Raw genomic sequence first — 114,338 nt, forward strand, 5'->3', positions numbered from 1 at the left:
AGGCGGAGGCCGAGGTCGTGGGACGCATGGTGGGGATCAAGGACGTCGCGCGGCAGGCGGGAGTGTCCGTCGGCACCGTATCGAACGTGATCAACCGTCCGGAGATGGTCGCCGAGGCCACCCGTGACCGGGTGCAGGCGGCGATCGAACGGCTCGGCTACGTACGCAGCGAATCCGCGCGCCAGCTGCGCGCCGGGCGCAGCCGGATCATCTCGCTGCTGGTGCTCGACATGGCGAACCCGTTCTTCGTGGACGTGGCCAGCGGCGCCGAGCGCGCCGCCCGGGACGCGGGCCTCGGCGTCATGGTGTGCAACAGCGCGCAGAGCGCCGACGAGGAGGCCGACTACCTCTCGCTCTTCGCCGAGCACCGGGTGCGCGGCGTCCTGGTGACCCCCGCCGACGCCACCGGCGGCAACCTGGAGCACTTCCGCCGCCACGACATCCCCTTCGTCCTCGTCGACCGCGAGGTGCCCAGCGCCGAGGGCTGTTCGGTGTCGGTCGACGACATCGAGGGCGGCGCGCTCGCCATCCGCCACCTGATCGCCCAGGGCCACCGCGGACTGGTGTACGTCAGCGGCCCGATGCAGCTGCCGCAGTGCCAGGACCGGCGTGCCGGGGCGCTCGCCGCGCTCGCCGAGGAGGGCCTGCCGCCGGAGTCGCTGCTGCACATCGAGGCCGCGCGGCTGGACGTGGCGGCGGGCCGCGACGCCGGGGCCCGGCTGCTGGGCATCTCACCCCGGCCGACCGCGGTGTTCTGTGCGAACGACCTGCTGGCGCTGGGTGTGCTCCAGGCGCTCTTCGCGGCCGGGGTGTCGGTGCCGGGTGAGGTGGCGCTGGTCGGGTACGACGACATCGAGTTCGCGGCGGCCGCGGCGGTGCCGCTGACCTCCGTGCGGCAGCCCGCGTTCCGGATGGGGCGCACGGCGGCGGAGCTGCTGATCGAGGAGACGGGCGACGACGCCGACGCCCACCTCCACCGGCGGATCGTCCTCCAGCCGGAGCTGGTCGTACGGGACTCGACGCTGGCGGCGAAGCCGGGCACGTGAGCCGCGGGCTGTTCCCGGGGCGCGGTGCCCGTGCCGGGCGGCCCCTCGCCGTACGCGTCGGCGCTGCGCGGGCGGCTTGAGGTCCGGTCGGCGGGCCGGTCCGTCAGACCGCGGCCGGGGCGGGAACCCCGTCCAGCAGCGCCCGGATCTCGTGCACCGCGGCCCGGCCCGCCCGGTTGGCCCCGACCGTGCTGGCCGAGGGCCCGTAGCCGACCAGGTGCACGCGCGCGTCTCGGACGGCCCGGGTCCCCTCGACGGCGATCCCGCCGCCCGGCTCGCGCAGCCGCAGCGGGGCGAGATGGTCGATCGCGGCGCGGAAACCGGTGGCCCAGAGGATGACGTCCGCCGCCACCGTGCGGCCGTCCGCCCAGCTCACCCCGTCGGGGGTGATCCGGTCGAACATCGGCAGCCGGTCCAGCACGCCCCGCGCACGGGCCCGCTCCATCGCCTCCGTCATGGGCAGCCCGGTCACCGACACCACGCTCTGCGGCGGCAGCCCCCGCCGCACCCGCTCCGCCACCAGCGACACCGCCTCCCGGCCCTGGTCCTCGCCGAACGGCCCGGTGCGGAAGACCGGCGGGCGGCGGGTGACCCAGGTGGTCGCGGCCGCCACGTCGGCGATCTCCAGCAGATGCTGCACCCCGGACGTCCCGCCCCCGACGACGATCACCCGCTGCCCGGCGAACGCCTCCGGACCCGGGTACCGCGAGGTGTGCAGCTGCCGCCCCCGGAAGGTCCGCTGCCCCGGGTAGCGCGGCCAGAAGGGGCGGTCCCAGGTGCCGGTCGCGTTGATCAGCGCGCGGGCGGACCACGTCCCGGCGGAGGTCTCCACCCGCAGCCTGCCGTCGTCCTCCCGCACGGCGGTGACGTCGACGGGCCGTACGACCCGCAGGTCGAAGGCGCGCTCGTAGCGTGCGAAGTACGCAGGGACCACCTCGGACGACGGCCGCTCGGGAGCGGCGTCGTCGCCGGTCAGCCGCATCCCGGGCAGGTCGTACATCCCGTGCACCTTGCCGTACGTCAGCGACGGCCACCGGAACTGCCACGCCCCGCCGGGCGCGGGGGAGTGGTCGAGCACCACGAATCCGGCGCCCGGCTCGTACCCCGCCCTCCGCAGGTGATACGCCCCGGACAGCCCCGCCTGCCCGGCGCCCACGACCACGACGTCCACGTTGTTCATGCTTCTGCTAACTCGGCTCCGGCCCCGGATCTTCCCGGTCCTCCAGCCGCATGCCCCGGCTCTCGGCCACCCGCAGCGCGTCATGCAGCGCCTCGGCGAGCCGATGCCCCACGAAGCGCAGCTCACCGGCGTGCGCCTTGCGGTCCCGGAGGAGCAGGCGTGCGTGCCCGAGGAGGTCGGTCCCGGTGCGGAGCTGCACGGTCTCCATCTCGTCGGCCAGCCGTGAGATGTAGCCCGCGCCGGAGTCGTCGCTGACGAGGTAGCAGGGCTTGCCGCTCTCGGCTGGCCAGGGCAGGAGGCGGGGGCGTGGGGATTGCATGGGGCCGCTCCTTGACGTTCGGAAGCGGTGGCGGAAACAGCTTCGGGTGCGCAGAAGGTGGCCCGCAAGATGATAGGTAATTTCCGCTTGAGATGGCATATGTGACCAAGTGGGCTGTTTGCCTCACAGGTGGGGACTAGCGGTGTTTGACTCGGGACTCGCACATCGACGTAGCAGGCTCGGCTCACTGGAAGGCATACTCGTGGCAGCACCAACGGGACCGACGGTCCGTCGCATGCAACTCGGCTGGGAGCTCAAGCGGTTGAGGGATGGAGCCGGATTCACCCTGGCGGAGGCGGTGGACGGGTTGACGTTTTCGACCACGAAGCTGTTCCGCGTGGAGAACTGCCTCTCGGCCCTGCCCAAGGCCACGGACTTACGAGCCCTCCTGGACCGGTACGGCGTCGAGGACGAGGAAGACATCGACTTCCTCATGCAGATCCACCGCGATTCCCTCAACCGGGGCTGGTGGTCCATCTATCGCAGTGTGCTGCCGTCCGGGATGGGCATGCACATCGGCCTGGAGAGCGGCGCCCGAACCAGCCGGACGTGGCAGCCACATGTTGTCTTCGGGCTGTTGCAGACGGAGCGCTACGCCCGGGAGATGTTCGTGGCCGCCAAGCCGGTTGAGGAGACCACCACGGAGTTCGTCGAGCGCCACATCCAGATCCGTAGCGAGCGGAAGAAGGCCCTGAGGCGTAGGGACAACTCGCTGGAACTCTGGGTCATCCAGGACGAAGCGTCGCTGCGTCGCGTGGTGGGCGGCCCGGACGTCATGCATGAGCAGTACGAGGAGATTCGGACCCTGGCGCAGCTCGACAACGTCACGGTGCAGATCCTTCCGATGGCCATGGCCACCTACCGGACCGGTGCCAACTTCAATCTGTGGGAGTTCGGCAGTCCGTTGCCGGTGGTCGTGCAAAGCGACGCGATCGACGGGTCGGACATCAGCGACAAGCAGACGACCATCTGGTCCTTCTCCCGCAGGTTCGAAGCGCTGCGGGCGGGTGCTCTCTCCCCTGGCGAGACACCGGCATTCCTACAACAACTAGCACGGGAGATCTGACATGAGTCACCGCATAGCACCCGATGTCGCCCCGGAAGGCGCCTGGTTCAAGTCCTCGTACAGCGAAAACAACGGCACCGGGTGCGTCGAGATCGCCCACCTCACCCGCACCACCCGGATCGGCATTCGCGACTCCAAGGACAAGGCGGGCCCCGCCCTGGTCGTCCCGGCCGCCGCCTGGGCCGCGTTCGTCAGGGAGATCCGTCACTCATAACACCGACTGCTCGGTCCAGATGCACTTTCCGGTGGCGGTGTAGCGGGTGCCCCAGCGCTGGGAGAGCGCGGCCACCAGCTGGAGTCCGCGCCCGCCCTCGTCCGTCTCCGCGGCATGGCGGATGCGGGGCGTGGTCAAACTGCCGTCGGAAACCTCGCAGATCAGCTCCTCACCGCGCAGCAGACGCAGTCCGACGGGGCTTTTGGCGTGCCGGACGGCGTTCCCGACCAGCTCGCTGACCAGTAGCTCCGCGGTCATGATGAGCGGGTCGAGGTTCCAGCGGGCCAGCTGGTCGCGGACATGGTCGCGTGCCTCGCTCGCGGCGATCGGCCCGTCGGACAGCGGCCAGGCGGCGATGTCGTCGGGGGCTGTCGCATGGGTACGGGCGATCAGCAGCGCGGCGTCGTCCTGCGTGAGCTCCTTCTCGGGCAGCAGCTCCGCCAGGACGTCGTCGCACAGCCGCTCCAGGGGTTCCCTCCCGCCCCGGACCGTGACCGCGCCGGACAGCGCGCTCGCCAGGTGCTTCATGCCGCGGTCGATGTCCCGGGTGGGCGATTCGATGAGCCCGTCGGTGTACAGCACCAGCAGACTGCCCTCGGGGAGGGAGACCTCGACCGTCTCGAACGGCGGCCTGGCCGCGCCCAGCGGAGGGTCGGGGGAGTGGCCGGGGAACTGGACGGCGCCCCCGGGGAGGACGATCCCGGGCGGAGGATGCCCGGCGCGGGCGAAGGAGCAGGTGGTGGTGACGGGGTCGTACACCGCGTACAGGCAGGTGGCGTAGAAGTTGTCCCCGAGGTCGTTGACCAGCTCATTGAGGCGGGTGAGGAGCTCGGCGGGCGGGAAATCCAGATCCGCGAGGGTGCGCACGGCGGTGCGCAGCCGCCCCATGGTGGCGGCCTCGGACAGGCCGTGCCCCATCACGTCGCCGATCACCAGGGCCACCCGGGCGCCGGACAGCGGGATCACGTCGTACCAGTCGCCGCCGACGTCGATGCCCTCGCTGGCGGGCAGATAGCGCGCGGCGGTGGTGACCGTGCACAGCGACGGCAGGGTCCGCGGCAGGAGTCCCCGCTGGAGCTCCTTGGCCCGGTTGTGCTCCGTGTCGTACAGCCTGGCTCGCTCGATGGCCTGCGCCATGAGCCCGCTGAGGGCGGTGAGCAGGGCCTGCTCCTCCCCGTCGAGATGGCGCGGCTCGGTGAAGGAGATGACCGAGCAGCCGATGCAGCGGCCGGAGACGGTCAGCGGCAGGAAGGCCCAGGCGGCCTTATCGGCCGCGGACGGGCGCCAGGCCATCGCCGGATAGCGCTCGATGTACTCCTCCGCCGAGCCGATGAAGGCCGGTGTCCTGCTGTAGTACACCTCCGCGACCGGGGAGATGTCGCCGATCGCGGACCCGTCGATGGAGTCGAGGAAGGACCGCGAATATCCGGCGGCGCCGGCGACCCGTATCACCTTCCCTTCGATGAGCTGGACGACGAGGCCGGAGGCGCCGAACGGCGGCAGCACCCGCTCGGCGATGGCCTTCACCACGTCCCGCATGGTCAGGGCCTCCGCGAGGGCGTTGGTGAAATCGGTGATCCGGGCGGTGCGCTCGGCCGCCGCGCGTTCCGCCGCGGCGCGCTCCTCCTCGCGTGACCGGCGCTCGGTGACATCGGTGGCGTAGACCGTCAGCCCGTCCGGCACCGGGACCAGCCGCATGTGGTACCAGCGCTCGTTGGCGGGCCACCGCACCTCGAATTCGACGGGTGCGCCGCTGTCGGCGGCCTGTCGGCAGTGTGCCTCGAGACCCGGTTCCGCGGCATCGACGCCGAGCTGGGCGAAGGCGTCCCACAGCGTCCGGCCGTGCAGCGTCCGGGGGGTACCGAGCATTCGCTCCGCTTCGACGTTGACGAAGGTGATCCGCCACTCGCTGTCGACCGCGAAGAACGCGTCGCTCATATGGCGCAGCGCGCGGTTCACCGCGTCCCGGGCGATGCGGTTCTCGGTGGTGTCCCATACCGTGCCGACCATGCCGACAGGCTGACCGTCCTGCCCGAGCAGGACCCGCCCCCGCGCGCTGACCCAAGCCGTGGTCCCGTCGGGTCGGCAGATCCGGTACTCCACGCTGAAGACTCTGCGGTGGCGGATCGCCTGCTCGGTCTCGACCAGCACCCATGGCAGATCATCGGGGTGGACCATGCCGGTCCAGTTCTCGAACGGCTGCTTCGGGGCGTCCGGCTCCATGCCGAAGAGGGCCAGGGTCGGCTCGTCCCACACCAGTTCTCCGGTGGCCAGGTTCCACTCCCAGGACCCCACCCTGAGCGCTTTGAGCGCCTGCCGCAGACGGGTGGCGGGCGGCTCCTGCCGCACTTGGCCCTCCGGGTCCCGGTCCTCCCGGTCCCGGTCCTCCAGGTCCAAGCCCTCCAGGTCCTGGTCCTCCCGGTCCCGGGCGGCTTCGGCCGGCCAGGGGGTCGGCGAGTGCTCCCGCAGTCGCAGCGCGGCCCACGCGGCGAGTGTCTCGACCGACTCCCGCTGCCGCCGCGTGGGCTCCCGGGCGCGGTCCGTCAGCACGGACAGCACGCCCGCCACCCCGCCCGGGGTGATCAGCGGAACCGCCAGCAGCCCGCAGTCGGCGGGCAGCGCCGGGCCGCGAGCGGCGCCGGTAGGGGCGGGCGCCCATACCGGCGCTCCGCCGGCCACGGCGCGGGCCGGGGCGGTGACGCCGGACTCCTCGATCTTCTCCCAGCGCCGGGCGACCGTACGCGCGAGCCCATGCGCCGCCATCAGCAGCAGCCCCGGGCTGACCGGGCCCCGCAGATGCACCATGCCGCCCAGCCCGCCCGATTCCGTGACCGCGTGGTCCAGCGCGTAGCCCAGCAGCTCGGCGTCGCCCAGCTCATCGCCCGCCGTGATGATCGTGCGCAGGCGGCCGGTACCGGCCTGGTCCAGGGGGTCCTGCTCGGCCATGGCTCACCTCCCGCCGCGAGCGCGAGCGGAACCGGGGCAAGCCTCCGGACATACCCCGGAAAATCACTATTACGCGCATTGCACACTTTGAGGGTATGCGACTGCTCGGGCGTATCCTGTACTGCGCGGTGTGCGGCTGCCGCCCCCGGAAGGTCTCCTGCACCGGGCAGCGCGGCCAGAAGGCGCGCTCGTAGCGTGCGGAGTACTCCGGGATCACCTCGGACGAGGGCCGCGCGGGAGGGGCGTCGTCGCTGGTCAGCAGCATCCCGGCCCGGTCGTACATCCCGTACACCTTTGTTCACGCTTCTGCCGGCTCCGCTCCGGCCCCGGACCTTCCCGGCGCACGGGCGGTAAGGTCCAACCTTCTGCTGGCGGAGGAACGGGGGGATTGACGTGAGGTTCCATCGTGTGCGGTGGCGGGTCGCCGCACTGCTGGTGACGGCGGTCGTGGCGGGCTGCGGGGCAGGTGCCACGACCGGGTCGTCCGGGGATCGCAAGGGAGTGCCCGACGCCCAGGAAGCGGACGACCTGCCGCCGCTGCCCATCGACCGGTACAAGCTCGGCAAGCGGGCCACCAAGGAATTCGACACGGCGCGGGATCGTCTCGCACAGCGCTGCATGGTGGATCTGGGCTTCACCGGCTTCCCCTTGGACCCGAAACCCCCGAAGAGTCGGAGGTCGTCGGGGGCGCCGCTCCTGGCGCTCCGGGTGAGGGAGACGCCGTTGGGGCCGCTCGACCTCGACCGGGCGAAGCGGTGGGGATACGGCTGGTCACCGAAGAAGGACCCGCTGGCCGGGGCCGGGCCGAAGGGCCGGGCCATGACGGACAAGGAGTACGCGGCCCTGTACGGCCTGTCCGACGACGCCCCGAAGGGCGGCTGTGCCGGGCAAGGGGACCGGCAACTGCTCAAGGGCGTGGCGGACTCCTCCCACATGTGGGCGTATCCGGCTCGGCGTGAGCAGCGGCTGGGGGCGGCGGTGGCCAAGGACCGGCGTCTCCGGAAGACGTTCGCCACCTGGTCGGACTGCGTCGTGGACAAGGGGTTCAAGCGGTACGGGAACCCGGAAGCCGCACAGGAGGACAAGGCCTGGGGCCCGGGCCGCGACGGCAACACCACCCAGACCAAGCGGGAAGTCGGCACCGCCGTCGCGGACATCGAGTGCAAGCGGAAGCACAACACCCTCGGGGTGTGGTGGTCCGTGCTGGCGAAGCGTCAGCGGGCCGACATCGACCGGAACAAGGCCGCGTACGAAGCGGTCCGACGGGATCTGGACACGGTGCGGGCCAACCTACGCTCGGCCGCCGACGGCTACTGAGCGGTCTGACTGCGAAGCAGAGGGCTCGGCGGGAGGCCGGTGTTCAGGCTCTGCGGTCCAAGGGGCCGTCCGGGCGGCCGTCACGCATGAGAGCCCACTGGCGGGACACCGATGAGCAGGCTGAGTCCTACGGGACGTTCACCCAGGAGCCGACCCGCCCCGAGCTGGAGCGGTTCTTCTTCCTGCCGTGGCCGGTGGTGGTGTACCTCGCCGAGCGGCGTTGCCGCCGGCGCTGGTTGCGTTGCTGCCGGTCCCGGTGGGGGATTGCGGCAGCGTGAGCCAGCGCACCAGGCAAGGGGGGCTCTCACAGTACCTGCATCACCAGGGTCTCCCAGACGTCCAGGACGCCTGTCAACCTGTTTGAGGCGGCTCCCGGCTACACAGAGGAGCCACGGGAGGCGCGCACGGCGGCCGCCCGAGAACCCGTCCCAGGCGCCCTGAACGAAAGCGCCGACAACACTCCATGGACACGCACCGCAGCTTTACCCCCCCATCAGTTCAATTCAGCTGCACCGGACGCGCGCCCGTGTCAGCACATGCTTCCACGACAGAAGGAACAAAGACCAATGGCGGATAACCAGTTCACCACTCACGCAGACCTTTTCGATCTGAGTGGGAAGTACGCACTTGTCACTGGCGGCACCAGGGGCATTGGGATGATGATAGCGCGCGGCCTTCTGCAGGCGGGCGCCCGCGTCATTATCAGCTCACGCAAGGCAGACACGTGCGCGGAGGCACAGCATCTACTGTCCGAATTCGGCGACGTTCAAGCAATCCCCGCCGACCTGTCCAGGTACGACGAGTGTCAGCGCCTCGCTGATCTTGTCAAGGTCGACTCGGAACGCCTGGACATCCTCGTCAACAACGCGGGAGCGATGTGGCGCGAGCCGCTGGAGACGTTCCCGGACGAGGCCTGGGACGCAGTGATCGACCTCAACCTCAAGTCCCCGTTCTGGCTGGTGCAGGCGCTGCTCCCCGCACTTCGCAGGGCGGGCACCGCCGATGATCCCGCGCGGATCATCAACATCGGCAGTATCGCCGCCATCCACGTCGCCGAGTCGCCCAACTACTCGTACGCCAGCAGCAAAGCGGCACTCCATCAACTCACCAGAGTGCTTGCCAGGGAACTGGGCCCACAGCACGTCACGGTGAACGCGGTAGCCCCAGGACCGTTCCCGTCGCAGATGATGGCGTCCACGCTCGATGCCATCGGCGACACGATCGCGGCGAAGGCCCCTCTGCGCCGGCTCGGCCGCGACGACGACATGGCAGGTATCGCCGTGTTCCTCGCTAGCCGGGCCGGGTGTTACCTCACGGGCACCATCATCCCGATCGACGGCGGCATCGCCACGACCGCATCAGGTACCTAGGCGTCGGCGCGAGGCTTTGCCAGCGGCCGACGGGCCCTCGTGAACACCTCCAAGTCGGGTCTCAGCGCAGTGGTCGGGGTACCAGCAGTACCTCCCTTCGCCTGCGGACAGGGCCTATGGTGAAGGGGTGGCCACGATCGATCTGCGCACTGAAATCAAGGAATTCCTGAGCTCGCGTCGCGCGCGGATCGCGCCTGAGCGGGCCGGACTGCCCGCCTACGGCGGCAACCGCCGGGTCAAAGGTCTGCGTCGCGAAGAGGTAGCTCTACTAGCAGGGGTATCGGTCGACTACTACGTGCGTATGGAGCGCGGCAGCCTCACCGGCGCCTCCGACGGGGTGCTCGACGCGTTGGCCTCTGCCTTGCAACTTGACGAGGCCGAGCGCGATCACCTATTCCACCTTGCGCGGCAGTCCCGGGCGCCCAGCGGTCCACGCCGCCGGCGACCCGCCGTGACGGTGCGTCCGGCGCTTCAACAGGTGCTCGACGCCATCACCGATGCGCCGGCTTGGATTTGCAACGGCCGTTATGACGTGCTGGCCATGAATCAACTTGCCCGCGCGCTGTATTCACCGGTGCTGGCCGACACGCGACGGCCGGCGAACACCGCGCGGTTCGTGTATCTAGATCCCGAAGCGGCAAAAACGTTCTTCGTCGACTATGACCGAATCGCCTGCGATGTGGCCGCGAAGCTACGCATGGAAGCCGGCCGCAATCCGCACGACGAGGAGCTGATCGCCCTAGTCGGTGAATTAGCAACAAGCAGTGAACTATTTCGGCAGCGGTGGGCATCTCAGGACGTTCGGCTCCACCGGTCCGGACGCAAGCGTGTGCACCATCCGGTAGTGGGCCAGCTCGACCTGGACGTCGAGTCCATGGAGCTGCCTGCCGAACCCGGCCTGCTCCTGAACGTCTACACCGCGCCCGCTGGCACGGCGACCGCGGACGGTCTAGCCCTATTGGCGTCGTGGGCGGCTTAGTGCTGTGACCGGAAGCGACCAGCGGCAAGAGTGCTCGATGTCCAACGCCGGGGTCAGGGAACGATGATGAGGAGATGACTGTCGGCTCACGTGCTCGTGATCCTGGAGTTTCCCTCCATGGCCGACGCCCGCCGTTGGTATGCGTCGCCCGAGTACGCCCAGGCTCTCGAGATCCGCAAGGACGCCCTGGACCGCAGGCTGCTGTTCGTCGACGGCGGGCCCTGACCACAATGGCGGGCCCGTCCGCGGACGTTCGTACGGGCCTACCGGCCCCCGGCGACCAGCAGTGGCGCGGCGCCCGCACCCGGGGCCGGGCGGTCGTCCGCCAGCAGACCGCGTGAAGCCAGCTCCGGCGTCACGCCCTCGCCGAACCAGTACGCCTCCTCCAGATGCGGATAGCCGGAGAGGATGAAGTGCTCCACGCCCAGCGCGTGGTACTCCTCGATCCGGTCGGCGATCTCCGCATGGCTGCCGACCAGCGCCGTCCCCGCACCACCGCGCACCAGCCCGACCCCCGCCCACAGGTTGGGCGAGATCTCCAGCTGGTCGCGCGAGCCGCCGTGCAGCGCCAGCATCCGCTGCTGGCCCACGGACTCGCTGCGCCCCAGCGCCTGCTGCGCGGAGGCGACCGCCTGCGGGTCGAGATCGTCCAGCAGCCTGTCGGCGACCGCCCACGCCTCGCGCGAGGAGTCGCGGGCGATGGTGTGCAGCCGGATGCCGAAACGGACGTCCCGGCCCTCCCGCTCCGCCAGGCCCCGAATCCAGTCGATCTTCTCCTTGACCTGGGCGGGCGGTTCGCCCCAGGTCAGGTAGACGTCCGTGTGCCGGGCGGCGACCGGCCCGGCGGCCGGGGAGGAGCCGCCGAAGAAGATCTGCGGCAGCGGGTCCGGCGGCACGGCGGTCAGCCCGCCCGCGACCTGGTAGTGCTCGCCGTCGAAGTCGTAGGGCTTGCCGCCCCACACGCCCCGTACGACCTCCAGGAACTCCGCCGTGCGCGCGTACCGCTGGTCGTGGTCGAGATGGTCGCCGAAGCGCCGCTGCTCGGCGGAGTCACCGCCGGTGACGATGTTGAGCAGCAGCCGCCCGCGGGTGACCCGCTGGTACGTCGCGGCCATCTGCGCGGCCAGCACCGGTGAGATCAGCCCCGGCCGGAACGCCACCAGGAACTTCAGCCGTTCGGTGTGCTGGGCGAGCGCCGCCGTCGTCACCCACGAGTCCTCGCACCAGGTGCCGGTCGGCGTCAGCACCGCCTCGAAGCCCAGATGCTCGGCGGCCTTGGCGATCTGCGTGAGGTAGTCGATGTCGGGCGTCCGGACGCCGCTCACCGGGGTGATGCGCGAGCGGTCGCCGCCGGTGTAGGCGTGCCGGTCGACCAGGGTGCGCCCATCGCCGCCCGTCGGCAGGAACCAGTGCAGGTGGGCGGACATCAGGAGCCCTTCCCGAAGGTGCGCGGCGCGGTGCTGGACGGCGGCAGACCGCCGTTGAAGCGGGTGTCCACGTAGTCGGCGAAGTTGAAGCGGCGCGGGGTGAGCTTCAGCTTGGCGAACGTGTCCGCGATCTGCTGCTCGGAGGCGATGGCGGCCTTGTCGACGGCGGTGTACACCCGGGTGCCGTTGGTCCGCTTCACGGAGTCCAGCGCCACGTCGTACGGCAGCCCGGTCTCTTTGCCCCACACCTTGGCCCACGCCTCGGGGTGCTTGTAGACCCAGACCTGGGCCCGGCGCAGCCGCTCCAAGTAGTCCTTGATGACCTTCGTCTTCTTCTTGTCGTCGAGCGAGGTCGGGTTGGCGACCTGGAAGTTGAGACCATTGGTCACCCCCTTGCCCGTGGTGAGGATGCGGGCGTCCGCCTGGCGCTGCGCCTGGGCGGTGTACGGGTCCCAGATGGCCCAGGCGTCGACCTTGCCGCTCTTGAAGGCCGCCAGCGCGTCGGCGGGCTGGAGCAGGCTGACCTTGACGTCCTTGATCGAGAGCCCGGCCTTGCGGAGCGAGGCGACGAGCTGGAAGTGGGCCGAGCTGCCCTGCGCGACCGCGACCCGCTTGCCCTTGAGGTCGGCGGTCTTCTTCAGCGACGAGCCCTTCTTCACCACGATCGCCTCACCGTCGGTCGTACCGTGCTTGGCGCCCACGATCTTGATCTTGGACTTGGCGGCCGCGGCGACGACGGGCGGGGTGTTGCCGACGCCGCCGATGTCCACGGCCTTGGCGCTGACGGCCTCCAGGATCGGCGGACCGGAGGTGAACGTCGACCACTTGATCTTGTACGGGAGGTTCTTGAGCTCACCGGCGGCGCTCAGCACCGCCTCGTCGTTGCCCTTCTGGTCGCCGACGTTGAGCGTCACATCGCCCTTGCCGTCGACGTGGCCGCCGGAGCCGGAGGACGCGTTCTGAGAGTTCGAGCTGACGCATGCGGAGAGCGGCAGAGCGAGGGTGATGAGCAGGGCCGGGGCGATTCGCCGTCTCATGTCAGCGGGGTCCGTTCTTGGTGAGGGTTGTGCGGAGGGGGTCGCTCGCACGAGGGGAGGCGTACGAGAGGGAACCGAGGAGGTGTTACGCGACCTTCTCGACCTCGGCGGCTTCGGGTGCCTCCACACCCAGCCGGTCCAGCAGTCGGGTGCGCAGATCCGCGATGTACGGATCGCCGATGTCACGCGGCCGGTCCCGGTTCACCCGGGTCTCGTGCGCGATGACACCGCCGTCCATCACCAGCACCCGGTCGGCGAGCAGCAGCGCCTCCTCGACGTCGTGCGTCACCAGCAGCACCGCGCAGCCGCGGCTCTGCCACAGGTCGGCGACCAGCCGCTGGGCGGTGATCCGGGTGAGCGCGTCCAGCGCGCCGAACGGCTCGTCGAGCAGCAGCAGATCGGGTTCGCGCACCAGCGCCCGGGCGAGCGAGGCGCGCTGCGCCTCGCCACCGGACAGCGTCTTGGGCCAGGCGTCGGTCCGGTGGCCGAGCCCGACCTCCTCCAGCGCCTTCTCGGCGACCTCCCGTCCGGGGCGGCCGGGAAGGCCGAGCAGCACATTGCGCCACACCTTCTTCCACGGCATCAGCCGCGGCGCCTGGAAGGCGACGGCCTTGCGCCGCGGCACCAGCACCTCGCCCTCGATCTCCCGGTCGAGCCCGGCCAGTACGCGCAGCAGCGTCGACTTGCCGCAGCCGCTGCGGCCGAGCAGCGCCACGAACTCGCCTCGCGGGATGGTCAGTTCGAGGTTGTCGATGACGGCGCGGCCGTCGAAGGAGCGGGTCAGCGAGTCGACCCGTACCGCCGCGTCGTGCGTCGTGTCCTTCGTGAGCGGGTTCACTTGCCGGTGAAGGTCGGTCGCCATTGCAGCAGCAGCCTCTCCAGAGTGCGGACGATGAAATCGGCGAGCAGGCCGAGGGCGGCGTAGACGATCAGGCAGACCACGATCACGTCGGTCTGGAAGAACTCGCGCGCACGGTTGAGCAGGAAGCCGATCCCGTCGTCCGCGTTGATCGTCTCGCCGAAGACCAGCGCCAGCCAGGCGGTGGCCAGCGAGTACCGCAGTCCGGTCATGGCCCCGGGCAGCGCGCCCGGGAGCACCACATGGCGGATCAGCCCCCAGCGCCCGAGCCCGAGCGAGTTCCCGGCCTCGATGAGCTGTTCGTCCACGCCGCGGATGCCCGCGTAGACGTTCAGATAGAGGTGGAAGGCGACACCGAGCGCGATCAGCGCGATTTTGGGGGCCTCGCCGATGCCCATCCAGATGATGAACAGCGGGATCATCCCGACCCAGGGGATGCTGCGCAGCATCTGCACGGTCGCGTCGACCAGGTCCTCGCCCAGCCGCGACAGTCCGGAGATCAGGGCCAGCCCGATGCCGACGACTCCGCCGATCACCAGCCCGTTCAGCACCCGCTGCACCGACACCAGCATGGCGTGCGGCAGCGTGCCGTCCTGGATCAGGCCGGAGGCGGTACCGGCGATGGTGCCGGGCGCGGCGAGCATGTCGGAGGGCAGCACGCCGGTCGCACTGGACACTTGCCAGAGCAGTAGCAGAACGAGGGGACCGGTCGTGCGGCGCAGCCAGCGGGGGACGGTGCGGCGGCGCGCGGACAGGGGCACGACCGGTTCGAGAAGAACCGGGGACACGGGGACTCCATGGAAGGCGTACGCCTCGGTGCCCGCACGACACGGCGGTCAGTGCGGCAGGAAGGGAACGAGACGGCGGAGAAAGGGGGAAGGAAAAGTCAGCAGGTGCCGGGACACGCGGCGGACGCCACCCGCAGCAGGTCGATGTGACCGCGCGTGGTGAGCAGGGCTGACGTAGACATGTCCTTGAAGCTAGCGACGACGTCCGACATGGGTCAACGCTGTCTTGCCCCTCGGACCTTTGTTGCGGGAGTTTTAAGCGAGCACCTATCAGGATGGAGACATGGCTACTTTCCGCACCCACACCCTCGACATCACCACCGGCACCGGCGAGAGCGTCGCCGACCTCACCGCCGACTGCGAGGCGTATCTGCGCGAGGTGGCGCAGGGCGCCGATGGCTTGCTCAACGTCTTCGTCCCGCACGCCACCGCCGGTATCGCGATCCTGGAAACGGGCGCGGGCAGCGACACCGACCTCCTCGCGGCCCTCCGCGACCTCCTCCCCGCCGACGACCGCTGGAGCCACCGCCACGGCTCCCCGGGCCACGGTCGCGACCACGTCCTCCCGGCCATCGTCCCGCCCCACGCCACCCTCCCGGTCCTCGGCGGCAGGCTGGCGCTCGGCACCTGGCAGTCGGTGTGCCTGGTCGACACCAACCGCGACAACCCCCACCGCCAGGTCCGGCTGAGCTTCCTGGGCTGACCGCCCGGCTGACACGCCCGGCTGACCCGCCCGGCTGACCCGCCCGTCTGGCACGCCCGGCGGAAAATGCCTTGCCGGTCATGGTGTGGCGACAAGAGAATGCCGGGTCATGGGACATCTGGAGGCCGCGCATCTCGCCTACTTCCTGCCGGACGGGCGGTTGCTGCTCGGCGATGTCTCGTTCCGGGTCGGCGAAGGCACGGTTGCCGCCCTGGTGGGGCCGAACGGGGCGGGCAAGACCACACTGCTGAGGCTTCTCTCCAAGGAGACGGAGCCACATGAGGGGACGGTGACCGTCAGCGGCTCCCTGGGCGTGATGCCGCAGTTCGTCGGTTCCGTGCGGGACGAGCGGACGGTCCGGGACCTGCTGGTCTCGGTGGCGCGGCCCGTGGTGCGGCAGGCCGCCCGGGCGGTCGACGAGGCGGAGCTCGCGGTCATGGAGCGGGACGACGAGGCGGCCCAGATGGCGTACGCCCAGGCGCTTAGCGACTGGGCCGAGGCGCGTGGCTACGAGGCCGAGACGCTCTGGGACATGTGCACGATGGCCGCGCTCGGGGTGCCGTACGAGAAGGCGCAGTGGCGTGCGGTGCGCACGCTCAGCGGGGGCGAGCAGAAGCGGCTGGTGCTGGAGGCGCTGCTGCGGGGCCCCGACGACGTCCTGCTGCTCGACGAGCCGGACAACTACCTGGATGTGCCGGGCAAGCGGTGGCTGGAGGAGCGGCTCCGGGAAACGCCCAAGACCGTGCTGTTCATCAGCCACGACCGGGAACTGCTGTCCCGCGCGGCGACACGGATCGTCAGCGTCGAGCCCAGCCCGGCGGGCAGCGACGTATGGGTCCACGGCGGCGGTTTCGCCACGTACCACACGGCCCGGGAAGAGCGGTTCGAACGGTTCGAGGAACTGCGCCGCCGCTGGGACGAGAAACACGCGCAGCTGAAGCGGCTGGTGCTGGACATGCGGCGGTACGCGGCGCGCAGCGATGAGATGGCGTCGCGTTATCAGGCAGCGAAGACCCGGCTGCGGAAGTTCGAGGAGGCGGGCCCGCCTCCGGAGCCTCCGCGCAAGCAGGACATCACGATGCGCCTCGCGGGCGGACGCACCGGGCTGCGGGCGCTGACCTGCCGGGGGCTGGAGCTGGAAGGGCTGATGCGCCCGTTCGACCTGGAGGTCTTCTACGGCGAGCGGGTGGCCGTTCTGGGGTCCAACGGGTCGGGCAAGTCCCACTTCCTGCGGCTTCTGGCCGGGGAGGACGTCGCTCACCGGGGGCAGTGGAAACTGGGCGCGCGCGTCGTGCCCGGCCACTTCGCGCAGACCCATGCGCGGCCGGAGCTCGGCGGGCGCACCCTCGTCGAGATCCTGTGGACCGAGCACGCCCGGGACCGCGGCCGGGCGATGAGCGCGCTGCGGCGGTATGAGCTGGAACGCCAGGGCGACCAGCTCTTCGACCGGCTCTCCGGCGGTCAGCAGGCCCGTTTCCAGATCCTGCTGCTCGAATTGGCCGGAACGACCGCACTGCTGCTGGACGAGCCGACCGACAACCTGGACCTGGAGTCGGCGGAGGCGCTGCAGGAGGGGCTCGAGGCGTACCAGGGCACGGTGCTGGCCGTCACGCACGACCGCTGGTTCGCGCGCTCCTTCGACCGCTTCCTGGTCTTCGGTTCGGACGGTGTCATCCGCGAGACGGCGGAGCCGGTGTGGGACGAGCGCCGGGTGGAGCGGCTTCGCTGACGCGACCGCTACGTCGGGCTGTTCTCGTGCTTCCACTCCGTGACGTGCTGGGGCTGGTTCTCGATAGCGAGAACCATGATCTCCCGGTTGCCGGTGGTCCAATCCGCTGTCATCTTCAGACCGCTGATGCGCCAGCCCTCGGCGGTGCGGACCAGGCTGTAGAGGTAGTGCCCGCCAACCGTCCAGACGGGGTCACCCTGCTCATTCTCCAGAATGTGGGTGGCCAGGACGGACGCGGTGCACTCGGCGGTATCTCCGTTCAGCGTGACCAAGTGGTTGCCGACCAGGTGCTGGGTGGCGTCCAGCCCGCCGAGAACCGCGCTCCAACCGGCGATGACACTCTGGCGGGGCAGCTGCAGGGGCTCTCCCCCGTTGAGGGAGGTGTAGTCGAGATCGACCTCCTCGGTGAAGATCTCCTCGGAGGCAGCCCAGTCCTGACGGTCCGCCATCCTGGCCATCAGCGTGCAGGTCTTGACGATCGAGGCATGGTCGCACAGCACCGACAGGCTGTCGGTGTCCGGCGGAGCGGTATCGGGCACGAGGAACCCTCCTGTGAAGGTGATGGTGTCGATGCGGCCTTTCCGGGGCCGCATCGACAGGGCAGTGCTCACCCGCGCAATTTCACCGGCAGTTGGGACATCCGAACCATCAACGGACCGGCGAGCCACTGGGGTTCACCGGAAAGCGTGAGGTCCGGGAACCGGCTGAACAGTGTGGAGAGAGCGATCTCGGCCTCCTGCCGAGCCAGAGCCGCCCCCAGGCAGTAGTGGATGCCGTGACCGAAACCGACGTGCCCCTCGCCGCGCTCCCCCTCGCGACGGCGGATGTCGAAGCGATCGGCGTCGGAGTGCTCGCCGGGGTCGGTGTTGGCGGAGATCAGCACCGGCTGCACCGCTTCGCCCGTACTGATCGGGACACCGCCGATCTCCACGTCCTCGGTGGCGTACCGCAAGGCCGTGACGCGCACCGGGGTCCACAGCCGCATCATCTCGTGCACCGCGACGGGCCAGCGCTCCGGCTCGCGGCGCAGCAGCTCCAGCTGCTCGGGGTGTGCGAGCAGCCCGGCCACGGCGTTGCTGAGGAGATGGGCGGTGGTCTCGTGCCCGGTATTCACCAGCGTGATGACCAGCTTGACCAGATCGTCGTCGGAGAGATAGCCCCCGTCGTCCGCCTGGGTCTTGATCAAGGAGCTGATCAGGTCGTCGGCCGGTTCGGCGCGGACCCGCTCCAGCAGATCCTTGACCTGGTCGACCATCGACTGGAGCGCACCGGCGAAGCGTGCCGGATCCAGAGTGAGCAGCGCGTCACCCCACTCGCGCCACGCCGGGCGGTCGCTCTCGGGCACGCCGACGAGCTCGCAGATCACGGTGATCGGCAGTGGATACGCGAACGAGTTGATCAGGTCGACCGGACCGGGCCCGCCCGCCTCGATCTCGTCCAGCAGCGAGTCGGTGATCTCCTTCACCCGGGGACGGAGATTCGCGATCCGGCGCCCGCCGAAGGCCGGAGCCACGAGCCGGCGCAGCCGGGTGTGGTCAGCGCCGTCCCGGTCGGGGAGCAGGTCCACGACATAGGTGGCGAGTTCTTCGGAGACACCCAGGTTGGCGACGAGCTGTATCCTCGGATCGCCCCCGGCGTCCGGTGCCGAGTTGACGTTCGTCACCACGAATCGCGGGTCGTTCAGTATCGCGCGGACGTCCGCGGCCCGGGTCACGTACCAGGCCGGGTCGCCGCCCATGGTCCGGCCACGGCAGACCGGCGCTTCTTCCCGTAGCCGCTTGAACCCGCCATGGGGGTCGGCCATCAGCTCGGGATCCAACAGGTTGGGCTCGTATATGTCGGCCATCGGCCAGCACCTCCTCAGGCACGCCGCGTCGTTACGGGCGCGGGAAGACGGGGAGCTGCGCCAGCCGCACCATCAACGGGTGGGGGGCCCAGTGGGGTTCGGTGGCGAGAGTGAGGTCGGGGAAGCGGCGGAAAAGTGCCGAGAGGGCGATCTCCGTCTCCATCCGCGCCAGCGGAGCACCCAGGCAGTAGTGGATGCCGTGCCCGAACCCCAGGTTTCCGCCACCGCGTTCTCCCTCGCGGCGGCTGACGTCGAAGCGGTCGGGATCACTGTGACAGTTCGGGTCGGTGTTCGCGGAGATGAGCACGGGCTGGACCGCCTCGCCCGCGGCGATGGTGAATCCGCCCAATTCGACATCCTCGAGGGCGTACCGCAGAGGGCTGATGGGGAACGGCGTCCACAGGCGTACGAGCTCGTGCACCGCGGTGGGCCAGCGGTCCGGTTCGCGGCGCAGGAGTTCCAGCTGGTCGGGGTGGGTGAGGAGGGCGGCGATCGAGTTGCCGAGCTGGTGAGCGGTGGTCTCGTGGCCGGCGAACACGATGTTGATGACGAGCGTGACGAGTTCGTCGTCCGAGAACCGGTCCCCGTCCTCGGCCTGGGCCTGGAGCAGCCCGGTGATCAGGTCGTCGGCCGGTGTGGCACGCCTGCGCTTCACCAGGTCCTTGACCTGCTCGACCATCGACCGCAGGGCGTCCGGCGTGCGGTCAGGCGACATCGACACCAGCGCGTCACCCCACTCGCGCCACGCCGGGCGGTCGCTCTCGGGCACGCCGACGAGTTCACAGATCACGGCGATCGGCACCGGATACGCGAACGAATCGATCAGGTCGACGGGGTCGGGGCCCGCCGAGGCGGCTTCGATGCCGTCGAGCAGCTTCTCGGTGAGTTCCTCGATACGCGGACGGAGGTTCGCGACCCGGCGCCCGGTGAACGCGTAGGAGACCAGCTTGCGCAGTCGAGCGTGCTCGGCCCCGGAGAAGTTGATCAGCATCCCGGTGACGTAGACGGTCAAGTCCTCGGGGATGCCCAGGTTGGTCAGATTCTTGATCAGCGGATCTTCGGTGCCGGGCTCCGGTGCCTTGCGGGTGGCGAACCGCGGATCGCCCAGCACCGTACGGACCTCCGCCGCGCCCGTCACGTACCAGGCGGGAGTACCGTCCATGGCCCATCCGCGCCAGAGCGACGACTCGTCTCGCAGCCGCCCGAACTCCCCTCGGAGATCGGCCATAATCGCGGGGTCCAGAAGATTGGGCTCATAGGTATCGGTCATGGAACCGCCCCCTTATTTCTTGCGTATTTCTTGCGTGGTCTACCGTGAGGAGTACGGAGTGGTCGCCGCCGTCGGCCGCGGTGTCCGCTCCTACGGGTATCGCGTGTCAATACGGGTATCGCGTATCAAGCGGTCGGCGGACACGTCGGTAGCGACTGGTCCGCAGCGGGACGGAATAGCGCTGATGTGCGAATAAATTCGCCGGTGCCGGACCGCGGAGAGAAGGTTGCTTTAAACGCTACCGTCGAGGCCGTGAATGGCGGACTTCCGGTAACTGGACCATGCCGTAAGTGATGGTCGGGCCGCGAATCCATATCTGAATACTTCCCCCGCCAGATCAGTGGGATCAACTACTGGCGCCACTCAGTTAAACCGGTCATCACCTTTGGTGTCAACCAAGATCCAGGCTTTGATTTCGGCCCGTCTCGTTGGGTCCATTGTGTTCTCTATCTCGTGCCGCGGGTCCGTAATATCCCCTCAATCCCTACGGTTCCGGGCCGTGTTTAACTACGTGGCGTTAACCCTTCCCCATGGCTCATCGCCACATTTCATGTCGGCCCAAAGTGGAATATTGGCTGCCGCTTCGTCTTGACCTAAAGCGGAGTATTGGCTGCCGCTTTTCTCGGTTCGCCTCGCTATTCGTTTCCATAACCCCGCGGCGCCGGTCCGTAACAGGTTTCACTTTCCGCGGTCGCGCAGCGCGTTCATGAGGTGGGCCGGGTCGGTGGTCAGCCAGTCGTAGTCGATCCCGTTCCAGTAGGAGCACTGGTGTCGCGCCGAGTACACCGCGGAGCCGACGGCCTTGCTGCGGTCGCCGGGCAGCAGCGACATGAACCGGCCGCTGCGGTACGGCGGCCACGCGGGCTGCTCGCGCGTCGTGGGGTTCGCGTCGCGTACGAACGCGCCCCAGTAGCGCACCATCGTCCGCGAGAGCTGCTGTTGCTCGGGGGTCAGTGGCTTCTGGGCCATGCTGGGCCACAGGTAGGCGAGTTCGGTGGCGTGGGTCGCGCCCGGTGCGAAGCCGGGCGGAGTGGGGCCGGGCGAGGGCGGGGCGGGGTCGCCGAATTCGTAGAAGTACGTCCTGGGCTGCTGGGCCGCGAACCGGCCCGCGAGCCGCCGGTACTGGCAGCCGCCCATCCCGTAGAACACGCTGCTGTCGGTCCACACCGCGCCGAGGGCGTACGCCGCGCTGTACGGGCCGGGGCGGGCGCCGTAGGGGTAGCGGGCGAGCACCCCGTCGGCGTGTGCGCCGAAGTGCTGGCGGATGACCCGCTCGTACTGCTCCCTGGTCGCGTTCGCGAACGGGGGCGTCCATTTGCCGATCTCGTCACGGTTGGTGCCGATGAGGAGCGGGACGTCGGCGAACCGTCCGGAGCGCACCGCGACGCCCGGCGCGACCGGCAGTTCGGGGACCCCGGACACGGGCAGCGGGCCGTTCAGGATGCCACCGAAGTCGCGTCCGGAGGCGGCCAGCAAGTCGTCCGCCCGCTTGGCCCGCAGACAGGACACGCCGGTCGCGGCCGCACGGCAACCGGCGGCGGTGGCGAAGCTCCTGCCCCGCGCCGTGGACTGCGCGGTCGTGAGGCTCGGGCATCCCCCGCTCTGGATGATGGCGCGGTCGAACAGCCCCCGGGCCGGGGGCGAGGCCAGCAGGGAGCACACGGACTGGCCACCGGCCGACTCTCCCGAGACCGTCACCCGGCCGGGGTCCCCGCCGAACGCGCCGATGTTCCGCTGGGTCCAGCGCAGCGCCGCCTGCTGGTCCAGCAGGCCGTAGTTGCCCGCACCGCGCTCGCTCAGCCCGGGCAGGTCGAGGAAGCCGAACATCCCGAGCCGATAGTTGACCGTGACGACCACCATGTTGTTGGTCCGCGCGAGCAGCGAACCGTCGTAGAGGTCGCCCGCGCCATTCATGAAGCCCCCGCCATGTATCCAGAACAGCACCGGCAGCGGACGCTCCGTGCGCCGCTCGGGGGCGTAGACGTTGAGGTACAGGCAGTCCTCACTCGTGCCCGGGCCGGTCCCGGTGGCCGTCTGGACGCAGCGCGCACCGGGCCGTTCCGCCGACCGGACGCCCGGCCACGTGGCCGCGGGCGCGGGCGGCTGCCAGCGCAGACCGCCGACCGGTGGCGCGGCGTACGGGATGCCGAGGAACCGGCCGACCCCCTCCGCCGCGGCCCCCGCGACGGCGCCCTTGTCGGTGAACACCGTCAGGGGACGCCCGACAGCGGGCGCGACCATGGGCGCGGCCGAGGGGATGGTTATCAGCGCGGCCAGGCTCACGGCGGCGGCGAGTACGCGTCGGATCATGGATCGCCCTGGACCTCCCGTAAGGCAGGAGTCCATCGAATCATGTGGCGAACCCCGCGCCTCGATACCCCCGCACCGGCCACGGGCGGAGTTGTTTGCGGGTGGCGGCGAGGGGCAGGCGCAGCAATGTGCTTCGGAACGGAGGCACGCCCAAGGGAGCGGTTCGGCTGCTCGGGGTGTGCTCTGTTCGCCACCCCGTGCAGGCAGATCTCTCCCAGGTGCTACCGCCCACGCCCAGAGGGAGAGACCGGCGCATGACTGCCGTACGCACACGTAGCAAGCACTCGCACGACGACGCTCCCGACACCGCCGCCGAGTTCCGGCGCATCGCCGCTCTGCCCGAGGGGCCGGAGAAGGAGACGCTGCGGCAGGACGTCGTACGGGCCTGGATGCCGATGGCGGAGCGGCTGGCCCGGCAGTTCCGCAACCGCGGCGAGTCCGCGGAGGATCTGCGGCAGGTGGCGATGCTCGGTCTGGTGAAGGCCGTCAAACGGTACGAGCCGGACCGTGGCAGCGCCTTCGCGAGCTTCGCCGTGCCGACCGTCGTGGGCGAGATCAAGCGCCACTTCCGGGACCACATGTGGGGTGTGCATGTGCCGCGCCGCGTCCAGGAGCTGCGCAACCGCGTGCGCGCCGCCGCGCAGGAGCTCACCCGCACCCCCGACGACCGCTCCCCGAGCGTGCGGGACATCGCCGAACACACCGGGATGAGCGAGGAGGACGTGCTGCTGGGGATGGAGGCGATGGAGAGCTTCTCGGCGCTCTCCCTGGACGCCGAACTCCCGGGCGCCGAGGACGGATACTCCCTCGCCGACACCCTCGGCGCGCCCGAACCCTCCTACGACCGCGTCATCCAGCGCGAGGCCCTCAAGCCCAAGCTGCGCGCCCTGCCCGAACGCGAGCGGCACATCCTCTACCTCCGCTTCTTCCGCGAGGAGACGCAGGGCCGGATCGCCGAGCGACTCGGCATCTCGCAGATGCACGTCTCCCGCCTGATCAACCGGACCTGCGCCCGCCTGCACGACCAGATCGAAGCCCCGGCGGCGTGACGTCCCCTCCCCGGGCCCTGGGAGCGCATGACGCTTGACCTTGCCCCAAGGCGAAGGCCGAAGGTGTCCGGGACCCGGAGGAGAGGACCCCGCATGGATGACGACGCGCTTCTGACAGAGCAGCTGGCCTACTACCGGGCGGGCGCGGCCGCGTACGACCGGCCGTACGCGGTGCGCGAAGACCTGCGGGAGCTGCTGGCCGCCGTCGACGGCCTCCCGATCGCCGGGGATGTGCTGGAGCTGGCCTGCGGAACGGGCCAGTGGACGCCGGGGCTCGCGGCGCGGGCGCGGTCGGTGACGGCTGTCGACGCGGCGGCCGAGGTGCTGGCCCTGGCCCGGACGAGGACCGCGTCCGCGTCTCCCGCCGTCCGGTTCGTCGAGGCCGACCTGTTCACGTGGCAGCCGCCACGCCGCTACGACACGGTGTTCTTCGCCTTCTGGCTCTCCCACGTTCCACCGGCGCGGCTGCCCGCCTTCTGGGACACGGTCGCCGCCGCGCTCGCACCGGGCGGCAAAGCGATCTTCATCGACGACGGCCCCGCCGCTGCCGCCGAGGAGGACGTCCTCGCGGACCAGCCCGTCCCGGCGGTGGTGCGTCGGCTCGATGACGGCAGCCGGTACCGCGTCGTCAAGGTGTTCCACGACGCCCGGGTCCTCGCGGACGGCCTTGCGGCGCTGGGGTGGTCGGTCCGCGTCCGGACGGTCGGCGGGAACTTCATCGGCGTCGCGGAGCCGCCGACCGGCGTCGGTCGCTGAAACAGCTGGGGCACCTGAGGCGACTGGGGGCAAAGAGGTAGATATATGCCATGTTTCTTGGCCGGAAGGGGTACGTCAGGGCTTCATCCGTGCCACACTGGACGTGGCCCTCACCGCATCCCCCGTCGGTGAGGGCCATTCGCTTGTCCGTTACCGCCGCAGCGCCGCCAGGTGGGCCGTGCGGACCTCGGGGGTCTGGCCCTGGACGACGAGGAACAGGCCCTCCCTGGCGAGGCGCTGGGCCGGGTGGGAGAGGCCGAAGGACCGGCCGCCGCCCGCGGCGATCGCGGCCGTGGTGGCGGCGCGCATCAGGTCGTAGGCCCGGGTCTTGGCGGCGAGCCGGTCGTCCAGCCGTTCGGCGGGCGACACCTCGTCCACCAGGGCGTAGGCGTCGCGGCGCGCCGCGTCCAGGCGTGTCCGCAGGACGTCCGCCGTCTCCTTCGCCTCCCCGTCGCCGGACGCGTCGAGGAGGTCGAGCGCGGCGCGGGCCACGCCGAAGACGGCGGGGTTGGTGTTGGTGTTCTTCGGGCGGTCCTCCGTCGCCCAGCGCTCGTGCGGGAGGCGCACCGCCACCGCCTCGTCGGGCACCACGAGCCCGTCCAGCAGCAGTCCGACCGTGTGCGAACCGGTGAGCGCGGCGAGCTGGAGCGGGCCGGTGGGGGTCAGGCCCGGCTGCTCGTGGGCGTCGACGACGCCGAAGACCACCTCGCCGTCCTCGGTGGCGCCGCCGAGCAGGAACAGGTCGTTCAGCCCCCAGCCGGTGTACCAGGGCACGCGCCCGTCGAAGCGCCAGCCGTCCGCCACCCGGGTGGCGCGCACGGGCAGCTTCGGGTGGGCGCGCAGATGCGAGAAGGCGATTCCGGCGAGCAGCGTGCCGTCGCTCAGCGGCCGCAGCCAGCGCTCGCGTGCCGCCTCCTCGCCCGTGGCCAGGGTTCGTACCGGCGTGTGGTGCTGGGCCTGGATGAAGAACGTCGAACAGCAGGCGCCCGCCAGGATCTCGGCGATCTCCCGGCCGACGGCCGCCGGAGCCTGTGCGCCGCCGTACGCCGCCGGTGCGTTGACCCCCAGCACGCCCGAAGCCTTGACGGCTTCGATGGCCTCGGGCGTGACGCCCTCCCGGTCGTGCGCCTCGGCGGCGGGGGAGAGGACGTCGTCGGCGAGGCGGCGGGCCGCCGCGACGAGGGGGTGGTCGGGCGTGGCGGTCATACGGGAGGGCTCCTCTGTGCCGGAACGAGGGATACGGGGGCCTGGAACGGCATCGCGTGGTCCTCGCCGCGGTGCACGATGCGGGTGCCGGGCAGGAAGTCGTCCTCGCCGATGTCCTCGATCATGCCGGTCAGGGGCAGCAGATAGCCCTTGACGGCCCAGTCGAGGATGTTCGCGGCCGGGGGTGCGAAGACACCGATGTCGGTGCCGGTCTGCATGGCCGTCTGGAGGTACTGCAGCTGGTTCTCGTCCGAGTACAGCGTCAACTTCACGGTGACACCGGGATGTCCGCGCTCGAACTTCTTGATCACGGAGCGGTAGAAGGCGAGCGATTTGGGGTCCGACTCGGTCGTGTAGAACGGCACGACCGTGCCGCCGGAGTCGTCGCCGGCGCACGCCGACAGCAGTGCGGAACCGGAGGAGGCGGCGGCCAGCGACAGCAGGCCGCGCCGCGACATGCGGGCGGAGGGCATGGGCGGTCCAGGGGAGGCAGGCGCGGAGAAAGCACGGGGTGAAAGTACGGGGACGCGGGAAGGGACCGCTCAACATCCCGTAGTGGTCGACCTGCGAAGATCGAGGTACCGGCGCCTGGTGAGCAGCAGGGTCCGCACGGCCGCTCCCCCTCGGATACTTGTGCGATACAGGTGAGCTTGAAGCTATGCGGCGGACTCGTCCGCTGTCAAAGGAAAGGTAAAAGTCATGCCGAAGAAGGCTGTCCCGGCACCGTGTCGCCTGGTGGTGTGCCGGGACTGCTGCTGCGGCAGCCCCAAGATCACCCGCGTCGATCACGCGGCCCAGACCGAGCGGCTGCGCGAGGCCGCACCGGTACGGATCTCCGACTGCCTCGACGTCTGCGACCAGGCCAACGTGGTCGTCGTACAGCCCTCCGCCGAGGGCCGCGCCGCCGGGGCGCGGCCGGTCTGGCTGGGACTGGTCAACGACCCGGACGCGACCGAGGACATCGTCGGATGGGTCCGCGCGGGCGGCCCCGGCGTCGCGCCGCTGCCGGAGATCCTGGACCTGTACACCTTCGACCCGCGAAGCCGTCCCTGAACCGGTCTGTTTCTGTCGCAAGCTGCCGTTGTCACCGGCTATTTTCTGTCAGGTCATGCGCCACCGCACCGTCGCCCGTCATCCGGAAGACCGACGATCGGAGTCCGAGCATGTCCCAACCCCCCTCCCGCCGCCGCGCGCTGCGGTTCGCGGCCGGAGCCGCGGCCGCCGCCCCGCTCGTCCACGCCGTGCCGCGGGCACAGGCGGCGACACCCGCCCCCGGCGCCGTGTCCGGCACCGCATCCGGCGCCGCGTCCAGCACCGCATCCGGTGCCGCGTCCGCCCAGGCCGCCTGGCCGGTACGCCCCTTCCCGCTGGACCAAGTGGCCCTCGGCGAGGGCGTGTTCCGCCGCAAGCGCGACCTGATGCTCGACTACGCCCGGTCCTACCCGGCCGACCGTGTCCTGGCCGTCTTCCGGGCCAACGCCGGGCTGGACACCCGCGGCGCCCGGCCGCCCGGTGGCTGGGAGACCTCCGTCGGCAATCTGCGCGGCCACTACGGCGGCCACTTCCTCACCCTCATCGCCCAGGCGTGCGCGGACACGGGGGAGGCGGCGCTCAAGGTCAAGCTCGACTATCTGGTCGACGCGCTCGGCGAATGTCAGCGGGCCCTGGCGGAGCACGGCTCGCCGAGACCCAGCCACCCCGGCTATCTTGCGGCGTACCCGGAGACCCAGTTCATCCAGCTGGAGAGCTACACCACTTACCCCACCATCTGGGCCCCGTACTACACCTGCCACAAGATCATGCGCGGGCTGCTCGACGCCCACACCCTCGCCGGGAACGAGCAGGCCCTGCGGATCGCCTCGGGGATGGGCGACTGGGTGCACAGCAGGCTCGGCCACCTGCCGCGGGCCCAGCTGGAGCGGATGTGGTCCATCTACATCGCGGGGGAGTACGGCGGGATGAACGAGGTGATGGCCGACCTGTACGCCCTCACCGGCAGCCCGGAACACCTCGCCGCCGCCCGCTGCTTCGACAACACCACGCTGCTGGACGCCTGCGCCGAGGACCGGGACACCCTGGAGGGCAAGCACGCCAACCAGCACATCCCGCAGTTCACCGGCTATCTGCGGCTGTTCGACCACACGGGACGGACCGAGTACGCCACCGCGGCCCGCAACTTCTGGGGCATGGTCGCGGGCCCCCGGACGTACAGCCTGGGCGGCACCGGACAGGGGGAGATGTTCCGGGCCCGGAACGCCATCGCGGCCACCCTGGACGACAAGAACGCCGAGACCTGCGCCACGTACAACATGCTCAAGCTGAGCAGACAGCTGTTCTTCCGCCAGCCAAACCCCGCCTACCTGGACTACTACGAGCGCGGCCTGACCAACCACATCCTCGCCTCCCGCCGGGACGCCCCATCCGCGACCAGCCCGGAGGTCACCTACTTCGTCGGGATGGGCCCGGGGGTGCGGCGCGAGTACGACAACACCGGCACCTGCTGCGGCGGCACGGGTATGGAGAACCACACCAAGTGCCAGGACTCGGTGTACTTCCGCTCCGCCGACGGCAGCGCGCTGTACGTCAACCTCTCCCTCGCCTCGACGCTGCGGTGGCCGGAGCGTGGCTTCGTCATCGAGCAGACGAGCGACTACCCGGCCGAAGGTGTCCGCACCCTGACCTTCCGCGAGGGCTCGGGGCGGCTCGATGTGAAGCTCCGGGTCCCGGCATGGGCCACGGCGGGCTTCACCGTCACCGTCAACGGGGTCCGGCAGCGGGCCGGGGCGAGGCCCGGCAGCTATCTCACCCTCAGCGGGAACTGGCGGCGCGGCGACCGTATCCGGATCTCCGCTCCCTACCGCCTGCGCGTCGAGCGGGCGTTGGACGATCCCGCCGTGCAGTCGCTGTTCTACGGGCCGGTCCTGCTGGTCGCCCGGAGCGGGGACACGGGATTCCGCGCGTTCTCCTTCTACAAGGACTTCACGCTGCGGGGCGACCTCGCCGACGCGATCGAGCCCGGCGACCGGCCGATGCACTTCACCACCCACGGCCTGACCCTCGCCCCGTTCCACCTCGCCGATGACGCCCCGTACCACGCCTACTTCACGCGCTCCGAACCCGTCGTGGTCTTCGGCGCGGCCGACTCCGGCGTACCGAACCGCGCCCGCGGGGACGGGCTCACCTTCCTCGACGTGCTCTGGAAGCAGGCCCCCTTCACGACCTCCGGCCGCTTCGTCCGGGCGGTACGCACCCTCGCCGACGCCTGGCTGTCCGACGGGCGGTTCAGCCGAGCCGAGCGGGACAAGGTCGTGGCGGCAGCGGCCGGGACGGACCTCAGAGGCGGCCAATAGATCCGATGACATGAAGCGGGCGGGCGTCGAAAGTTTCGCAGTTCGGTGTTCTCTCTCGACAGGCCGATCGGAATGCGCGTCAATTCATCCGATCACCCAACTGTCGAGAGAGGGACACACCCCATCATGCAGAGACCTGGCTTACCCGCCCGCGCCCTCGGCGTCCTGACCGCGACCGCCGCCGCGCTCGGGGTCGTCCTGGCCGCCGGAACCGAGTCCCACGCCGCCGCCACGCCCGTGACGCCGCCCGCCCCGCGCTCCTCCGTCGTCACCTGGGGCTCCAGCGCCTACCCGGCGGGCACCGCCGCCCAGGACCTGACCTACCGGTTCGTCATCCACACCAGCACCGGCGGCCGGGACCTGCGCATCCGGCTCTCCAACGCCTACGGCGACCAGCCGGTGACCTTCGGGCGCGCCTACGCGGGCGTCCGCGCGTCCGGGGCGGCGCTCGTGCCCGGCAGCAACGGGCGGCTGACCTTCCGCGGCGCGTCGTCGGTGACCGTACCGGCGGGCGGCGTCGTGTACAGCGATCCGCTGCCGGGCCGGGTCCGGCCCCAGGCGGACCTCGCGATCAGCCTGTACGTACGCAGCGCGGGCACCGTCGCGACCGGCCACCCCGGGGCCCGCTCCACCCAGTACGTCGCACCGGCCGGTGACCACGCCGCGGAGGAGGGCGCCGCCGCCTACTCCCGGCAGATCACCTCCTGGTACTACCTGGACGCGGTCGTCGTACGGCCGCGTCCGGGCACCGGCGCCGTGGTCGCCTTCGGCGACTCGATCACCGACGGCTCCGCCTCCTCCGCGGACACCAACCGCCGCTGGCCGGACTTCCTCGCCCGCCGTCTGCTCGCCGACCCCCGCTCGCGGCTGGCGGGCGTCGCCAACGAAGGGATCTCCGGCAACAAGATCCTCGCCGACGGGTCTGCCGAGAGCGCGCTGAAGCGGCTCGACCGGGATGTGCTCTCCCAGGCCGGGGTGCGCACGACGATCCTGCTGGAGGGCATCAACGACATCAAGGCCACGCCGGGGCCGACGGCCGGTGAACTGATCGCCGGGTTCCGGCAGATCATCGCCAGGTCCCACGCGCGCGGCGTCTGCGTGGTCGGGGCGACCGTCATGCCGTACGAGGGCTGGCGGGAGTACGAGGTCGCCGACGAGGTGGTCCGCGAGCAGGTCAACGCCTTCATCCGCACCAGCGGCGAGTTCGACGCGGTCGTGGACTTCGACCAGGCCGTCCGGGACCCCGCCACGCCCTCCCGGATGCTCCCCGCCTACGACAGCGGCGACCACCTCCACCCCAATGACACCGGGATGCGGGTGATGGGCGACGCCATCGCCCTCCGCGACCTGCGCTGCGGCCGATGACCCCCGCGACCGGCCGCTAGGGAGCGTCGGTCAGGGCGGTCGCGGTCAGGGTGAGGTGCTCGACCAGTGTGGCGGCCGCGGCGTCGGGGTCGCGGGCGAGCGCCGCCTCCTCCAGCCTGCGGTGCTCGTCGGCGCCGTCCAGGCCGGGGGTGCGCTGTGCCCACCAGCGGCGGGCCAGTTCGCTGGCCGTCCACATCCGGTCGAAGGTCTCCAGCAGGACGCGGTTACCGCAGCCCTCCAGCAGGGTCCGGTGGAAGACCCGATGGGCCTCTGACCAGGCGTCGCAGTAGTGCTTGCGCTCTTCCGACGAGTACGCAGGGGTGCGGGCCAGACGGTGGTGGGAGGCCCTCACCCGGGCCTCCCACTCGACGTCGCCGCGCTCGACGGACATGCGCAGGACGGCCGGTTCGATGGTGCGCCGCGCCTCGGTGATCTCCTGCCAGCACTGGCCGGTGAGGGCGGCGACGGCGAAGCCTCGGTTGTGCAGCCGGTCGGCGAGGCCGTCGCCGACCACCCGCACCAGCGCCTCGCGCACGACGGCCAGGCTCACGCCCTGTTCCCTGGCCAGGTCCTGCGGCTTGAGGGCCTCGCCGGGGGCGTAGTGCCCACGCATGATCGCATCCCGCAGGCAGGTGTAGACCTGCTCGGAAAGCATCTTCTCTGGCATGTCCCCAGCATAGACGGTCCACGGTGATAATCGATTATTGCTGCTATGGTCGATGACCGACCGTCAGTATGTGATGACGACCCCTCAACTCGCCAGGGAGTTAAGCCACATGAGCGCCGTTCGCGAGGTCAGCCTCGCCATCAGCCGGACCCATGGGTTCATCTACTTCGTCCCCGAGGCCGCGGAGGAGGCCGCCAAGTTCGGCGTCACCGAGCGCGGACCGGCGTATTTCGCGTTCCGGTCGGCGCCGATGGGTGCGGTTCCGTGGCAGGTCGCGCTCGCGACCTTCTACAACTTCAGCCCGCGGTCGGTGCGCTGTATAACGGGCGCGTGGGACGCCGCGTCGCCCGAGCAGTGGCAGGCCGCGCGCTTCGCGTCCGCCGGTCGTGCGGCGGAGCGAGTCGGCGTGAAGCTCACGGCGGAGGAGATCGCGGAGGCGCGGTCGCTGATCGACCCGGTCGTCGCCGGGGCCGACTACGCCGGCAAGGTGCTGGCCGCCGCGAACGCCTCGGTCGCGCTCCCGGCCGATCCGTTCGTCGCGCTGTGGCAGCAGCTCACGGTGGTGCGCGAGTGGCGCGGCGACGCGCATCTCGTCGTGCTCGCCGCCAACGACCTCGGGCCGTGCGACTGCAACGTCCTGCACGCCGCGACGGGCACCGTCCCGGCGGGGCTCTTGCGGTCGACGCGCCAGTGGAACGACGAGGAGTGGGCCGCGGCGACGGCACGTCTCGTCGCGCGCGGCTGGATCGACGCCGACGGCACCGTGACCGAGGAGGGCACCGCGGCGCGCGAGCGGATCGAGGTCGAGACCGACGAGCTGTGCGCCCCGCTCTGGGCGCCGATCGGCGACGAGGGCGCCCGCCGCCTCGCCTCGCTCATCGCACCGGTCAACGAGGCGTTCACCGCGGCCGGGACGTTCGACCAACTGCCCTGATTCCGCGCGGCGGCGGGTGCTCCCGCCGCCGCGAACACCTCCGTCAGTCCGCGGAGCCGGGTTCGGCTCGCCCGGCGGACGGCAGATGCGTGAGCACCAGGACGAGGCCGGAGAGCAGGAAAACCCGCGTGGCGGCCTCCAGCCCGTTCCACGACTTCGACTGCCACATGGAGAACCACTCGCCGCCGATGGCGATGAACCCGGCCCCGAACAGCAGCATCAGCATCAACAGGCCGACAGTGCTCGCCCGACGGGCACGGCGGATGCCACTTCCGTTACCGCGCAGGCTCATGCCCCACATGACCGTCGCCGCGATGAGGGCGAGGGCGGCGAGGGTTTCCCAGACGATGATGGCGATGTAGGCGGCGTCCTGGAGGGCGGTCGACGAGATCGCCCGCCACATCAGGTCGTCGTCCTTGAACGTCGTGTCCATCGCCAGCACATGCCGCACGAACTGCTGGTTGGTGCCGAAGTCGGTGATGTTGCCGAACGCGACGAGCGCGATGTACAGCGCCATCGTTCCGGTGAGCACCGCCGAGGCGACGGCGAGGGTGCGGGACGAACGTGCCCCGTCCGCTCGTTCGTCCACCACTCCTTCTCTGACCATGGCCATTTCCTCCCCCTGGACTCCCCTGGAATCCGCTTGATCCGGCTGATCGAGGGGGATCATCCACCATGTACGGGAAAACAGTCCAGCGCCGGTACGTTTTCCGTGGGGTCGGTAACGCGACCTGACCGGCCCCTGGTTGACGTCGTAGCCGTGCGCCCAACGGTGGCCGGTAGCCGAGTGGTTACGGAAGCATTAACTACTCTCCACAGGCATCGACTTCTTCCCGTATGTTGATCCAGTGAGCCCACAAGACCCGGAGCCCCGACATCCCTTCACATCAGTCGGCAAAGCGGACAGCGTACTGGCGATATTGATCATCATCGGTATCGCCTTCGGAGTGTTCTGGCTGGTGTCAAGCCTCGCCTCGTCCTACATAGGCTTCTTCACCTGACGGCTCCCGTCGCGGCAGGGCGAGAAACGCCACGGCCGCGGCGGCCAGGGCTGCTGCCACCCCGATGGCCATGGTGAGGGACTGGGCGTCGGCGAAGGCCGAACGGGCCGACTCGGCCAGAGCGCTTCGGCCCGCGCCGCCCTCGGCGTACGACAGTGTGGCCCCCAGCGAGGACACGGCGTGGTCGGGCAGCCCGTCGGGAAGCGCACCCCGGTAGGCGGTGGCGAGCACACTGCCCAGCCCGGCCACCCCCAGCGCGATGCCGAGCTGCTGGTGGGTGTCGTTGAGCGCGGAGCCCATACCGGCCCGCTCCGGGGGCACCGCGCCGAGCACGGTGCTGGTGGCCGAGGGGCCCGCGACACCGGAGCCCACCCCGGCCAGCGCCAGCCCGGCGGACACCGTCGCGTAGCCGCTGCCCTCGGACAGCGAGGCCAGCACCGCGAAACCCGCCGCGGTGACGGCGAATCCCGCCACGACGCAGGCCCATGACCCGAACCTCGCCGGTGCCCGGCCGCCCACGGCCGAGCCCGCGACGACTCCCGCCGCCAGGGGGACGGCCGCGAGCCCGGTCTCGAACGCGCTGTAGCCCAGGACCAGTTGCAGATACTGGCTCAGGATGAAGAGCGTGCTGCCCGTCGCGACCGTCATCACCGCCACCGCGAAGCTCGCCCCCGAGAACCGCCGGTCCCGGTACAGCCGCAGATCGACCATCGGCACCGGGGAGCGGGCCTGCCGTACGCCGAAGCCGATGAGCGCCGCCACCGCCACCAGCGCCCCGGTCAGCACCGCGGTCGAGGTGTACCCGTACGCCGGGGCCTCGATCAGGGCCCACACCAGGCCGGTCATCCCCGCGGTGACCAGGACGGTGCCGGGCAGGTCCAGCCCCCGGCCGTCCCCGGCCCGCGTCTCGGGCACCAGCCGTACGATCCCCACCAGCGCCACCGTCACCACGGGAACGTTGATCAGGAACACCCCCGCCCAACTCCACGCGTCCACCAGCGCGCCACCGAGCAGGGGCCCGGCGGCCATGCCCACGGACGCGACCGCGCTCCACACCGCGAAGGCCCGCGGGCGCTCCCGCCCGGGGAACACCGCGACGAGCACCGCGAGCGTCGCGGGCATCACCAGCGCCGCGCCGACGCCCATCAGAGCCCGCATCGCGATCAGCCAGCCCACCGAAGGGGCCGCCGCGGCGAGCGCCGACGCCACGCCGAAGACCAGCAGCCCCGCGACGACCGTGCGCCGCCTGCCGTACCGGTCGGAGACCACCCCCGCGGTGATGAGGAGCCCGGCGAAGACCACGACGTAGGCGTCGATCACCGCCTGTAACTGCCCTGTTGAGGCCTCGAAGGCGGCACCGATGGCGGGCACCGCGACATGCAGAACCGTGTTGTCGACGACGATACCCGGCCTCAGCTGTCGCACGAACGGATCATCGCCACCGCCGTTGAGCTACTGGACCGCGACGGCGTGCGGAAGCTGAGCATGCGCCGTCTCGCGGAGCGGCTCGGCGCCCACGCGACCAGTCTCTACTGGCATGTGGACACCAAGGACGACGTCCTCGACCTGGCTCTCGACGCGGTCTTCGCCGAACTCGGCCTCCCGGGCGAGCGCGGCGCCACCTGGCAGGCGGACGTCGAGGCGTTCATGACCGGGCTGCGCTCCGTACTGCTGCGGCACCCGTGGGCCGCCGCCCTGGCGAGCACCCGACCCCTCATGGGCCCCCACGCCCTGCGCTCCTCGGAGTTCGCCTACACCGCGCTCGCCATCGGTGGCTTCGACGGCGTGCACCTCTCGTCCGCCGCGGCCACGATCACCCACTATGTGATCGGCTCCGCCTCCACCGAAGCGGTGTGGCGCGAGCGCTCCGACGAGGCGGCCACCCGCTCGGCCGTGGACGCCCACCTCCACGCCCACATCGACGAATACCCCACCCTCGCCGGGCACTTCCCGCTCCTCGACGAGGACGACTGGGACGCCCACTTCCACCGAGGGATGCGGCTGCTGCTGACCGGCCTCGCCTCGCCCGGGGTCCGCGGCTGACCGGTGACGTCAGGCCCAGGTCATCGGCCCGGTGAGACGAAGCCGGATTCGTATGCGGCGATGACCGCCTGGGTGCGGTCGCGCGCGCCGAGTTTCGCCAGGACGGCGCTCATATGCGACTTGACCGTCTCGGTGCCCACCACCAGGCGTGCGGCGATCTCCGCGTTGGACAGTCCGCGGGCCACGAGGCGCAGCACGTCGCCCTCGCGCTCGGTCAGGGCGGCGCGCTCCAGGGCTGCCCGGCCCTCGGCGCTGCCGTGGGTTTCGCCGTACGAGGCGGCCAACTCGCGTACCGCCGCCGGGAACAGCAGCGAGTCGCCCTCGGCCACCAGCCGTATGGCGTGCACGATCTCCGCCGGGCGTGCGCGCTTGAGCAGGAACCCGTCGGCGCCCGCCCGCAGCGCCCCGTATACGTATTCGTCGTTCTCGAAGGTCGTCACCACGATGATCTTCGGCGGGTCGGGCACCGTGCGCAGGACGGTCCGGGTGGCCTCGATGCCGTCCATCAGAGGCATCCGTACGTCCATGGCGACGACGTCGGGGCGCAGTTGCCGCACCAGGGGGATCACGGCGGCACCGTCGGCCGCCTCGCCCACCACCTCGATGTCCGGCTGCGCCTCCAGTACGACGCGCAGGCCCGCCCTCACCAGAGGTTCGTCGTCAACCAGCAGAACGGTGAGCATCCGGCCAGCATAGGCGGTGCCCAGGGGGTGTTCTGATCACCGCACCGGCAGATCGACATGGACCAGCCACTGGCCCTCGTCCTGTCCCGTGCGGGCCTCGCCGCCGAGCAGTGCCGCGCGTTCACGGATGCCGCGCAGCCCGCTGCCGCCTCCCGTGACGGCCACCGCGGCCGCCGCGGTCAGGGGGTTGCGCACCTCCAGCCGCAGCCGTGCCTCGTCCACCGCGATGCGGACGCGGACGGGGACGGGCCCCGCGTGCCGCAGCACATTGGTCAGCGCCTCCTGGAGAATCCGGTAGCCCTCGCGGGACACCGGGCCCGGTACCCGCTCCAGCGGACCGGTCACCTCGGCGTCGATCCGCGCGCCCGAGGACCGGGCGGAGTCCAGCAGACGGCCCGCGTCGCCGAGGGCGGGCCGGGCACCGGCCGGGGGCGTTGTCTCGCGCAAGATCATCAGAACTCGTTCCAGGTCCTCCAGCGCGGCCCGGCCCGACTCCTCGATGGTCTCCAGCGCCCGGTCGGTGAAATCCGGGTTTCCGGCCGCCCGGGCGGCACCTGCCTGCACCACGGCCAGCGTGAGGGCGTGGCCGAGGGAGTCGTGCAACTCCCGGGCGATGCGGTTGCGTTCCAGCAGCCGCTCGGTACGTTCCTCCAGCTCGGCCAGCCGCTCCTTGGCCGACGGGCCGAGCAGCCGCCGGGCGGCCGCCGCCATGAGGGCGCCCGCCCCGGTGGCCAGGACGACCAGCACCAGCAGGGGCACCGGTATCAGCAGCCCGTACGCCCAGCCCGCCCCGGGAACCCGCAGCGGCGGGTCGCCCACGCCGGTTTCTCCGGCGGCCGCCCCGGCGAGCGACAGGGCCAGGGCCATCAACTGCCCCGTCACCAGCGCGACGGCGAACCCCGCTTCCAGGCGCAGCACCAGCCACAGGCCGGTCCTGGCCCGGTCGCTCCACGAAGCGGACGGAGCGGCCGAGACCCCCGAAGCCCCGTCGCCGCGCACGCGTGCGTGCGGCCCGGGGAACAGCATCAGCTGCGCCTGAAGCCCCTCCGCCCGCCGCGTCTCGGGCACCATGGCCGCCGCCAGGACCAAGGGGACCGGCAGGACCGCGATCAGCACCCAGTCGGCCGGAGACGGACGGACCAGCCCCGGGTAGATCGCGGCGCAGACGAACGGCACGACCGACCCCACCAGCAGGTGAAGCCAGCGGGTGTAGGTGACCGCACGCGTCAGCGGCGGCAGGAGGCCTGGCATGCCGTCATCGTGGCAGAGCGGGCGCGGCGGCGGCTCCCCCGCGCGGGGGAGCCGGTCTCCTCCGGCGGGGGATGCCAGCCCCCGCCCGCCCGGCCAGGCTGAAGCCATGACCAGCATCGACGTACATGACCTGACGAAGGAGTACGGCAGCACCCGGGCCGTCGACGGGCTGACGCTGACCGTCGAACCGGGCCGGGTGACCGGGTTCCTCGGCCCCAACGGCGCGGGCAAGTCCAGCACCATGCGGCTCATCCTCGGCCTCGACCACCCCACCTCCGGCACCGCCATCATCGGCGGCCACCCGTACGCGGCGCTGCGCGAACCCCTGCGCACGGCCGGTGCCCTGCTCGACGCGCAGGCGGCCCATGGTTCCCGGACCGCCCGCGACCATCTGCGCTGGCTCGCCGTCAGCAACCGCCTTCCGGTCCGCCGCGTGGACGAGGTCCTGGAGGAGACGGGTCTTGCCACGGTGGCGGGCCGTCGCATCAGAACGTTCTCGCTGGGCATGCGCCAGCGCCTCGGCATCGCCACCGCGCTGCTCGGGGACCCGCCCGTCCTCCTGCTGGACGAGCCCGCCAACGGCCTCGACCCGGAAGGGATCGTCTGGATTCGCGAGTTGCTGCGCCGACTCGCCCGGGAGGGCCGCACGGTCCTGGTCTCCAGCCACTTGATGAACGAGACCGCCACCTACGCCGACCACCTTGTCGTCCTCGCCCGGGGACGGCTCCTCGCCGATGTGTCCATGCGCGACTTCATCGAGCGGCACAGCCAGGAGCGCGTACGGGTGCGTACCAGCGAACCCGCCCGGCTGAAGGACACGCTGCTGGCCGGTGGATACACGGTCCTGGGCGGCGAGGACGGCGGATGGGTGGTCGAAGGCGCCAGGGCCGAACAGATCGGGGCCGTCGCCGCCCGCGAGGGCATCCCGGTGACCCAACTCGCCGACGAACAGGCCTCGTTGGAGCAGGCCTATCTCGCCCTCACGGCGGACGAGGCGGAGTTCACCGCCGCCGCCCCCGCGTCCCCGGCCACCTGACCGCCTGACCTTCGAGAACACCTCAACACCTCACAGGAGGTTCGACCATGTCCGTCACAGCGGTGCTGCACTCCGAGTGGATCAAGATCCGATCCATCCGGGCGAGCCTCGGCTCACTCATCGCGGTCTTCGCCGCCACGCTGGCCATCACGCTGCTGGTCTTCGCCACCGTCGGCGGGGCTGAGCTGAACGCCGACGAGGACCCCGTCTTCGCGGCCTTCTACGCGATCAACTTCGCGCAGATCGCCGCCATCGCGTTCGGGGCCACCGCCGTCTCCTCCGAGTACGCGAACGGTGCCCTGCGGGTCTCCCTGTCGGCCGTACCGCACCGGGGCCTCTTCTACGCGGCCAAGGCGGCGGCCATGGCGGGCGCCGCTTTCGCCGTGGGGCTCGCCACCGCCTTCGCCACCTTCTTCGCGGGCCAGGCGTTCCTGGGCGAGGACTCCATCGGCCTCGGCGAACCGGGCGCGCTGCGGGCCTGCTTCGGCGCGGGGATCTATCTGGCCCTGATGGCCCTGTTCGCCGCGGGACTCACCTTCCTGCTGCGCAGCGCCACCGCGGTCCTGAGCCTGCTCATCCCGTTCATCCTGATCGTGGGCTTCGTGATCGGAGACCTCGCCGGGAACGCCGCCGACTATCTGCCGGACCGCGCCGGACAACAGGTGCTGCACCAGGCCCCGGAGGGAGGCGTCGGTCCGTGGACGGGACTCGCGGTGATGGCGCTGTGGGCGGCGGCCGCGCTGCTGGCCGGTTGGTGGGCGGTGCGCCGCCGCGACGCCTGACGTCACGGCTGAGGCGCGCTTTTCACTCGAAAGAGATTCCCTGACGGACGAATTCTCCTGGCCGCTCTCGGTAATCTTTCATGCGCTTCGGAAAATATTCGAGGCGCGGCGAACTGTCGGCACTGGAGGGTGGGGACCGCGTGGGCGCACTACTGGACCAGAAGTACGAAAAGCTGTTCGCTTTGTTGGACGCCAATGGCGATGGCGTGATCGCCGAAGACGACTTCGAACTGATGGGCAGCCGCGTTCTGGCCGCCGTCGGCGAGGAGCGCACGGCGGTCAAGGGCAAGGAATACGCCGACGCGCTGATGACGTACTGGCGGGCGCTGCGCGAGACCGCCGACGCCGACGGCGACGGCCGGATCGACAAGGGCGAGTTCAGCCAGGCCCTGAGCCAGGTGAGCGACCACTTCGACATGCTGATCGGCCCGCTCTACCGGGCCGGTTTCGACCTCGCCGACCACGATGACGACGGACTGGTCGGCAAGGACGGCTTCGTCGCGGTCATCTCCGCCATCGGTGTCCCCGAGGAGGAGGCCGGGGCGGCCTTCGACCGGCTGACCGAGACCGAGCAGGGCGGGCAGCTGACGAAGGACCAGCTGATGGCCGCCGCCACGCAGTTCTACCGCGACGAGGACCCGGCCAACACCGCGAGCCATCTGCTCTTCGGCGCGCTGTGAACTGAATCCGCGGCGGACGGGGGGAGAGAGCGGAGATGGCCACTGCCGTCATAGCGGGCCGGGCACAGGTGCCGCTGCTGACCGAGGTGCTCTTCGACGGGCGATTCGACGATCTGCACAGACCGTGGACGGAGCATTTCCGACGGGATATTTTCCGTTACCGCGATGGATTGTCGCCGTCGGACCGTTCGGAGCTCGCTTATGAGCGTTTGCGGGTCGTCAATGAAGGAATCGCATCCGTCGAGGATTTGGTCATGGCGACGGACCGGCTGGTGTCGCTGCACGAGTGGCTGGGCGCGGTCGACGGCTCGCTGACCACGCTGGCGACCATCCACTACAACCTGTTCCTCGGCAGCCTCCTCCGCCTCGACCCCCGCCGCACCGTGGACCTCTCCCCGTTCATCCGGCTCAGCCGGTACGGCACCGTCCTCATCACCGAACTCGGCTACGGGAACAACGCCGCCGAGCTGGAGACTACGGCGGTCCACCAGCCGGGAGCCGACACCTTCGTGCTGCACACCCCGTCGGCCGAGGCCCAGAAGTTCATGCCCAACACCGGCCCCGCCGGGGGCCGCAAGAGCGGTCTGGTCGCGGCCAGGCTGATCGTCCGCGACCAGGACTGCGGCGTGTTCCTGTTCCTCGTGCCGCTGCGCGACGAGCACGGGCCGCTGCCCGGCATCCGGATACGGCCGCTCTCGGAGACGCCCGGTTCGGCGGTCGACCACGCCATCACCTCGTTCGACCAGGTCGTTCTGGAGCGTTCGGCCCTGCTGGCCGGGGACCACGCGGACCTGACCGCCGAAGGGGCGTTCCGCAGTGTGATCGGCAGTCGGCGCCGCCGGTTCCTGCGGTCCATCCAGCGGGTCACCACGGGCAAGCTCTGCCTGGCCGCGGCGGCGCTGGGCGGGGCCCGGATGGGCCTCACCGCCGCCGTGCGGTACGCCCACCGGCGGCATACGTTCGCCCCGGCGAGCAGGACCGGTGTCCCGCTTTTCGCCTACCGCTGCAACCAGACCAGACTGCTCGGGGCGGCGGCCAGCGCCTACGCGGCGACGTTCCTGCTGCGCGAGGCCACCCGCCACTGCACGGGCCAGGGCGACCCGGAGTCGGCCGAGGCGGAGGTTCTCGTGGCGGCGGCCAAGGGCTGGATCACCTGGCAGGCCAGGGACATCGCGATCGAGTGCCGGGAGCGCTGCGGCGCCCAGGGGCTGTTGTCGGCCAACCGCATCGTCGACCTGATCACACCGATCGAGTCCACCGTCACGGCCGAAGGCGACAACCTGGTCATCTGGACGAAGGCCGCCGCCGACATGCTGACCGGCCGTGGCTACAGCCCGCCCGAGGCCCCCGCCGCGCGGACCGGCCCGCTGACCGACCCGCTGACCGATCGCGCCCTCCTGCTGGATCTGCTCGTGCGGCGCGAGCTGCGCTGCCTCCAGCACGCCCGCAGCCGTCTCGGCCGGGCCGGCGCCGGACCGCTGGACCGCTGGAACCAGGCGGTGAACCCGGCCCTGGACCTCGTCGACGCCTACGCCACCCGGCGCGCCGCCGAGGCGTTCCTGACCGCCGCCGACCGCGTCGCCGACGACGCCACGCGGAGCCTGCTGGAGCAGGTCTTCCAGCTGTTCGTGCTGGAACGGCTCGCCCCTCACGCGGGGTTGCTGCTGGCCGACGGGCACCTCACCGCCGACGCGGTCCGCGACCTCGGCGACGCCGTCGACCGCGTCGCCGCCGGGCTGGCGCCCCACGCGCTCGCGCTCGTGGAGGCGTTCGCCGTCCCGGACCACATCCTCCAGGCGCCCATCGCCACCGACAGTTACGCCGCCGCCTACGACGACCCCGCCGGGCCCTGGCAGCGGCCATGAGCGACGCGTTCACCCGGGAGCCGCCGTGGGACCCCCGGCTCTTCCCCCCGGCCGCCCGTGCGCCCCGGCCCGTGCAGACGGTGCGGATGCTCCGGGACCCGCAGGGCTACGCGCGCTCCCTGCGCCGCCGGTTCGGACCGGTCTTCTCGCTCCGCGTCTTCCCCTACCGCGCCGCCCTCGTCTGCGCGGCCGACGCCGCCACCAACCGCGCGGTGCTGACCGACCACGAGCGGTTCACCGGCGGTGACGCCGCCGCCCTGCTGGCGCCCGCGATCGGCGCCGGATCGCTGATCTGCACACCGCCACCGCTGCATCTGACCCACCGCAAGCTTCTGCTTCCGCCCTTCCACGGGGAGCGGATCGGCGGCTGGGCGCGGCGGGTGCGGGAGCTCGTCCACACCGGGCTGCCCGAACTGCTCGGAGGCGACGGCCTGCCCGTGCGGCCATGGGCGCAGCGGCTGACGATCGACGTCATCCTGAGAGTCGTCTTCGGCCTGACCGACCCGGCCCGGGTCGCCACCTTCCGCCACGCGCTCAACGCGTACGTCCGCATAGGCAACCTCGCCGTCCTGTTCCTGCCGGGGCCGCTGCGGCGCGATCTCGGTCCGCTCTCGCCGGGCGGCCGCTTCCACCGGCTCCGCGCCGCCCTATGGGACCTGACCCGTGAGGAGATCGCCGCGCGCCGGGCGGCGCCGGACCGCGCCCACCGCGACGATGTGCTGTCCATGCTGCTGGACGCCCGTGACGACCACGGTGCCGGGCTGGACGACGCACAGCTCCTGGACGAGCTGACCGGCCTCGTCCTGGCCGGGTACGAGACCACGGCGACCACGATCGCCTGGACACTGCACCTGCTCGCCCACCACCCCGCCGCCCGCGACGACCTGATCGCCGACCTCGACGCGGGCTCGGACCGGCTGCTCAGGGCGACCGTCAAGGAGTCCGGCCGGTTGCGCCCCGCCGTCTACAACGCCATGCGCACCGCGGCCCACGACACCGAGCTCGGCGGCCACCCGGTGCCCCGGCACGCGTTCGTCGCGGCGCTGTTCCCGCTCACCCACCTCGACCCCGAGCTGTGGCCGGAGCCGGACGCCTTCCGGCCCGAGCGCCACCTGGGCGCGGAGCCGGTGCCGTACGCGCTGACGCCGTTCGGTGGTGGTGTGCGGCGCTGCATCGGGGTGTCGCTGGCCCAGCTGGAGATCGAGACCGTGCTGCGGGAGATCCTCGCGGCCGCCGTCCCCGAACCGGCCGGGCCCCTGGAACCGGCGCGGCTCGTGGCGGTGACGATCGTCCCCGCCCGGGGCGGCCGGGTCCGCCTCCGCGCACGCCGGTCGCCCCGGGCCGCCCGGACGTAAACTGCTGGGGAAGCCGTTCCGAACCGCACACCGTTCCGAACCCCGCCGGGGTGAGCACGGATGACGACCAGCAACGGACCCGCTGTTTCCCGCGAGGAGTTCGACGCGCTCTTCGCGGCGGTCCAGGCGTGGGGGCGGTGGGGGCCGGGCGGCCGTGGCGCCTGGAACCGGGTGACCCCGGGGCATGTGCGGCGGGCCGTCGCCCGGGTACGGTCCGGGGCGGTCGTCCCGCTGGCGCGGCCCTGGGACACCCGGCCCGCACCGGACAACCCCAAGCCCGCGCTGCGCCACATGACGGACCTCGGCGACGTGGAGCCACCGGAGCCCGCCGTGTACAAGGACTTCCTCGGCGTCGACTACCACGGCAAGGGCGTCAGCCATCTCGACGCGCTGTGCCACGCCGCCTACCGGGGGCGGCTCTACGGCGGCCGGGCCGCGCAGGAGGTGATCGACGCCGCGGGCGCCCGCCACGGTGCGGTCGCCGCGCTCGGGCCGCTCGTCACGACGGGTGTCCTCCTCGACCTTCCCGCCGCCCTGGGAACCGCCTGGCTGGAGCCGGGGCGGGCGGTGCACGCGGAGGACATCGCCGCCGCCGAACGGGCGCTGGGAGTGACCATCGGCGAGGGGGACGCGGTGCTGCTGCGCACCGGGAGCCTTCGCCGCCGCGAGGAACGCGGCGCCTGGGATACCGGCGCGGCGAGCGCGGGGCTCCATGTGGATGCCGTCCCCTTGCTGGCCGAGCGCGGCATCGCCCTGCTCGGCGGGGACGGTGACAACGATGTGCGGCCCTCGCCGGTCGACGGTGTGCACTCCCCGGTCCATGTGCTCACCCTGACCGCGATGGGGGTGCCGCTGCTGGACAACCTCGATCTCGAAGAGCTCTCCGCCGCCACGGCCGAGGCGGGCCGCTGTGCGTTTCTGCTGGTCGTGGCGCCTCTGAACGTTCCGGGCGGGACGGGCTCACCCCTCACGCCGGTCGCGGTGCTGTGACGGCCGCCAGCCTGAGCCGGTCACCGTATGTGGTCCATCGAACACATGTCTCCTTTCGCTCGTCGCGGCAGCACCCGTACCCGTTATTGTCGAAGAGTGGGCTTTTGGGGCTAATCGCGGCGAATAGCTAGGAGTGGCGTGAATCGGGCCGGTGAGGCAGCGATCCTGGCGGGTCTCGTGACAGGCGGCATCGGGCCCGCGCGCTCGCGTGAGCAGTTCCTCCAGGGGGAAGCGGTCCAGGCGGACGTGCGGAGCCTGATCCTGAACTCGTGGCAGCGCTGCCGCTCCCTGGGCCTGCCGCTGGGCGGCTTCGACCTTCCCTACCGGCAGTTCGATCCCGAGGACCGGCTGGTCCGCGCCGCCGGTCCGGTGCTCGACCGGCTGCGGTCCCGGTTCCAGGACAGCCCGATGAACATCGCGCTCGCCGACGAAAACGGGACGGTGCTCCAGCGCCGCTTCGGCGACGAGTCGTGGGCCAGAACCCTCCCGCCGATCCAGCAGGTACCGGGCTTCGTCTTCGCCGAACAGTTCGCCGGTACCAACGGCATCGGCCTCGCCCTGGCGGAGCGGCGGCTCATCCAGGTCTACGGCGCCGAGCACTTCGCCGAGCGCGGCCTGTCGAACGGCTGCAGCGCGATTCCCGTCCGCGACCCGCTCAGCGGGCGCATCGAAGGCATCCTGTGCCTCGCCTTCCCCCGCGGCTCCGGGCATCCGGTGCTGGACGCCGTGCTGCGCAGGGCGACCCAGGCCATCGAACGGGGGCTGCTGGCGCAGAGTTCGGCGCGGGAGCGCGGGCTGCTGCGCGCGTACCAGGACGCGGCCGGTGCGTCGCGGGCCCGCGAGGGGGGCGGGCACACCATCGGGGTGGACGCCTTCGTACAGGGGCTGCACCGCGGCGATCAGATGATAATCAAGGAGAGGGCCGCCGAGCTGCTCTCCCACGGGCAGCGGGCCGCCATCGAAGTGTCCCTCTCCGACGGGCGGCGGGTCACCCTCATGAGCCGCCCGATGACGAGCGCGGCCGGGGTGGAGGGCATCGCCGTCGAGGCCATGTTCCCCGACCACGCGACGCGGCCGCCCCTCACCCTCCCGTCGCGCCTCTCCCCGCCTCTCTCGGGCGCCGTACCCGGCCAGGGCACGGCCGCCAAGATGACGGCCGCCAGGACCCCGGCCGCCAGAACGTCGGCCGGAAGGGCGGCGTCCGGAAGAACGCCGGACGCCAAGACGGATGCCGAGACGGCCGCCAGAACCCCGGACGCCCAGACTCCGGCCACCCGGGCCGCCACCCCGGCGACGGGCCATGTCACCGACGGCCTGGCCGGGCTGGTGCTGGTCGGCGAGCCGGAGGTGGGGAAGTACGCCCTGGCGGCGCGGCGCCGCATGGAGCTGCTGTCCGAGGCCAGCGCGCGCATCGGCACCACCCTGGATGTGCGCCGCACCGCCCAGGAACTCGCCGAGACGGCCGTCCCCCGGCTGGCCGACTTCGTCACCATCGACCTGCCCGACGCCGTACTGCGCGGCGACGAACCCCTCGACCCCCGCTACGACCTGCGCCGTACGGTGGTCCACGGCATCCATGGCGACTGCCCGTTCTACCCGGTCGGCAAGCGCATCGACTTCCACCCGACCACGCCCCAGCTGCGCTGTGTGAGCGCCGGGCAGGCGATACTGGAACCGGATCTGAAGACCGCCGCGGGCTGGCTCATCCAGGACCCCGAGCACACCGCACGGCTGCTGTCCCACGTCCGTTCCCTCATCGCCGTCCCGCTGGTCGCCCGCGGCACCGTCCTGGGCATCGTCAGCTTTTACCGTGCGCTCGACCCCGCGCCGTTCGGGGACGACGACCGTTCGCTGGCCCAGGAACTGGCCACCCGCGCCGCCCTGTCCATGGACAACGCCCGGCGCTACACCCGCGAACACACCATGGTCCTGGCCCTGCAGCACAGTCTGCTCCCGCACGGCGTGCCCGGTCAGAACGCCGTCGAGGTAGCCCACCGCTATCTGCCCGCCGAGTCGCGGGTGGGCGGGGACTGGTACGACGTCATCCCGCTGCCCGGTGCCCGGGTCGGGCTCGTCGTCGGCGACGTCGTCGGCCACGGCATGCACTCCGCCGCCACCATGGGACGGCTGCGCACCGCCGCCCGCAGCTTCGCCGAACTCGACTTCGCCCCGGACGAGGTGCTGACCCACCTCGACAACCTGGTGCTGCGCCTGGACCGGGAGGAGAGCAGCGAGGGCTCCTCCGACGGATTCGGCATCATCGGCGCCACCTGTCTGTACGTCGTCTACGACCCGACGTCGCAGCGCTGTGCCATGGCCCGCGCCGGGCACCCGCCGCCCGCGCTGGTCCGGCCCGACGGCGCCGTGTCGTTCCCCGACCTGCCCGCCGGGCCGCCGCTGGGCCTGGGCGGTCTGCCCTTCGAGACCGCCGAGATCGAGGTCCCCGAGGGCAGTCGGCTGGTGCTCTACACCGACGGGCTCATCGAGGACCGGCAGCGCGGCATCGACGTGGCCCTGGGCCGGCTGCGCCAGGTCCTGGCCTACCCGGAGCGCACCCCCGAGGACACCTGCCAGGCGGTCCTGGACGATGTGGCACCCGCCCACCCCTGCGACGACATCGCCGTCCTCGTCGCCCGCACCCACGCCCTCGCCCCCCACCGGATCGCCACCTGGGAACTGCCCGCCGACCCGGCCGTCGTCCGCGAGATCCGGGCCGCCGCCGGCCGTCAGCTGGCCGAGTGGGGGCGCGAAGAGCTCTCGTTCGTGACGGAGCTGCTGGTCAGCGAGCTGGTCACCAACGCCCTGCGGCACGCCAGCGGGCCCATCCGGGTACGGCTGCTCCACGACCGCACCCTGATCTGCGAGGTCTCCGACACCAGCAGCACCGCCCCGCATCTGCGCCGGGCGGGCATCACCGACGAGGACGGCCGGGGCCTGTTCCTCGTCGCCCAGCTGGCCCTGGCCTGGGGCACCCGCCACACCCAGGACGGCAAGGTCATCTGGGCCGAATGCGCCCTCGACGCCGCGTGAGACTGGCCCGTTGGAGTAACAGAGCCCCCGCGCACGGCCTCATTCGGTAAACACCATGACCGGTCCCGCTAAGGTCGCGGATGTGAGAGTCGCGGAAGGGAGAGGGGAAGGCGAACCACTCGTCCGCATCCGGGGTCTCAGCAAGCGATTCGGCGGAACGCTCGCGCTGGACCGCGTCGACCTCGACATCCACCGGGGCAGTGTTCTCGCGCTGCTCGGCCCCAACGGCGCCGGGAAATCCACTCTCATCAAGGTCCTCGCGGGATACCACCCCGCCGACGGCGGGACCGTGACGGTGGCCGGGCATCCGCTCGGCACCGAGGCCGCCTCCCGGAACATGTCCTTCACCCATCAGGACCTCGGCCTCGTCGAGTGGATGACGGTCGCCGAGAACATCGCCCTGACCACCGGGTATCCACGCCGTGGCGGGCTGATCTCCTGGCGGCGGACCCGGGAGCGCGGCACGGAGGTCCTGCGGACCGTCGCCGGACACCTCCCGGCGGATACCCGGATCGCCGACCTCGCCCCCGCCGAACGCTCCCTCGTCGCCATCGCCCGCGCCCTCGCGGCACGGGCGCCGCTCATCGTCCTCGACGAGCCGACCGCCAGCCTCCCCGCCGCCGACTCCGCCCGGCTCTTCGACATCCTGCACACCCTGCGCGACCTCGGGCACGCCATCCTCTACGTCAGCCATCGCCTGGACGAGGTGTACGAGGTCGCCGACGCCTTCGCGGTGCTGCGCGACGGACGTCTCGTCAGCCGGGGACCCCTGGCGGCACACGGCGCCACCCGCCTGGTGCGGGACATCGTGGGCGACGAACCGACCGGCTACCGGCCCGGTGCGGCCCCCGCCGGAGGCCCGGCCGTCCTGGCCCTCGACGGCGTCCGGACGGCCGGGACCGGGCCCGTCCGCCTCGAACTGCGGGCCGGGGAGATCCTCGGCCTGGTGGGGCTCACCGGCGCCGGGCACCGGGAGCTGGGCCGGGCCCTCGCGGGCGCCCGGCCGATCGCCGCCGGGCGGGCGCTCCTCGACGGGCGCCCGTACCGCCCGCGTTCGGTCGCCGCCGCCGTCGCCTCCGGGGTCGGCCTGGTGACCGGCAACCGGGTGGAGGAGGGCTGCGCCGCCGAACTGACCGTGCGGGAGAACCTGCTGGCCAACCCGCGCGCGGGGGAGGGGCGCCCGCGGCGCTGGATCAGTCCGCGCCGGGAGCGGGCCGAGGCGCTCGCCCTGATCGAACGGTTCTCGGTGCGCCCCGGCGACAGCGAGGCGCCGATCGCCACCCTGTCCGGCGGCAACCAGCAGAAGGTCATGCTCGGCCGGTGGCTCCGGGGCGGTCTGCGCGTGCTGATCCTGGAGGAGCCGACCGCGAGCGTGGACATCGGCGCCAAGGCCGCGCTCTACCGCCTGCTCGACGACGCGCTGGCGGCCGGTCTCGCGGCCGTGCTCATCTCCACCGACTTCGAGGAGGTCGCGGGGGTGTGCGGGCGCGCCCTGGTGTTCGTCCGGGGTGCGGTGACGGCCGAGCTGAGCGGTGCGTCGCTCACCGTCGCGGAACTGACCCGGGCGGCGTCGGCGCTGCCCGCGTCCGGGGCATGAGGCAGCGATGACGCCCCGAGCGAGGCAGCGATGACGCCCCCGCCGAGGCACCGATGACGCCCCCGCCCTCGCCCCGATCCCGGCCGGGCGGGCACCTCATCGGGACGTACGGCCTGCTGGCCCTCACCGCCCTGCTGTTCCTGATCTTCTCCGTCACCTTGCCGCGCACCTTTCCGACCCTGGACAACATCTCCTCGATCCTGGCCAACCAGTCGATCCCGGCCATCCTCGCGCTCGGCGCGACGGTCCCCATCGTGACCGGCAACTTCGACCTGTCCATCGGATACGGCCTGGGCCTGGCGCATGTGATGGTGATGCAGCTCATCGTCCACGCGGGCTGGCCCTGGCCATCGGCCTGTCTGGCCGTGATCGTCGGGGGGATCGTCGTCGGCGTGCTGAACGGTGTCATCACCGAGTTCGGCCAGATCGACTCCTTCATCGCCACCCTCGGGACCGGCAGCATGCTCTACGCCATCACCGGCTGGATCACCGGCGGCGGCAGGATCGTCCCCGGCCCGGAAGGGCTGCCCGGCGCCTTCGTCGACCTCTACGACTCCACCTTCCTCGGCCTGCCGGTCCCCGCCTTCTACGTGCTCGCCCTGGCGGTCGCGCTCTGGCTGCTGCTGGAGCGGCTGCCGCTCGGCCGGTATCTGTACGTCATCGGCTCGAACCGCCGCGCCGCCGACCTCGTCGGCATCCCCACCCGCCGGTACTCCATCTGCGCCTTCGCGGTGTCCGGGCTGGTCGTCGGCTTCGCCGGGGTGCTCCTCGCGGCCCAGCAGCAGCTGGGCAACCCGAGCGTCGGCCTCGACTATCTGCTGCCCGCCTTCGCCGGTGCGCTGCTCGGCTCCACCGCGATCAAACCCGGCCGCGCCAACGCCATGGGCACCCTCGTCGCCGTGGCGGTCCTCGCCATCGGGCTCTCGGGGATCGGCCAGCTCGGTGCCGAGTTCTGGGTGACCCCGCTGTTCAACGGCGGCACCCTGCTCGTCGTCGTCGGCCTGGCCGGTTACTCCGCGCGCCGACGGCTGCGTACGGGCATCACCGCGGACCGCCGCCCGCCCGCGCAGCCGTCGGACTCCCGGCCGACATGAGGTCCGGCCCCGTATCCGTCGTCCACCGCGAGGAGGTTTTCGTGCACTCCCACCGCAAGACCTCAGCCCTCGCCACCGCCGTGCTGCTGGCGGCGGCCGCCCTCACCGGGTGCGAGCGCGGCTCGTCGGCCGGGGGAGGGAACACCAGCGCGGGGCCGAGCGGCTGCCCCGCCGTCGTCGCCCGGGCCAAGGCCGCCGTCCAGCGGGCCGAGCGGACCGGCGTCCGCTGGAACGGCCCGACCCGTGGCCCCGCCGCGGTGCCCGGCAAGACCATCGTCTACGTCGCGCAGACCATGACCAACCCCGGTGTCGCGGGCGCCGCGCAGGGGGTCCGGGACGCGGCGAGGACCATCGGCTGGCGCGTCAGGGTCATCGACGGCGGAGGCACGCCCGCGGGCATCCAGGCAGCGCTGAGCGAGGCCGTCACCCTCAAGCCCTCGGGCATCGTCATCGCCGGTTTCGACCCCCGCTCGACGGCGCAGCAGGTCGCGCAGGCCAACGCGGCACGCATCCCGCTCATCGGCTGGCACGCGGTCGCGTCCCCCGGCCCCAGCACGCATCCCAGGCTGTTCACCAACGTCACCACGAAGGTCGAGAAGACGGCACGGATCAGCGCGGACTGGGTGATCGCGCGATCCCGTGGCAGGGCCGGAGTCGTCGTCTTCACCGACGCCTCGATCCCGTTCGCCAGGAACAAGTCCGAGCTGATCAGGAAGGGGCTCAAGCGCTGCCGGGACGTCAGACTGCTGTCCTACGAGAACATTCCGATCCCGGACGCGGGCAGCCGCACCCCCCAGGAGGTCTCCTCCCTCCTCTCCCGCTTCCAGGACACATGGAACTACTCCGTCGCCATCAACGATCTGTACTTCGCGGACGCGGCGCCCGCCCTCCGCGCGGCCGGGAAGCGGGGCTCCGGCCCGCCCTTCAACATCGGCGCGGGCGACGGCGACCCCTCCGCGTTCCAGCGCGTCAACCACCGGCAGTACCAGGCCGCGACCGTCCCCGAGCCGCTGTCCCAGCAGGGCTGGCAGATGATCGACGAGTTCAACCGGGCGTTCTCCGGCCGGGGCCCCAGCCGGTACAGCGCCCCGGTCCACATCGCCACCGCCGCCAACAGCGCGGGCGCCACGAGCTGGAACCCCCGGGGCTACCAGCAGGCGTACCGGAGGATCTGGGGCTCGTGATCACAGCTCGGTGAGCTGTGCTCGCATCCGGACCGTCTCCGCCGGGTCCCAGCCCTCACGCGGCACCGAGGACAGCAGCAGCCGGGTGTACGGGTCCGCGGGCGCGTCCAGCACCCGGGCTGTCGGGCCCGTCTCGACGGCCCGGCCGCGCCGCATCACCAGGGTGTCGTCCGTGATGTGTCCGACGACGGCCAGGTCATGGCTGACGAAGACCAGCGCCACCCCCGTCTCCCGGCGGATCTCGGCGAGGAGCAGCAGGATCTGCGCCTGGATGGACACGTCCAGCGCCGCCACCGCCTCGTCCAGCACCAGCACCTCGGGTTCCACGGCGAGCGCCCGGGCGATGGCCAGCCGCTGGCACTGGCCGCCGGACAGCGCTCGCGGCCGGGCGTCGGCCTCCCGCTCGCCCAGGCCCACCTGGTCGAGCAGTTCGCCGACCCGCGCCGTGGCGGCCCGCCCCTGGTGGCGGCCGTGCAGCCGCAGCGCGCCATGCAGACACTGACGTGCCGTCAGACGCGGGTCGAGGGAGACGTACGGGTCCTGGAAGACGATCTGGATCTCGCGGGCGCGCCGCAGCCGTTCCGCCCCGCGCCTGCCCGGTGCGAGCGGCATTCCGCCGCCGCGTGCGCCGGGGGTCCGCTCGCGCCCGTTCACGGTGATCGTGCCCGCGTCCGGCCGTACGAGGCCCACCAGCGTGCGGGCGACCGTGGTCTTGCCGGAGCCGGACTCCCCGACGATGCCCAGGGAGCCGCCCGCCGGATGGACACCCTCGTGCTGGCCCTCGCCTCACTGGACGAGCCCCGGGCCGTCGAAGCCTCCCACCAGCTCACCGTCCTGCGCGGCCAGCTGCTCGACCGGCCCGAACCCCGGCAGCGCAAGGGCTGACCTCGCCGCCTCGCGGATGACACTCATGACCCCTGGACGCCCATGACGCCTTGACACCCTCAATGGTCTAGGCCAACATCCTGGTGATCTGTGTCGCGCCGTTGCGCCGTCGAGCTGTCGAGTTCGCGGTGGCGCGCGTCATCACGCCTCGGAGGGCCCCGCCATGGGAGCGAGCAGCAATCCGGACCTGGTGCGGCTGGCGCATGCCGTGCTGCAGCCGGGGTTCGTGGGGACCACCGCTCCGGACTGGGTGCGCCGCAGGATTGCCGGGGGCCTCCGCTCGGTCGTGCTGTTCGGGCGGAACATCGTCGACGGCGAGCAGGTCGCCGCGCTCACCGCGGAACTCCGCGCGGAGAACCCGGACCTGGTCATCGCCATCGACGAGGAGGCCGGAGACGTCACCCGCATCGAGGCGCTGTCCGGCGCCACCCGCCCGGGAAACCTGGCACTCGGCGCGGTGGACGACGTCGGTCTGACCGAACGCGTGGCCCGCGACGTCGGCCGCGAACTGCACGCGGCCGGGGTCTCGTTGAACTACGCCCCGAGCGCCGACGTCAACTCCAACGCGCTCAACCCGGTCATCGGCGTGCGCTCCTTCGGCGCGCGTACCGACGTCGTCTCCCGGCACACCGCCGCCTGGATTCGCGGTCTGCAGTCCGCGGGCGTCGCCGCCTGCGCGAAGCACTTCCCCGGCCACGGCGACACGGCCGTCGACTCCCACCACGGGCTGCCCAAGGTCACCGCCGGTGCGCAGGAGATCGCCCGGACCGCGCTGCCCCCGTTCATCGCCGCGATGGAGGCGGGTGTCCGCGCGGTGATGACGGCACATCTGCTGGTACCGGCGTACGACCCCGCCCTCCCGGCCACGCTCAGCCGCCGGGTCCTGGTGGATCTGCTGCGGAACGAACTCGGCTTCACCGGCCTGGTGGTCACGGACGCCATCGAGATGGGCGCGGTCGCCGACCGCTACGGCATCGGCGGGGCCACCGTCAAGGCGCTGGCCGCCGGGGCCGACGCGGTGTGCGTGGGAGGCGAGAACGCCGGGCAGGCCGTCACCGAAGGCCTGGTCGACGCCATCGTCCACGCCGTGGGCACGGGGGAGCTGGCGCGGGAGCGGCTGGACGAGGCGGCCGCGCGGGTGTGGCGGTTCGCCGCCTGGTCCGGTGAGCAGGCGCGATCCGTCAGCCCCGACGGCACCCGGTCCGACATCGGACTGGCCGCCGCGCGCCGGGCCGTCCGGGTGCGCCGCCGCCCGGGCGCACCCGATGTGCTGCCGGTCTCCCGTGACGTCCATGTGGTCGAGTTCTCCCCGGCGATGAGCCTGGCCGTGGACGGCCAGACCCCCTGGGGCCTCGCCGCGCCGCTGCGCTGGCTGCGGCCCACGACCACCTCGGCCCGTCTGACGGAGGCCGACATCGATTACGCGGGCCACGCGCTGGAGCGCGAGGTGCTGGCGGCCGCCGGTCGCGTCCTCATCGTCGTGGTGCGCGACGCGGCCCGTCACCGCTGGATGTCCGACGCCGTGGCGGGGCTGCTGCGCCGCCGCCCGGACGCCGTCGTCGTGGAGATGGGCTTCCCCGCGAGCGGTGGCGACGACCCCGCCGATCTGGTCACCTACGGCGCCACCCGGGTCTCCGGCATCGCCGCCGCCGAGGTGGTGACCGGCGCTCTCGCCGCCTCGCCCATGGTCGGCTCCGTCTGACCCTGATTTAGTGGGTTATTCCCTAGTAAAAATGCCACTGCCTGACACAGCTGGCTGGTCTAGTCCATTTTTGTGCCCAGTGACACCCAGTCTTGGAGCACGACATGAACACCCCTGACCCCTATCTCCACCGCACCACTTCGCCCGTTCCCTATTTCAGTTCGGACGGCGAGACCTACCTGGCCAGGACACCGCTGCGCGACCTGGAGAAGACCCGCCCCCTCCGGGTGCTGTCGGAGGAGGACTTCGCCTTCTGGCAGACGTACGGCTATGTGGTGGTGAAGCAGGCGATCCCCGCCGAGGCCGCCCGGCGCCTGCTGGACTTCGCCTGGGACTTCCAGGCGCTCGACCCCGGCCGCCCCGAAACCTGGTACGAGGAGCGGGAGTTCCGGTCCGACCTGGACCGCGATCTGCACGTCTACGGGTTCGTCGAGGCGTACCACCACCAGCTCCTCTGGGACAGCCGCCAGACACAGCGGGTCTACGACGCGTTCGCCGACGTCTGGGACTGCGAAGAGCTGTGGGTGACCCTGGACCGGCTCAACCTGAACCCGCCCAACGTCGGGAACCGGGACCGGGCCCAGATCGAGCGCACCGACCGGGGCTTCGACATCGAGCTGCACTGGGACGTCGACACCTCGCTGAGCGTGCTCCCGCAGCGCGTGCAGGGGATCATCGCCCTGAACGACACCCGGCCGGACTTCGGCGGCTTCCAGTGCTGCCCCGAGCTGTTCCGGCGGTTCGAGCGGTGGCGGGCCCTCCAGCCCGACGGCCGCGACCCGATCCGGCCGAGCGTCGACCGGGCCGACATGCCCGTGGTCCGGCCCGAGCTGGAAGCCGGTGACCTGCTGATCTTCAACGGTCTGCTGGCGCACGGAGTGGCGCGGAACACCTCCGACAGCGGTGTCCGGGCGGTCCAGTACCTGTCGATGATGCCGGCCCTGGAGACCCACCGGGAGCTGCGCCGTTCCCGGGTCGACTCATGGCGCACCCTCGCCACACCGGACTGGAACGCGACACTCCTCGGCGACCGCGACAAGCCCGAGTCGCTGAGGTACGGCACCGCCGAACTCGACGACCTGGGCGCCAGGCTGCTGGGGCTCAGACCCTGGCACGGAACCGGCTCCGACCAGCCCGCAGGGGCCTAGCATGCGACGCGTCTGCCTGACCCTGCCCACCAACCGGCCGTGCGCCGCCACGATCGCCGCCATCGGCGAGGAAGCCGTCTACGCCGCCGAACACTTCGGCGTCGAGGTGCGGCTGCTGATCCTGGACTCCTGCGACGCGGCCGCGTACGCGGAGAACGCCGAGGCCGTACGCGGCCTGCCCCGGACCGCCCGGACCGTCGTCCACCACCTCGACGAGGCGCGGCAGCGCAGCTTCCTCCAGCGGGTGATCGGCCACGCCGGAGCCGTCAAGCCCGACCTGTTCCTGGACCTGATGCTCCCGGACCGCCTCTCCTACGGCGCCTGCACCAACCGCGCGTTCCTGATCGCCGTCGCGCTCGGCTGCGAGTCCGTACACCGCAGGGACTCCGACAGCCGCTACCAGACCGTCAACGGCGAGACGGTCTTCCCCATCCACCACGAACTCCTGTCGCTCGGCAAGCCCGCCACCGAGGCCGCCCACGGCGTCTCCCAGACGGCGCTCGCCGCCGAGCACATGGGCAAGCGGGTCGCGATGGTCGGCAGCTCCTTCGTCGGGGAGCTCTCCGTGGACATCGGCGAGATCCAGGCACTCGACCCGGACGTCTACCACGAGGTGGTCGGCCTCTGGGCGCCCCAGCACTGGTCCGAGGCGCAGAAGCGGGAGCTGGTGGACGAGTCCTTCCGGGGCGCCGGAACGACGGCGTTCACCGGGGACCACTCGACGCTCACCCTGGTCGACCCGATGCGGGTGGACATGTGCAACATCGCCTTCCACGGTGTCCATGAACACGTCCCCCTGCCACCGGCCACCGACACCATCGGCAGCGACTACTTCCTGATCCACCTCGTCCACGACGCAGCGCTCCCAGGCGTCCTCCACAACCGCGACATCGTCAACTACTACACCGGCGAACGCCGCACCGGCCCGGGGTTCATGGCGTACCAGCTGCGCTTCGTCAAATTCCTGCTGTCGATGCGCTACTTCAACGTCATCTACGACGAGATGGCCCAGGCCGCTGCGGCGCTGCTCGACGGGAGCGGCCAGGTGAGTGCCGGAGCAGTCGCCCGGCTCGCCCGCCGCAGCGCCCGGCTCGACGCGGCGGAAAACGTCCGGCGGCTGGACCGTCTGGACGCCGCCTACCGCAAACTCGGCGGCAGATACGCCACGTTCGCCGACCTCGTCGCGGCGCGCCGCGACCGGCTCCTCGACGAGGCACGGCGCGACATCGAGGACTTCGCCCTGCTCGCCGAGGCCTGGCCCGCGCTGGTGCGCGCGGCCGGGACCACCCCCGTACCGCCCTCGCCGGAGCGCCGGTGAGCGACAGCGCCATACGCATACGCCACATCGATGACGGTGACTGGGACGGCATCGTGGCGCTGGAGTCCCGCGCCTACACCGCACTCGGCCTGTCCGAGGGGCGGACCGCCCTCCGGTCCAAGGCGGACACCTCGCCGAGCACCTGCTTCGTCCTCGACGTGGGCCCCCGGACGGTGGGCTATCTGCTGTCCCTGCCCTATCCGCCACTCCAGTTCCCCGCCCTGGCGCGGGCGGACGGGGAGGATGCCGCCGTGCTCCCGACGCGCAATCTGCATCTGCACGACATCGTCATCGCGCAGGGCTTCCGCCGCAGGGGACTGGGCCAGCGCCTGCTGCACCACCTCACCTCGCTGGCGCGCTCGCGCGGCTACGACCGGATCTCGCTCGTCGCCGTGGGGCGCAGTCAGCGGTTCTGGTCGGCGCGCGGGTTCGCCGGACACCCCGGGGCCGAGCGCCCGGGCGGCTACGGCCCGAACGCCGTGTATATGTCCAAGGCGCTGCCCGACGAGGTGAGCTGATGCGCGTGTTCCGTGTCCACGACCCCTTCCATCGCGGCCAGTTGGCCATCGCCGCGCTGTTCTGCTCCCTCGGCTTCCAGTACGCCACCTGGGCGTCGAGAATCCCCGCCCTCAAGGCGGACCTCGACCTGACCGAGGCCGAGGTGGGGGTGCTGCTGATGGCCGCGGGGGTCGGCGCTTCGGTGTCGTTTCCCCTGGTGGCGGCGGCGATGAGGCGGATGGGGTCGCGGCGGCTCGCGCTCTGGGCCACGCTCTGCCTGACGCTGCTGCTCCTGGCCCTGGCGGCGGCGCCGAACTACCCGGTGGCCCTGCTGGTGCTGTGCGCCGACGGTGTGTTCGTGGGATGCCTGAACACCGCCATGAACGCGCAGGGCGCGGCGCTGGAGGCCCGGTACGGGCGCCACGCCATGGCCAGGCTGCACGCCACGTTCAGCGGCGGCTCCCTGCTCGCGGCCCTCCTCGCCTCCGGCGTGAGCGCGGTGACCTCGTCGGTGGTGGCGCACTTCGGCGTGGCCGCCGCCGTCCTCGTCCTGCTGGGCGGTTACGCCCGTACCGGCCTGCTGGCGGAGGAGCCCGCCACCACCGGTTCCGGCGCCGGCACGGGCGCGGACGAGGGGAAGCGGGCTCGCGGATGGGCCATGCCGTCCCGCATGACGTGGCTGATGTGCTGCGCGATGGTGTTCGGCACCGTGACCGAGGGTGCCATGAACGACTGGTCCAGCCTCTATATGAAGGACGTCGCCGGGGCGTCCGCACAACTCGCGCCCCTGGGCATCGCCGTGGTGTCCGGCGCCATGGTGATCGCCCGCCTGGTCGCCGACCGCTGGCGCGGCCGCTGGGGCGACCGCCGCGTCGTCCTCCTCGGCAGCGCGCTGGCCGGTACGGGGCTGGCCCTCGCCCTGGCCGTCGGCGGCGTGGCACCGGCCCTGACCGGGTTCGCCTGCGTCGGTCTGGGCATCGCGGCCGTCACCCCGTGCGTCTATGTGGCCGCGGCGCGGCAGAGTCCGGAGTCGCTGACCCTGGTCGCCGCCATGGGCACGACCGGGCTGCTGGCCGGGCCGCCGTTCATCGGCTTCGTGGCGAACGCGAGCAGCCTGGTCTGGGGCATGGCGGTGGTCGCCGCCTCGGCGCTCATCGTGTCCCTGTGCGCTGCGCGGATTCGCTGGACGCCGGTGAGCGGTGACGCGCACGTACGGGTCGGCGGCGGGGGGTAGGCTCAAGTCCGGTCGCGCGGGCGTGCGGAGTGAGCGAACGGATGGCGAGGAGCGGGATGGCTGTCACCGAACCGGGCGGGCAGAACCGGGCCCGGGGCCGCCGTAATCCTGAGCAGGTGAAGGCGGACATCCTCGCCGTGGCCACGGCGGAGTTCGCGGAGCGCGGTCTCGGGGCCGCGAGCGTGAACGAGATCGCTGCCAAGACCGCCACGACCAAGCGGATGATCTACTACTACTTCACCAGCAAGGAAGGCCTGTACACGGCCGTGCTGGAACGGTCGTACCGGCAGATGGCCGAGACGCTGCTGCGCGAGGTGGTGCCCGCGGACCTCGATCCCGTCGCGGCCCTGCGGCGGCTCGCGGAGAAGACGTTCGACCACCACGACACGCATCGCGAGTACGTCCGCCTGGTGGTCGGCGAGAACATGTTGAACGGCGCCTACATCCGCCGCTCCGGGGAGCTGCGCAAGCTCTGGGCCCCGATGCTCGACATCGTCGCCGACGTCCTGCGCCGCGGCCGCGAGGAGGGAAGCATCCGCGAGGACGCCGATCCCATCGACGTTCAGGTCCTCATCAACAGTTTCTCGCTGTTCCACATCACGAACCAGTACACGTTCGACGCCCTGTACGACTACGCCCTCGACGGGCCCGAGGCGCGCGCGCACTTCCGCCGCATGATCGGTGATGTGGTGACCCGCGCCTTCGCCGTCTCCCCCTAGCTCTGAAGCTCCGCAGAACACGGGCCCGCCGCGCCTTCGCGTGTGGCGGGCCCCATTCGTGTGCGCCGTCTTTTGGTCCAGGGGGTTAACAATGCTTTGGTCCAGGTGGTACAAAGTCGGTGTACGGGCCGCTGACGCGAGTGGCCCCTGATCGCGTCTCGTCGCGCTCCCGCCTGGCAGGTACCGGGTCGATCACCCGCGCCGACCTTCATAGGCACGCCTTACGCACACTGCCCCCTCCAGCGGAGCCGCACGGGGGCAACGCACCCGGAAAGGCCCAGCCATGCCCCTGACGACCCCTCCCGCTCCCCCCGATGAGGCGGCCCCCACCTGGAACGAGGCCAGGGCCCGCCACGCCGCCCGGGCCAGCTTCCTCGGCAGCATGCTCGAGTACTACGACTTCTACGTGTACGGGTCCGCCGCGGCGCTGATCTTCAACGAGGTGTTCTTCACCCGCGCCCACGGAGCCATCGGCACGCTGGCCTCGCTCGCCACCTTCGGGGTCGGCTACGTCGCACGCCCGGTCGGAGGCGTGGTCCTCGGCCACTTCGGGGACCGTGTCGGGCGTAAGAAGGTCATGCTCTTCACCCTCGTCCTCATGGGGGTGTCCACCTTCCTCATCGGGTGCCTGCCGTCCTACAGCAGCATCGGCATACTCGCCCCCGTCCTGCTGGTGCTGCTCCGGCTCGCACAGGGATTCTCCGCGGGTGGCGAGCAGGCCGGTGCCAATTCACTCACCCTGGAACACGCGCCGCCGAACCGCCGCGCCTTCTACACCAGCTGGACGCTCACCGGGACCCAGGCCGGTTTCATCCTCGCGAGCCTGATGTTCCTGGCGATCTCCACGCTTCCGGACCGGCAGCTCTTCAGCTGGGGCTGGCGCATCCCGTTCTGGTTCAGTGCCGTGGTGGTCGTGGTGGCCTACTGGGTGCGGCGGCGCTTGGAGGAGCCCCAGGAGTTCACGGAGAAGAAGGAGCACGACCACACCGCGCGGCTTCCGGCGGTCGCCGTCCTGAGGTCGCAGCCATGGGATGTGCTGCGGGTGGCCCTGTGCCAGTTCAATTCCGTCGGCGGCAGCGTCTTCTCCGTCTTCGCCCTCGCCTACGCGACCGGGGACACCGTCGGGCTGTCACGGACCACCATGCTGTGGGTGGCCATCTTCGCCAACGCCTTCGCCCTGGTGCTGCAGCCGCTCTTCGCGCTGCTGGCGGACCGGGCCGGCCGCAAGCCGGTGTTCATCGGCGGAGCACTCGGCTTCGCCGTGGCCATGTTCCTGTATCTCCACGCGCTGTCCACGGCGAACCTCGGATACATCTTCTGCGCCGCGTTCCTCGTCACCTCGTGTTTCTACAGCTGCCTGAACGCCACCTGGCCCGCGATGTACGGGGAGTGGTTCAGCACCCCCGTGCGCTACTCCGGGACGGCGATCGGCACACAGGTCGGCATCGGTTTCGCGGGCTTCGCGCCCACCATCGCCTACGCGATCCTCGGCGACGGCCCCGGCGGCTGGATCCCGGTGGCCCTCCTCGTCGCCTTCGCCATGGCCGTCGCCGCTGCCTCGTGTGCGACCGGCAGGGAGACGTACCGGACCCCGATGTCCGAGCTGGGCAGGTCGCCGGGACCCGCGGCCGCGCAGACCCCGCAGCCCCCGCTGCCGTCCGCGACCCGATAGAGCCGTCCGCCACCCACCGTCACCCGAAGACAAGGACCGAGACCAACCATGAACCGGAAAGTCCGCGTGGGCATCATCGGCTGCGGCAAGATCGCGCTGAATCACGCCAAGGCACTGCTCGCCAACGACAACGCCGAGCTGCACGCCTGCTGCGACATCGACGGCACACGGGCCGCGGAGTTCGCCACCAGGTTCGGCATCCCCCACGCCTACGACAACGCCGCCGACCTCATGCGCTCCGGCGTCGACACCGTCACCGTCTGCACCCCCCACCCCTCCCACGAAGCCACCGTCGTCGCCGCGGCCCGCCACGGCCTCAACGTGCTGTGCGAGAAACCGATCTCCCTCTCGCTCGCCGAAGCGGACAACATGATCGACGCCGCGGAATCCGCCGGTGTGACGTTCGGGGGCCTCTTCCAGCGGCGATTCTGGGAAGCGTCGCAACGCGCCCATGAGGCCATACGGAACGGCCGCCTCGGCACCCCCGTCTTCGCCAGCGTCGCCCTGCGCCTGGGGCGCGACGCCGCCTACTTCGCCTCCGATCCGTGGCGCGGAACATGGGACGCCGACGGCGGCGGCGTCCTCATCAACCAGGCCATCCACTACATCGACTTGATGCAGTGGTGCGTGGGATCGCCCGTCGTCCGGGTGAGCGGGAACATCGCCACGCTCAAGCACGGTGAACACATCGAGGTCGAGGACACCGCCGTGGCCACCCTCGAATTCGCCAGCGGCGCCCTCGGCGTCATCCAGGCCGGTACGACCTTCGCGCCCGGCCTCGGTACCCAGGTGCTGGTCACCGGGGACAACGGCGCCACCGTCAGCATCACCGAATTCCCCGAAGGCGAACCGGCGTTCAACGACATCTGGACCGTCGCCGGAGAGGAGAGCTACCGGCCCGTGCACTCCACCGAGATCGACTCCGACCCGTCCCTCGCCACCATCCACGAGGGGCTCACGCCCTACCACGCCCTGCAGATCGACGACTTCATCGACGCCGTCGCCCACCACCGCGAGCCGCTCGTCACCGGGCGTGAGGCCAAAAAGGCCCTGGAGATCGTCCTCGCGATCTACGAATCCGCCCGGACCGGCGGGCCCGTGGACCTCGGCGCGGCCCGCCCGGCACAGCTGACCCACCGGTGAAAGGCAGCCCGCACCATGACATCTGACCACCTCGCGCTGGGGGCCATGACCTTCCGCGGGCGGGACTTCGAAGCCTCCCTGGACGCGGCGCGGCGCAGCGGATTCCCCGCGGTAGGCATCTCGGTGGCGCAGTGCGTGGCGTGCCTGGAGCGCGGCATCCCGCCCGAAGCCATGGCCGAGGCGCTCCACGAGCGCGGGCTGCGGGTCGCGGAACTCGAACTGGTCCGCCTCGGTGAACGCGGCCTGACCAGACACCTCAACGCACTCGTCGTCGATCTGGTCGGCATTCTGAACCCGGACCGGGTCCATGTGGCCGCGTTCTCGGGGACGGTGGAGGGCGCGCAACGGGAGTTCGCCACCTTGTGCGAGGAGATCACCACCGCCGACGTGGCGTTCGAGTTCATGCCCTACAGCACGGTCCGTGACCTGCCCACCGCCATGGACCTCGTACGCGCCGCCGACTCCCCGCGAGCGAAGCTCGTGGTCGACGTCGTGCACTTCTTTCGCTCGGGCGCGGATGTCACCGCGCTCACACCGGATGTTCTCGCCCTCACCGCGGGCCTCCAGCTGTCCGATCTCGTTCCCAGGCCGGACAAGAGCCTGGCCGAGGAATCCCGCCACCTGAGGGCGTTCCCGGGTGACGGCGTGCTCCCGCTGGCCGACTTCCTCCGCGCGGCCCTCGCCGCCGGTGGCGACACGCCACCGCCGGTCACGGTCGAACCCGTTTCGGACGCGCTGGAGACCCTGCCCGTGGCCTGGGTCGCCGAGCGCGCGATGCAGTCGACCGCGCGTCTGCTCACCGGAGCGGGCTGGCCGCGGTAGGCCCACCGCGACCAGAGCCGCCCCCGACGACCCCTGACGTCCCCCTCTGCAAGGGAGAACCCCATCATGCGAGCCGCAGTACTCCACGGCCCGAACCTGAACCGGCTCGGCAAGCGCCGCCCCGACAAATACGGGCATGCCACCCTGGCCGACATCGAGCGCGACATCGATGACACCGCGGCCCGGATCGGTGTCACCGTTCAGCACTTCCAGTCCAACCACGAGGGCGCACTCATCGACTGGCTCCATGAGCGCCAGGACGACCTCGACTTCATCGTCGTCAACCCCGCGGGCCTGACGCCCTACGGCTACTCGCTCCTGGACGCCCTCAACGACACCGGCCTGCCGGTCGGCGTCGTCCACCTCTCTCCCTTCGCCGCGGTGGACGGAAAGACGCGCGAGGACATCTTCGCCGCGTCCGCCGCCGTCTACGCCTCGGGAATGGGGTGGCGCGGCTACTCACACGCCCTGGAGGCGCTCACCGCCAAGATCACGGGTATGCCCGCTCCCGCGTCGGACGGGCTCAACGCCCCCTGAACTTAACCCTGTTCGGCCGACCGTACCGCCACCCTCAGGCCGGGGGAGGCCTGCCGGACCGGGCCGGGGTACTCGTTCGCGGCCGTTTTGGCCAGATGTGCGAGCCACTCCGGCTCGCCGGAGGCGAAGTGGGTGAGCACCAGCTCGCCGACGCCCGCGGCGTGCGCCGTGCGGCCCGCGTCCGTACCGGAGAGGTGGCCGTGGTCGCTGTGGTCGGGCTCGGCGAGGGTCGCCTCGGCGAGCAGGATGTCCACTCCGGCGGCCAGTTCGGTCAGCGCCGGGGTGACTCCGGTGTCCCCGGTGTACGCCAGGGAGCCGGACGGGGACTCCACCCGCAGCCCGCAGTTCGGCAGGACGTGCCGCAACTCCCGGGGGGTGACGGTGCAGTCGCCGGCCTGGAAGCTTGTCCCGGGGGTGTACTCGCGCACGTCGAACGCCACCTCGAAGGCCCGGTCCAGCAGCGGGAGCGTGGTCACCGGAAACAGCGAGGCCCAGGTGGCGAACAATTCCCGTGCGCCCGAGGGAACATACAGCGGTACGGGGCGGAATTCGCCCGAGTGGCGCGGCGGACCGCCCTGGACCTCGACCAGCCCGTTCAGCAGCGATTTACCGATCGGCAGCAGGTCGTAGCAGTGATCGGAGTGGAAATGAGTGATCACCACGGCGTCCAGGGAGGTCGGCGGTGCGAGCGCGCTCAAGGCGACGGCCGTACCCGGCCCGCAGTCGAGCAGCAGTCGCGCGCCCGCGGTTTCCACCAGATAGCCGGAACTCGGCTGTCCGTCCGCGGGCATTCCGGCCCGGCATCCAAGAACGGTGAGCTGCATGTGATGTCCGATCTACTCGATTCCCCGGTTTTCACCGCGCGGGATCGACGGATCGAAAGCCCACGTCGGCTCGGTCGAGTGTGCCCGGTGAAACGTCATCACCCGTCCATGATTGGACTGGACAACCGGTCCATGGCCGTTCGCTATCGCGTCAGAGGTCCAGCACCAATCGCGGGGACGCGGACCGTGACACACAGAGCATCATCGTGGAGCCGTTGACCCGCTCGTCCTCGGTCAGCACCGAGTCGCGGTGCTCCACCTCGCCGTCGAGCACGGTCGTCTCACAACTGGCGCAGGTGCCCTCGCGGCAGGACGACGGGACGTCGACTCCCGCCGCGCCGAGGGCGTCCATGATGGACTGCCCGGGACCGACCCGGACGCTCCTGCCCGTGGTGGCGAGGCGGACCTCGAACTCCCGGTCGGGGGCGGCGGCGGGTTCCTGGGGGCGGGGCTGGAAGCGCTCGATGTGCAGGGTGCCGGTACGCCGCTCGCCCCACAGCCGTTCCACGGCGGCGAGCAGCGGCTCGGGGCCGCAGCAGTAGACGGCGGTGTCCGGCCGTGCGGTGTCCAGGATTCCGGCCAGCGGCAGCAGCCCGTGTTCGTCCTCGGGCAGTGCCCGCACCCGCTCGCCGTGGCCGTCGAGTTCCCCGAGGAACGCCATCCGCTCGCGCCGCCGCCCCCCGTAGTGCAGCTCCCAGTCCGCGCCCCGGGCGGCCGCCGCGCGGAGCATCGGCAGCAGCGGCGTGATGCCGATTCCGCCCGCGATGAACACATAACGGGGGGCCGCGACGAGCGGGAAATTGTTGCGCGGGGCGCTCACCAGCAGCCGGGCACCGGCCTCGACGCTGTCGTGCAGAAAGCGCGAGACGCCGCGGCCGTTCTCCTCGCGCAATACCGCGAACCGGTAGCGGCGGCGGTCGCCGGGATTTCCGCACAGTGAATACTGGCGGACCATTTCGTTATCGGCGGAACCGGCCGTCACCGCGTCCGGAGCGAGCACATCGATATGCGCGCCCGGTTCCCATTCCGGCAGAAGCCCGCCCTCCGGGTCGACCAGTTCGAATGAGCGCACTTCCGCCGCTTCGTCGCGGACGGCCACGACCTCCAGGGCCGTCCGGTCAGCCAAAGTCGCCACGGTATTCGTCCTCCTCGTATCGGAGCGGTATCGGCGGGCACCGGCAGTCTCTCCGAAGGAGAGCGGCAAAGCAGATCACGGCACCGCTCTCCATTCGGCCGATTGGTTCTGGCAATGACACAGGCCCCGCGCGCGGAGGTCTGGCGCAATGGTCGCGACATGCCGGTTGATGCTCGCTCTAACCGAGGAGGAGTCCGCGGTGCCCAGTCCTCAGGAACTCGCCGCCCGTACCCGCGCCTTCGTTCACGACCGCGTCATCCCCGTCGAGCGGGAGGTGGTGGTGGACGGCCGCCCGATGGACGACGCCCTGCGCCTGGAGCTCCAGAAGGCGGCCAAGGAGGCGGGCGTCTTCGGGCCGATGTCCGCCGTCGAGCACGGCGGTCTCGGCCTGGACATGCGCGGCGCGGCGCTGGTGATGGAGGCGGCGGGAACCAGCCTGATCGGCCCGCTCGCCGTCAACTGCTCGGCGCCCGACGACGGCAACATCCATCTGCTGGCGCATGCGTGCGACCCGGAGCAGACGCGCCGCTACCTCGCCCCGCTGGCCGCGGGCGAGGTGCGCTCGGCCATCGCCCTGACGGAGCCCGCCCCGGGCGCCGGGTCCGATCCGCGCATGCTGATGACGGTCGCCGAGGAGACCGACGACGGCTGGGTGATCAACGGCAGGAAGCACTTCACCACCGGGGCCGAGGGCGCCGCGTTCACCATCTGCGTGGCCAACACCGACGACGGTGTCACCCTCTTCCTGGTCGACCAGGACAACCCGGGCATGAAGGTCGGCCGCCGGATGCCGACCCTGGACCACAGCAACCCCGGCGGCCACAGCGAGGTGGCGTTCGAGGACTGCGTGGTCCCCGACAGCGCGGTGCTCGGCGAGGTCGGCCGGGGCCTGGACCATGCCCAGGCCCGGCTGGCGCCCTCCCGGCTCACCCTGTGCATGAACTGGCTGGGCCTGGCCACCCGCGCCCATGAACTGTCCGCGCGCCACATCGGGGGCCGGTCCGCGTTCGGTGTGCCGATCGCCGAACACGGCATGGCACAGGGACTGGTCGCGGACAACGAGATCGACATCACCGCCTCCCGGGCCCTGATCCACTCCACCGCCGCCGTCCTCGACGAGCAGGGCCCGCTCAGCTCGGCCGCCCGCCACGCCGCGTCCGTCGCCAAGACCTTCGTGTCCGAGGCGGTCTGGCGGGTCTTCGACCGGGCGGTGCAGCTGCACGGCGGGCTCGGGGTGTGCGAGGACCATCTGGTGGCCCGCTTCCTGGTGGAGGCCCGGGCGGTGCGGATCTACGAAGGGGCGTCCGAGGTGCTGCGCTGGTCCATCGGCCGCCGGGTGCTGCGCACCTTCCAGTGACCCGCGTCAACCAAGACGACCATGACACAGCTGATCCGACACTTCAGGGGATGACGAGCGTGACCACCGACGTGAAGACCCAGCCCGGCGGCGCCTACTCGGCGGCGTTCGGCCACATCGACCCGGCCGACCCGGACTACGACGAGATCCGGCGCGTGTGCACCACCCTCGTACCGTTCGGCAACCACGCCGGTGTGCGGATCACCGAGATCGGCCCGGAGCGCGCCGTCGTGGAGGTTCCCGGCGAGGAGCATCTGACGAACCACATGGGCACCGTGCACGCGGGCGCCCTGTTCCTCGCCGCGGACATCGCCGGTGCCGCCGCCTTCCTCGGCGCCGCCGCCACCCGGCTGCACACCATCCGCCGCTTCGTGCTGCGGGACAGCAGGACCGCCTTCCGCAAGCCCGCCATCGGCCGTATCCGCGCCATCGGGATGATCGACGAGCGCGTGGTCCGCGAGGTGCTGGCGGCCGAGGGCGAGCTGCGGATGGACGTGGACGGCAAGGCGCTGATGTACGACGACGCCGACGTCCTCGTCGCCAAGGCCACCTTCGACTACGTGGTGGACGTGGCCACCGGCACGGACCAGGAGCGCCGATGACCACGTCGAGCAAGAGCGATGAGCGGCCCTCGGAGTTCGGCACGCTCGAAGAGCTGCGGCTGACCACATCCGACGGTGCGGGCTTCGTCGTCCGGCTGCTGCCGCATGAGGACCCGGCCGCCCCGGTCGTGCTGATGCTGCCCGCGATGGCGATGAAGGCCAAGTTCTACCTGCCGATGGCCAAGGCCCTGGCCGCGGCCGGGTGCTCGGTCGCCACCGTCGATCTGCGCGCCCAGGGCGAGTCCACCCCGAAGCTGCGCGAAGCCCCGGACTTCGGCTACCGGGAGCTGATCGAGGTCGACATGCCCGCCATCGTCGACGCCGTGGCCGCGCGCTTTCCGCAGGCGCCGCTGCATCTGTTCGGGCACAGCCTCGGCGGCCAGGTGGCGCTGCTGTACACCGCCACCGCGCCGCACCGCGTCTCCAGCGTCACCGTCATCGCCACCGGCAGCGTGTACTGGAAGGCGTTCGAGCCCAGGCGGTGGTTCGAGGCGCTGTGGAAGATCCAGTGGATCGGCCTGGTCGCCCGGGTCACCGGGCGGTGGCCCGGCGGGGTGCTCATCCCCGGCGCCATGCAGGGCCGGGTGATGGCCGACTGGTCCCGCCACTCGCTGACCGGCCACTACCGGCCCCGGGGACGCTCCTACGACTACGACCGGAAGCTGGCCGCGCTGAAGCTGCCGGTGCTGGCGATCTCCCTGGACGAGGACCCGCTGGGCCCGAAGTGCAACGTGGACTTCCTGTGCGGCCGGATCGCGACCGCGGACATCACGCGCTGGCACATCGACGCGTCGTCGGCCGTCCGCCACCGCGACCACTTCCAGTGGATCAAGGACAGTACGGTCATCGGCCCCGGGATCGCTGGATGGCTCCGGGACGGACAGCCTCCGCGATGAAGCTCTACACGGCGGCCCGGGTCCTGACCGGCGACGGCGGGACGCTGTACGACGGCGGCGTGGTGGTGAGCGGCGGCGTGATCCGGGCCGTCGGCCGGGTCAGCGAACTGCCCGGGGACCTGGAACACGTGGACTTCCCCCACGGCACACTGCTGCCGGGGCTGATCGACGCCCATGTGCACCTCGCGATGGACGGCGGCCCCGATCCGGTCACATCACTGCGGCGGGCGAGCGGCCCCGAGCTGCTGGACAGCATGCGGAGTAATGCCCGCGCGCTGCTCGCCGCCGGTGTCACCACCGCCCGCGACCTGGGCGGCTACGGCTTCCTGGACATCGTCCTGCGCGACGAGATCAACCACGGCGTCGGCCAGGGCCCCCGGCTGCTCACCGCCACCCGGCCGCTCACCTCGCCCGGCGGCCACTGCTGGTATCTCGGCGGAGGGTGCGAGGGCGTCGACGACATCCGCCGGTTGGTGGGGGAACAGGCCCTGTGGGGCGCCGATCTGCTGAAGATCATGGTGACCGGGGGACACACCACACCTCACTCCAAGCCCTGGCTGCCCCAGTTCACCGACGCCGAACTGGCCGCCGCCGTGTCCGAGGCCCACCTCCTCGGCATACCGGTGGCCGCCCACGCGCACGGGGTCGAGGGCATCCGCGCCGCCGTCGCCCACGGCATGGACACCATCGAACACTGCACCTGGCAGACCGAGCGCGGCTTCGACGGCTTCGAACCCGCCCTCGCCGACGCGATTGCCGAAGCGGGCATCGCCGTGTGCGGCACCTTCAACCCGCTGCTGGCCCGCGACGAGGCGTACGCCGAGCGGCGCCGCCACGTGGTGGGCGAGATGCGCCGCCGCGGTGTGCGGTTCATCGCCGGAACCGACGCCGGTATCCGCGACACCCCGCACTCCGCGTACGCCACGGCCCTGGCCACCATGGCCGGTTACGGCTTCACCCCCGCCGAGGCGATACGGGCCGCCACCGGCGACGCGGCGGCCGCGCTGGGCCTGGCCGGGTCGACCGGCAGCCTCACCCCGGGCCGCGACGCCGACCTGATCGCCGTGGACGGCGACCCGCTGCGGGATCTGTCGGTGCTGGCCGAACCGGCGCTGGTGGTCACTCGCGGCCGGGAGTACCGGCCCCAGCCGGTGGCCCGCCGATGACCGCGACGCACCCCGCCGCCCCCGGACCGCCGGTGACGGCCGACGGGCTGAAGTGGACCCGCCACCCACCGGACGTGCTCGCCGCGTGGGTCGCGGAGATGGACTACGGGACGGCGCCACCGGTCCGGGACGCCGTCGAGGCGGCGGTGCGCCGCGGTGCGTTCGGCTACCCGGACGACCGCTCCCGCCAGGACCTGACCACCGCGTGCGCCGACTGGCTGGGCCGTACCCACCGGTGGCGGGTGGACCCCGGCCAGGTGTTCCCGCTGCCCGACGTGGTGCACGGTGTGCGGCTCGCCCTGGAGGCGCACTCCGCCCCCGGCAGCCCGGTGATCCTCCCGGTGCCCGCCTACCCGCCGCTGGCCGACGTGGTACGCGGCTCCCGGCGGCCGCTGATCGAGGTGCCCATGAGCGCCACGGACGGGCGGCCCACACTCGATCCGGGCTCGGTGGACCGCGCGTTCGCCGCGGGCGCCCGCACCCTGCTGCTCTGCAATCCGCACAACCCGCTGGGCACCGTCGCCACCGAACGGGAGCTGCACGGCATCGCCGCCGTGGTCGACCGGCACGGCGGCCGGGTCGTCGCCGACGAGATCCACTCCCCGCTGGTGTTCCCCGGACACCGCCATGTGCCGTACGCCTCGCTGTCGGACACCGCGGCACACCACACCGTCACCTTGGTCTCCGCCTCCAAGGGATGGAACATCCCCGGGCTCAAGTGCGCCCAGGCGATCGTCACTTCGGAGCGCGACCGCGGTATCTGGTCCGCGCTGCCGGCGGCGGTGACCGGACTGGCGAGCCCGCTCGGCGTCGTCGCCGGGACCGCCGCCTACCGCCACGGCGACACCTGGCTGGCCGAGGTGCTCCGCACTCTGGACACCAACCGGCGGCTGCTCGCGGAGCTGCTGGACGAGCTGCTGCCCGCCGTCCGCTACCGCCTCCCCGAGGGCACGTATCTGGCCTGGCTGGACTTCCGGGCCCTGCGACTGCCCACCGAACCCGCGGAGTTCTGGCTGCGCGAGGCCAGGGTCGCGCTCAGCGCGGGCCGCCCTTTCGGCGCGCCCGGCGCGGGCCACGCCCGCCTCAACCTCGCCACGTCCGCGCACATCCTCGACCGGCTCGTACGGTCCATGGCCGACACGACGGGACGGCGAGCGTGGAACTGAACCTGGTCCGGTACGCCTGGCACACCGCCGAACCGGTGCACGCCGTCCTGTACTACGCGCCGGAGACCCAGGCGGCCACCGCGCCACTGGCGCTGCCCGGCCGGTGGATGTGGTACTTCGGCTGCCGGGCCGCACCGCTGGGCGCCGTCGGCGCCGCCGCCGCGACCTCGGTGTTCTACCACCTGGCGCCCGCGATGGTGGCCCGCTCCGTGCCCGCGCTGTGGGACCACGCCACTCCGCAACGCTTCCTCCGGGCCCGGCTCACCGCCATGGACACGGCGCTGCACCGGCTGGCCGGGCCGGTGCTGGGCTCCCCGGGGCTGGCCCGGGCCGCCGAACTCGCCACGGCCGCCGCCACCGTCGTGGCGGGCGCGGGCGGACGCCCGCTGGGCGCGGCCAACGCCGCGCTGCCGGTGCCGGACGAGCCGCATCTGGCGCTGTGGCAGGCGCTGACCACCCTGCGCGAATACCGGGGCGACGGCCATGCCGTGGTGCTGGCCGGGCAGGAGATCGAGCCATGCGCGGCGCATGTGCTGTCCGCCGCGTCCGGCCGCTCACCACGGTCCGACGCGGAGAAGTACCACAAGTGGACCGAAGAGCAGTGGGCCGCCGCACTGGGCGAACTCGTCCACCGCGGCTGGCTGCGCGGGGACGGAACGCTCACGGCGGCCGGTGCCCTCGTCCGCGAACGGATCGAGACGGACACCGACCGCCTGGCGGCGCGCCCCTACCGGGCGCTGGGGCAGACGCGCACCGAGGAACTAGTCGCGTGTGTGCGCCCGTTCGCCGATCTCGTCATGACCGCGGGCGCCGTCCCGGTCCCCAACCCCGTTGGTTTCGACTGGCCGCCGCGCCGCTGACCCGGCGGGCAGCACCACCGCCGTCAGCGCGGCGGCCAGGGCCGCGGCCACCGCCGTGGCCAGGAAGGTCCGGTGCATCGCGTGGACCGTCCCGCCGCGCTCCGGGGACAGGATTCCCGCCAGCGCGACCCCGAGGACGGCGCCGAACTGCCGGAAGGTGTTCACGGTGCCCGACGCGGTCCCGGCCAGCCGCGGCGGTACGTCGCCCATCATGGCCTGGATCGCCACCACCCCGCTCGACAGCGGTACGCCCGCCCCGAGCAGCAGCAGCGCCCACGCGTAGCCGGGATAGCCGACGCCGGTCTCCACCAGGGCCAGCCCCGCCAGCCCGGCCGCCACGCACACCAGGCCGGTCACCATCGTGCGGCGGGTGCCCCAGCGCGCCACCACCGACGAGGCGGCGACCGCCGCCACCGCCAGACAGCCGAACAGGGTCACGAACCGCAGCCCGGTCTGGAGGGCCGACAGCCCGAGCGCCCCCTGCAGATGCGTGGTGAGCAGGAACAGCACCGCGTACAGCCCCAGCAGACCCAGGAAGTTGACGGTGCAGGCGATCGCCACCGTCGGGATGCGCAGCAGCCCGGGCGGCAGCATCGGCTCGGGTGTCCGCGACTCCCACCAGCAGAACAGCCCGAGCGCCACCACCGCCACCGCGCACAGCCCGAGGACCGGCGCGGACAGCCAGCCGAGGGCACGCCCCTCGATGGCCACGAAGGTGAGCGCGGCGCCACCGCCGGTGAACAGCAGCTGCCCCAGGACGTCGACCCGCCGCGCGGCACCGGACGGCGGGGCGGGCGGCATGGTGGCGAGCAGCCCGGTCAGCGCGACCAGCCCGATGGGGATGTTGATCCAGAACATGCTGCGCCACCCCGCGGTCTGCACCAGCAGCCCGCCCAGCAGCGGTCCGAGCGCCAGCGCCACACCGCTGGTGCCGCCCCAGATCCCGATGGCCCGGGCCCGCTGCCGCGCATCGTCGAACAGACCCGAGGTGACGGCCAGGGACAGGGGCACGATCGCCGCGGCGAAGACGCCCTGCGCGGCCCGCGCCGCGATCAGCGTGCCGGTGTCCGGGGCCAGCGCGCAGCCCGCCGACGCCGCGGTGAACCCCGCGATGCCCAGGGCCAGGACGTTCCGGCGGCCCAGCCGGTCGCCGAGCGACCCGGCCGTCAGCAGCAGACACGCGAACGCCAGCGTGTAGGCGTCGAGCAGCCATTGCCCGGCGGTCGTGCCACCGCCCACGTCCGCACGGATATCGGGCAGGGCGACCGGGGTGATGCTGGTGTCGAGATAGACCAGAAAAGTGGCGGTACAAATGAATGCGAGGAGCGGCCGAGAGCGCATGGGCTCCATGCTGGCCTGCGCTCCCTGTCCTCTTTCTTGCCAATTCCCTTCTCCACTCGGCTGATTGAAGAAATCAATCACCGGCCGACAAACTTATATCGTCAGGGCTGGTTTACCTCGAATACATCTGTGGCTGTTGTGGTTCTCCCGCACCATAACCCGGCGGGAAAGGAATTTACTCGTGAGCCGATTGGGTATCGACGGTGTGACCAAAAGCTTCGGCCGGACCGTCGCCGTCGACGGGGTCAGCCTGGATGTCGGACACGGCGAGTTCCTGGTCCTGCTCGGGCCGAGCGGCTGCGGCAAGTCGACCCTGCTGCGGATGATCGCGGGGCTCACCCCCCTGTCCGCGGGCCGCATCCGCCTCGACGACACCGACATCACCCACACCCCGCCGCGCGACCGCGACCTCGCCATGGTCTTCCAGAGCTACGCCCTCTACCCGCATCTGAGCGTGGCGCGGAACATCGGCTTCCCGCTGCGCGCCCGCCGCCGGTCGCGCACCGACATCCGGGGCCGGGTTCAGGAGGTCGCCGAGGTGCTCGACCTCGGCCAGCTGCTGGACCGCCGTCCGCGCGAGCTGTCCGGCGGCCAGCGCCAGCGGGTGGCGCTCGGCCGCGCGCTGGTGCGCGACCCCGGCGCGTTCCTGATGGACGAGCCGCTGTCCAACCTCGACGCCAAGCTGCGGTCCTCCACCCGCGCCGAGCTGACCGGCCTGCACCGCAGGCTCGGTTCGACGTTCGTCTACGTCACCCATGACCAGGTCGAGGCCATGACCATGGCGACCCGGATCGCCCTGCTGAACGCGGGCCGCCTGGAGCAGGTGGGCACCCCCGCCGAGGTCTACGACGAGCCCGCCTCGGTGTTCGTCGCGGGCTTCCTCGGCGCACCGCCGATGAACCTGCTGGACGCGCAGATCGTCAGCCACAACGGCGAACTGCGGGCGGTGGCCGAGAACGTCGACGTCCCCCTCGGCATCGCCGGTGACCTGCCCCCGCGCGATGTGGTGCTGGGGGTGCGGCCCGAACACCTCGCCCCGGCCGCGACGCCGATGCTGCGCGCGCGGGTCCGGGCGGTGGAGAACCTGGGCAGCGACGAGGTCGCCCACTGCACCGTCGGCTCCGCCGAGGTGTCGCTGCGCGGACCGCGGCCGCTGGGGATGTCCCCCGGCGACCCGCTGGGACTCGGCGTGGCGCCGCACCATGTCCACCTCTTCGACCGGGCCGGCGGCCGCCGCCTGACCTGGAACCCCGATCCGGCATCCGGCCCGGTATCCGACTCATTCGCCGCGTCCCCCGCGCCGAATTCCCCGTACAAGCCCGCTCATACGCTTCGCTAGGAGCATTCCGTGTCTTTCACGAGAACTACTCGTTTCCGTTTCGGTGCCGCCCTGGGCACCGCCGCGATCCTGTTCGGCACCTCGGCGTGTGGCGGACTCGGCGCCGCCGAGGACAAGAAATCCGGTTCCTCCCCGGTGCCGGAACTCAAGGCTGACCAGAAGGTGTCGATCACCTTCGAGAGCTACAACTTCGGCCAGGCGGGCCCGTGGACGGACACGTTCACCGCACTTATCAAGAAATTCGAACAGGCCCACCCGAATATCAAGGTGACCGCACAGAAGCCGCAGGGGAACAGCCCCAACCCGGCCGCCGACGCCGTCTCCAGCGTCCAGAACCAGACGGCCTCCGGCAACCCGCCGGACGTCGCCCAGCTCGGCTTCGGCGACCTGGACTACGCCGTCAACGGCCTCGGCGCCCAGCCGCTGGACGACCTGGTGGGCAAGGCCGAGGTGCGCAAGAACTTCGCCGGTGCGCACCCGTACGACACCCGGGCCGAGACCCTCGGCGACTGGTCCGGCAAGACCTACGGCGTCCCGTTCGTGTTCTCCACCCCGGTCCTCTACTACAACGCCGACCTGTTCAAGAAGGCCGGTCTCGACCCGGCCAAGCCGCCGACGACCTGGGACGAGGTGGCCAAGGACGCCCTGGCCATCAAGAAGAAGACCGGCAAGGACGGCCACTACAGCGACTGCCTGACCAAGATCGCCACCGACTGGTGCTTCCAGTCCATGGTCCGCTCCAACGGCGGCCGGGTGCTCTCCGAGGACCGCACCAAGCTGACCTTCGACCAGCCGCCGGCCGTCGAGGCGGTCAAGCAGGCCCAGGCCATGGTGAAGTCCGGGGCCACGCCCAAGCTCAGCCAGGAGCAGGCGTACACCGAGTTCGCGCGCGGCGACATGGGAATGATCCTGGAGACCAGCGCGGTCCAGGGGCTCTTCATAAAGGGCTCCAAGGACAAGTGGGACCTGCGGGCCGCCAACTCGCCCGGCTTCGGGAAGAAGCCCGTCGTCCCCACCAACTCCGGCTCCGCGCTGTTCGTCTACGGCAAGGACAAGGCCAAGCAGCGCGCCGCCTGGGATCTCATCAAGTTCCTCACCAGCGACCCGGCGTACACCATGATCTCCAGCAAGATCGGCTACCTGCCGCTGCGCACCGGTCTGGTGAACGACCCGAACAGCCTCAAGACCTGGGCGAAGGAGAACCCGCTGATCCAGCCCAACCTGGACCAGCTCTCCCGCATGGAGCCCTGGCAGTCCTTCCCCGGCAAGAACTACAAGCCGGCGCGCAACGAGATGCTGAACGCCGTCGAGAAGGTCGTCTACCAGGGCGCCGACCCGCAGTCCACTCTCACGGCCGCCCAGAAGCAGGCCACCAAGCTGCTGCCGAAGAAATGACCGCTCCCGAGCTGACCCTGCTGCAGTTCAGCGACACCCACATCCTTCCCGAGGGTGAGCTGATGCACGGCCAGGTCGACACCCTCGCGAACCTGGAGGCCGCCATCGAGCTGGTGGCGGCCTCCGGGGCCCGGGTGGCCGCGCTGCTGCTGACCGGTGACCTGACGGACAGCGGCGCCCCCGAGGCGTACCGGCGGCTGCGCGGCGTGGTCACCCCGTTCGCCGAGCGGATCGGCGCCGACGTGGTGTACGTGCCGGGCAACCACGACGAGCGCACCGCGTTCCGCGCCGAGCTGCTCCACGGCGGGCAGGCCGCGGACCGGGTGCACTGGGCGGGCGGCTTGCGGATCGTCGTCCTGGACAGCAGCGTCCCCGGACGCCACGACGGCCATCTGTCCGACGCCCAGCTGGGGTGGCTGGCCGAGGAGCTGGCCCGGCCCGCGCCCCTGGGCACGGTGCTGGTCCTGCACCACCCGCCGCTGCCGTCCCCGGTGCCCACCGTCCATCTGCTGCGGCTGCGCGGCGCGGACCGGCTGGGCGCCGTCGTCGCCGGAAGCGATGTCCGTCTGATCGTCACCGGGCACGCCCATCACACCAGCTCCGGTGTGCTCGGCACCATCCCGGTGTGGGTGTCGCCCGCACTGGCCTACCGGGTGGACGCGATGTCCCCCAGCGGCAGGCTGCGCGGCGCCGAGGGCGCCGGGTTCACCCGGATCGACCTCATCGACGGCTCCCTGGTGGCCACCGCGCTGCCCGTCGAGCGGGGCGTCGATGTGTACGACAGCGAGCGCGACGCGATGGTGCGCTTCGTCCAGGACCTGACGCCCGACACCGACCCGGCACCCGAAATGGAGTGAGAGATGTTCGTGGAGGTTCCCGCGCCGCCCCGGCCGATGGATAAGGCCATCAAGGCGGCGCGGCCCTCGCTGCCGCGCGCCATCCGGCGCGCGGTGCCGCCGTATCTGTATCTCGCCCCGGCCCTGATCCTGCTGGGCATCTGGGTGTACCGGCCGCTGGCGCAGACCGCCCAGCTGTCGTTCTACTCCTGGAACCTGCTGCCCACCACGCCCATGGAGCCGGTCGGGCTCGACAACTACCGGCGGCTAATGGACTCCCCGGAGCTCGGCGACGCGCTGTGGCGCACCCTTGAGGTGATCCTCGGCCTGCTGCCGTTCTCGATCGTCATCCCCGTGGTCGTCGGGCTGCTCACCCGGCGGCTCGGCGGCCGGTCCCGGGCCGTCTACCAGGCCCTGGTGTTCTCGCCCATGCTGGTCGCCCCGGTGGCCGGGGCCGCCGTCTGGGGATGGCTGCTCGACCCGCGCGGCGGCGTGGTCAACCAGGCGACCGGCACCTCGGTGAACTGGCTGCAGGAGAGCGGCTACGCCCAGATCGCCATCATCCTGATCACCGGCTGGCACGTCCTCGGCTTCGCCGTGCTCGTGGTGGCCGCCGCGCTGTCCGGCATCAACGGCGACTACGCGGACGCGGCGGCACTCGACGGCGCGTCCCGAGGGCAGATCACCCGCTGGATCACCCTGCCGCTGCTCTCCCCGACACTGGTCTTCCTGACCCTGATGACCGTGCTGCTGTCCGCGCAGTGGACCTTTCCGCTGATCGACTCGCTCACCCAGGGCGGACCGGCCGACTCCACCACCAACGTCTACTACCTGCTGTGGGAGTACGGCTTCCGCAGCTACGACGCGGGCATGGGCGCGGCGGCCGGGATGCTGCTCTTCGTCGGCTTCGGGCTGGTCGCCGCCGCGCTGGTGTGGCTGTCCGAGCGCCTGGCCTTCCACGACAACTGAGAGACATCACCAGAGGAGTTCATCCACCGTGTCCGAAATGGCCGTCGGTGACCGCGGCCGCCTGCGCACCGTGCGCGCCCATGGGGTGCTCGCGGTGCTCAGCGCGCTATGCGTCTTCCCGATCTACTGGCTCTACGCCACGTCCCTGCGCCGCCCCGGCGACGTCTACTCGCTCTCCCCGCTGCCCTGGCCGCTGTCGGTGCAGAGCTACACGGACGCCGCTCGCCAGGTCGACGTGGTGCATCTGCTGTTCAACACCCTGGCCATGGCCGGGCTCATCGCCGTCGGCCAGCTGCTCACCGGGCTGCTCGCCGCGTACGCGTTCGCCGCGTGGAACTTCCCGCTGAAGCGGCTGCTCTACATCGCGTTCGTCGGGACCTGGCTGGTGCCCTTCCAGGTCACCATGCTGCCCAACTACGTCCTGCTGATGCAGATGGGGCTGCTCAACACCATCATGGGCGTCGTCGTCCCGACCCTCTGCTCGGCGCTCGGTGTGCTGCTGCTGCGCCAGCACCTGGAGAGCTTCCCCCGGGAGCTGCTGGAGGCCTCCGCGATGGACGGGCGCTCGTCCTGGACGACGCTGTGGACCGTCGTGGTGCCCAACATGCGCTCCGCACTGTCGGCGCTCGCCGTCGTGCTGTTCGTCAACGCGTGGAACGAGTACTTCTGGCCCGCGATGGTGATGCAGCGCAGCAACGCCGTGCTCCAGCTGGGGCTGCGCAGCTTCATGGGCACCGAGGGCACCGACTGGGGGCCGCTGATGGCCGTCTCGGGGCTCGCCTGCCTGCCGGTGTTCGCGCTGTACCTGGTGCTCCAGCGCAACATCGTCAACGCGTTCGTCCGCTCCGGGCTCAAGTGACACGACAACGCGGAACGGGCCGGGACTTCGTACTCGAAGTCCCGGCCCGTTCCGCGTTGCGGGAGGCTCAGTCCGTCAGCGGCACCGGAAGGTACGTGGCGCACTGCGCGGGCAGCCGCACCCCCGCCAGCCGGAGCTGGCCCGCCCGGGCGGCGAAGGCCGCGCCGCGCATGAGGTGCGTGGCCACCTCGGCGACACCGCGGTGGGCGGGCGCGGCGAGATGGGTGCCCGCCACCCACTGGTTGAACGCGCCCATGGCCGGGCCGCACCAGATCTGGTAGTCCGTCGCCCGCTCGGGCACCCCGCGGATGCTCCACCCCGAGGACAGCCCCAGATACCAGCGGAACACCAGGGCCATCCGGCGCTTGGGGTTGCCCCGCGCCCGTTCGATCTGCTCCGGGTCACGCTCGGCGAAGAACCGGGTGCAGTCCTCCCACACGTCCTCCAGCGGCCGCTGGAAGACGCGCTTCTCCAGTTCGGCCCGATCGCCGTCCGCGATGGACTCGATGGAGTCATGCGTCCGGTACACCTCGTACAGCCGACGCGCCCGGCCGGGGAACATCGTGCCGCGCTGGAGCACCTGGACGTCGACGCCCATCTCGAACATGTCGGCCGACGGAGCCATCACACAGTCCGCCACCCCGGCGGAGGCGAGCAGCTCCTTCGCCCCGGGCGACTGGTCGCTCTCCACACACGCCTGGTTGACCGAGCCGGTGACGACGTACGCGGCGCCCAGGGCGAACGCGGCCGCCGCGGCGGCCGGGGTGCCGATGCCACCGGCCGCGCCGACCCGCACCGGGCGCGCGTACCCCAGCTCACGCTGGATACGGTCCCGCACCGCGATCAGCTCGGGCAGCAGCACGACCAGCGGGCGGCGGTCGGTGTGGCCGCCGGAGTCCGCCTCGGCGGTGATGTCGTCCGCCATCGGCACCTGCCGCGCCAGCTCGGCCTGTTCGGCGCTGATCGCGCCGGACTCCACCAGCGAGCGCAGCATCGCCTCGGGGGCCGGGCGCAGGAAGCGCTCGGCCACCTCGGCCCGGGACACCTTGGCGATGATCCGGTTGGCCACCGTGATCCGGCCCGCGTCGTCCCGGGAAAGACCGGCGGCCCGGTAGTGCACCACCTGCGGGGTGAGGTCCAGGAACGCCGACGCCTCGACGCAGCGCACCTGGTGGCGCAGGCACAGCTCCACCACGGCCCGCTCCATGGCCAGTTCGTTCGGGCTGTGGATCAGGTTGACGGCGAACGGCGCGCCCGGCGCCTCGGTGGTGATACGGCGGATCGCGGTGTCCACCTTGTCGGTCAGCACTCCGGCCGCGCCGTACGAGCCCAGGAAACCGGCCCGGGCCAGGGCGACGACCATGTCGGCCGACGCGATGCCATTGGCCATGGCGCCGCCGTGGTAGGCGTGGCCGACGCCGTGGGCGGCCCGGAAGGCCGCGTCGCCGAGCGAGGCGGGCGGCAGGGACGGCACGGCGGCCAGCACCTGGGCCGGCCGGGCGAGCCCGGCGTCGGCGGTGACGCCGACGCCCAGCTCGTCGCGGACCACGAAACACGGGCGGTCCAGCAGATTCAGCTCGCGGTAGATCGCCTCGGGCTCCCGGGCGATGCCCGTTGCCCGGTCGGTCGGTGTCACCACGGTGCGGCTCCCTGCTCACGCAGTTCGATGGCGATGTCGGTGAGTTCGTAGATGCGCAGCCCCGGCTTCCACATGCTGGCGTCCGCGGTGACCCGCAGCCGCCCGGACTTGCGCTGGATCTCCTTGATGTGCACCTCCAGCGTCGTGGTGCCGTCGGTGGGCAGGAACTGGCCCCGGTACTTCCAGGTGAACGGCACACCGACCGGCAGCACGAAGCCGGGGTCGCGCATGCCGTCGCCGAGACCGGAGTCGAGCAGCCACTCCTGCATCGCCTGGATGACGGTCTCGACCCCCAGCGAACCGGGGATCACCGGGTCGAGGTGGAAGTGGCGGACGAAGAACCAGTCGTCCGGGTCGATACTCCGGGCCGAGTGCAGATAGCCCTTGCCGTACCGGCCACCGCCGTCCACCACGGTCAGCTCGTCGAGCAGCGCGAGCCGGTCGCGGGAGCACAGCGGGGCGGCCGGGTCGGCGCGCCGGGCGGCGACGTCGACGGTGCGGCCCACCGCGGTGGGGTTCTCGTCCCGCCAGGTGGGCACGGAACGTCCCGCGTCGAGCCCGGTCTGGTTCTCCAGCGCCTGCTCGCTGAAGTAGCCGAACAGGGTCTCCCCGGAGTAGAAGGGCACTCCGTCCGCGGCGAGCGTGTACGTGAAGCTCTGCAGCGTCGAACCGGGCATCGGGGTGGTGGACTCCAGCGCGGAGTCCTGCCGGATGGTGGTGTCGCGCAGGTCGACCTCGTGCAGCACGGTGGCCGTGCCGCCGAGGTTGCGCAGGCACTGCGTCTCATGCGGCCTGCTCAGCGTCGCACCGAGGTGGTAGCCGATGAGCAGCGCCGACTGGAGGGAGGTCTCCATGTAGACACAGTTGGGCATGGACGCGTTGGCGCTGTCCGCGTAGTACCAGGAGTCGGCGGGGGAGTCGTACTCGGTCTGGTACGTGGCGCCATCCAGCCGTCCGCGCTCGCCCTGGATGTCGACGACCCGGTCGATGAGCAGCAGCCCGCCGGTGGGGATACGGGTCGCCTTGATCCCGGTGTAGTGGGCGAACTCCGGGCCCAGCGCGAGGCCTTGGTCGCCCCGGGCCAGGTGGGCGAGCTGGAACTCGCTCAGCAGGACCCGCTCGCCCTGAGCGCTCTTGCGGCCGAGCCACTGGGCGGGGAAACCGCCGCGCTCGGGGCCGACCGGTACGCCGGGCTTCTCGTGGACGGAGACCTCGACCCCGGCCACCACGGCGCCGCCGCTACGGGCACGCACCCGCAGCGCGGGGCGGGGCACCAGGTCGATCCACTCCACCTCGACATCGAGCGCGGTGTCTGCGTCTGTGTCTGTGTCCGTGCCGGGTTCGACGTGGGTGTGCTGCGGCTCGACGCGGACGAACCGTGCGTCGGCGAGGCACAGATGCAACCCGGTGAACAGCGCGAACACCTCGGCGGCCTGCGCGGTCGCCTCGACCGGGTCGGCCCCCGGCACGGTACGCGCCACCACCCGGCCGTTGGCCGTGGCGCCGCCGCGCAGTTCGAGAGCGGTCACCTCGGCCAGCGCCAGGTCGGCACCGAGCGCGAGGCGGACATCGGGGTTGCGGTCCTCCTGGTCGTAACCGGCGCCGAACACCCCGGCGATGTCGCCCGCGGCCAGCCGCCGCAGCTCGGTGGCGCCCAGCCGGGTCGCCACCGAACGGGCCAGCGGCTTGAACGCGCCCTCCGCGGCCGCCCGGGCCGGACCGGCCGCCACGGCGGTCCGGCCCGGGTGGCCCAGCAGGCGGCGCTGGAGCGCCGCCTGCGCACGGAGTGCGCCCGAGTGGGCGCTGACCAGGGCGGTACGCAGCTCGACGAGGGTGGAGACGGGCTGCGGCGCCCCACCGGCCGGAACGGCCGGAGCAGGGAGTGCGGGGGGTGCGGTCGGTACGGGATCAGTGGCCGAAGCGGCCGGTTCGGGTTGCGCGGGTGGGGGAGTGGTCCAGGCGACCGCGTCGAACGGCTCGCCCTCGAACTCCAGGACTTCGGTCATGACGCGGTCGCCTCCTCCTGGTCGGCCGGCTGATGCCACTGCCGTACCGACTCACGGAACTTGTCCGTCATATCCGGGGTGGACACGACGGTGACATCGGCGAAGCGGCACAGCACCCGTCCGTCCGCCGTGGCCGCGGTGGCGGTCACGGTGACCCCGCCCGCCGCCTGGCGCGCGTCGTCCAGCACCAGGAGATACGGCTCGTCGTCGGGCAGCGGCGCGTACCACTCGGCGCGGCCGATGCCCAGCGGCAGACAGGCCCCGCCGAGCAGCTCCTTGCCCAGCACCGGCGGGCCCTGGAGCAGGACGTCCGCCAGGACCGGGCTGTGCAGCCGCCCGGCGTACGCGCCACCGGCCACGTCCGCGTCGGCGAGACGGCACAGCAGCACCATGCGGTCCGCCGAGTGGTCGAGCACGCGGCGCATGCCCTGCAGACGCGGGGCGTGGAACTGGGTGGCCTCGCGGTAGATGTCCAGACCGTCCTCGGGCCCCTCGGTGACCAGCGGTACGTCGATCACGGGCGCCTCCGCCGGTGCGGGCGCGAGGAGGAACGTACCGGCGTAGTGCGAGACCAGCGCCCCGGCGGCCGACAGGCTGCGCACCGCGGCCCGGACGATCACCTCGCCGTCGTCCCCCGCCTCGGCCTCGGCCTGGACGCGGAAGCCGTCGTGCGGCGTGCCGTCGAAGACGACGCCCTTGTGCACCTGGAAGTCCAGGGCGCGCACCACCCGCAGGCCCGGGTGGGCCCGCTCCGCGACGCCGATCAGCCAGCCGAGGCCGAACGTGGCGGGCAGCACGGGGTGTTCGCCGATGCGGTGCGCCTGGATGACCTCGTCGGCGTCGACGCCGGTGATGTCCCGGTGGGCGGAGAACGCCGGGGGCAGGTCCGACCGGGGCCCGCCGAGCGCGGTGTTCTCGCCGACCAGGACGCACACCTCGGAGGTGGGCGTCCTGGCGAACTCGTCGACGAACGCCCGTGCGCCGACCCGGGGGTCGAGCAGCGGGATACCGCGGGCGGTGAACAGCTCCCGCAGCTCGGGGGTGACCATCCCGGCGTCCCAGGCGCCCCAGTCGATCGCGGTGACCCGCGCCTCGGGGTGGGCGTGCCGCCATCCGGCCGCGAACCGGCACAGGGCCTCGTTCGCGGCCGCGTAGTCGGCCTGGCCCGGGTTGCCGAGCAGGCCCGCCACCGAGGTGAACAGCACCAGATGGCGCAGCGCGTCGCCGTCCAGCGCGTCGAGCACATGGCGCAGTCCGTCGAGCTTGGGCGCGAGGACCCGGGCGATCTGCTCGGACGTCTTCTCCGGGAGCAGCGCGTCGGCGAGCACTCCGGCGCCGTGCACCACGCCGGTGACCCGGTCGCGGTGTCCGGCCAGCGCCGCCTGGACGGCGGCCCGGTCGGTGGTGTCGACGGCGAGGTACTCCCCGCGGTCGCCCAGTGCGGCCAGCGTGGCGCGGATCTCCCGCTGGGCGAGCAGGGAGCCGTGCACCCGGCGCACCTCGCGCGGGGTGGGGCGGCCGCCGTCCGCGGCGAGACCGGCGATCACGGCGGGCTGGAGGTCGCCGTCGGCGACCCCGGCCGCCCACCGCGGCTCCGGCGCCAGCTCGGTGCGGCCCAGCAGCAGGAAGCGGACGGGCGCGTGTTCGGCCAGCGCGCGGACGCACTCGGCGGTCACGCCCCGGGCGCCACCGGTGACCAGCAGCAGGTCCGCTTCGGTCAGGGCGGTGGCGGCCGGTTCGCCGTCGAGGTCCACGGTGGTGACCCGGTGGGCCTCGCCGTGGCCGCCGGGCACCACGGTCCAGCGGGCGCCGTGCTCGTCGACGGCCACTTCGAGGGTGTCGCGGGCCGCGTCGCGGATCTCGGTGAGCACGGCGGCGGTGAACTCGGCGCCGGACAGCGACGGTTCGATGTCGAGCGCGCGGCAGAACAGCGCGGGCCGCTCGGCCGCCAGGGTCTTGACGACCCCGCCGACGCCACCCACCAGGGACGCGACCGCGCCGCGGCGGCCGTGCAGGCCGAGGCCGCCGTCCAGCCGGGTGACGGTGACGAACCCGGCCCGTGCGCCGGACGGGTCGAGGATGTCGGCGGCCCGTCCGGCGGTCAGGATCGTCTCGGTCAGCCGCTGCTCGGCGTCCGGCCAGTCCTGCGCGGCGTCCACCAGCGTGACGTACAGGTCGACGTGGCCGGTGTGCGCCGCGTCGTCCCGCGGTGTCGTCCTGCGGACCGTCCAGCCCTCGTCCTCCAGAGCGGTGGCGAGCGCGTCGCCGTCGGCGCCGCCCTCGTCCAGGAGGACCGCCACCGGCTCCGCCGGGTACGGCCGCTCGATCACGTCGACCGTGGGAAGCCCCACGAGTTCGACGGCGTGCCGGGGCGCACTCGCCCCGGCGTCACGGCCTTTTGGGTCGACATCACCCTCTCCGGAGGCCAGGTAGTCGGCGATCTGATCGACTGTTCGCAACTCCCCGAGCTGTTCCAGCCGGATCTCCGGAAGGTTCGGCATCCGCTCCTGGATGGAGCCCAGCACCTGGACGCGCTTGATGGAGTCGACGCCGAGGTCGGCCTCCAGGTCCATGGTCGGGTCGATCATGTTCGCGGGGTAGCCGGTCTTCTCCGCGATGACGCCCACGAGCACGGTGCGGACGTCGTCGGGGGCGGCGCTGCCGGTGGCGGCGTCACCGTTCACCGACGGCTCGACGGGAGCGGGAGCGGGAGCGGGAGCGGGAGCGGCGGGCGCCGGGGCGGCCGTGGCCACCGGGGCGGGGACGGGGGCCGGAGCGGGCGCGGGGACCGCCACCGGAGCGGGCGCGGTGGCCGGGGCGGGCGCCGGGGCCGGGACGGCGAGTTCGGGCCGGACGGGCGCGCTGAGCAGCTCGGGGACGTCGGTGTCGGCGAAGGACCGGGGCGTGGCGGCGTAGGCGCCGTTGGGGAAGCCCGCGTCCAGCTCCGCCAGGGTGGCCAGGATCTCGCTCGCCCGGGCGTGGGCGCGGCCGATGGCGACGCTCTGCTGCGCGACGGCGTTGATGGCCTCGGCGGTGTGCGGCTGCGCGGGCTGCCGCAGGGCGTCCGCGACCTGGTCGGCCACCTGCAGCTGGCTCTCCAGATACTGACTGTGCAGGGCGAGGTGTTGTTCCACTGGGGTGCGCACGGGGTCCTCCACGGGGGCGCTGAACTGGTGGGCGGGAGCGGGGGCGGGGATGGAAGCGGGAACAGCCGCGACAGCCGGCGCGGTTACGGGCGCGAGCGCGGCGGGCGCCGGTGCGGCCGGGGCCACCGGCTCCGGTGCGGGCCGCACCTGGTAGCCGTTCTCCAGCGCCTCCTGATACGCGGTGGCCCGCGCCTCGGGGACGTACTCCGGCGCCGACAGCGAGATGGTCATGCCGCCGGGCTCGGCCTCCTCGGCGGCCGGTTCGGTGTACCGGTTGACGCCGGAGAGCGGGACGCCGAGCACCGCGAGCCGCACCGCGGCCTGCTTCAGCGCGGTGTCGCTGTCGCCGAGCGGGCCGCCGTCGGTCGGGATGGCGTGGACGTCGTCGCCGAGAGTGCGGCGGACCAGCTGGGTGAGCACCTGCTTGGGCCCGAACTCGACGAAGACATTCACCCCGGACTCGCGCATCGACCGCAGTGCGGCCACGAAGTCCACCGGCTCCAGGAGCTGGCGTACCAGGGTCTGCCCGTTGGCGTCGGCGTCGGCCCCGTACGTGGCGCCGGGGGTATTGGCGTGCACCGGAACGGTGGGCTCCCCGACCCGGGCGGCCTCGACCGCCGGGCGGAACGCGTCCACCGCGTGGTCCACGTAGCGGGTGTGGAAGGCCGCGGAGACCGGCAGCAGTCGCGCGTTGATCTCCTGCTCCGCGCACACCTCGGTGAGCCGCTTGACGTCCTCGGTCGGGCCGCCGACGACCACCTGGTCGGGGGCGTTGAGGTTGCAGATCACCACGTCGGGGAAGTCCGCGAGGAGTTCGGTGACCCGCTCCTCGCCGACCTGTACGGCCGCCATCGTGCCGGTGTCCCCGTCGCCGGTGGGGGCCATGGCCTCACCGCGCGCCCGGGCGAGGGTGAAGTAGTCCTCGTCGGAGAGCGAACCGGCGGCCCACAGCGCGGTCAGCTCGCCGAAGCTGTGCCCGGCCAGCGCCGCGCAGGACAGCCCGAGTTCGCCGAGGTAGCGGAACTGGCCGACCGACAGCGCGCCGATCGCGGGCTGCGCGTGCTCGGTGCGGCGCAGCGCCGCCTCCTGCTCCTGGCGCTGCTCCGGGTGGAACACCGGCGGCGGGAAGACGACCTTGCCGAGCCGGGTGGCGGCGCCGGAGAAGTGTCCGTTGGCCTCGTCGAAGGCGGCGGTGACGACGGGCACGTTCAGCGCCGCGTCCAGGCCCATGTCGAGGTACTGGCTGCCCTGCCCGGCGAACAGCGCCCCGACTTTGAGGTTCTCGGCGGCCCGGCGGCGGAAGTACACCCCGCGCGGATGCGTCCAGTCATCGGCGCTCTGATCGGCCGCCAGCTGCTGGACGGCGAGTTCGCGCAGGTCGGCGGCGGTCTCGTCGTCCGAGGCGGCGAAGCCGACCCGGGCGTGGTCGTCGGGGATGTCCCCGGCGTCCGAGGCGGGCGCGCCGGACCGCAGCAGGTCCAGGAGGGCCGCCGGATCGGGTGCGTGCCACAGGTGGGCCTGGGCGGTGCGGTGGGGGACGCGCCGCTCCGCCGGGTCCGACTCCCGCTCCTCCAGCACGATGTGGAAGTTGGTGCCGCCGAAGCCCATCGCGGAGACCCCGGCCCGGCGCAGGGGCCGGTGCGGGTCGCGAATCCACGGCCGCGTCTTGACGTTGACGTAGAAGGGGGCGTCGGGGAAGTCGATGGCGGCGTTCGGCGCGTCCACGTTGATGGTGCTCGGGAGCACCTTGTTGTGCAGCGCGAAGGCGAGCTTCATCAGGCTGGCCGTACCGGCCGCGCCCTTGGTGTGGCCGATCTGCGACTTCACACTGCCCAGCGCGGCGAAGTGCGGTTCGTCGGAGGCGTCGCGCAGCAGGTCGCCCAGGGCGCTGAGTTCGGTGCGGTCGCCGACGGACGTGCCGGTGGCGTGCGCCTCGAACAGCTCGACGGTGGCGGGGGAGACCTCCGCGTCGGCGTACGCGCGGTCCAGCGCGACCCGCTGGCCCTCGGCGCGCGGGGCGTAGATGCTCTTGGAGCGGCCGTCGCTGGAGGAGCCGATGCCGCGGATCACCGCGTAGATCCGGTTGCCGTCGCGCACCGCGTCGTCCAGGCGGCGCAGGGCGATCATGCCGATGCCCTCGCCGAGCAGGGTGCCGTCCGCGGCGTCGGAGAACGGGCTGATGGTGTCCGTCTTCGACAGCGCCCCGACCTTGGAGAAGCACATGTAGATGAAGATGGTGTTCTCGGTGTCCACGCCGCCGGTGAGCATCATGTCGGCGCGGCCGTCGACGAGTTCGGCCACCGCCAGCCGGATCGCGGACAGCGAGGCGGCGCAGGCGGCGTCGACGGTGGTGTTCATGCCGCCGAGGCCCAGCCGGTTGGCCACCCGGCCCGCGACCACGTTCGCCAGCAGACCGGGGAAGGAGTTCTCCTGCCACGGCGCGAACGCCTTGACGTACTTCTCGGAGATCTCGGCGGCGTCCTGCGCGGTCAGCCCGCAGCTGCGCACCACCTCCTTGAGCACGGGCGTGGAGAGCCGGGCGGCGAGCGGGTGCATCAGCGGCACCGGGCCCGTGGTGCCCAGCACCACACCGGTGCGGTTGGCGTCGTACCAGGTGGACTCGGGGGCGCCCGCGTCGTGCAGCAGGTCGCGGGCCACGCCGAGGCTGAGGGTCTGCATGGTGCTGGTGACTTCGAGCTGGTTGGGCGGCAGCCCGAACTCCAGCGGGTTGAAGTCCACATCGGGCAGGAACGCGCCACGCCGCGAGTAGGTCTTGTCCGGGGCGTCCGGGTCGGCGTCGTAGTAGTCGTCGAGACGCCAGCGGGACTCGGGCACCTCCTGGGTGCAGTCGGTCCCGTCCACGACGTTCTGCCAGTACTCGCGGTGGTTGCGGGCCATCGGGAACAGCCCCGATGTGCCGACGATGGCGATCGGGGTGCGGGCCAGCCTGCGGTCGGCCAACTCCTCGCTCATGTCTTTCCTTCCGAGAAACTCACTGCCGGGAAACTCACTGCCGGGAAGCTGGCGGGAAAACTCACTGAGTGGGGCCACGGTCAGGCGGCGTTCAGGCCGGTCATACCGGTGGTGCGGGAGAACAGTTCGGCCATGGAGTCGGCGAACCGCTGGTGGCCGAGCGGGCTGGGGTGCAGACCGTCCTCGGACCAGAACGCCGGGTTGCGCCACTCCGGCAGCCTGCCGATGTCCAGGCAGAGCGTGCCGGTGGCGCGTGTGATGTCGTAGAGTGCCGCGTTCGCCTCGGCGAAGCGCTCGCGCATCTGGGCGCGGAAGCGGTCGGGGAGCGGCAGGTTGCCGGGGATGTCGGGGTAGCTCGCGGTCAGGACGGTGGTGTCGGCGCCCGCCAGCGAGCTGAAGATGGTGTGCAGGTTGCGCCGGAAGCGCAGCCGGTCGTAGTCGCCGATGAGGTCGTTTACCCCGACGATGACGCCGGTCAGCGGGGCCTTGTTGACCAGTGCGCGGCGCAGCTGGCCGTCCACCACCGCCTGGGTGGTGGCGCCGTGCACACCGAGGTTCAGCACGGTCTTCCGCGGCAGGTGCAGCCCGCCGGCGAACCGGGAGACCCAGCCGCGGAAGCCGTCACCGGGCGCCGGGTCGCCCCTGCCCTCCACAAAACTGTCGCCGAGCACGGTGAGCCGGATCGTCGGCACGGGGATGTCCTCTCGGTCATTCCGGCCGGCGGTCCGGCCGGGGTCGGGGTGTGGTCAGGCCTGGGTGAGCAGGCGCTTGTCCTGCGGGAAGCCGACTTCCTCGTAGAGCGCTTCGAGGGCCTGGGGCGCGAAGAACTCGTCGCCGTGGATGCCGCCCGCGATGAGGCCGAAGAACTTCGCGGTGTACGAGGGGCTCTGGCTGGCCGCGCGGAACACCGAGTCGTAGTACGGGGTCAGGGACAGCTCGGCCAGGCTGCACGTGAGCTCGAAGGTGCCGTTGCTCTGCTCGTCGCGCAGCTTGACGTACTCCGCCAGCGCGGCGTCCATCGGGCTCTGCCCGGACAGCCCGAGGTGCAGCTGCTCGGCGAGGAGTTCGCCGTACTTGAAGGCGTCGGTGATGCCCCAGCCGGTGAACGGGTCCTTGTGGTAACCGGCGTCGCCGACCAGCGCCCAGCCCGGACCGTGGGAGGTGCGGTAGTAGTTGTCCGGGTAGCGCATCGGACGGAAGTTCTCGGTGCGCACCCCGCTCTGCCGCAGCTCCTCGCCGAGGTCGGGGGCGACCTGGTCGTACACCTCCTGGAAGCTGCCCTCGACATCGCGCCGGAACGCGCCGAACCGCTCGTTCCTGCGCATGACGGCCAGCAGGTTCTGCCCGTCGTTGGTGGGCCAGGTGCCGATCTGCTGCTGACCGAAGGCGGTGCGGTGGTGCATGCCCCAGTCCAGGCCGTCGTAGTACGAGTAGTAGACGAAGCAGGCGGCCGGGACGCTGCGGTAGATCTCGGCGCCCACCTTGTCCGCGACCACCGAGTTGCGGCCGTCGGCACCGACCGTGACGGTGGCGCGGAACTCGCGCTCCGGGCCCTCGCCCTCGCGGCCCTTGACCCCGGTCACCCGGTCGCCGTCGAAGAGCACGTCGGTGACCGTGAACCCCTCGATCACCTCGGCGCCCGCCTCCCGGGCGGCGTCGACGAGGATGGCGTCCAGCACCGTGCGGCGCGGGCAGTAGACGGCGTCGATGCCGTCGATCGGGTCGGCGAACCCGGCGATGTCGATGCCGGTGTACGAGAAATTGAGCTGCCGGATCGGCGGAACCCCGCTGGCGATGACGCGGTCGAGCAGCCCCCACGCCTGGAGCCGGGACAGCCCCGCCTGGTGGATGTAGTGGGTGGAGACGGTGTCGCTGGGGAACGTGGACCGCTCCAGCACCAGGACCCGGTGACCCTGCCGGGCGAGCAGCATGGCCAGCGGCGAACCGGCACAGCGCGCACCCACAACAATAACGTCATACATATGAGATCGCTCCAGTGGTGATGTCGACACAAGCGATTCTGTCGACTGCCGGAAAAGGCAGTCAACGTCAACAGCGGGAACCCATCATTCGATTAGCCGGAGCAATGAAGACGGGGTGTAGAGGGGAATAGGAAACGCCCGGGAAATGAATGCGTCGCATTGCGGGGGACATTGTTGCGGCGCGGTTCACCCGGCGGTCGGTTCAGCTCTGGTGTACCGCTCGGTACAGCGCTTCGACGTCGTCGGCGAAGGCTTTCTCGATGGCCGCCCGGCGCAGTTTCATCGATGGCGTCAGCAGTCCCGACTCCACGGTGAAGTCGCCCTCGACCACCTGGAAGCGCCGGATCGACTCGGCCCGGGACACCAGGGAGTTGGCGTCGGCCACGGCCGTCTCGATCTCGGCGAGCAGCGCGGGGTGCCCGGTCCATCCGGTGCCGTCGGGCGCGGGCTCCCGGTCGGCGCTCCACTTCGCGAGCGCCGCCGCGTCCACGGTGATCAGTGCGGTGACGTAACTGCGGCCCTCGCCGATGACCATGCAGTTGCTCACCAGCGGGTGCAGCCGGACGCGGTCCTCCAGCGGGGTGGGGGAGACGTTCTTGCCGCCGCTGGTCACCAGGATTTCCTTGGCCCGCCCGGTGATGACCAGATGGCCGTCGTCGTCCAGCCGTCCCAGGTCGCCGGTGCGCAGCCACGGCTGCTCGGCGCCGCCGGCCGTGGCGCCCGCCCGCTTGCGGCCCTTCGGCCAGTAGCCGGGCGAGACATTGGCGCCGCGCACCAGCACCTCGCCGTCCTCGGCTATCCCTACCGTGGTGCCCGGGATCGGCCGACCGACCGTGCCCATCCGGTTGGTGTCCGGCGCGTTGACGGTGACCGCGGTCGCCGCCTCGGTCAGCCCGTAGCAGTTGAGGATGGTGATGCCGACCCCGGCGTAGAAGGCCGCGGTGGTCTCGTCCAGCGACGCCCCGCCCGCGATCACATACCGGAAGCGGCCGCCGAAGCTCTCCCGCAGCCGCTCGTACACGTCCTGGTCCAGGGCCTGGTACGTCATGGCCAGGCCGGGGTCGACGGCCTCGCCGCGGGCCTCCGCCAGGCCCACCGCGATGGCGGTCTCCTCCGCCGCCGGGTCGACGAGGGCGCGGCTGCGCTTGCGGATCTTCTCCAGCGCGTACGGCACCAAGGCGAGGAACGTCGGCCGGAAGGCGGGGAGTTCGGCCAGCAGCTCCGGGATGCCGGGCACCAGGGCGGTCCGGGTGCCGCCGCACAGGCAGGACAGCAGCAGGGTGCGGCCGAAGACATGGGACAGTGGCAGGGCGAGCAGCGTGACCGCCTGCCCGGCCGACGGGTCCTCCGCCGCGCGCCGGAACAGCCAGCCTGTCTGTTCCACCGTGTTGGCCGAGGACGCGTACATATTGCGGTGGGTGAGCACGCAGCCCTTGGGCAGGCCGGTGGTGCCGCTGGTGTAGACGATCGTCGCCAGATCGTCGGCGGTGACCTGACGGCGCCGCTCCCGCAGCTCCTCCTCGCGGCCGGTCACCTTCCACTGGTCCACCTCGGCCAGCAGCCACACCCCCTCGGCCCCGGCCGCCTCCAGCCGCTCCCGGTCCTCGGGGGTTTCCGCGAACGCCCAGGACGCGCCCGAGTCGGTGAGCACATGGCGGATCTGATGCCCGGAGGCGGTGGGGTAGACCGGGACGGTGACCGCGCCGATGCTGAGGACGGCGAAGTCGGCGAGCACCCACTCGTAGCGGTTACGGCCGAGTATCGCGACGCGGTCACCGAAACGTACACCCTGCGCGAGCAGCGCCCGGGCCGCCGAATTCACCTGCTCGGTGAATTCCCGGATACTGATGTCCTGCCATCCGGTTTCGGACTTGCGGACCAGCGCGATACGATCCGGGTCGGTGGCGGCAGCGCTGTCCAGAACGTGGAACAGGCCGTGTTCGTCGGGGAGGTCGAGACCATTCCTGGAATGCGAAATTGTCGTCACGTGAAATAATTCTCGATGGCCCGCCGAAAGTCGGCAACGCGTATTTTCTGAACGGGCAGTTGAGTTTTCCTATCGCAGCAGCTTGGGTTCACCGCGCACCAGCCCCGGGGCGTCGAACGGCCGGACCGCCTCGAGGGAGTCCAGGAACCCCTCGACCAGCGGGTTGTCGTCCGAGGCGCGCCACACCGCGCACAGATCGATCAACGGAACCGGGTCGTAGAGCTGGACCACCGCCGGACGGATACCGCCGGTGCCCGAACCCACCGACAGCCCACGCGACATCGAGGCGAAACCCACCAGCGGTTTGATGGACACCACGATGGCGGTCGCGCCGGGGTCGTTGAGGGTGTGCGCGACGTTGAGGGTGATCCCGCAGCGCTGCGCCGCCGCCAGAATCGCGTCGTACATCGCCGGACACTGGTCGCGGGCGAAGAGGATGCACGCGTGGTGCGCCACTTCGGCGAACGGCACCCCCGGCCGCCCGGCCCACCGGTGCCCCTGGCCGACCACCGCGACCAGCGGCACCTGCAGCAGCCGCCGGTAGCGGAACTCGGAGGTGACCGGGTGTCCGTACACCAGCGCCACATCCAGATCGCCCGACGCCAGGGCGCGCAGCTGCGGCCCGGTCCGCTTCTCGCACAGGCCGACGGTGACATCGGGGAACTCGGCGCTCATCCTGGCCAGCGTCGTGGGCAGGACATGCTGACCGGCCGGGAAGTTGTAGCCGATGTTGATCGAGCCGGTCCGCCCGGCCGCCGCCTCCCGGGCGGTGTGGGTCGCCTTGTCGACCTGGGCGACGATCGTCCGGGCCTGCACCTCGAACGCCCGCCCCGCCTCGGTCAGCCGCACCTCGTGCGACGTCCGGGCGACCAGTTCGACGCCAAGGGACTTCTCCAGTCGCTGCAGCTGCTGGCTCAGCGAGGGTTGGGTGAGGTGCAACTTCGCTGCCGCACGCCCGAAATGCAACTCCTCAGTAATCGCCAGGAAGGACACCAGGTGTCTGAATTCCATCGCGGCCTCCGCACGCAAGGTATGGCCGACATGCTGATGGTCCTGGACGAACCTGCGGTGAATCACACCTGGCGGTATCCGGGCGACCTGGCATGGGGTTGACCGGGTCAGCGCTCCCGGCCGCCGAGCAGCGCGCCCAGCGCCGCCAGCGTGCTCGCGTTGTCCCGGTGCCGGACGGTCCGCCAGCCGCGCGCTTCGGCGGCGGAGCAGTTCACCTCCGTGTCGTCGATCAGCAGACACTCCCGCGGGGTGGCGCCGAACGCCTCCTCGGCGAGCCGGTAGATCTCCGGCTCCGGTTTGCGCAGTCCCGTCTCATGCGACTTGATCACCCGGTCGAACACGGTCTGATCAGGGATCATCGCACTGCGGTGGACCTCCCACTCGTGCACGCTGTTGGTCAGCATGCCCAGCCGGAACCCCCGTCCGCGCAAGGCCACCAGCGCGTCGTGGAGCTCCCGGTTGAGCAGTCGGCCCGCGTACCAGTAGTCGCCGAAATCGCCCAGATCGACGCGGGGCACATACGCCGGGGCCAGCTCGGCGGTGAGCCGCCGCCCCCACTCCCGCTGCGAGATCAGCCCGCGCTCCAGCGGCTCCAGCAGGTCCGTACCTTCCCGGGCGGCCAGCCGTCGAATTCCGGCCAGCAGCTCGTGCACCGGGATTCCGGCCGCGTCGGCCACCTGCCGCAGCGCGTCGTCGACCGGCGGGGTCAGCACCCCGCCGAAGTCGGCCCACACCACCGTCACCTCGTCCGTCTCCACCTGGGCCTCCTCAGCCGAAGGACTGCACCAGGCAGGTGCAGCTGCCGTGCGCGACCAGCTTGTCCTCCGCGTTGTACACCCGCGCCTCGGCGGTGGCGATACGCCGCCCCACATGCACCGTCCCCGCCTCGCACCGCAGCTCGCCGTCGTCCAGCGCGACCGGGCGGACGAAGTTCACCTTGAGTTCGAGCGTGGTGTAGAGCGTGGCGTCCGGCAGCCGGGTGAACACGGAGCTTCCCATCGCGGTGTCCATCAGGGTGGACAGCACCCCGCCGTGCACGGTCAGCATGGCGTTCGCCTGCGCGGGGCCCGGCTTGAGCGTGTACACCGCCCGCCCCTCGCCCAGCTCGGCGCACATCACACCGAGCGAGTCGCCGACCCCGATGCCCTCGGCCATTCCCTTCTCCAGCAGCGCGGTCAGCTCACTGATACGGCGCTCCACCGGGGTGGCGGGCTCCTGCGTCGCGGATGTCACTGCAATGCCTCCTGAAGAATCGGTGGTCATCCGGCCAGCCGGACCGGCAGCCGGGCCGGTCCCCGCATCGAGACGCTGGGCCGGTAGGCGGGCTCGTCGGTCAGTACGGCGAACTCCGGGGCCCGTTCGCACAGCCGCCGCAGGGTGATCTCGCTCTCCAGCCGGGCCATCGGCGCACCCAGACAGAAGTGCGGCCCATGGCTGAACGCGAGCTGCCGCCGCTGGGCGCCGCCCCCGGCGAACCGCCGCACATCCAGGGTGTCCGGATCGGCGAACACCTCCGGATCGCGGTTGGCCGACCCCAGCAGCAGCACCACTCCGGTCCCGCGCGGCATCTCCCGCCCCGCCAGCGTGGTGTCGCGCATGGCCACCCGGGTCGGGAACGGCACCGGGGTGTCGTAGCGCAGGAACTCCTCGACCGCGTCCGCCACCAGCGCCGGGTCCTCGCGCAGCAGCGCGCGCTGCGCCGGGTTCCGGTGCAGGGTCAGGGCCGCGCTCGCGATCAGGTTCATCGTCGTCTCGTGTCCGGCGATCAGCAGCAGGACGCCGATGTCCGCGATCTCCTTCGCGGTCAGCCGGTTCCCGCTCTCCTCGACGGCCACCAGCTCGCTGAGCAGATCCTCACCGGGCGCCTTGCGCCGCTCCTCGATGAGGGCGTGGAAGTAGCCGTCGAACGCGCGCACCGCCGTCTGCCGTGCCGCCTTCTCCTCCGCGCTGAGCACCGCGTCCGGATCGAGCCCCCGGCTGATGTCGCCGGTCCAGCCGCCGAACAGCTCCCGGTCGGCGGCGGGCACGCCCAGCAGTTCGCAGATCGTGATCAGCGGGACGGGATACGCCAGCGCCTGGACGAGGTCGACCTCACCGGCCTCCAGCGCCGCGTCCAGCAGCTCGTCCACGGTCCGGGTGATGCGCGCGCGCAGCTCCGCCACCGCACGGCTGGTGAACGCCTTGGCGACCAGCGAGCGCAGCCGTCCGTGCTCCGGCGGGTCGAGCAGCAGAAACGAACCGGGCAGCTGGGCGACGTCCACACCGGGCCGGAACGGATTGATGCCCGCGGTGTAGCCGTGCCCCCAGTCCGGGTCGGCCAGCACGGCCGAACAGTCCTCGTAGCGGGGCACCAGATGAATACCGAACCCGGTGTCGTGCACCCGCCCCGTCTCCCGCAGCCGCCGGTACGCGTCGAAGGGGTTCGCGCGCAGCTCCGGCCGGAAGACATCCAGCTCGGCGGGGAGCGCCCCCGTCGTCGTCTCAGCCGTCGTCTCGGTCGTCCCGGTCATGACGACGCCCCGAACCGGACCGGCAGCGAAGACAGGCCACGTACGACCAGATTCGGCTTGTACGGCGGCTCGTCCGTCAGCAGCTCCATCGTGCCGACCCGGCGGATCAGCTCGTGCAGCAGGATCTCCATCTCCAGCATCGCCAGCGGCGCGCCCAGGCAGTAGTGGATGCCGAGGCTGAAGCCGAGATGCCGGGGCGGCGGCGCGGTGCGGTCGTGGAAGCGCGCCACGTCCAGCCGGTCCGGATCGCGGTACGCCTCCGGGTCGCGGTTGGCCGCGGCGATGTGGACGACCACACCCTCGCCCTCCTCGATCCGCTGCCCGCCCAGGGTCATCGGGCGCTTGGCGGACCGGGTGGTCAGCTGCACCGGAGGCTCGTACCGCAGCAGCTCGTCCACCGCGCTCGGCACGTACTCCGGGTGCTCCCGCAGCCGCGCCAGCTGGTCCGGGTTGCGCATCAGGGCCAGCAGCCCGCTGCCGACCAGGTTGACGGTCGTCTCATGACCGGCCACCAGCGTGGTGACACAGGTGGTCAGCAGCTCCGTCTCGGTCAGCACATCCCCGCGGTCCTCCACCGCGGCGAGCGCGCTGAGCAGATCGTCCGCGGGCTCGGCCCGGCGCCGGTCGATCAGCTCGCGGAAGTAGCGCATGAACTCACGCGACGCGGTGCTCCGCGCCCCCTGCGCCTCCGGGGTCATCAGCACGTCCGGGTCGAAGCCGCGCGCCAGGTCCTGCGACCACAGCTGCGCCGCCTTGTGGTCCGCCGCCGGTACGCCGACCAGCTCGCACACCACGGTGAGCGGCAGCGGATACGCGATCAGGTCGATGAGGTCGAACTCTCCGGCCTCCAGCGCCGCGTCCACCAGCTCGGTGACCAGCTGCTCGATCCGCGGGCGCAGCTCCGCCACCGTACGCGGGGTGAACGCCTTGGACACCAGTGTGCGCAGCCGGGTGTGGTCCGGCGGGTCCATCCACAGGAAGGAGGTCGGCAGCTCCTCCGCCGCCTCCTCGGCCGATACGCTCGGATGCAGCTGGCCCGCCTCGTCGGCGTGGCTCCAGTCGTTGCTCTGCAGCACCGAGGCGCAGTCCGCGTAGCGCGTCAGCAGATGCAGACCCAGCGGAGTGCGGTGCACCGGACCGGCTTCCCGCAGTATCCGGGCCGGGGTATAGGGGTCGGCGCGATGGGTGGGAAGAAAGAGACCGGCCATCGCGACATCGGTCGCGGACGGCTCGGCCGGTATCTCGCCGCTGTCGGTCGCAGTGTCCACTGAGGAGTCATCTCCCGCTGGTTGCCGCAGAAGCCCGGATGCGTTCCTGCGTTCCGCGGAACGCCGGGCCGATCGATGCGCGCCACACTCCTGGCGCCAGGTGAATTCGCCCTGAATCCACGCCGACAAAACCGTTTTGCGGGCACCTGCCAATGACGCGATAGGCACATCCCCGAACGCATTGCTTCTCCGCGCCACATCCGGCGAGATTTGTTTCCGCCCCCACCGGAGAACTGAGCGATGAGAAAGGGGCCGAGCATGTCGGAACGCCGTGCGGTGGTCATCGGCGCGAGTATCGCCGGGCTGCTGGCCGCCCGGGTGCTCGCGGACTCCTTCGACCGCGTCGTGCTCGTCGAACGCGACGACAGCCCCGGCACCGGCTGGCGCCGCGGCGCCCCGCAGAGCAGGCATCTGCACGGGCTGATGGAGCGCGGCCGCCAGATCATGGAGGAGCTGTACCCGGGCCTGACCGCGCAGCTCGCGGCGGCCGGCGCGCCCACCACCGAGGTGCTGCGCGAGTCCCGCTGGTACCTCTCCGGGCTGCGGGTGCACCCCGCCTCCACCGGGCTGACCACGCTGCTCGCCAGCAGGCCCATGCTGGAGGGCGCCATCCGGGAGCGGACGGTGCGCCTGCCCGGCGTCCACCTGCTGACCGGCCGCACCGCGACCGGTCTGATGACGGCGGAGCATGAGGCTCCGGCGGGAGCGCCCGGGGGAGGGCGGCCCGGCCGGATCACCGGCGTCCGTCTCGCGTTGCCCACTGCGGCTCAGGGCCGCACCGGACCGATAGATCCCGATTCCGGCGGGGGCGACGTCCTCCGCGCCGACCTGGTCGTCGACGCCACCGGACGCGCCTCCCGGGCCCCCGACTGGCTCGTCGCACTCGGCCATGAACGCCCGGCCGACGAACGCATCGACGTCGACCTCGGCTACGCCTCCCGCACGTACCGGCGCCGCCCCGGCCATCTCGACGGAGACCTCGCCGTCGTCGTCTCCACCATGCCCGGCAGGCGCGGCGGCGGCGCCATCACCCTGGAGGGCGACCGCTGGCACGTCACCCTCGCCGGAATGCTCGGCGACCATCCGCCCACCGACCACGCCGGATTCGAGGCGTTCGCCGCCACCCTCCCGGTCAGCGACGTCCATGACATCGTCCGGGACGCGGAGCCGCTGGACGACCCGGTGCCGCACCGCTTCCGCGGCTCGCTGCGCCGCAGATACGACCGCGTCGCCGCGCCGCCCGCCGGATTCCTCGTCCTCGGCGACTCCGTCAGCAGCTTCAACCCGCTCTACGCACAGGGCATGACCGTCGCCGCCCAGCAGGCCCTGGTCCTCCGCGACCGGCTGCGCGCCGACGGCGCCGACGGGCTCAGCCCGGCCCGCTTCCACCGCGATGTCGCCGCCGTGGTGGACATCGCCTGGCAGATGTCCACCGGTTCCGATCTGCGCTACCCCGGCGTCGTCGGGCCGCGCACCCCGCGCTCCCGCCTGGTCAGCGCCTATTCCGCCCGCGCCCAGGTGGCCGCGCACCGGGACCCGGCGGTCGCCCGCACCTTCATGCGCGTCGCCAACCTCACCCTCCCCCCGACCGCGCTGCTCGCCCCGCCCACCCTGCTGCGGGTGCTGCGGTCCGGTTCGCACCCCGCCACGACACGAGGTGATCGCAGTGACGTTTGACGGGTTCCCCGGCCTGGCCGCGGCGTTCGACGAGGCCGCCGCCCGCAACCCCGGCCAGAACCTCTCCTTCCCCAGCGAGAACGAACGCCTCAGCTACGCCGAACTGGCCGACTCCTCGCGGCGGATGGCCGCCGCGCTGCTCGCCGACGGTGCCACCGAGGGCGACACGATCGGCATCCTCTGCCCGAACGGGGCCGCGTTCCTCCAAGGCGTGCTCGCCGCATCACGGATCGGCGCCGCGGCCTGCCCGCTTCCGCTGCCGATCGTCCTGCGCGACATCGAGGGCTATCTGCGGCGCACCCAGCAGATCATGGACACAGCCGGGCTGAGCCATGTGGTGACCGTCCCGGCGATGCACGCCGTGACCGACCACCTCACCGGCCCCCGCGTCCACGACGCGGCCGGACTCGTCGCCGCGGGCGGCCCCGGCCCGCTGCCCCGGCCGGGCACCGGACACCCGGCCGTCATCCAGTTCACCTCGGGCAGCACCTTCGCCCCGAAGGGCGTCGTCCTCAGCCACGCCAATGTGCTCTCCTGCGCCGACTCGATCACCTCGGCCATCGCCATCGGACCCGGCGACGGCTGGGGCAGCTGGCTGCCGCTCTTCCACGACATGGGCCTGTTCGGCACGCTCACCGGCCTGTTCAACGGGCTTCCGGTCACCGTCTGGTCCCCGACGGCCTTCGTCCGCAGCCCCGCGCGCTGGCTGAAGGAGTTCCTCCGTACGCCGTCCACGATCAACGCCATGCCCAACTTCGGCTTCGATCACCTCGTGGAGGCCGTCCCGGCCGAGGAGGTGCCGTCCCTGGACATGGCGCGCTGGCGCGTGGCGTTCAACGGCGCCGAATCCATCACGCCCGCGTCCATCAGGGACTTCCTCGGCCACTTCGCCCCGGCCGGATTCCGGCCCGCCGCGATGACCCCCGCCTTCGGGATGGCCGAGGCCACCTTGCTGATCACCCTCCCGCCGCCGGAGCGGGAGCCGGTCGTCGACTGGGTCGACCGCGCCGCCCTCGCCGACAACCGTACGGCGGTGCCGCTGCCCGAGGGCGCCCCCGGCGCACGCGGCATCGTCGCCCTCGGACAGGCCGCGCCCGGGATGAGCTTCCGCGTGGTCGCGCAGGGCGTCCAGGACTTCCCGGATACCGCGCGGGTGCTGCCGGACGGCATGGTCGGCGAGATCCAGGTCCGCGGCACCTCCGTGACCAGCGGATATCTCGGCGGCCTGGACGACCCGTTCACCGCCGACGGCTGGCTGCGCACCGGAGACCTCGGCTACCGGCGCGACGGCGAGCTGTACTTCACCGGCCGCTCCAAGGAAATGATCACCGTCCGCGGGGCCAACATCTATCCGCTCGACATCGAATCCGTGGCGCGTACGGTACCCGGCCTCTACAAAGGGCGCTGTGTCGCGTTCGCACTCACCGAGGACAGCGAACACGAACAGATCGTGCTGTGCGCCGAAACCCGGCTGACCGACGCGGCGGAAAGGGACCGGCTCTCCCGGGAAATCCTCGCCCGCTGCACCTCGGTACTCGGTCTGCCCGAGCTGAATGTCCAACTCGTGGCCGCACGGTCGATCCCCCGCACCACCAGCGGAAAACTTCAGCGGCTCGGCATGCGGGACCACCTCATCGCGAAGGCGAATTCATGACCATTCACGCGCCGGACATGGACCGGATGCACAGTCTCGGAGTCTTCCGGCACTACGACAAAAGCCATTGGCGACTGGCGGAACTGCCGCTGGGCGACGTGGACCGCTCCCTGGTCAAACCGGAGTACATCACCCTGGTGAAGAGCGCCGTGATGGGCGAGTCCAATGTCATCGCCGCGGTGCACGGCTTCCTCAACGAGTTCGCCGACGACTACGACTTCTCGGCCTTCGCGGTGATCTGGGGCTACCAGGAGGTGCAGCACCACTTCGCGTTCACCTCCTGGCTCCAGGCCGTCGGCGAACACGTGGACAACCGGGCGGTGGCGGCGATGCGCGCGCCGTACGACCCGGGCTCGACCCCGTCCGCGACGCTCGCCACCAACATCATCTCCGAGCTGACCGTCAACCACGTCTACCGGGCCGTCTCCGCGTGGGTCGAAGAGCCCGCGCTGAAGGATCTGCTGCTGCGGGCCAGCCGCGACGAGGCCGGACACGCCAAGGAGTTCATCCACTTCGCGGCCAAGCGCCTCGAACAGCACCCGCACGAGATGGCCTCGGTCCTGGAGACGCTGTACTTCTACACCGCCGACGACCGCATCAAGCACCCGGTCGGGGTGTTCAAGTCCGGACTCGCCGAACTCACCGACACCGAGACCATCGACACCGGCTTCGAACTCTTCCTCGACACAGTGGCCGACCAGGGCGAACTGGACGCGCTCCAGGGGAAGATCCGCCGTACGTTCTCCTCGCTGACCGGCTACGACCTCTCCTCCAACCGCGCCGTGCGGCGCGCCATCGCGACGGCCCTGGGATGAACCGATGAGCGCTCCCGCGCGGGACGCCGTACCGCTGCCGTGGGCCGGTCGCGCCGACCACCACTGCTTCGGCTGCGCACCGGCCCCGGCCAACCCCCGTGGCCTGGCCCTCACCTTCGAGCAGACCGGCGACCGGCTCGGCACCGCGTTCGTGCTGGACCACCACTACGAGTCCTACCCGGGCGTCGTGCACGGCGGGATTCTCGGCCTCATCTGCGACGAGACGATGGGCAACCTCGTCGTGATGCGGCTGGGGTTCCCGGCGCTGACCACCTCGATGCGGACGCGCTACCTCGGCGTCGTCGCCGTCGGCCGCCGCTACCGATGCGTCGCCGAGGCCACGGAGGCCACCGGGGGCACCAACGGACTGATCACCGCCCGCGCCGAAGTGCTCGACGAGCACGGCGCCCCGGTGGCCACCGCCACCGCGCACTACCAACCACATCAGCACGCCGTGGAGGCATGACATGACCAGCAGCACCGCCGTTCCTTCCGCCGACATCATCCGTACGGTGACCGAGGTCGTCGCCGAGATCCTCGGCCGCCCCGTGGACGGGCTGAGCCCCGACGCCGATCTGCGCGGCGTCGAAGGCGCCGACTCGATCAAGGTCGTGCGCATCATCGCCAAGATCGAGCAGGCCTTCGACATCGAGCTGGAGGACGAAGAGATCTTCGGCGTCAACACCATCGGTGAGGTCGTGGCGCTGGTCGAGAAGGCGACCGCGCGGGAGCGGGCATGACCGCCGCCGCCACCGGTCAGCGCGCCGCCACCACCCCGCGCGCCGCCACCAACCAGCACTACGACCTCGACCCCGAGATCTTCGCGCGCTTCCTCGACCCGCTGCGCAAGTACTCCTCCGCGCTGTTCGCCTCCGACGACGACACCCTGGAGCAGGCCCAGCGGCGCAAGCTGGCCTGGGTCGCCGAACAGCTCGGGCTGACCGGGGGCGAGCGCATCCTCGACGCGGGCTGCGGCTGGGGCGCCCTGCCGCTGTTCATGGCGGAGGAGTACCGCTGCCGGACGGTGGGCATCAGCCCGGCGCCCCGCCAGCACGCCTACATCCGCGAGCGCGTCGCGTCGCGCGGCCTCGACGCCCTGGTGCGTACCGAAACCACGTCCTTCGAGCAGTACGAGCCCGAGCCCGGCGGATTCGACGCCGTCACCCTGCTCGGCTCCGTCGTGCACATGGACGACCTGGACGCGGTGTTCGCCAAGATCCGCCGTGCGCTGCGGCGCGGCGGAACGCTGTACCTGTCCGAGAGCTGCTTCCGCAGCGCGGCCATCCGCCGGACGTTCGACGAACGCCCCGGCACCGACTTCATCCGCCACGGCATCTTCGGCTCCGGCGAGCTGCGCCCGCTGTCCGAACTCGTCGCCGCCGCCGAGGGCGCGGGCCTGTCCATCCGCGCGGTGCACGACCTCACCGCCGACTACCACCGCACCATCGAGTGCTGGATGGCGAACGTACGGGCCGCCTCCCCGGCCCTCGAAGAGCACGACGAAGGCCTCACCGAGCAGCTGCTGCGGTACCTGGAGACCGCCAACGCCGGCTGGGGATACACCACCAAGCACTACGCCCTGGTATGCCGCAAGTCGCGCTGACCGCACCGACGTTGCCGACCGCACCGACCGGTGTGCGAGGAGGTACATCATGACCATCACCAGGACCGCCTGCGCCGACGCGGGCGTACTGCCCGCCGAGGACATCGCCCGCGCGGTCGGCAACTACTTCACCGGCGCCGCCCAGGCGCGCCCGTGGAGCGTCGAATCCGGACTCGACTGGCACCTCGCCGACGCGGACCGGCTCACCGACGGGCAGCGCTCCGCGGTCGAGTTCATCACCCTCATCGAGGACCACCTCCCGGGCTACTTCGCGCTCTACGCCGAGCACTTCCCCGTCGACGGCTCGGTGCCGGGCGAGGTCTACGCGCACAACCGCGAGCTGTACCACTTCACCATCCGCTGGGCCTCCGAGGAGGACACTCACGCCCGGGCCCTCACCCGCTACCAGGAGGCCTCCGGCATGGGCGACGCGGCCTCGGTGCGCGAACAGCTCATCCTCCCCGGTCAGGCCCGCTTCGAGCTGCCCTACGACCACCCCGTGCAGTTCTTCGCGTACGCGCTCATCCAGGAGAAGGCCACTCAGATCTACTACCAGCAGCTGCGTGCGGTGGTGGGCGACCCGGTGCTCGCCCAGGTCCTGACCCGGCTGAGCCGCGACGAGGCCCGCCACTTCACCTTCATGGCCGACGTCGTCACCGACTATCTGCGCGCCTACGGCGACGCCGTGGTCGAGCCGGTCCGCGAGGTTGTCGCGGGCTTCCGCATGCCCCTCTCCGACACCATCCGCGGCTACTGGCGCTGGGCCCTGAAGATCGCGGACACCGCCTCCTACGACCACACCGACGCCTACGAACACCTGATCAAGGTCATCAACCGGGCCGTCGACACCCCGCGCGGCGAACGCGTCGACACCCTGCTCGACTTCATCACCTCCTGCCGCACCACCGGCTGAGGCTCAACGATCGAAGCGGCGCAGGAGCGCGTCGAGGTACTCCTCCAACCGCGCGGTGAGCAGATCCGGAGTCAGATCCTCGCGCCCCAGCTCCCGCCACGGGTCCGCGACCTTCTCGGCATCCGGGGCGAACGCGAGCGCGTCCAGGACGCGCCAGTACAGATGAGCCGCGGGGTCCTCGCTCAACGTCCCTCCGCACGCCGCGTAACGCTCCGCGAACCGCATCCCCTCCGGGACGCCGTACAGAAGCGCCAGCGCCGTGGAGCAGTGCGCCACGTCCAGATCGGCCGGACCCCAGGACGTCTCCACCCAGTCGACGACACCGGAGATCTTCAGCCCGGGGCCCTGCCCGGTGAAGAGCACATTGCCGGGGTGGAAATCCCGGTGCAGGAAGCAGGGCCGGTAGGCAGGGGGATCGCGGCGGATGATGTCCACGGCGCGCTGCCACACGTCCGGCCGCCCGGTGGACTCGGGCAGCCGCACGAGTTCAGGTGACGTCCACGCCTCGTAGACCCGCGGCCAGGCCCCGGCCGGGACCCGCACCCGGTGAATGGCAAGCAACTGCCGCGCCAGAAGCCCGGCCCGCAGCCCCGCCCCGGCCTCGTCCAGCCGCACACTGCCCGGCAGCAGCGACATCAGCAACGACGGATGATCGCAATACGCCGCCGTCGCGTCGACCCCCTTGAACGCGGCCACCGGCACATCGGTCCCCGCGAGCAGCCGCAGGATGTCCGCCTCGCGGGTGAGTAACCATGCGCACAACCTAGCGACCGCGTGGCGGCCCTACGGCCCTCCGCCTAGCATGGAAGGACTAGGTCCCCGGCCCTCGGCCCGGTCGACCCAAGATCATCCGTGCGCCCGATGCCACCCTTCCGAGGCGGGAGCCACCATGCGGTGGAGACCTGCCGAGAGGAGCGCATCATGTCGTACCCGGAAGACCTCCAGTACCCGGAGCCCCGCTACCACGGCTCCAGGGGCGAGGTGAACGCGGTGTTCCGCCCGGCCGACACCCCGCCGGACCTCTCCTCGCCCGGAGGCGCCACCCACTACCTCGCCACCAGCCAGTCGACCGGTGGCGAATTCGGCCTGTACAAGGTGGAGATGGGGCCACGGGCCGGTGGACCCGCGACCCACTTCCACAAGGCGGTGTCGGAGTCCTTCTACATCCTCTCCGGCGAACTGGAGCTGTACAACGGCGAGAAGTGGGTCACGGGCCGCGAGGGCGACTTCCTGTACGTACCGGTCGGTGGCCTGCACGCCTTCAAGAACGTGACCGACGAGCCCACGTCCATGCTCCTGCTCTTCTCCCCGGGCGCCCCGCGCGAGGAGTACTTCGAGCGCCTCGCGGAGATGTCACAGCGCGGCGCCGAGGAACTCAAGCGGTTCCGCCTCCGCCACGACAGCTACTTCGTGGAAGACTTCGAATCCGAGGCGGAGACGCCCAGCGAGGCGAAGTCGTAACCGCCTCCCCAAGCGTCGCCGGTGTGGACGTTGGTCAGCCGGGAGCCGCGCCAGATCACGCTCCGCTGGAACAGGAGGGGCACGTATGCGGCGGAGTCGGAGATCTTCTCATTGATCCGCGCGTAGTCGCTCCCGGCCTTCGACGGGTCCTGTTCCGCGATCGCCGCGTCGAAGAAGTCGTCGACCGTGGGATCGTCCAGCTCCGCGACATTGACATTGCCGGTGCTCGGGATGAAACGGCTGTCGGCGAGCGGCTGCAGAAATCCCTGGCCGGTCGGGAAGTCGGCCATCCATCGCTGGACGACGAGGCCGTAGCCCTTCTTCTTCACTGTCGCGGGTGAGCTGATCGCGTCGATATAGTCCGTGTCGCCGAGCCGATCGATCCGGGTGCTGATACCGACTTTCTTCAGCGACTCCGACAGTGCGGTGACGATATTCGTGTCGACGGGGCGGTTACGCGCCGGGATGGTGATCGTGAACCCGTCCGGCTTTCGGCACGCCGCCAACTCCTCCTTCGCCTTGGTGGTGTTCGACTTGCCGTCGCGTTTGAGAGTCTTGTACGGGTCGTAGGAGGAGACGGAGCCCGTGACGGTCGGCGGAAGCATATGGGGCGCGATATCTCCGGACTGCGGACCGCCTGCCGCGGTCCGGATGCTCTGCCTGTCCACCGCGTACATGACGGCCTTGCGGCAGTCGATGTTGTCCAGGGGTTCGACGGAGCGCGGAAGGGCCGCGAACAGGAGCACTCCGGTATACGGGTTGTCCAGCCGGGCCAGGTAATCGGAGGCGCTCCGGGCCTTGATGAGGCCCTCCCCGGTGAGCCCGGTGAACCCCAGGTCGAGGTCGTACTCGCCCGAGAGCAGGGCCCGTGCGTTCGCCTGCTCATTGTCATTGATCTGCACTGTGATCCGGTCGGGGAGAGCGGTGCGGATCGGGTCGGACTTCTGGTTCCACTCCGAATTGCGTTCCAGTTCCAGCGACTTCCCCGGACTGTAGGACTTGAATTTGTACGGCCCGGAGGAGAACGGATTGTCCTGGTACCGGTCCTTGGTGTCCTTCACCCTCTTGACGGGCGATGCGGCCGGCATCGCGAGCATCCGCTCGAAGTCGCCGTTGGGCTTGGGCAGCCGGAAGATGATGGTCTTGTCGTCCGGGGTCTCGATGGCCTTCAGGCCCAGCTTGTCCTTGGAGCTGTCCTTGTACGGTCCCTTGTAGGTGTGATCGGGGTCCAGCACCTGCTGCGGATATTGCGGGCCGCCGACAATCACGTTCGTGGCCCAGACCCGCTCGATGCCGTATTTGACGTCCCGGGAAGTGATCCCCGTACCGTCCTGCCAGGTGATGCCGTCGCGCAGGTGATAGGTGTACGTCTTGCCGCCGTCGGTCACCTTGGCCTTGTTCTCGGCGAGGTCCGGGACCAGTTCGTTACCCCTTTTGCCGGGTTCGGGGGCGTAGGTGACCAGTTGGCGGGCGTAGTAGCGGGAGAAGTTCCAGACGAAGCCGGAATAGCTGCGCTGTGGGTCCCATGAGTCGGCGTCGACGGTGCTGATGAATTTCAGCGTGCCGCCACGCTTCGTCGACGCGTTGACCGTGTCCTTGGTCGCGGCGTTGTAGCCGGAGGCGGGGCCCGCCTTGGGTGTGCTGGATTCCTTCATCCAGGACAGCATCAGCGGGATGCCCGCGGCTATCAGGGCGACGGCGAGCGCTCCCGCCAGTCCGTAACGGACGGTCCGGCGCAGGCCCGGTGAGGCACCGCCGGGGGAGGGGGCCGGGCCGGGTGATGGCAGGGGCGTCGGCGCCCAGGCGGGTTTCGGCGGCACCGCGGGCGACGGCAGGGGCGTCAGCGCGGGCGTCGGCTCCGGTTCGTGGTCGTACGAGGGCGGCGGGCCGAAACCCGGCGGTACCCAGGCCACGTTGCGGGCCAGGGCCAGGCCGCCCGCCGTATTGCGGTCGCGCTTCTGCGGCAGCGGACGCCCCTTCGCCCGCAGCGCCGTGTACACCTGTGCGTAGACCGTGTCCAGATCCAGCAACTCCGGCCCGCCCGGCGCCCCGTCGCGCAGGAGCCGCAGCAGCTCACCGGTGAAGGCCGTATGGGGTTCACCGGGCGGGGCGAGCCCGAAGCTGGTGTCGGGGACGGAGGCCAGCAGATAGGTGCCGTCGACTTCCACCTGGTCGATCAGCGCCTCGGTGCCCGGCGCGCTCATGAACCCGAGCACCCGTCCGCTGAAGCAGCAGTCGAGCAGCATCACCTGGCGGTTGGCCCGCCCGTCGAGGACGACGTCACGCAGCGTGCCGTAGGGGAGACCGGTGTAGGAGCGGTGCGGTATCGACCCGGTCAGGCCCAGGAAGAGCTCGCCGCGGCGCGGCTCCACGAGGCCGTGTCCGGCGAAGTACACCAGCAGCGTGTCCGTAGCCTCCTCGGCCGCGGTCCGCACGGCGTCGAGGACCTCGACCGCGGTGGCGGGATCGTCGATCACCGTGCAGTGCTCGGGCGCCAGCCCCCAGGAATGCGGGGCGCATAAGGCCGCGGCCAGCGCGCTCAGGTTGTTGGCCACCGCCGGGATCTGTTCCAGATGGGCGTACCGGCTGGTGCCGATGAGCACCGCGCGGGTGGCGGCGGGATCGGGCAGGACGGCCACGGCTATCGCCCTTCCCCCGCGTCGGCCTCCCGATCCCGTTCCTCGTCCCTCTCCGGTGCGGGCTCCGCCAGCCGCTCCAGCGCGTCGACCAGGCGCCGCAGCTCCTCGCTGCCGCCGCCGTCGAGGGAGACCGTGAGGTCACCTCGGCGGACGGTGATCCGATGGGCACGCGGTCGCGTCTGCCGCCAGGTGGACAGCGCCAGCACGAAGGAGGCCGCGCTCCAGGTGTTGTCGGTGATCAGCTGCAGCACATCGGTGAGCACGCCCATCTGCCCCGGCGACGGCGCGGATTGGGCCAGCTCCACACGGGCGGCGCGGCGTATGGCCGGATCTCGCCCCAGCCAGTCGTGGAGCGATCGCAGCTCCTCCTCGCCACCGCTCACCGTTACGTCGATCCGCACCAAGCCCCCCTTGTGACGACCGTCTCCTCAATTCTTCCCTACTCGGGGGCGTTCGCGCAGGATCAATGCGGAGCAGGAGTAAGGGAATACGGATCATCCGGCTTACGGATCAGGCGGCACGGGGCCGGTACGGCTGCGGAACGCTCCGGGCAGCGGCTCGACGACCCACTCCTCGCCACTCTCAACATATAGCGCACCGGGGGCCTTGCGGCAAGGCCCCCACCGTGCCGCACAATCTCCGTCCTGAGCCCAGGACCTGCGAAAACGGAGTCGTGACGTGCGTATGTTGTTGTCGGCGTATGGGGCGAGCGGACCCAGTAGCGCGTTCGGTCTTCCCGACCGTCTCTCGGCCAAGGCCGACCCGGCGCTGATCGCCGCTGACGAGGGGCACTTCGCGGCCGTCGCGGAGTGCCTGGAGCAGTCGGTCGCCGAGCTGTCCGACAGCCTCGACGCCGCGCGCAAGGCGCCCGGCGGCGTCGGCAGGCAGGCGATGGACCGGGACGCGGAGATCCACCGGCTGACCGCACGCCTGCGCGCGCTGCGCCGCTTCGGCCTGGACCTCTGCCTCGGGCATATGGTCGGTGCGGACGGCGCCGAGCCCGTATACGTCGGACGGCTCGGCCTCAAGGACAGCACGGGCCGTCAGCTGCTGCTGGACTGGCGTTCGCCCGCGGCCGAGCCGTTCTTCGGGGCCACCCACGCCCGCCCGATGGGTCTGGCGAGCCGCCGCCGGTATCGCTGGACCCTCGGCCGGATCAGCGACTACTGGGACGAGGTGTTCACCCCGGACGGGTTCGCCGGGCATGCCGCGCTCGACGACCAGTCCGCCTTCATCGCCAGTCTGGGCGGCAACCGCTCGCCACGGATGCGGGACGTGCTCAGCACCATCCAGGCCGACCAGGACGCCATCATCCGCGCCGGGTCCCGTGGCGCCCTCGTCGTGGACGGCGGTCCGGGTACGGGGAAGACCGTCGTCGCCCTGCACCGCGCCGCCTACCTCCTCTACTCCGACCCCCGCCTCGGCCACCGCCGGGGTGGGGTGCTGTTCGTCGGCCCTCACCAGCCCTACCTGAACTACGTCGCCGACGTCCTGCCCAGCCTCGGAGAGGAGGGCGTGCGGATCTGCACCCTGCGGGATCTCGTCGCCGAGGGAGCCGGGGCGGCGGTCGAGGCCGACCCGGAGGCGGCCCGTCTGAAGTCGTCCGCGGACATGGTGGCGGCGATCGAGAAGGCCGTCCGGTTCTACGAGGAGCCGCCCGCCGAGGGGATGACGGTCACGACCGACTGGGCCGACATCCGGCTGAGCGCCGACGACTGGGCCGAGGCATTCGACGCGGTGGAACCGGGCACTCCGCACAACGAGGCGCGCGAGCGGATCTGGGAGGAGCTGGCCACGATCCTGCTGGACAAGCTCGACGGCGAGGTCCCGCCCGACCCCTTCCGCAGGTCGCTGCTCCACGACGAAGAGCTGGTCGGGGCGCTCAACCGGGCCTGGCCGCTGATCGAGGCGGCCGACCTCGTCGGCGATCTGTGGTCGGTCCCCGCCTATCTGCGGATGTGCGCTCCCTGGCTCGGCCCCGAGGACGTAGCGAAACTGCGGCGCAAGGAGGCACCCCAGGCCTGGACGGTGTCCGACCTGCCGCTGCTCGACGCGGCGCGGCAGCGGCTCGGCGACCCGGAGGCGGCCCGGCGGCAGCTCCGGCACCGGGCCGCCGTCGCCGCGGAGCGCCGGCGCATGGCCGACGTCATCGACAACGTGCTCGCGGCCGACGACGACGGCGAGGGCGCGGTGACGATGCTGCGCGGACAGGACCTCCAGGACAGCCTGATCGACGAGACCGCACTGCCCGCCGCCGACCCGGACGTGCTCGCGGGGCCGTTCGCACACATCGTCGTCGACGAGGCGCAGGAACTGACCGACGCGGAATGGCAGATGCTGCTGCTGCGCTGCCCGTCGCGGAGCTTCACCATCGTCGGGGACCGCGCCCAGGCCCGGCACGGGTTCACGGAGCCGTGGCGGGAACGGCTGGAGCGGGTCGGGCTCGACCGGATCGACCTGGCCTCCCTCAGCGTCAACTACCGCACGCCGGAGGAGATCATGGCGGAGGCCGAGCCGGTCATCCGGGCCGCGCTCCCGGACGCCAACGTACCGACCTCCATCCGCGGCAGCGGCGTCCCCGTCGAACACGGCTCCGTCACAGATCTGAGCGCGATCCTCGACACCTGGCTCGACGCCCACGCCGACGGGATCGCCTGCGTCATCGGCGCCGGTGACACGGGAGTCGGCTCCTTCCGGGCCACGTCCCGCGTGCGGTCGCTGACCCCGGAGCTGTCGAAGGGGCTCGAATTCGATCTCGTCGTCCTCGTCGACCCGGAGCGGTTCGGCGAGGGCATCGAAGGAGCGGTCGACCGCTATGTGGCGATGACCCGGGCGACGCAGCGGCTCGTCATCCTCACGAGCCAGCCGAGCTGGACGAGGTAACTGGACGAGTTAGCCGGACACCGGCCGATGTGTTCCCGGCGTGTGCCCGAACGTACGGCGGAACACATCGATGAACGCGCTGGCGGACGACCAGCCGCACCGGTGCGCCACGGTGGTCACCGGGACGTTCTCGGCCAGCAGGATCAACGCGTGGTACAGGCGCAGCTGGGTGCGCCACTGCGGGAACGTCATGCCGAGATCGGCCTTGAAGTGGCGGGAGAGGGTGCGGTCACCGGCGCTGACCTCCCTGCCCAGCGCGGCCAGGGTGCGGCCGTCGGCCGGATCGGCGCGCAGGATCTCGCACACCGCCCTCAGCAGTGGGGTGGTGGGGGTGGGCAGGTGCAGGGGCTGCTGGGGCGAGGCGCGCAGCTGGTCGAGCAACACGGCCCGCAGCCGCCCGCGTTCGGGCTGTCGTCGTGCGGGGTGTGGGTGTAGGCGAGGATCAGCTCACGGAGGAGGGGGCCGACCGCCAGCACGGTCGGCTCGTCCAGGCCGAGCGGATTGTCGCTCGCGTCCAGGCCGACCAGGTGCAGTGCGAGTTCGCCGTGGGCCTGGTGGGCGTGCACGGTTCCGGCCGGTACCCAGATGGCGCGGGTACCCGGTGCGATCCACGTTCCGGTGCTGGTCGTCACGGCCAGCACGCCCCGGCCCGCGTAGACGATCTGGTGGTCGTCGTGGCGGTGGGCGTCGATGGCGGCTCCGGGCGCCAGCCACTGGGTGCGGGTCGGCGCCACCGGCTCATGGCGGATTTTCGGCATGGAATGGCAGTTTATCGGAAGCACGACAGGGTGTCCGGTGATGACGATGGCGATGTGCCCAGGAACAGAGCCCTCATCATGCTGTCGGTCGGCCACGCCTGCGTGGACGTCTACCAAGGCGCCGTCGCGTCGCTCGTCCCGTTCTTCGTGGCCGAGCGCGCCTACGGCTACGCCGCGGTCTCGGGCATCGTGCTCGCCGCGTCACTGCTGTCCTCGGTGGCGCAGCCGGTGTTCGGCGCGCTCACCGACCGCTGGGCGATGCCGTGGCTCCTGCCGGTGAGTACGGTCCTCGGCGGGCTGGGCGTCGCCCTGAGCGGGGTGAGTGGTTCGTACGACTGGACGCTGGCGTTCGTGGCCGTGTCCGGGGTCGGCGTCGCCGCCTATCACCCCGAGTCCGCCCGCGTCGCGCGGCGCGTCAGCGAGGGCAGCCACAGCGCGATGGCCTGGTTCTCCCTCGGCGGCAACCTCGGCTTCGCCACCGCCCCGCTCATGGTCACCGCCGTCGTCGCCACCGGCGGTCTGCGGCTGTCGCCGCTGCTCGTCGTACCGGCGCTCGTCGGCAGCGTGCTGTGCCTGCCGGTCCTGCGCGCACTGGCGAAGCCGGTACGCGGCGGCTCCGGCGGCGCGGTGGCGACGGGCGCCGATGACATCGCCTCGTTCGTGAAGCTGTCGCTGGCCGTGGTCTGCCGGTCCATCGTCTTCATCGGCCTGAGCACGTTCATCGCGCTGTACGCGCGAGCGCGTCCGGGTGGCAGCACGGCGGCGGGTACCGCGGCGCTGTTCGTGCTCTACCTCGGCGGCGCGGTGGGCTCGGTGCTGGGCGGCCATCTCGCCAACCGCTGGGACCGGGTCACGGTCGCCCGCCGGGCGTACCTGGTGGCGGTCGCCGCCGTCGCGGGGATCGTCTACGTCCCCGGCCCGGCGTTCTACGCCTTCGTGGCGCTGACCTCCGTCGGCCTGTACGTCCCCTTTTCTCTCCAGGTCACCCTCGGCCAGGACTATCTGCCCACCCGCGTCGGCACCGCGGGCGGCATCACTCTCGGGCTGACCGTCAGCGTCGGCGGCCTGGCCGCCCCGCTCATCGGGAGTGTCGCCCACGCCACCTCCCTGCGGACGGCCCTGACCCCGCTGATCCTGATGCCCGCCCTGAGCTGGCTGCTGTTCCGCACCCTGCCCGAACCCGCCCCGGAACCCACGGGCGCGGCTTAACCGTCGAGATCGACGTGCGGCCGGTTGAGTTACGGTCTGGCGCGTGACGAACCAGCGAAAGCCACGGGGCCCGTACCGCAAGAGCGCGGAGCGGCGGGAGCAGATCCTCCAGGCCGCCTACGAGGCCATCGACGAGTACGGAGAGCGGGCCTCCCTGCAGGACATCGCCGCCCGGGTCGGAGTGACCCAGCCCGCGCTGACGTACTACTTCCCCACCCGCGACGACCTGCTTCTCGCGGTCCTGGAGCGGCGGGACGTGCTGGGCAAGGCGTTCGCCCGGGGCGCCGGAGACGACGAGACCGTGATCGACGGCATGGTGGCGGGCACCCGCCTCATCACCGACCACCCCGGGTTGGCCAAGCTGTACGTCGCGCTCTCGGCCGCGGCCACCGATCCCGAGAGCCCCGTGCACGGCCACTTCGCCGAGCGTTACCGAGGCCTCGCGGCCGAGGCCGCGCAGGAGTTCGAGGAGGGGCAGCGGACCGGTGAGATCCGGGCCGACGAACCGGCCGACCACCTGGCCAGGGCGGTCCTGGCGGTGATGGAGGGCCTGCAGATCCAGTGGATGCACGACCCCACGCTGGACATCGCCGCGATCGCCGAGACGTTCGCCCGGATGCTGGCGCCGCCGGCCGCCGATCAATAAATTTTTAGGGTGATAGATTTTCGGCGTCCGACTACCGGAAGGGGGACGCCGATGTCCGCCACCCCACCCCGTCCGCCGCAGGACCTCGACTTCGATCCCGAGGTCTTACGCACCCGCTACCGCGCCGAACGCGAGCGCCGGATCCGCCCCGACGGCAGCGCCCAATACCGGGGCACCGGCGGCGAGTTCGGCTACTACGCCGACGACCCTCACGCCGATCCCGAGTTCACGCGGGAGCCGTTGCACGACAGCGTGGAGGCGGTGATCGTCGGGGGCGGGTTCGGCGGTCTGCTCGCCGCCGCCCGGCTGCGGCAGTCGGGCGTGGAGTCGATCCGGGTGATCGACCAGGGCGGGGACTTCGGCGGCACCTGGTACTGGAACCGCTACCCGGGCATCCACTGCGACATCGAGTCGTACATCTACCTGCCGCTGCTGGAGGAGGTCGGCTACGTCCCGAAGTGGCGCTACGCGCCGGGCGAGGAGATCCGGCAGCACGCGCGGGCCATCGCGCGCCACTTCGGCCTCTACGACGACGCCTGCTTCCAGACGCGGGTGACCGGACTCCGCTGGGACGACGACGCGTCGGAGTGGACCGTCACCACCGACCGCGGCGACGCCATCCGGGCCCGCTACGTGATCACCTCCACCGGGACCCTGAGCCAGGCCAAACTCCCCGGCATCCCCGGCATCGAGAGCTATCGGGGCCACACCTTCCACACCAGCCGCTGGGACTACGCCTACACCGGCGGCGACGCGAACGGCGGGCTGCTGGGGCTGGCCGACAAGCGCGTCGCGCTCATCGGCACCGGCGCCACCGCCATCCAGGTCGTGCCCCATCTCGGCGCGGACGCCGCCCACCTGTACGTCTTCCAGCGCACGCCCTCCTCCGTCGACCTGCGCGACAACCGCCCCACCGACTCCGCGTGGGCCGAGGCGCTCCAGCCGGGCTGGCAGCGGCGCCGCATGGACAACTTCCTGAAGGTCGTCACCGGCGTCCGCACGGATCAGGACCTGGTGAACGACTCCTGGACCAGCAGCGCCCGGCTCCAGGAGAAGCTGATCCCGACCAACGCCTACGCGGACGTCCCGCCCGGGGACCGGGAACGGCTGTACGAGATCGCCGACTTCCAGAAGATGAACGAGATCCGCGCCCGCGTGGAGAACATCATCGAAGACCCGGAGACGGCCGAGAAGCTCAAGCCCTGGTACCGCTACATGTGCAAGCGGCCCACCTTCAGCGACCACTACCTCCAGACCTTCAACCGGCCGGATGTCACCCTCGTCGACACCGCCGACACCCACGGCGTGGAGCGGATGACGGAAACCGCCGTCGTGGTCGGCGGCACCGCGTACGAAGTGGACTGCGTCATCTTCGCGACCGGCTTCGAGGTAGGGGTCTCCGGCATCCTCTCCGGGCAGCTCCCGGTGTACGGCAGGGGAGGCGTTCCGCTCTTCGAGGCCTGGGCGGACGGCCCGAGGACGCTCCACGGCTTCTGCACCCACGGCTTCCCCAACCTCTTCCAGCTGGGCCCGCTGCAGAACGCGTCCTCGGTGAACTTCGTCCACGTCCTCGACGAACAGGCCCACCACGTCGCCCAGATGGTCGCCGAGGCCCGCAAGCGCGGGGCCCGGTACGTCGAACCCACCGCCGAGGCGCAGGACGCGTGGCTGGCCGCCCTCGCGGAGAACGCGCCCGACCTGCGGGCGTTCCAGGCGGAGTGCACCCCGGGCTACTACAACAACGAGGGCAGGCCACAGAAGCGGAACGCGTACGCCGACGGGCCGGTGGCCTTCCACGAGCTGCTCCGGCAGTGGCGTGCGAACGGTGGCATGGACGACGTGCTGGTGGAGGCGGAGGAAGCGTGAACACACCGCACCACAATCGGTACGGCGCCGCCGCAGGGGACATCACCGTCTCCGGCTCACGCCTGCGGGCGCGGCGCCTCAACCACCCCAGCCCGCTGTGGGGTTCGAACGGCGTCGCCTTCGGCCCGGACGGGCGACTGTACGTCGCCCAGTACCTCGCCGGGCAGATCAGCGCCGTCGACCCGGCCACCGGGGACGTCGAAGTGGTCGTCCCGATGGACGGCCCGGTGCAGTCGCCGGACGACCTCGCCTTCGGCGCGGACGGGTCGATGTACATCGCCGACCTGATCCCCGGCCGGGTGTGGCGGCGCAGCCCGCAGGGCGCGTACACCCTGGTCTCGGACGAGGTGAAGGTGGTCAACGGCATCACCTGCGTCGGGGACCGGCTCTTCGTCAACGAGATGCGGCCGGGCGGGCGGCTGCTGGAGCTGTTCCCGGACGGCGGCGAGCCCGTGGTGCTCACCGAAGGGCTCGCCCTCGGCAACGCCATGCAGCTCGGCCCGGACGGCCTGCTGTACTACCCGCACATGATGACGAACCAGGTGTGGCGCATCCCGCCGGACGGCGGTGTGCCCGAGGTGGTCGCCGAGGAGGTGCACGAGCCGGTCGCGGTCCGCTTCGACCAGGGCGGGGTGCTGCACGTCCTCTCGCGCGGGGCGGAGGGCATCGTCACCCGCATCGACCTGCACGGCACCGGCTCCCGCACGCTCGTCACCAGCGGCCTGGTGGGGCTGGACAACGCGGCATTCGACGCGGAGAACCGCATGTTCGTCTCCAGCTACGCCAGTGGCGGCGTCACCGAACTGCACCCCGACGGCCGCACCCGGGAGATCGTCCCCCGTGGCCTCGACGGCCCCTACGGTGTGACGGTCGACCTCGGCGGCACGGTGTACGTGGCCGACCACTACCGGCTGGCGAGCCCGGCGCTCGCCGACGAGGGCGAGC

General features: G+C 71.3%; 98 protein-coding genes and 3 pseudogenes (1 of these 101 only partly in view). 62 read left to right on the forward strand and 39 right to left on the reverse strand.

The annotated features are described in order from the left end of the window. Positions 1-26: 26 nt before the first annotated feature. Positions 27-1,046 (forward strand): LacI family DNA-binding transcriptional regulator, encoded by a 1,020-nt coding sequence (locus ABZ370_RS04270; RefSeq protein WP_358617410.1) that lies wholly within the window; start codon positions 27-29, stop codon positions 1,044-1,046. A gap of 103 nt (positions 1,047-1,149) precedes the next feature. Here ABZ370_RS04270 and ABZ370_RS04275 read toward each other — a convergent pair whose 3' ends face one another. Next, positions 1,150-2,226: an NAD(P)-binding domain-containing protein gene (locus tag ABZ370_RS04275; protein WP_358616207.1), complete on the reverse strand. Its 1,077-nt coding sequence runs from the start codon at positions 2,224-2,226 to the stop codon at positions 1,150-1,152. Positions 2,227-2,233: 7 nt separating this feature from the next. Beyond that, complete coding sequence (locus ABZ370_RS04280) at positions 2,234-2,545, reverse strand: hypothetical protein (RefSeq protein ID WP_358616210.1); 312 nt, start codon at positions 2,543-2,545, stop codon at positions 2,234-2,236. A gap of 235 nt (positions 2,546-2,780) precedes the next feature. Between ABZ370_RS04280 and ABZ370_RS04285 the strand changes: the two genes are divergently transcribed. Together ABZ370_RS04285 and ABZ370_RS04290 are read left to right on the forward strand one after the other, a co-directional pair. Beyond that, on the forward strand, positions 2,781-3,611 hold the full coding sequence (locus ABZ370_RS04285; protein ID WP_358616212.1) for a helix-turn-helix transcriptional regulator: 831 nt from the start codon (positions 2,781-2,783) through the stop codon (positions 3,609-3,611). Position 3,612: 1 nt separating this feature from the next. Then, complete coding sequence (locus ABZ370_RS04290; protein ID WP_358616215.1) at positions 3,613-3,825, forward strand: DUF397 domain-containing protein; 213 nt, start codon at positions 3,613-3,615, stop codon at positions 3,823-3,825. Here ABZ370_RS04290 and ABZ370_RS04295 read toward each other — a convergent pair. Both ABZ370_RS04295 and ABZ370_RS04300 read right to left on the reverse strand, forming a co-directional pair. Further along, the gene (locus ABZ370_RS04295; protein WP_358616217.1) at positions 3,820-6,771 is read right to left on the reverse strand and encodes a SpoIIE family protein phosphatase; all 2,952 of its coding nucleotides are present in this window, start codon (positions 6,769-6,771) and stop codon (positions 3,820-3,822) included. The genes ABZ370_RS04290 and ABZ370_RS04295 overlap by 6 nt on opposite strands. Before the next feature lie 118 nt (positions 6,772-6,889). Beyond that, positions 6,890-7,066: pseudogene (locus tag ABZ370_RS04300) on the reverse strand (pyridine nucleotide-disulfide oxidoreductase); the annotation flags it as partial. Positions 7,067-7,164: 98 nt separating this feature from the next. Between ABZ370_RS04300 and ABZ370_RS04305 the strand changes: the two are divergent. From ABZ370_RS04305 to ABZ370_RS04325, 5 genes are all read left to right on the forward strand, one after another. Next, on the forward strand, positions 7,165-8,088 hold the full coding sequence (locus ABZ370_RS04305; RefSeq protein ID WP_358616219.1) for a hypothetical protein: 924 nt from the start codon (positions 7,165-7,167) through the stop codon (positions 8,086-8,088). Positions 8,089-8,174: 86 nt separating this feature from the next. Beyond that, complete coding sequence (locus tag ABZ370_RS04310; protein WP_358616221.1) at positions 8,175-8,366, forward strand: hypothetical protein; 192 nt, start codon at positions 8,175-8,177, stop codon at positions 8,364-8,366. Positions 8,367-8,654: 288 nt separating this feature from the next. After that, the gene (locus ABZ370_RS04315) at positions 8,655-9,458 is read left to right on the forward strand and encodes an SDR family oxidoreductase (RefSeq protein ID WP_358616224.1); all 804 of its coding nucleotides are present in this window, start codon (positions 8,655-8,657) and stop codon (positions 9,456-9,458) included. A gap of 127 nt (positions 9,459-9,585) precedes the next feature. After that, a complete protein-coding gene (locus tag ABZ370_RS04320) occupies positions 9,586-10,437 on the forward strand; it encodes a helix-turn-helix transcriptional regulator (protein ID WP_358616227.1) in 852 nt (283 codons plus the stop codon). 90 nt (positions 10,438-10,527) lie between these two features. Beyond that, complete coding sequence (locus tag ABZ370_RS04325; protein WP_358616230.1) at positions 10,528-10,662, forward strand: DUF1330 domain-containing protein; 135 nt, start codon at positions 10,528-10,530, stop codon at positions 10,660-10,662. 38 nt (positions 10,663-10,700) lie between these two features. On the opposite strand, the gene ABZ370_RS04330 is transcribed toward ABZ370_RS04325, so the two are convergent. From ABZ370_RS04330 to ABZ370_RS04350, 5 genes are all read right to left on the reverse strand, one after another. Beyond that, complete coding sequence (locus tag ABZ370_RS04330; protein WP_358616233.1) at positions 10,701-11,864, reverse strand: LLM class flavin-dependent oxidoreductase; 1,164 nt, start codon at positions 11,862-11,864, stop codon at positions 10,701-10,703. After that, positions 11,864-12,901: an ABC transporter substrate-binding protein gene (locus tag ABZ370_RS04335; protein ID WP_358616236.1), complete on the reverse strand. Its 1,038-nt coding sequence runs from the start codon at positions 12,899-12,901 to the stop codon at positions 11,864-11,866. The genes ABZ370_RS04330 and ABZ370_RS04335 overlap by 1 nt, the downstream gene beginning before the upstream one ends. A gap of 85 nt (positions 12,902-12,986) precedes the next feature. Continuing rightward, the gene (locus ABZ370_RS04340) at positions 12,987-13,763 is read right to left on the reverse strand and encodes an ABC transporter ATP-binding protein (protein WP_358616239.1); all 777 of its coding nucleotides are present in this window, start codon (positions 13,761-13,763) and stop codon (positions 12,987-12,989) included. Continuing rightward, on the reverse strand, positions 13,736-14,548 hold the full coding sequence (locus ABZ370_RS04345) for an ABC transporter permease (RefSeq protein ID WP_358616242.1): 813 nt from the start codon (positions 14,546-14,548) through the stop codon (positions 13,736-13,738). Before ABZ370_RS04345 ends, ABZ370_RS04340 begins: the two co-directional genes overlap by 28 nt. A 98-nt stretch (positions 14,549-14,646) precedes the next feature. Then, a complete protein-coding gene (locus ABZ370_RS04350; protein WP_358616245.1) occupies positions 14,647-14,760 on the reverse strand; it encodes a putative leader peptide in 114 nt (37 codons plus the stop codon). A 71-nt stretch (positions 14,761-14,831) separates the two neighbouring features. Between ABZ370_RS04350 and ABZ370_RS04355 the strand changes: the two genes are divergently transcribed. Both ABZ370_RS04355 and ABZ370_RS04360 read left to right on the forward strand, forming a co-directional pair. Next, on the forward strand, positions 14,832-15,251 hold the full coding sequence (locus ABZ370_RS04355) for a YjbQ family protein (RefSeq protein WP_358616248.1): 420 nt from the start codon (positions 14,832-14,834) through the stop codon (positions 15,249-15,251). A gap of 109 nt (positions 15,252-15,360) precedes the next feature. After that, positions 15,361-16,980 carry an ATP-binding cassette domain-containing protein gene (locus tag ABZ370_RS04360; protein ID WP_358616251.1) on the forward strand — a complete coding sequence of 540 codons (1,620 nt, stop codon included), beginning with the start codon at positions 15,361-15,363 and terminating at the stop codon, positions 16,978-16,980. Between the two features lie 8 nt (positions 16,981-16,988). Here ABZ370_RS04360 and ABZ370_RS04365 read toward each other — a convergent pair whose 3' ends face one another. The 4 genes from ABZ370_RS04365 to ABZ370_RS04380 form a co-directional block, all read right to left on the reverse strand. Continuing rightward, positions 16,989-17,591: a nuclear transport factor 2 family protein gene (locus ABZ370_RS04365; RefSeq protein ID WP_358616253.1), complete on the reverse strand. Its 603-nt coding sequence runs from the start codon at positions 17,589-17,591 to the stop codon at positions 16,989-16,991. Next, entirely contained in the window at positions 17,588-18,826 is a 1,239-nt protein-coding gene (locus ABZ370_RS04370; RefSeq protein ID WP_358616256.1) for a cytochrome P450, read from the reverse strand. The genes ABZ370_RS04365 and ABZ370_RS04370 overlap by 4 nt, the downstream gene beginning before the upstream one ends. 31 nt (positions 18,827-18,857) lie before the next feature. Beyond that, positions 18,858-20,096: a cytochrome P450 gene (locus ABZ370_RS04375; protein ID WP_358616259.1), complete on the reverse strand. Its 1,239-nt coding sequence runs from the start codon at positions 20,094-20,096 to the stop codon at positions 18,858-18,860. A 678-nt stretch (positions 20,097-20,774) separates the two neighbouring features. Next, positions 20,775-22,406 (reverse strand): carboxylesterase family protein, encoded by a 1,632-nt coding sequence (locus tag ABZ370_RS04380; RefSeq protein WP_358616262.1) that lies wholly within the window; start codon positions 22,404-22,406, stop codon positions 20,775-20,777. Between the two features lie 254 nt (positions 22,407-22,660). Here ABZ370_RS04380 and ABZ370_RS04385 point away from each other — a divergent pair, with 254 nt between their 5' ends. Beyond that, complete coding sequence (locus ABZ370_RS04385) at positions 22,661-23,455, forward strand: SigB/SigF/SigG family RNA polymerase sigma factor (protein ID WP_358616264.1); 795 nt, start codon at positions 22,661-22,663, stop codon at positions 23,453-23,455. 93 nt (positions 23,456-23,548) lie between these two features. Continuing rightward, positions 23,549-24,211 carry a class I SAM-dependent methyltransferase gene (locus ABZ370_RS04390; protein ID WP_358616267.1) on the forward strand — a complete coding sequence of 221 codons (663 nt, stop codon included), beginning with the start codon at positions 23,549-23,551 and terminating at the stop codon, positions 24,209-24,211. 150 nt (positions 24,212-24,361) lie between these two features. Here ABZ370_RS04390 and ABZ370_RS04395 read toward each other — a convergent pair whose 3' ends face one another. Together ABZ370_RS04395 and ABZ370_RS04400 are read right to left on the reverse strand one after the other, a co-directional pair. Beyond that, positions 24,362-25,417 (reverse strand): acyl-CoA dehydrogenase family protein, encoded by a 1,056-nt coding sequence (locus ABZ370_RS04395; protein ID WP_358616270.1) that lies wholly within the window; start codon positions 25,415-25,417, stop codon positions 24,362-24,364. Further along, positions 25,414-25,890 carry an extracellular solute-binding protein gene (locus ABZ370_RS04400; protein WP_358616273.1) on the reverse strand — a complete coding sequence of 159 codons (477 nt, stop codon included), beginning with the start codon at positions 25,888-25,890 and terminating at the stop codon, positions 25,414-25,416. The genes ABZ370_RS04395 and ABZ370_RS04400 overlap by 4 nt, the downstream gene beginning before the upstream one ends. A 226-nt stretch (positions 25,891-26,116) precedes the next feature. Between ABZ370_RS04400 and ABZ370_RS04405 the strand changes: the two genes are divergently transcribed. The 3 genes from ABZ370_RS04405 (at position 26,117) to ABZ370_RS04415 (ending at position 30,132) form a co-directional block, all read left to right on the forward strand. Beyond that, entirely contained in the window at positions 26,117-26,470 is a 354-nt protein-coding gene (locus tag ABZ370_RS04405; protein ID WP_358616276.1) for a (2Fe-2S) ferredoxin domain-containing protein, read from the forward strand. A 110-nt stretch (positions 26,471-26,580) separates the two neighbouring features. Then, complete coding sequence (locus ABZ370_RS04410; protein WP_358616279.1) at positions 26,581-28,767, forward strand: beta-L-arabinofuranosidase domain-containing protein; 2,187 nt, start codon at positions 26,581-26,583, stop codon at positions 28,765-28,767. Between the two features lie 126 nt (positions 28,768-28,893). Further along, positions 28,894-30,132 (forward strand): SGNH/GDSL hydrolase family protein, encoded by a 1,239-nt coding sequence (locus ABZ370_RS04415; RefSeq protein ID WP_358616281.1) that lies wholly within the window; start codon positions 28,894-28,896, stop codon positions 30,130-30,132. 16 nt (positions 30,133-30,148) lie between these two features. Here ABZ370_RS04415 and ABZ370_RS04420 read toward each other — a convergent pair whose 3' ends face one another. Beyond that, positions 30,149-30,799 (reverse strand): GntR family transcriptional regulator, encoded by a 651-nt coding sequence (locus ABZ370_RS04420; RefSeq protein WP_358616284.1) that lies wholly within the window; start codon positions 30,797-30,799, stop codon positions 30,149-30,151. 109 nt (positions 30,800-30,908) lie between these two features. On the opposite strand from ABZ370_RS04420, the gene ABZ370_RS04425 reads away from it, so the two are divergent. Then, positions 30,909-31,733 carry a hypothetical protein gene (locus ABZ370_RS04425; RefSeq protein ID WP_358616286.1) on the forward strand — a complete coding sequence of 275 codons (825 nt, stop codon included), beginning with the start codon at positions 30,909-30,911 and terminating at the stop codon, positions 31,731-31,733. Between the two features lie 43 nt (positions 31,734-31,776). Here ABZ370_RS04425 and ABZ370_RS04430 read toward each other — a convergent pair whose 3' ends face one another. Further along, positions 31,777-32,340, reverse strand: coding sequence for a DUF2165 domain-containing protein (locus ABZ370_RS04430; RefSeq protein WP_358616289.1), 564 nt, complete (start codon positions 32,338-32,340; stop codon positions 31,777-31,779). 355 nt (positions 32,341-32,695) lie between these two features. Continuing rightward, positions 32,696-34,159, reverse strand: coding sequence for an MFS transporter (locus tag ABZ370_RS04435; protein WP_358616291.1), 1,464 nt, complete (start codon positions 34,157-34,159; stop codon positions 32,696-32,698). Here ABZ370_RS04435 and ABZ370_RS04440 point away from each other — a divergent pair. Then, the gene (locus ABZ370_RS04440; RefSeq protein WP_358616294.1) at positions 34,112-34,777 is read left to right on the forward strand and encodes a TetR/AcrR family transcriptional regulator; all 666 of its coding nucleotides are present in this window, start codon (positions 34,112-34,114) and stop codon (positions 34,775-34,777) included. The genes ABZ370_RS04435 and ABZ370_RS04440 overlap by 48 nt on opposite strands. 20 nt (positions 34,778-34,797) lie before the next feature. Here the strand turns inward: ABZ370_RS04440 and ABZ370_RS04445 are convergent, their stop codons facing one another. Together ABZ370_RS04445 and ABZ370_RS04450 are read right to left on the reverse strand one after the other, a co-directional pair. Continuing rightward, positions 34,798-35,460: a response regulator transcription factor gene (locus ABZ370_RS04445; RefSeq protein ID WP_358616296.1), complete on the reverse strand. Its 663-nt coding sequence runs from the start codon at positions 35,458-35,460 to the stop codon at positions 34,798-34,800. 36 nt (positions 35,461-35,496) lie between these two features. Beyond that, a complete protein-coding gene (locus ABZ370_RS04450; protein WP_358616299.1) occupies positions 35,497-36,711 on the reverse strand; it encodes a histidine kinase in 1,215 nt (404 codons plus the stop codon). Positions 36,712-36,817: 106 nt separating this feature from the next. On the opposite strand from ABZ370_RS04450, the gene ABZ370_RS04455 reads away from it, so the two are divergent. The 10 genes from ABZ370_RS04455 (at position 36,818) to ABZ370_RS04500 (ending at position 50,324) form a co-directional block, all read left to right on the forward strand. Then, positions 36,818-37,747: an ATP-binding cassette domain-containing protein gene (locus tag ABZ370_RS04455; protein ID WP_358616302.1), complete on the forward strand. Its 930-nt coding sequence runs from the start codon at positions 36,818-36,820 to the stop codon at positions 37,745-37,747. Positions 37,748-37,794: 47 nt separating this feature from the next. After that, entirely contained in the window at positions 37,795-38,529 is a 735-nt protein-coding gene (locus ABZ370_RS04460; RefSeq protein ID WP_358616305.1) for an ABC transporter permease, read from the forward strand. A 140-nt stretch (positions 38,530-38,669) separates the two neighbouring features. Further along, positions 38,670-39,209, forward strand: a complete 540-nt coding sequence (locus tag ABZ370_RS04465) for an EF-hand domain-containing protein (protein WP_358616308.1) — start codon at positions 38,670-38,672, stop codon at positions 39,207-39,209. A 254-nt stretch (positions 39,210-39,463) separates the two neighbouring features. Continuing rightward, positions 39,464-41,074 carry an acyl-CoA dehydrogenase gene (locus ABZ370_RS04470; RefSeq protein ID WP_358616310.1) on the forward strand — a complete coding sequence of 537 codons (1,611 nt, stop codon included), beginning with the start codon at positions 39,464-39,466 and terminating at the stop codon, positions 41,072-41,074. Beyond that, entirely contained in the window at positions 41,071-42,429 is a 1,359-nt protein-coding gene (locus ABZ370_RS04475) for a cytochrome P450 (RefSeq protein ID WP_358616313.1), read from the forward strand. Before ABZ370_RS04470 ends, ABZ370_RS04475 begins: the two co-directional genes overlap by 4 nt. A gap of 60 nt (positions 42,430-42,489) precedes the next feature. Beyond that, positions 42,490-43,419 carry a cyclase family protein gene (locus ABZ370_RS04480; protein ID WP_358616315.1) on the forward strand — a complete coding sequence of 310 codons (930 nt, stop codon included), beginning with the start codon at positions 42,490-42,492 and terminating at the stop codon, positions 43,417-43,419. A 177-nt stretch (positions 43,420-43,596) separates the two neighbouring features. Further along, the gene (locus tag ABZ370_RS04485; protein WP_358616318.1) at positions 43,597-46,449 is read left to right on the forward strand and encodes a SpoIIE family protein phosphatase; all 2,853 of its coding nucleotides are present in this window, start codon (positions 43,597-43,599) and stop codon (positions 46,447-46,449) included. A 55-nt stretch (positions 46,450-46,504) separates the two neighbouring features. After that, complete coding sequence (locus ABZ370_RS04490; RefSeq protein WP_358616321.1) at positions 46,505-48,046, forward strand: sugar ABC transporter ATP-binding protein; 1,542 nt, start codon at positions 46,505-46,507, stop codon at positions 48,044-48,046. Positions 48,047-48,099: 53 nt separating this feature from the next. Further along, entirely contained in the window at positions 48,100-49,140 is a 1,041-nt protein-coding gene (locus ABZ370_RS04495) for an ABC transporter permease (RefSeq protein ID WP_358616324.1), read from the forward strand. Positions 49,141-49,181: 41 nt separating this feature from the next. Next, complete coding sequence (locus ABZ370_RS04500) at positions 49,182-50,324, forward strand: substrate-binding domain-containing protein (RefSeq protein ID WP_358616326.1); 1,143 nt, start codon at positions 49,182-49,184, stop codon at positions 50,322-50,324. Here ABZ370_RS04500 and ABZ370_RS04505 read toward each other — a convergent pair. After that, positions 50,325-51,083, reverse strand: a pseudogene (locus ABZ370_RS04505) (ATP-binding cassette domain-containing protein); the annotation flags it as partial. On the opposite strand from ABZ370_RS04505, the gene ABZ370_RS04510 reads away from it, so the two are divergent. The 11 genes from ABZ370_RS04510 to ABZ370_RS04560 all read left to right on the forward strand — a co-directional run bounded on the left by ABZ370_RS04510 (position 51,084) and on the right by ABZ370_RS04560 (position 62,002). Beyond that, the gene (locus ABZ370_RS04510; RefSeq protein ID WP_358616329.1) at positions 51,084-51,209 is read left to right on the forward strand and encodes a hypothetical protein; all 126 of its coding nucleotides are present in this window, start codon (positions 51,084-51,086) and stop codon (positions 51,207-51,209) included. A 163-nt stretch (positions 51,210-51,372) separates the two neighbouring features. Next, positions 51,373-52,911, forward strand: a complete 1,539-nt coding sequence (locus tag ABZ370_RS04515; RefSeq protein WP_358616332.1) for a glycoside hydrolase family 3 N-terminal domain-containing protein — start codon at positions 51,373-51,375, stop codon at positions 52,909-52,911. A gap of 104 nt (positions 52,912-53,015) precedes the next feature. Then, positions 53,016-54,059, forward strand: coding sequence for a phytanoyl-CoA dioxygenase family protein (locus tag ABZ370_RS04520; RefSeq protein ID WP_358616334.1), 1,044 nt, complete (start codon positions 53,016-53,018; stop codon positions 54,057-54,059). Between the two features lies 1 nt (position 54,060). Beyond that, positions 54,061-55,377 carry a DUF6271 family protein gene (locus ABZ370_RS04525; protein WP_358616337.1) on the forward strand — a complete coding sequence of 439 codons (1,317 nt, stop codon included), beginning with the start codon at positions 54,061-54,063 and terminating at the stop codon, positions 55,375-55,377. Then, positions 55,374-55,895, forward strand: a complete 522-nt coding sequence (locus ABZ370_RS04530; protein ID WP_358616340.1) for a GNAT family N-acetyltransferase — start codon at positions 55,374-55,376, stop codon at positions 55,893-55,895. The genes ABZ370_RS04525 and ABZ370_RS04530 overlap by 4 nt, the downstream gene beginning before the upstream one ends. Continuing rightward, entirely contained in the window at positions 55,895-57,109 is a 1,215-nt protein-coding gene (locus ABZ370_RS04535; protein WP_358616342.1) for an MFS transporter, read from the forward strand. The genes ABZ370_RS04530 and ABZ370_RS04535 overlap by 1 nt, the downstream gene beginning before the upstream one ends. A 56-nt stretch (positions 57,110-57,165) precedes the next feature. Beyond that, positions 57,166-57,828, forward strand: coding sequence for a TetR/AcrR family transcriptional regulator (locus tag ABZ370_RS04540; RefSeq protein ID WP_358616344.1), 663 nt, complete (start codon positions 57,166-57,168; stop codon positions 57,826-57,828). 283 nt (positions 57,829-58,111) lie between these two features. Beyond that, the gene (locus ABZ370_RS04545; protein ID WP_358616347.1) at positions 58,112-59,500 is read left to right on the forward strand and encodes an MFS transporter; all 1,389 of its coding nucleotides are present in this window, start codon (positions 58,112-58,114) and stop codon (positions 59,498-59,500) included. Between the two features lie 48 nt (positions 59,501-59,548). After that, positions 59,549-60,643 carry a Gfo/Idh/MocA family oxidoreductase gene (locus ABZ370_RS04550; RefSeq protein WP_358616349.1) on the forward strand — a complete coding sequence of 365 codons (1,095 nt, stop codon included), beginning with the start codon at positions 59,549-59,551 and terminating at the stop codon, positions 60,641-60,643. 15 nt (positions 60,644-60,658) lie between these two features. Then, on the forward strand, positions 60,659-61,465 hold the full coding sequence (locus ABZ370_RS04555; RefSeq protein WP_358616351.1) for a TIM barrel protein: 807 nt from the start codon (positions 60,659-60,661) through the stop codon (positions 61,463-61,465). Between the two features lie 66 nt (positions 61,466-61,531). Then, positions 61,532-62,002 carry a type II 3-dehydroquinate dehydratase gene (locus ABZ370_RS04560; RefSeq protein WP_358616353.1) on the forward strand — a complete coding sequence of 157 codons (471 nt, stop codon included), beginning with the start codon at positions 61,532-61,534 and terminating at the stop codon, positions 62,000-62,002. Positions 62,003-62,004: 2 nt separating this feature from the next. Here the strand turns inward: ABZ370_RS04560 and ABZ370_RS04565 are convergent, their stop codons facing one another. Together ABZ370_RS04565 and ABZ370_RS04570 are read right to left on the reverse strand one after the other, a co-directional pair. Then, on the reverse strand, positions 62,005-62,826 hold the full coding sequence (locus ABZ370_RS04565) for an MBL fold metallo-hydrolase (protein ID WP_358616355.1): 822 nt from the start codon (positions 62,824-62,826) through the stop codon (positions 62,005-62,007). 151 nt (positions 62,827-62,977) lie between these two features. Beyond that, positions 62,978-63,961, reverse strand: coding sequence for a PDR/VanB family oxidoreductase (locus ABZ370_RS04570; RefSeq protein ID WP_358616358.1), 984 nt, complete (start codon positions 63,959-63,961; stop codon positions 62,978-62,980). Between the two features lie 199 nt (positions 63,962-64,160). On the opposite strand from ABZ370_RS04570, the gene ABZ370_RS04575 reads away from it, so the two are divergent. Genes ABZ370_RS04575 through ABZ370_RS04600 form a run of 6 tightly spaced genes read left to right on the forward strand, consistent with a single transcriptional unit; the run spans position 64,161 to position 70,008 of the window. Continuing rightward, positions 64,161-65,318 (forward strand): acyl-CoA dehydrogenase family protein, encoded by a 1,158-nt coding sequence (locus ABZ370_RS04575; RefSeq protein ID WP_358616361.1) that lies wholly within the window; start codon positions 64,161-64,163, stop codon positions 65,316-65,318. A gap of 50 nt (positions 65,319-65,368) precedes the next feature. Next, positions 65,369-65,920, forward strand: a complete 552-nt coding sequence (locus ABZ370_RS04580) for a DUF4442 domain-containing protein (protein ID WP_358616364.1) — start codon at positions 65,369-65,371, stop codon at positions 65,918-65,920. Then, the gene (locus ABZ370_RS04585) at positions 65,917-66,816 is read left to right on the forward strand and encodes an alpha/beta fold hydrolase (protein WP_358616367.1); all 900 of its coding nucleotides are present in this window, start codon (positions 65,917-65,919) and stop codon (positions 66,814-66,816) included. The genes ABZ370_RS04580 and ABZ370_RS04585 overlap by 4 nt, the downstream gene beginning before the upstream one ends. Continuing rightward, positions 66,813-67,982, forward strand: coding sequence for an amidohydrolase family protein (locus ABZ370_RS04590; RefSeq protein ID WP_358616370.1), 1,170 nt, complete (start codon positions 66,813-66,815; stop codon positions 67,980-67,982). Before ABZ370_RS04585 ends, ABZ370_RS04590 begins: the two co-directional genes overlap by 4 nt. Further along, entirely contained in the window at positions 67,979-69,148 is a 1,170-nt protein-coding gene (locus ABZ370_RS04595) for an aminotransferase class I/II-fold pyridoxal phosphate-dependent enzyme (protein ID WP_358616373.1), read from the forward strand. The genes ABZ370_RS04590 and ABZ370_RS04595 overlap by 4 nt, the downstream gene beginning before the upstream one ends. Then, on the forward strand, positions 69,139-70,008 hold the full coding sequence (locus tag ABZ370_RS04600) for a hypothetical protein (RefSeq protein WP_358616375.1): 870 nt from the start codon (positions 69,139-69,141) through the stop codon (positions 70,006-70,008). Before ABZ370_RS04595 ends, ABZ370_RS04600 begins: the two co-directional genes overlap by 10 nt. On the opposite strand, the gene ABZ370_RS04605 is transcribed toward ABZ370_RS04600, so the two are convergent. After that, positions 69,910-71,349 (reverse strand): MFS transporter, encoded by a 1,440-nt coding sequence (locus tag ABZ370_RS04605; RefSeq protein ID WP_358616377.1) that lies wholly within the window; start codon positions 71,347-71,349, stop codon positions 69,910-69,912. The two genes, ABZ370_RS04600 and ABZ370_RS04605, sit on opposite strands and share 99 nt — an antisense overlap. A gap of 181 nt (positions 71,350-71,530) precedes the next feature. On the opposite strand from ABZ370_RS04605, the gene ugpC reads away from it, so the two are divergent. Genes ugpC through ABZ370_RS04630 form a run of 5 tightly spaced genes read left to right on the forward strand, consistent with a single transcriptional unit; the run spans position 71,531 to position 76,747 of the window. After that, positions 71,531-72,688 carry a sn-glycerol-3-phosphate ABC transporter ATP-binding protein UgpC gene (ugpC, locus tag ABZ370_RS04610; RefSeq protein ID WP_358616380.1) on the forward strand — a complete coding sequence of 386 codons (1,158 nt, stop codon included), beginning with the start codon at positions 71,531-71,533 and terminating at the stop codon, positions 72,686-72,688. Between the two features lie 9 nt (positions 72,689-72,697). Further along, the gene (locus tag ABZ370_RS04615) at positions 72,698-74,083 is read left to right on the forward strand and encodes an ABC transporter substrate-binding protein (RefSeq protein WP_358616382.1); all 1,386 of its coding nucleotides are present in this window, start codon (positions 72,698-72,700) and stop codon (positions 74,081-74,083) included. Next, positions 74,080-74,940, forward strand: a complete 861-nt coding sequence (locus tag ABZ370_RS04620; protein WP_358616384.1) for a metallophosphoesterase — start codon at positions 74,080-74,082, stop codon at positions 74,938-74,940. The genes ABZ370_RS04615 and ABZ370_RS04620 overlap by 4 nt, the downstream gene beginning before the upstream one ends. A gap of 3 nt (positions 74,941-74,943) precedes the next feature. Then, a complete protein-coding gene (locus ABZ370_RS04625; protein WP_358616387.1) occupies positions 74,944-75,888 on the forward strand; it encodes a sugar ABC transporter permease in 945 nt (314 codons plus the stop codon). Positions 75,889-75,925: 37 nt separating this feature from the next. Then, entirely contained in the window at positions 75,926-76,747 is an 822-nt protein-coding gene (locus ABZ370_RS04630) for a carbohydrate ABC transporter permease (protein WP_358617413.1), read from the forward strand. 67 nt (positions 76,748-76,814) lie between these two features. Here ABZ370_RS04630 and ABZ370_RS04635 read toward each other — a convergent pair whose 3' ends face one another. From ABZ370_RS04635 to ABZ370_RS04685, 11 genes are all read right to left on the reverse strand, one after another. Continuing rightward, on the reverse strand, positions 76,815-78,386 hold the full coding sequence (locus ABZ370_RS04635; RefSeq protein ID WP_358616389.1) for a PfaD family polyunsaturated fatty acid/polyketide biosynthesis protein: 1,572 nt from the start codon (positions 78,384-78,386) through the stop codon (positions 76,815-76,817). After that, positions 78,380-80,392: a beta-hydroxydecanoyl-ACP dehydratase gene (locus ABZ370_RS04640; RefSeq protein ID WP_358616392.1), complete on the reverse strand. Its 2,013-nt coding sequence runs from the start codon at positions 80,390-80,392 to the stop codon at positions 78,380-78,382. The genes ABZ370_RS04635 and ABZ370_RS04640 overlap by 7 nt, the downstream gene beginning before the upstream one ends. Beyond that, complete coding sequence (locus tag ABZ370_RS04645; protein ID WP_358616394.1) at positions 80,389-86,511, reverse strand: SDR family NAD(P)-dependent oxidoreductase; 6,123 nt, start codon at positions 86,509-86,511, stop codon at positions 80,389-80,391. Before ABZ370_RS04645 ends, ABZ370_RS04640 begins: the two co-directional genes overlap by 4 nt. 80 nt (positions 86,512-86,591) lie before the next feature. Continuing rightward, positions 86,592-87,203, reverse strand: coding sequence for an SGNH/GDSL hydrolase family protein (locus ABZ370_RS04650; RefSeq protein WP_358616397.1), 612 nt, complete (start codon positions 87,201-87,203; stop codon positions 86,592-86,594). A gap of 54 nt (positions 87,204-87,257) precedes the next feature. After that, positions 87,258-88,493: an NAD(P)/FAD-dependent oxidoreductase gene (locus tag ABZ370_RS04655; protein ID WP_358616399.1), complete on the reverse strand. Its 1,236-nt coding sequence runs from the start codon at positions 88,491-88,493 to the stop codon at positions 87,258-87,260. Positions 88,494-88,695: 202 nt separating this feature from the next. Continuing rightward, positions 88,696-90,480 (reverse strand): AMP-dependent synthetase/ligase, encoded by a 1,785-nt coding sequence (locus ABZ370_RS04660; protein ID WP_358616401.1) that lies wholly within the window; start codon positions 90,478-90,480, stop codon positions 88,696-88,698. Positions 90,481-90,549: 69 nt separating this feature from the next. Beyond that, on the reverse strand, positions 90,550-91,491 hold the full coding sequence (locus ABZ370_RS04665; RefSeq protein WP_358616404.1) for a LysR substrate-binding domain-containing protein: 942 nt from the start codon (positions 91,489-91,491) through the stop codon (positions 90,550-90,552). Positions 91,492-91,598: 107 nt separating this feature from the next. Continuing rightward, positions 91,599-92,249 carry an HAD family phosphatase gene (locus ABZ370_RS04670; RefSeq protein WP_358616407.1) on the reverse strand — a complete coding sequence of 217 codons (651 nt, stop codon included), beginning with the start codon at positions 92,247-92,249 and terminating at the stop codon, positions 91,599-91,601. A 10-nt stretch (positions 92,250-92,259) separates the two neighbouring features. Then, the gene (locus ABZ370_RS04675) at positions 92,260-92,724 is read right to left on the reverse strand and encodes a PaaI family thioesterase (protein WP_358616410.1); all 465 of its coding nucleotides are present in this window, start codon (positions 92,722-92,724) and stop codon (positions 92,260-92,262) included. A 26-nt stretch (positions 92,725-92,750) separates the two neighbouring features. Continuing rightward, complete coding sequence (locus ABZ370_RS04680; RefSeq protein WP_358616412.1) at positions 92,751-94,001, reverse strand: cytochrome P450; 1,251 nt, start codon at positions 93,999-94,001, stop codon at positions 92,751-92,753. Further along, positions 93,998-95,269: a cytochrome P450 gene (locus ABZ370_RS04685; protein ID WP_358616414.1), complete on the reverse strand. Its 1,272-nt coding sequence runs from the start codon at positions 95,267-95,269 to the stop codon at positions 93,998-94,000. The genes ABZ370_RS04680 and ABZ370_RS04685 overlap by 4 nt, the downstream gene beginning before the upstream one ends. A gap of 258 nt (positions 95,270-95,527) precedes the next feature. Between ABZ370_RS04685 and ABZ370_RS04690 the strand changes: the two genes are divergently transcribed. The 7 genes from ABZ370_RS04690 to ABZ370_RS04720 are packed head-to-tail and all read left to right on the forward strand — an operon-like array spanning position 95,528 to position 101,931. After that, entirely contained in the window at positions 95,528-96,946 is a 1,419-nt protein-coding gene (locus tag ABZ370_RS04690) for an FAD-binding monooxygenase (RefSeq protein ID WP_358616417.1), read from the forward strand. Beyond that, positions 96,936-98,600 (forward strand): AMP-binding protein, encoded by a 1,665-nt coding sequence (locus ABZ370_RS04695; RefSeq protein ID WP_358616420.1) that lies wholly within the window; start codon positions 96,936-96,938, stop codon positions 98,598-98,600. The genes ABZ370_RS04690 and ABZ370_RS04695 overlap by 11 nt, the downstream gene beginning before the upstream one ends. Beyond that, entirely contained in the window at positions 98,597-99,415 is an 819-nt protein-coding gene (locus ABZ370_RS04700; RefSeq protein ID WP_358616422.1) for a ferritin-like domain-containing protein, read from the forward strand. The genes ABZ370_RS04695 and ABZ370_RS04700 overlap by 4 nt, the downstream gene beginning before the upstream one ends. A gap of 4 nt (positions 99,416-99,419) precedes the next feature. Continuing rightward, on the forward strand, positions 99,420-99,881 hold the full coding sequence (locus tag ABZ370_RS04705) for a PaaI family thioesterase (RefSeq protein WP_358616424.1): 462 nt from the start codon (positions 99,420-99,422) through the stop codon (positions 99,879-99,881). A 1-nt stretch (position 99,882) separates the two neighbouring features. After that, positions 99,883-100,155, forward strand: a complete 273-nt coding sequence (locus tag ABZ370_RS04710) for an acyl carrier protein (protein ID WP_358616427.1) — start codon at positions 99,883-99,885, stop codon at positions 100,153-100,155. Then, positions 100,152-101,018: a class I SAM-dependent methyltransferase gene (locus tag ABZ370_RS04715; protein WP_358616429.1), complete on the forward strand. Its 867-nt coding sequence runs from the start codon at positions 100,152-100,154 to the stop codon at positions 101,016-101,018. Before ABZ370_RS04710 ends, ABZ370_RS04715 begins: the two co-directional genes overlap by 4 nt. A 49-nt stretch (positions 101,019-101,067) precedes the next feature. Then, positions 101,068-101,931, forward strand: coding sequence for an acyl-ACP desaturase (locus ABZ370_RS04720; protein ID WP_358616432.1), 864 nt, complete (start codon positions 101,068-101,070; stop codon positions 101,929-101,931). A 3-nt stretch (positions 101,932-101,934) separates the two neighbouring features. Here ABZ370_RS04720 and ABZ370_RS04725 read toward each other — a convergent pair whose 3' ends face one another. After that, a complete protein-coding gene (locus ABZ370_RS04725; RefSeq protein WP_358616435.1) occupies positions 101,935-102,693 on the reverse strand; it encodes a phosphotransferase in 759 nt (252 codons plus the stop codon). Between the two features lie 159 nt (positions 102,694-102,852). Between ABZ370_RS04725 and ABZ370_RS04730 the strand changes: the two genes are divergently transcribed. After that, positions 102,853-103,392 (forward strand): cupin domain-containing protein, encoded by a 540-nt coding sequence (locus tag ABZ370_RS04730; RefSeq protein ID WP_358616437.1) that lies wholly within the window; start codon positions 102,853-102,855, stop codon positions 103,390-103,392. Here ABZ370_RS04730 and ABZ370_RS04735 read toward each other — a convergent pair. Together ABZ370_RS04735 and ABZ370_RS04740 are read right to left on the reverse strand one after the other, a co-directional pair. Then, complete coding sequence (locus tag ABZ370_RS04735) at positions 103,335-106,031, reverse strand: ABC transporter substrate-binding protein (protein ID WP_358616440.1); 2,697 nt, start codon at positions 106,029-106,031, stop codon at positions 103,335-103,337. The two genes, ABZ370_RS04730 and ABZ370_RS04735, sit on opposite strands and share 58 nt — an antisense overlap. Positions 106,032-106,033: 2 nt before the next feature. Beyond that, positions 106,034-106,432: a hypothetical protein gene (locus ABZ370_RS04740; protein WP_358616442.1), complete on the reverse strand. Its 399-nt coding sequence runs from the start codon at positions 106,430-106,432 to the stop codon at positions 106,034-106,036. A 283-nt stretch (positions 106,433-106,715) separates the two neighbouring features. Between ABZ370_RS04740 and helR the strand changes: the two genes are divergently transcribed. Then, positions 106,716-108,914 carry an RNA polymerase recycling motor ATPase HelR gene (gene helR, locus ABZ370_RS04745; protein ID WP_358617415.1) on the forward strand — a complete coding sequence of 733 codons (2,199 nt, stop codon included), beginning with the start codon at positions 106,716-106,718 and terminating at the stop codon, positions 108,912-108,914. Positions 108,915-108,923: 9 nt separating this feature from the next. Here helR and ABZ370_RS04750 read toward each other — a convergent pair. Continuing rightward, a pseudogene (locus tag ABZ370_RS04750) lies at positions 108,924-109,672 on the reverse strand (helix-turn-helix transcriptional regulator). Positions 109,673-109,726: 54 nt separating this feature from the next. On the opposite strand from ABZ370_RS04750, the gene ABZ370_RS04755 reads away from it, so the two are divergent. The 4 genes in view from ABZ370_RS04755 to ABZ370_RS04770 are tightly spaced (at most 51 nt apart) and all read left to right on the forward strand, a layout consistent with a single transcriptional unit that may run on beyond the window. Continuing rightward, positions 109,727-110,881 (forward strand): MFS transporter, encoded by a 1,155-nt coding sequence (locus ABZ370_RS04755; protein WP_358616444.1) that lies wholly within the window; start codon positions 109,727-109,729, stop codon positions 110,879-110,881. Between the two features lie 43 nt (positions 110,882-110,924). Beyond that, positions 110,925-111,527: a TetR/AcrR family transcriptional regulator gene (locus tag ABZ370_RS04760; protein WP_358616446.1), complete on the forward strand. Its 603-nt coding sequence runs from the start codon at positions 110,925-110,927 to the stop codon at positions 111,525-111,527. 51 nt (positions 111,528-111,578) lie between these two features. Next, entirely contained in the window at positions 111,579-113,393 is a 1,815-nt protein-coding gene (locus tag ABZ370_RS04765; protein WP_358616448.1) for an NAD(P)/FAD-dependent oxidoreductase, read from the forward strand. After that, positions 113,390-114,338, forward strand: the 5' portion of a protein-coding gene (locus ABZ370_RS04770) for a hypothetical protein (protein WP_358616451.1). Its footprint extends 710 nt past the window's final position; 949 of the gene's 1,659 nt are visible here — the first part of the coding sequence; it begins with the start codon at positions 113,390-113,392; its stop codon lies beyond the right edge, outside the window. Before ABZ370_RS04765 ends, ABZ370_RS04770 begins: the two co-directional genes overlap by 4 nt.

Origin of the sequence: Streptomyces sp. NPDC005962 (assembly GCF_040629205.1) — a bacterium.
Classification (GTDB): Bacteria; Actinomycetota; Actinomycetes; order Streptomycetales; family Streptomycetaceae; genus Streptomyces.

Bases quoted from the DNA above. Each gene is read 5' to 3' on its own strand.
- ABZ370_RS04385 (WP_358616264.1), top strand. From the start codon at position 22,661: ATGACTGCCGTACGCACACGTAGCAAGCACTCGCACGACGACGCTCCC.
- ABZ370_RS04545 (WP_358616347.1), top strand. From the start codon at position 58,112: ATGCCCCTGACGACCCCTCCCGCTCCCCCCGATGAGGCGGCCCCCACC.
- ABZ370_RS04510 (WP_358616329.1), top strand. From the start codon at position 51,084: ATGGACACCCTCGTGCTGGCCCTCGCCTCACTGGACGAGCCCCGGGCC.
- ABZ370_RS04520 (WP_358616334.1), top strand. From the start codon at position 53,016: ATGAACACCCCTGACCCCTATCTCCACCGCACCACTTCGCCCGTTCCC.
- ABZ370_RS04400 (WP_358616273.1), bottom strand. From the start codon at position 25,890: ATGCCCTCCGCCCGCATGTCGCGGCGCGGCCTGCTGTCGCTGGCCGCC.
- ABZ370_RS04375 (WP_358616259.1), bottom strand. From the start codon at position 20,096: ATGACCGATACCTATGAGCCCAATCTTCTGGACCCCGCGATTATGGCC.
- ABZ370_RS04655 (WP_358616399.1), bottom strand. From the start codon at position 88,493: ATGTATGACGTTATTGTTGTGGGTGCGCGCTGTGCCGGTTCGCCGCTG.
- ABZ370_RS04625 (WP_358616387.1), top strand. From the start codon at position 74,944: ATGTTCGTGGAGGTTCCCGCGCCGCCCCGGCCGATGGATAAGGCCATC.
- ABZ370_RS04640 (WP_358616392.1), bottom strand. From the start codon at position 80,392: ATGACCGAAGTCCTGGAGTTCGAGGGCGAGCCGTTCGACGCGGTCGCC.
- ABZ370_RS04555 (WP_358616351.1), top strand. From the start codon at position 60,659: ATGACATCTGACCACCTCGCGCTGGGGGCCATGACCTTCCGCGGGCGG.
- ABZ370_RS04620 (WP_358616384.1), top strand. From the start codon at position 74,080: ATGACCGCTCCCGAGCTGACCCTGCTGCAGTTCAGCGACACCCACATC.
- ABZ370_RS04405 (WP_358616276.1), top strand. From the start codon at position 26,117: ATGCCGAAGAAGGCTGTCCCGGCACCGTGTCGCCTGGTGGTGTGCCGG.
- ABZ370_RS04715 (WP_358616429.1), top strand. From the start codon at position 100,152: ATGACCGCCGCCGCCACCGGTCAGCGCGCCGCCACCACCCCGCGCGCC.
- ABZ370_RS04590 (WP_358616370.1), top strand. From the start codon at position 66,813: ATGAAGCTCTACACGGCGGCCCGGGTCCTGACCGGCGACGGCGGGACG.
- ABZ370_RS04595 (WP_358616373.1), top strand. From the start codon at position 67,979: ATGACCGCGACGCACCCCGCCGCCCCCGGACCGCCGGTGACGGCCGAC.
- ABZ370_RS04285 (WP_358616212.1), top strand. From the start codon at position 2,781: ATGCAACTCGGCTGGGAGCTCAAGCGGTTGAGGGATGGAGCCGGATTC.
- ABZ370_RS04380 (WP_358616262.1), bottom strand. From the start codon at position 22,406: ATGATCCGACGCGTACTCGCCGCCGCCGTGAGCCTGGCCGCGCTGATA.
- ABZ370_RS04280 (WP_358616210.1), bottom strand. From the start codon at position 2,545: ATGCAATCCCCACGCCCCCGCCTCCTGCCCTGGCCAGCCGAGAGCGGC.
- ABZ370_RS04495 (WP_358616324.1), top strand. From the start codon at position 48,100: ATGACGCCCCCGCCCTCGCCCCGATCCCGGCCGGGCGGGCACCTCATC.
- ABZ370_RS04630 (WP_358617413.1), top strand. From the start codon at position 75,926: ATGGCCGTCGGTGACCGCGGCCGCCTGCGCACCGTGCGCGCCCATGGG.
- ABZ370_RS04540 (WP_358616344.1), top strand. From the start codon at position 57,166: ATGGCTGTCACCGAACCGGGCGGGCAGAACCGGGCCCGGGGCCGCCGT.
- ABZ370_RS04335 (WP_358616236.1), bottom strand. From the start codon at position 12,901: ATGAGACGGCGAATCGCCCCGGCCCTGCTCATCACCCTCGCTCTGCCG.
- helR (WP_358617415.1), top strand. From the start codon at position 106,716: ATGTTGTTGTCGGCGTATGGGGCGAGCGGACCCAGTAGCGCGTTCGGT.
- ABZ370_RS04270 (WP_358617410.1), top strand. From the start codon at position 27: ATGGTGGGGATCAAGGACGTCGCGCGGCAGGCGGGAGTGTCCGTCGGC.
- ABZ370_RS04560 (WP_358616353.1), top strand. From the start codon at position 61,532: ATGCGAGCCGCAGTACTCCACGGCCCGAACCTGAACCGGCTCGGCAAG.
- ABZ370_RS04525 (WP_358616337.1), top strand. From the start codon at position 54,061: ATGCGACGCGTCTGCCTGACCCTGCCCACCAACCGGCCGTGCGCCGCC.
- ABZ370_RS04355 (WP_358616248.1), top strand. From the start codon at position 14,832: ATGGCTACTTTCCGCACCCACACCCTCGACATCACCACCGGCACCGGC.
- ABZ370_RS04480 (WP_358616315.1), top strand. From the start codon at position 42,490: ATGACGACCAGCAACGGACCCGCTGTTTCCCGCGAGGAGTTCGACGCG.
- ABZ370_RS04690 (WP_358616417.1), top strand. From the start codon at position 95,528: ATGTCGGAACGCCGTGCGGTGGTCATCGGCGCGAGTATCGCCGGGCTG.
- ABZ370_RS04420 (WP_358616284.1), bottom strand. From the start codon at position 30,799: ATGCCAGAGAAGATGCTTTCCGAGCAGGTCTACACCTGCCTGCGGGAT.
- ABZ370_RS04370 (WP_358616256.1), bottom strand. From the start codon at position 18,826: ATGGCCGACATATACGAGCCCAACCTGTTGGATCCCGAGCTGATGGCC.
- ABZ370_RS04665 (WP_358616404.1), bottom strand. From the start codon at position 91,491: ATGGAATTCAGACACCTGGTGTCCTTCCTGGCGATTACTGAGGAGTTG.
- ABZ370_RS04700 (WP_358616422.1), top strand. From the start codon at position 98,597: ATGACCATTCACGCGCCGGACATGGACCGGATGCACAGTCTCGGAGTC.
- ABZ370_RS04455 (WP_358616302.1), top strand. From the start codon at position 36,818: ATGACCAGCATCGACGTACATGACCTGACGAAGGAGTACGGCAGCACC.
- ABZ370_RS04415 (WP_358616281.1), top strand. From the start codon at position 28,894: ATGCAGAGACCTGGCTTACCCGCCCGCGCCCTCGGCGTCCTGACCGCG.
- ABZ370_RS04450 (WP_358616299.1), bottom strand. From the start codon at position 36,711: ATGCCAGGCCTCCTGCCGCCGCTGACGCGTGCGGTCACCTACACCCGC.
- ABZ370_RS04645 (WP_358616394.1), bottom strand. From the start codon at position 86,511: ATGAGCGAGGAGTTGGCCGACCGCAGGCTGGCCCGCACCCCGATCGCC.
- ABZ370_RS04605 (WP_358616377.1), bottom strand. From the start codon at position 71,349: ATGCGCTCTCGGCCGCTCCTCGCATTCATTTGTACCGCCACTTTTCTG.
- ABZ370_RS04275 (WP_358616207.1), bottom strand. From the start codon at position 2,226: ATGAACAACGTGGACGTCGTGGTCGTGGGCGCCGGGCAGGCGGGGCTG.
- ABZ370_RS04475 (WP_358616313.1), top strand. From the start codon at position 41,071: ATGAGCGACGCGTTCACCCGGGAGCCGCCGTGGGACCCCCGGCTCTTC.
- ABZ370_RS04340 (WP_358616239.1), bottom strand. From the start codon at position 13,763: ATGGCGACCGACCTTCACCGGCAAGTGAACCCGCTCACGAAGGACACG.
- ABZ370_RS04395 (WP_358616270.1), bottom strand. From the start codon at position 25,417: ATGACCGCCACGCCCGACCACCCCCTCGTCGCGGCGGCCCGCCGCCTC.
- ABZ370_RS04330 (WP_358616233.1), bottom strand. From the start codon at position 11,864: ATGTCCGCCCACCTGCACTGGTTCCTGCCGACGGGCGGCGATGGGCGC.
- ABZ370_RS04515 (WP_358616332.1), top strand. From the start codon at position 51,373: ATGGGAGCGAGCAGCAATCCGGACCTGGTGCGGCTGGCGCATGCCGTG.
- ABZ370_RS04535 (WP_358616342.1), top strand. From the start codon at position 55,895: ATGCGCGTGTTCCGTGTCCACGACCCCTTCCATCGCGGCCAGTTGGCC.
- ABZ370_RS04580 (WP_358616364.1), top strand. From the start codon at position 65,369: ATGACGAGCGTGACCACCGACGTGAAGACCCAGCCCGGCGGCGCCTAC.
- ABZ370_RS04585 (WP_358616367.1), top strand. From the start codon at position 65,917: ATGACCACGTCGAGCAAGAGCGATGAGCGGCCCTCGGAGTTCGGCACG.
- ABZ370_RS04390 (WP_358616267.1), top strand. From the start codon at position 23,549: ATGGATGACGACGCGCTTCTGACAGAGCAGCTGGCCTACTACCGGGCG.
- ABZ370_RS04710 (WP_358616427.1), top strand. From the start codon at position 99,883: ATGACCAGCAGCACCGCCGTTCCTTCCGCCGACATCATCCGTACGGTG.
- ABZ370_RS04565 (WP_358616355.1), bottom strand. From the start codon at position 62,826: ATGCAGCTCACCGTTCTTGGATGCCGGGCCGGAATGCCCGCGGACGGA.
- ABZ370_RS04765 (WP_358616448.1), top strand. From the start codon at position 111,579: ATGTCCGCCACCCCACCCCGTCCGCCGCAGGACCTCGACTTCGATCCC.
- ABZ370_RS04720 (WP_358616432.1), top strand. From the start codon at position 101,068: ATGACCATCACCAGGACCGCCTGCGCCGACGCGGGCGTACTGCCCGCC.
- ABZ370_RS04360 (WP_358616251.1), top strand. From the start codon at position 15,361: ATGGGACATCTGGAGGCCGCGCATCTCGCCTACTTCCTGCCGGACGGG.
- ABZ370_RS04430 (WP_358616289.1), bottom strand. From the start codon at position 32,340: ATGGTCAGAGAAGGAGTGGTGGACGAACGAGCGGACGGGGCACGTTCG.
- ABZ370_RS04350 (WP_358616245.1), bottom strand. From the start codon at position 14,760: ATGTCGGACGTCGTCGCTAGCTTCAAGGACATGTCTACGTCAGCCCTG.
- ABZ370_RS04730 (WP_358616437.1), top strand. From the start codon at position 102,853: ATGTCGTACCCGGAAGACCTCCAGTACCCGGAGCCCCGCTACCACGGC.
- ABZ370_RS04290 (WP_358616215.1), top strand. From the start codon at position 3,613: ATGAGTCACCGCATAGCACCCGATGTCGCCCCGGAAGGCGCCTGGTTC.
- ABZ370_RS04445 (WP_358616296.1), bottom strand. From the start codon at position 35,460: ATGCTCACCGTTCTGCTGGTTGACGACGAACCTCTGGTGAGGGCGGGC.
- ABZ370_RS04315 (WP_358616224.1), top strand. From the start codon at position 8,655: ATGGCGGATAACCAGTTCACCACTCACGCAGACCTTTTCGATCTGAGT.
- ABZ370_RS04470 (WP_358616310.1), top strand. From the start codon at position 39,464: ATGGCGACGGACCGGCTGGTGTCGCTGCACGAGTGGCTGGGCGCGGTC.
- ABZ370_RS04425 (WP_358616286.1), top strand. From the start codon at position 30,909: ATGAGCGCCGTTCGCGAGGTCAGCCTCGCCATCAGCCGGACCCATGGG.
- ABZ370_RS04410 (WP_358616279.1), top strand. From the start codon at position 26,581: ATGTCCCAACCCCCCTCCCGCCGCCGCGCGCTGCGGTTCGCGGCCGGA.
- ABZ370_RS04310 (WP_358616221.1), top strand. From the start codon at position 8,175: ATGAGAGCCCACTGGCGGGACACCGATGAGCAGGCTGAGTCCTACGGG.
- ABZ370_RS04460 (WP_358616305.1), top strand. From the start codon at position 37,795: ATGTCCGTCACAGCGGTGCTGCACTCCGAGTGGATCAAGATCCGATCC.
- ABZ370_RS04440 (WP_358616294.1), top strand. From the start codon at position 34,112: ATGCAGAACCGTGTTGTCGACGACGATACCCGGCCTCAGCTGTCGCAC.
- ABZ370_RS04705 (WP_358616424.1), top strand. From the start codon at position 99,420: ATGAGCGCTCCCGCGCGGGACGCCGTACCGCTGCCGTGGGCCGGTCGC.
- ABZ370_RS04490 (WP_358616321.1), top strand. From the start codon at position 46,505: ATGACCGGTCCCGCTAAGGTCGCGGATGTGAGAGTCGCGGAAGGGAGA.
- ABZ370_RS04680 (WP_358616412.1), bottom strand. From the start codon at position 94,001: ATGACCGGGACGACCGAGACGACGGCTGAGACGACGACGGGGGCGCTC.
- ABZ370_RS04550 (WP_358616349.1), top strand. From the start codon at position 59,549: ATGAACCGGAAAGTCCGCGTGGGCATCATCGGCTGCGGCAAGATCGCG.
- ABZ370_RS04295 (WP_358616217.1), bottom strand. From the start codon at position 6,771: ATGGCCGAGCAGGACCCCCTGGACCAGGCCGGTACCGGCCGCCTGCGC.